This window comes from Pseudoalteromonas sp. SG45-2 (assembly GCF_014164115.1).
Lineage (GTDB): Bacteria > Pseudomonadota > Gammaproteobacteria > Enterobacterales > Alteromonadaceae > Pseudoalteromonas > Pseudoalteromonas distincta.
Map to the genome: position 1 here is coordinate 115,343 of NZ_JACJEO010000007.1, position 84,672 is coordinate 200,014.

Annotated in this window: 73 protein-coding genes and 2 tRNA genes (1 of these 75 running past the window's edge); 34 read left to right on the forward strand and 41 right to left on the reverse strand. The window is 38.8% G+C overall.

The genetic code is table 11. The features are described from left to right. The 3 genes from H5116_RS06820 to H5116_RS06830 form a co-directional block, all read left to right on the forward strand. Positions 1-1,300 carry the 3' portion of a Na+/H+ antiporter NhaC family protein gene (locus H5116_RS06820; protein ID WP_004335396.1) on the forward strand. Its footprint begins 14 nt before the window's first position, so 1,300 of the gene's 1,314 nt are visible here — the last part of the coding sequence; its start codon lies beyond the left edge, outside the window; it ends in the stop codon at positions 1,298-1,300. A 132-nt stretch (positions 1,301-1,432) separates the two neighbouring features. Beyond that, entirely contained in the window at positions 1,433-2,221 is a 789-nt protein-coding gene (locus tag H5116_RS06825; RefSeq protein ID WP_182715808.1) for a nucleoside-binding protein, read from the forward strand. Between the two features lie 198 nt (positions 2,222-2,419). Continuing rightward, entirely contained in the window at positions 2,420-3,436 is a 1,017-nt protein-coding gene (locus H5116_RS06830) for an alpha/beta fold hydrolase (RefSeq protein WP_182681085.1), read from the forward strand. A 111-nt stretch (positions 3,437-3,547) separates the two neighbouring features. On the opposite strand, the gene H5116_RS06835 is transcribed toward H5116_RS06830, so the two are convergent. Next, entirely contained in the window at positions 3,548-4,345 is a 798-nt protein-coding gene (locus H5116_RS06835; RefSeq protein WP_004335391.1) for a M48 family metallopeptidase, read from the reverse strand. A gap of 197 nt (positions 4,346-4,542) precedes the next feature. On the opposite strand from H5116_RS06835, the gene H5116_RS06840 reads away from it, so the two are divergent. Continuing rightward, positions 4,543-5,745, forward strand: coding sequence for a Bcr/CflA family efflux MFS transporter (locus H5116_RS06840; RefSeq protein WP_182197406.1), 1,203 nt, complete (start codon positions 4,543-4,545; stop codon positions 5,743-5,745). Between the two features lie 34 nt (positions 5,746-5,779). On the opposite strand, the gene grpE is transcribed toward H5116_RS06840, so the two are convergent. Together grpE and H5116_RS06850 are read right to left on the reverse strand one after the other, a co-directional pair. Continuing rightward, a complete protein-coding gene (grpE, locus tag H5116_RS06845; protein ID WP_024597391.1) occupies positions 5,780-6,391 on the reverse strand; it encodes a nucleotide exchange factor GrpE in 612 nt (203 codons plus the stop codon). A 58-nt stretch (positions 6,392-6,449) separates the two neighbouring features. Then, positions 6,450-7,415, reverse strand: a complete 966-nt coding sequence (locus H5116_RS06850; protein ID WP_182715809.1) for an HrcA family transcriptional regulator — start codon at positions 7,413-7,415, stop codon at positions 6,450-6,452. Positions 7,416-7,569: 154 nt separating this feature from the next. On the opposite strand from H5116_RS06850, the gene nadK reads away from it, so the two are divergent. The 4 genes from nadK (at position 7,570) to H5116_RS06870 (ending at position 11,194) form a co-directional block, all read left to right on the forward strand. Continuing rightward, positions 7,570-8,454, forward strand: coding sequence for an NAD(+) kinase (gene nadK, locus H5116_RS06855; RefSeq protein ID WP_004335384.1), 885 nt, complete (start codon positions 7,570-7,572; stop codon positions 8,452-8,454). A gap of 77 nt (positions 8,455-8,531) precedes the next feature. Then, positions 8,532-9,089, forward strand: coding sequence for a hypothetical protein (locus tag H5116_RS06860; RefSeq protein WP_182715810.1), 558 nt, complete (start codon positions 8,532-8,534; stop codon positions 9,087-9,089). Positions 9,090-9,164: 75 nt separating this feature from the next. Further along, positions 9,165-10,838 carry a DNA repair protein RecN gene (recN, locus tag H5116_RS06865; protein WP_182711572.1) on the forward strand — a complete coding sequence of 558 codons (1,674 nt, stop codon included), beginning with the start codon at positions 9,165-9,167 and terminating at the stop codon, positions 10,836-10,838. 32 nt (positions 10,839-10,870) lie between these two features. Continuing rightward, positions 10,871-11,194 (forward strand): hypothetical protein, encoded by a 324-nt coding sequence (locus tag H5116_RS06870; protein WP_182715811.1) that lies wholly within the window; start codon positions 10,871-10,873, stop codon positions 11,192-11,194. Between the two features lie 13 nt (positions 11,195-11,207). Here the strand turns inward: H5116_RS06870 and H5116_RS06875 are convergent, their stop codons facing one another. The 3 genes from H5116_RS06875 to gltB all read right to left on the reverse strand — a co-directional run bounded on the left by H5116_RS06875 (position 11,208) and on the right by gltB (position 18,905). After that, positions 11,208-12,230, reverse strand: a complete 1,023-nt coding sequence (locus H5116_RS06875) for a GGDEF domain-containing protein (RefSeq protein WP_335676254.1) — start codon at positions 12,228-12,230, stop codon at positions 11,208-11,210. Between the two features lie 792 nt (positions 12,231-13,022). Beyond that, complete coding sequence (locus tag H5116_RS06880) at positions 13,023-14,438, reverse strand: FAD-dependent oxidoreductase (RefSeq protein WP_004335378.1); 1,416 nt, start codon at positions 14,436-14,438, stop codon at positions 13,023-13,025. A gap of 9 nt (positions 14,439-14,447) precedes the next feature. Beyond that, the gene (gene gltB, locus H5116_RS06885; RefSeq protein ID WP_182715812.1) at positions 14,448-18,905 is read right to left on the reverse strand and encodes a glutamate synthase large subunit; all 4,458 of its coding nucleotides are present in this window, start codon (positions 18,903-18,905) and stop codon (positions 14,448-14,450) included. 698 nt (positions 18,906-19,603) lie between these two features. Between gltB and H5116_RS06890 the strand changes: the two genes are divergently transcribed. From H5116_RS06890 to H5116_RS06915, 6 genes are all read left to right on the forward strand, one after another. Then, on the forward strand, positions 19,604-20,857 hold the full coding sequence (locus H5116_RS06890; protein ID WP_182715813.1) for an efflux RND transporter periplasmic adaptor subunit: 1,254 nt from the start codon (positions 19,604-19,606) through the stop codon (positions 20,855-20,857). Between the two features lie 42 nt (positions 20,858-20,899). Continuing rightward, on the forward strand, positions 20,900-21,610 hold the full coding sequence (locus H5116_RS06895; protein WP_182715814.1) for an ABC transporter ATP-binding protein: 711 nt from the start codon (positions 20,900-20,902) through the stop codon (positions 21,608-21,610). 3 nt (positions 21,611-21,613) lie between these two features. Continuing rightward, a complete protein-coding gene (locus H5116_RS06900; protein ID WP_182715815.1) occupies positions 21,614-22,927 on the forward strand; it encodes an ABC transporter permease in 1,314 nt (437 codons plus the stop codon). 11 nt (positions 22,928-22,938) lie between these two features. Continuing rightward, entirely contained in the window at positions 22,939-24,147 is a 1,209-nt protein-coding gene (locus H5116_RS06905) for an ABC transporter permease (RefSeq protein ID WP_182715816.1), read from the forward strand. A gap of 71 nt (positions 24,148-24,218) precedes the next feature. Next, entirely contained in the window at positions 24,219-25,550 is a 1,332-nt protein-coding gene (locus H5116_RS06910; RefSeq protein WP_182715817.1) for a sigma-54 dependent transcriptional regulator, read from the forward strand. Next, positions 25,550-26,863, forward strand: coding sequence for a PAS domain-containing sensor histidine kinase (locus H5116_RS06915; protein ID WP_182715818.1), 1,314 nt, complete (start codon positions 25,550-25,552; stop codon positions 26,861-26,863). Before H5116_RS06910 ends, H5116_RS06915 begins: the two co-directional genes overlap by 1 nt. Positions 26,864-26,952: 89 nt before the next feature. Here the strand turns inward: H5116_RS06915 and H5116_RS06920 are convergent, their stop codons facing one another. Next, positions 26,953-27,291, reverse strand: coding sequence for a Grx4 family monothiol glutaredoxin (locus H5116_RS06920; RefSeq protein ID WP_004335359.1), 339 nt, complete (start codon positions 27,289-27,291; stop codon positions 26,953-26,955). Positions 27,292-27,557: 266 nt separating this feature from the next. Here H5116_RS06920 and H5116_RS06925 point away from each other — a divergent pair, with 266 nt between their 5' ends. The 4 genes from H5116_RS06925 (at position 27,558) to H5116_RS06940 (ending at position 33,121) form a co-directional block, all read left to right on the forward strand. Beyond that, positions 27,558-28,139 (forward strand): superoxide dismutase, encoded by a 582-nt coding sequence (locus H5116_RS06925; protein WP_182715819.1) that lies wholly within the window; start codon positions 27,558-27,560, stop codon positions 28,137-28,139. A 210-nt stretch (positions 28,140-28,349) separates the two neighbouring features. Continuing rightward, positions 28,350-30,272 carry a PrkA family serine protein kinase gene (locus H5116_RS06930; RefSeq protein WP_138489317.1) on the forward strand — a complete coding sequence of 641 codons (1,923 nt, stop codon included), beginning with the start codon at positions 28,350-28,352 and terminating at the stop codon, positions 30,270-30,272. A 31-nt stretch (positions 30,273-30,303) separates the two neighbouring features. Then, positions 30,304-31,587 (forward strand): YeaH/YhbH family protein, encoded by a 1,284-nt coding sequence (locus tag H5116_RS06935; RefSeq protein WP_182715820.1) that lies wholly within the window; start codon positions 30,304-30,306, stop codon positions 31,585-31,587. 19 nt (positions 31,588-31,606) lie between these two features. Beyond that, positions 31,607-33,121 carry a SpoVR family protein gene (locus tag H5116_RS06940; RefSeq protein WP_182715821.1) on the forward strand — a complete coding sequence of 505 codons (1,515 nt, stop codon included), beginning with the start codon at positions 31,607-31,609 and terminating at the stop codon, positions 33,119-33,121. Positions 33,122-33,221: 100 nt separating this feature from the next. On the opposite strand, the gene H5116_RS06945 is transcribed toward H5116_RS06940, so the two are convergent. Continuing rightward, a complete protein-coding gene (locus H5116_RS06945; RefSeq protein WP_182715822.1) occupies positions 33,222-34,193 on the reverse strand; it encodes a diguanylate cyclase in 972 nt (323 codons plus the stop codon). A gap of 3 nt (positions 34,194-34,196) precedes the next feature. Next, on the reverse strand, positions 34,197-35,201 hold the full coding sequence (locus H5116_RS06950; RefSeq protein ID WP_024590825.1) for a response regulator: 1,005 nt from the start codon (positions 35,199-35,201) through the stop codon (positions 34,197-34,199). 233 nt (positions 35,202-35,434) lie between these two features. Between H5116_RS06950 and tpx the strand changes: the two genes are divergently transcribed. Continuing rightward, positions 35,435-36,016 carry a thiol peroxidase gene (tpx, locus tag H5116_RS06955; protein WP_002962322.1) on the forward strand — a complete coding sequence of 194 codons (582 nt, stop codon included), beginning with the start codon at positions 35,435-35,437 and terminating at the stop codon, positions 36,014-36,016. Positions 36,017-36,104: 88 nt separating this feature from the next. Here tpx and adk read toward each other — a convergent pair whose 3' ends face one another. From adk to H5116_RS07010, 12 genes are all read right to left on the reverse strand, one after another. Further along, positions 36,105-36,749, reverse strand: a complete 645-nt coding sequence (gene adk / locus H5116_RS06960) for an adenylate kinase (protein ID WP_002962321.1) — start codon at positions 36,747-36,749, stop codon at positions 36,105-36,107. A 191-nt stretch (positions 36,750-36,940) separates the two neighbouring features. Then, positions 36,941-38,854: a molecular chaperone HtpG gene (gene htpG / locus H5116_RS06965; protein ID WP_024596357.1), complete on the reverse strand. Its 1,914-nt coding sequence runs from the start codon at positions 38,852-38,854 to the stop codon at positions 36,941-36,943. A gap of 118 nt (positions 38,855-38,972) precedes the next feature. After that, the gene (locus H5116_RS06970; protein ID WP_182715823.1) at positions 38,973-39,710 is read right to left on the reverse strand and encodes an RluA family pseudouridine synthase; all 738 of its coding nucleotides are present in this window, start codon (positions 39,708-39,710) and stop codon (positions 38,973-38,975) included. Positions 39,711-39,714: 4 nt separating this feature from the next. Next, positions 39,715-41,616: an MFS transporter gene (locus H5116_RS06975; protein WP_182715824.1), complete on the reverse strand. Its 1,902-nt coding sequence runs from the start codon at positions 41,614-41,616 to the stop codon at positions 39,715-39,717. A gap of 133 nt (positions 41,617-41,749) precedes the next feature. Continuing rightward, the gene (recR, locus tag H5116_RS06980) at positions 41,750-42,358 is read right to left on the reverse strand and encodes a recombination mediator RecR (RefSeq protein ID WP_002962308.1); all 609 of its coding nucleotides are present in this window, start codon (positions 42,356-42,358) and stop codon (positions 41,750-41,752) included. 7 nt (positions 42,359-42,365) lie between these two features. Next, positions 42,366-42,692 carry a YbaB/EbfC family nucleoid-associated protein gene (locus tag H5116_RS06985; RefSeq protein WP_182715825.1) on the reverse strand — a complete coding sequence of 109 codons (327 nt, stop codon included), beginning with the start codon at positions 42,690-42,692 and terminating at the stop codon, positions 42,366-42,368. Positions 42,693-42,752: 60 nt separating this feature from the next. After that, positions 42,753-45,278, reverse strand: a complete 2,526-nt coding sequence (dnaX, locus tag H5116_RS06990) for a DNA polymerase III subunit gamma/tau (RefSeq protein WP_182715826.1) — start codon at positions 45,276-45,278, stop codon at positions 42,753-42,755. Between the two features lie 3 nt (positions 45,279-45,281). Beyond that, positions 45,282-45,827: an adenine phosphoribosyltransferase gene (gene apt, locus H5116_RS06995; RefSeq protein WP_002962303.1), complete on the reverse strand. Its 546-nt coding sequence runs from the start codon at positions 45,825-45,827 to the stop codon at positions 45,282-45,284. 171 nt (positions 45,828-45,998) lie between these two features. Next, positions 45,999-46,121 (reverse strand): hypothetical protein, encoded by a 123-nt coding sequence (locus H5116_RS20315; RefSeq protein ID WP_002962301.1) that lies wholly within the window; start codon positions 46,119-46,121, stop codon positions 45,999-46,001. Between the two features lie 72 nt (positions 46,122-46,193). Then, positions 46,194-46,946, reverse strand: coding sequence for a DUF2063 domain-containing protein (locus H5116_RS07000; protein WP_182715827.1), 753 nt, complete (start codon positions 46,944-46,946; stop codon positions 46,194-46,196). 36 nt (positions 46,947-46,982) lie between these two features. Further along, entirely contained in the window at positions 46,983-47,840 is an 858-nt protein-coding gene (locus tag H5116_RS07005) for a DUF692 domain-containing protein (protein WP_024596352.1), read from the reverse strand. 67 nt (positions 47,841-47,907) lie between these two features. Beyond that, complete coding sequence (locus H5116_RS07010; protein WP_182715259.1) at positions 47,908-48,303, reverse strand: hypothetical protein; 396 nt, start codon at positions 48,301-48,303, stop codon at positions 47,908-47,910. 226 nt (positions 48,304-48,529) lie between these two features. Between H5116_RS07010 and H5116_RS07015 the strand changes: the two genes are divergently transcribed. Together H5116_RS07015 and H5116_RS07020 are read left to right on the forward strand one after the other, a co-directional pair. Then, the gene (locus H5116_RS07015; RefSeq protein ID WP_182696417.1) at positions 48,530-49,510 is read left to right on the forward strand and encodes a tRNA-dihydrouridine synthase; all 981 of its coding nucleotides are present in this window, start codon (positions 48,530-48,532) and stop codon (positions 49,508-49,510) included. Between the two features lie 61 nt (positions 49,511-49,571). Then, entirely contained in the window at positions 49,572-49,898 is a 327-nt protein-coding gene (locus H5116_RS07020; protein WP_024603666.1) for a hypothetical protein, read from the forward strand. 16 nt (positions 49,899-49,914) lie between these two features. On the opposite strand, the gene H5116_RS07025 is transcribed toward H5116_RS07020, so the two are convergent. The 9 genes from H5116_RS07025 to pyrC form a co-directional block, all read right to left on the reverse strand. Further along, positions 49,915-50,958, reverse strand: coding sequence for a hypothetical protein (locus H5116_RS07025; protein WP_165742766.1), 1,044 nt, complete (start codon positions 50,956-50,958; stop codon positions 49,915-49,917). Between the two features lie 61 nt (positions 50,959-51,019). Beyond that, the gene (locus H5116_RS07030) at positions 51,020-52,279 is read right to left on the reverse strand and encodes a lipopolysaccharide assembly protein LapB (protein ID WP_002961712.1); all 1,260 of its coding nucleotides are present in this window, start codon (positions 52,277-52,279) and stop codon (positions 51,020-51,022) included. Positions 52,280-52,290: 11 nt separating this feature from the next. Continuing rightward, entirely contained in the window at positions 52,291-52,908 is a 618-nt protein-coding gene (locus H5116_RS07035; protein ID WP_007583869.1) for an energy transducer TonB, read from the reverse strand. After that, on the reverse strand, positions 52,908-53,312 hold the full coding sequence (locus H5116_RS07040) for a biopolymer transporter ExbD (RefSeq protein WP_002961710.1): 405 nt from the start codon (positions 53,310-53,312) through the stop codon (positions 52,908-52,910). Before H5116_RS07040 ends, H5116_RS07035 begins: the two co-directional genes overlap by 1 nt. A gap of 14 nt (positions 53,313-53,326) precedes the next feature. Continuing rightward, entirely contained in the window at positions 53,327-53,851 is a 525-nt protein-coding gene (locus H5116_RS07045) for a MotA/TolQ/ExbB proton channel family protein (protein ID WP_002961709.1), read from the reverse strand. Further along, on the reverse strand, positions 53,851-55,215 hold the full coding sequence (locus H5116_RS07050; RefSeq protein ID WP_002961707.1) for a MotA/TolQ/ExbB proton channel family protein: 1,365 nt from the start codon (positions 55,213-55,215) through the stop codon (positions 53,851-53,853). Before H5116_RS07050 ends, H5116_RS07045 begins: the two co-directional genes overlap by 1 nt. 6 nt (positions 55,216-55,221) lie before the next feature. Next, positions 55,222-55,992, reverse strand: coding sequence for a DUF3450 domain-containing protein (locus tag H5116_RS07055; protein ID WP_024590812.1), 771 nt, complete (start codon positions 55,990-55,992; stop codon positions 55,222-55,224). Between the two features lie 1,069 nt (positions 55,993-57,061). Beyond that, positions 57,062-57,265, reverse strand: coding sequence for a cold-shock protein (locus H5116_RS07060; protein ID WP_002961702.1), 204 nt, complete (start codon positions 57,263-57,265; stop codon positions 57,062-57,064). A 438-nt stretch (positions 57,266-57,703) separates the two neighbouring features. Then, positions 57,704-58,756, reverse strand: a complete 1,053-nt coding sequence (pyrC, locus tag H5116_RS07065) for a dihydroorotase (protein WP_182673530.1) — start codon at positions 58,754-58,756, stop codon at positions 57,704-57,706. A gap of 293 nt (positions 58,757-59,049) precedes the next feature. Here pyrC and H5116_RS07070 point away from each other — a divergent pair, with 293 nt between their 5' ends. The 3 genes from H5116_RS07070 to H5116_RS07080 all read left to right on the forward strand — a co-directional run bounded on the left by H5116_RS07070 (position 59,050) and on the right by H5116_RS07080 (position 63,536). Beyond that, positions 59,050-61,419, forward strand: a complete 2,370-nt coding sequence (locus tag H5116_RS07070; protein ID WP_182715828.1) for an EAL domain-containing protein — start codon at positions 59,050-59,052, stop codon at positions 61,417-61,419. Positions 61,420-61,829: 410 nt separating this feature from the next. Beyond that, positions 61,830-62,717 carry a LysR family transcriptional regulator gene (locus H5116_RS07075; protein ID WP_002961689.1) on the forward strand — a complete coding sequence of 296 codons (888 nt, stop codon included), beginning with the start codon at positions 61,830-61,832 and terminating at the stop codon, positions 62,715-62,717. Between the two features lie 54 nt (positions 62,718-62,771). After that, a complete protein-coding gene (locus tag H5116_RS07080) occupies positions 62,772-63,536 on the forward strand; it encodes a YdcF family protein (protein WP_182715829.1) in 765 nt (254 codons plus the stop codon). Between the two features lie 14 nt (positions 63,537-63,550). Here the strand turns inward: H5116_RS07080 and H5116_RS07085 are convergent, their stop codons facing one another. Continuing rightward, complete coding sequence (locus H5116_RS07085; protein WP_182694328.1) at positions 63,551-64,303, reverse strand: Nif3-like dinuclear metal center hexameric protein; 753 nt, start codon at positions 64,301-64,303, stop codon at positions 63,551-63,553. A 150-nt stretch (positions 64,304-64,453) separates the two neighbouring features. Between H5116_RS07085 and H5116_RS07090 the strand changes: the two genes are divergently transcribed. After that, entirely contained in the window at positions 64,454-64,795 is a 342-nt protein-coding gene (locus tag H5116_RS07090) for a hypothetical protein (RefSeq protein ID WP_002961684.1), read from the forward strand. Positions 64,796-64,933: 138 nt separating this feature from the next. Here the strand turns inward: H5116_RS07090 and H5116_RS07095 are convergent, their stop codons facing one another. From H5116_RS07095 to H5116_RS07115, 5 genes are all read right to left on the reverse strand, one after another. After that, on the reverse strand, positions 64,934-68,113 hold the full coding sequence (locus H5116_RS07095; protein ID WP_182715830.1) for an amidohydrolase family protein: 3,180 nt from the start codon (positions 68,111-68,113) through the stop codon (positions 64,934-64,936). A gap of 105 nt (positions 68,114-68,218) precedes the next feature. Continuing rightward, entirely contained in the window at positions 68,219-69,043 is an 825-nt protein-coding gene (locus tag H5116_RS07100) for a M90 family metallopeptidase (protein WP_002961680.1), read from the reverse strand. A gap of 353 nt (positions 69,044-69,396) precedes the next feature. Next, positions 69,397-70,035: a chloramphenicol acetyltransferase gene (locus H5116_RS07105; RefSeq protein ID WP_182715838.1), complete on the reverse strand. Its 639-nt coding sequence runs from the start codon at positions 70,033-70,035 to the stop codon at positions 69,397-69,399. 136 nt (positions 70,036-70,171) lie between these two features. Next, positions 70,172-71,212, reverse strand: coding sequence for a Glu/Leu/Phe/Val dehydrogenase (locus H5116_RS07110; protein WP_182715831.1), 1,041 nt, complete (start codon positions 71,210-71,212; stop codon positions 70,172-70,174). Positions 71,213-71,642: 430 nt separating this feature from the next. Continuing rightward, on the reverse strand, positions 71,643-73,169 hold the full coding sequence (locus H5116_RS07115) for a fumarate hydratase (protein ID WP_007375888.1): 1,527 nt from the start codon (positions 73,167-73,169) through the stop codon (positions 71,643-71,645). 155 nt (positions 73,170-73,324) lie between these two features. Between H5116_RS07115 and pabB the strand changes: the two genes are divergently transcribed. From pabB to H5116_RS07130, 3 genes are all read left to right on the forward strand, one after another. Then, positions 73,325-74,683 (forward strand): aminodeoxychorismate synthase component I, encoded by a 1,359-nt coding sequence (gene pabB / locus H5116_RS07120; RefSeq protein WP_024594771.1) that lies wholly within the window; start codon positions 73,325-73,327, stop codon positions 74,681-74,683. 6 nt (positions 74,684-74,689) lie between these two features. Further along, complete coding sequence (locus tag H5116_RS07125; RefSeq protein ID WP_182715832.1) at positions 74,690-75,265, forward strand: CoA pyrophosphatase; 576 nt, start codon at positions 74,690-74,692, stop codon at positions 75,263-75,265. Between the two features lie 101 nt (positions 75,266-75,366). Further along, positions 75,367-76,743: an L-serine ammonia-lyase gene (locus H5116_RS07130; RefSeq protein ID WP_182715833.1), complete on the forward strand. Its 1,377-nt coding sequence runs from the start codon at positions 75,367-75,369 to the stop codon at positions 76,741-76,743. 76 nt (positions 76,744-76,819) lie between these two features. On the opposite strand, the gene cysB is transcribed toward H5116_RS07130, so the two are convergent. Then, positions 76,820-77,797: an HTH-type transcriptional regulator CysB gene (gene cysB / locus H5116_RS07135; protein ID WP_002961670.1), complete on the reverse strand. Its 978-nt coding sequence runs from the start codon at positions 77,795-77,797 to the stop codon at positions 76,820-76,822. Positions 77,798-78,121: 324 nt separating this feature from the next. Between cysB and H5116_RS07140 the strand changes: the two genes are divergently transcribed. Beyond that, entirely contained in the window at positions 78,122-78,880 is a 759-nt protein-coding gene (locus H5116_RS07140; RefSeq protein ID WP_182715834.1) for a hypothetical protein, read from the forward strand. Between the two features lie 73 nt (positions 78,881-78,953). On the opposite strand, the gene H5116_RS07145 is transcribed toward H5116_RS07140, so the two are convergent. Next, positions 78,954-80,246, reverse strand: a complete 1,293-nt coding sequence (locus tag H5116_RS07145; RefSeq protein ID WP_002961426.1) for an NCS2 family permease — start codon at positions 80,244-80,246, stop codon at positions 78,954-78,956. 118 nt (positions 80,247-80,364) lie between these two features. On the opposite strand from H5116_RS07145, the gene H5116_RS07150 reads away from it, so the two are divergent. From H5116_RS07150 to H5116_RS07160, 3 genes are all read left to right on the forward strand, one after another. Further along, positions 80,365-80,829 (forward strand): tetratricopeptide repeat protein, encoded by a 465-nt coding sequence (locus H5116_RS07150; RefSeq protein WP_182693823.1) that lies wholly within the window; start codon positions 80,365-80,367, stop codon positions 80,827-80,829. A gap of 298 nt (positions 80,830-81,127) precedes the next feature. Continuing rightward, on the forward strand, positions 81,128-81,562 hold the full coding sequence (locus H5116_RS07155) for a SulA-like leucine-rich domain-containing protein (RefSeq protein WP_002961428.1): 435 nt from the start codon (positions 81,128-81,130) through the stop codon (positions 81,560-81,562). 38 nt (positions 81,563-81,600) lie between these two features. Continuing rightward, positions 81,601-82,080, forward strand: coding sequence for a YchJ family protein (locus H5116_RS07160; protein ID WP_024595938.1), 480 nt, complete (start codon positions 81,601-81,603; stop codon positions 82,078-82,080). A gap of 74 nt (positions 82,081-82,154) precedes the next feature. Here H5116_RS07160 and H5116_RS07165 read toward each other — a convergent pair whose 3' ends face one another. The 3 genes from H5116_RS07165 to H5116_RS07175 all read right to left on the reverse strand — a co-directional run bounded on the left by H5116_RS07165 (position 82,155) and on the right by H5116_RS07175 (position 84,275). Beyond that, a complete protein-coding gene (locus tag H5116_RS07165) occupies positions 82,155-83,072 on the reverse strand; it encodes a diguanylate cyclase (RefSeq protein ID WP_182715835.1) in 918 nt (305 codons plus the stop codon). Between the two features lie 193 nt (positions 83,073-83,265). Beyond that, positions 83,266-83,568, reverse strand: coding sequence for a DUF6172 family protein (locus tag H5116_RS07170; protein ID WP_182715836.1), 303 nt, complete (start codon positions 83,566-83,568; stop codon positions 83,266-83,268). 179 nt (positions 83,569-83,747) lie between these two features. Continuing rightward, on the reverse strand, positions 83,748-84,275 hold the full coding sequence (locus tag H5116_RS07175; RefSeq protein WP_033021584.1) for a VC2046/SO_2500 family protein: 528 nt from the start codon (positions 84,273-84,275) through the stop codon (positions 83,748-83,750). A gap of 112 nt (positions 84,276-84,387) precedes the next feature. Between H5116_RS07175 and H5116_RS07180 the strand changes: the two genes are divergently transcribed. Together H5116_RS07180 and H5116_RS07185 are read left to right on the forward strand one after the other, a co-directional pair. Continuing rightward, a tRNA-Tyr gene (locus tag H5116_RS07180) sits at positions 84,388-84,472 on the forward strand. Between the two features lie 49 nt (positions 84,473-84,521). Next, positions 84,522-84,606: transfer RNA gene (locus H5116_RS07185), tRNA-Tyr, on the forward strand. The last annotated feature ends 66 nt before the right edge of the window (positions 84,607-84,672 follow it).

Here is an 84,672-nt window from a genome sequence, read left to right on the forward strand (position 1 = left end):
TAATAAAAACAAAGCAATACTTTCTTTACTTCCCCTACTTACCTTTGTAGCGCTATTTTTAGGCTCAGGTTTGTATTTGCAATCGCAAGGGGTTGATTATGCTTTTTACCAACTACCTGCACCTGTTGCTATATTGCCCGCCATCATGCTTGCGTTTATTTTAAATAAAGGCACGGTAAACCAATGTGTAGAGACCTTTATTAAAGGTGCCGGACACAACAATATTATTACCATGTGTTTAATCTACTTACTTGCAGGTGCTTTTTCGGCTGTGGCAAGTGCAACCGGTGGTGTAGATGCGGTAGTAAATGCAGGCTTATCGCTTATTCCACCTTCGTTATTGCTCCCTGGTTTGTTTTTAATTGCGGCCGTTGTTTCTACTGCAATGGGAACGTCAATGGGTACGATTGGCGCCATTGGCCCTATCGCTTATGCGGTATCAATTAAAACGGGTATAGATCCAGCATTAATGGCCGGTACGATTGTATCTGGCGCTATGTTTGGCGATAACTTATCTATTATTTCAGACACCACTATTGCAGCTACGCGCACGCAGGGCTGTGAAATGAAAGACAAGTTTAAAGAAAATCTTAAAATTGCAGTCCCTGCAGCCATTCTAACTATCGCCCTGTTGTTTTATTTAACACCTGCTGCACAAGTAGTTGAAACTAAAGATTATGATATTTGGTTGGTACTTCCTTATGCCTTTATTTTAGTGTTAGCAGTTGCTGGCTTGAACGTATTTGTAGTGTTGTTTAGCGGTATTATTTTTGCCGCATTAATGGGCTTTACCGGTAGTTACGAAGGCGCAAGCTTTGTAAAAGACATTTACAAAGGCTTTACTGATATGCAGGAAATATTTTTACTTTCTATGTTTATTGGCGGCTTATCTGAATTTATTCGTATTAACGGTGGTCTTGATTACATTGCTCAAAAAATTCAAGCGATTACTAAAATCATTGCAAAATGGCACCGTAAAGTGGCAGATCAATTAGGTATCGCTGCGTTAGTTTTAACAAGTAATGTATGTATTGCTAATAACACAGTGTCTATTATTGTCGCGGGCCCTATTGCTAAAAAGCTAGCAGATGACGGTGAAATAAGCGGTAAACGCTCTGCCAGTTTACTTGATATATTTGCCTGTGTTACACAGGGTTCATTGCCATACGGTGCCCAAGCATTGTTATTAGGTGCTACGTTTAAAATTAGCCCGTGGGAAGTATCAACGTCTTCTTATTACTGCTTTATTTTAGCATTTACAGCCATTGCAGTTATTTGCTTACGCCGTAATAAAGCATAGTTTAAACACCGACACTATGTTGCAGCTTAATAAGTAAGCTGCAACATATGTTAAAATAATACTCTACATATCAATCACTTTTGCTATAATGCGCGCCTTCGCGTGTCACTAAAATTATAGTTAAATACAGATATGAAATTTAAAAAATTACTTCCTCTCGTTACTTTTACATCAATTGCTTTATCGTCTTCTGCTTTTGCGGCTAATTGGAGCAGCACAGCACTACATATTAATAATGGCAACCAAAAAGACCCATTTACTGAGCAAGAGTCAAACACTACTGTTTACTCGGTTCAACATGCATCGGGTTACGATTACGGCGATAACTTCTTTTTTATCGATTACAGTAAAGACGATACCGATGATGGTTACCAAGATGCTGATTTTTATGGTGAGTGGTATTCAACGGTAAGCTTATCGGCCATTAGCGGCGAAAAAATTGGCGCAGGCGCATTATTAGATGTGGGCCTTACCGGTGGTATTAACGTTGCTGGCGACGCTAAAGTAATGAAATACTTGCCTGGTGTTAAATTAAGCTGGGATGTACCTGGGTTTAACTTTTTTCAAACGCTGTTCACAGCCTACATTGACGATAGTGAAGGTGTAGCAAAAGGCGGGGCTCCTATTGAAACAAATAGCTGGATGCTTGATGTTGCCTTTGAATACCCTTTTAATATTGGCTCACAAAAATTTAGCTTTAAAGGCCACGCTGAATACATTGCAGAGCGTGAAGATGAATTTGGTAACGATGTAGAGGCGTGGATACTCGCACAGCCTATTTTAGTATGGGATATGGGCCACGCTCTTCAAATGAAAGAAAACACACTACTGTTGGGTATGGAATTACAATACTGGCACAATAAACTAGGTACTGAAGTCACTGAGTCAGTGCCACAAATCCATATTGAGTGGACGTTTTAAGCTTTAACGATACTCGTTTTACCCTACATTGATAAGCGAAGCTCTATTTTAGCTTCGCTTTTTTCATCTCCAAATTAAACAACGTTGAGCATGACAAAGCCTCAATTGAATAGTACTTAATGTTTGGTTACTATAATGAATTATTCTGAGTTTTATATATTAGAGCTCATATTATTTGTCCTTAATTGGAGTAACCAAATGTCGTCGATTAAAGTTATTTGCTTTTCTACTTTATTGTTATTAACAAACAATGCATTAGCGAGCACAACGCAAGATACCTCTTCACTTTCTTATGATGCACTTTTAAGCAGTTATCAGTACGACTTTAAAGTAAATTACTTTAACATTGAGTCACAAAAACAGTCTCTTAAAATGGCCTATATTTACTTAAAGCCTACCAAATCCGACATGCCTACAGTGACGCTTATGCACGGCAAAAATTTTAATGCAGATTACTGGACTACCACTGCGCAATACCTGCAATCTTTAGGCTACGGCGTATTAATTCCTGATCAAATTGGTTTTGGAAAATCATCTAAACCAACTAATTACCAGTATTCATTTGCGGCTCTTGCTCATCATACTCATGCGTTAATGGACTCACTTAATATAAAAGAGTCAATTGTATTAGGGCACTCTATGGGTGGGATGCTAGCGAGTCGTTTTGCATTAATGTACCCAAACACAACAAGTAAATTAATTTTACTTAACCCTATTGGGCTTGAAAACTACCTGCAGTATGTTGATTACAAAGATACAAATTTTTTCTATAAAAACGAATTTTCAAAAACGCCAGAAGGCGTAAGAAAATACCAACAAAAAAATTACTACGATGGTAAGTGGAATGCCACATATTCAGCCTTAACCGACTTTATAACAGGGCAAATACAAGGCCCGGATAAAGAACAAATGGCATGGGTAAATGCAAAAACATACGATATGATTTTCACTCAACCTGTAATAACCGAATTTAAAGATTTAACTGTACCGGTTAAATTAATTATTGGTACACGCGATAGAACCGGCCCTGGCCGTAACTGGAAAAAAGACGGTGTTGATTACGAGCTTGGTCGATATGATAAATTAGGCAAACACGCTGCAACACTTATCCCTGACGCACAATTATTTGAACTGGATAATTTAGGGCACCTGCCGCACATTGAAGATTTCGAACGCTTTAAAAATGTATTTAAACAAGCACTTGCTGCTGAATAACCACGCTTAAAAACTAAAATAAAACCCCTGTAGGTAAAATACTTACAGGGGTTTTATTTTAATTACGCATTAATACTAAACGTACACTACTTCAGATAGTAAAGCGCTTAACTACAGTGTGCATTGTGGGTTTTTACCCTGTGCTTTAGCAGTGCTTTGCTCGCTAAGTGCTTTACTCATTTGCGCTTGTAGATTTTTAATACGGTTACTTGGCGCTGGGTGAGTAGATAAAAACTCAGGGGTTGTACCGCTGCCCGCTGCACTCATATTTTCCCAAAGTGTAACCGACTCTTGTGGATTAAACCCCGCCTGTGCCATTAAATCCAGACCTATAGTATCGGCTTCTGATTCGTGAGAGCGGCTAAATGGTAAAACAACTCCATATTGTGCGCCCAAACCTAAGCCTTGCATAATTTCGTTACGGTATTGAATATTACCCATTTCAAGTGCAGCACTACCAAGCTGCATACCGGTATCTAAAATAGAGCTTTGTGAAACACGCTCATTAGAATGCTCAGCAATTACGTGCCCTACTTCGTGCCCTAGTACTGTTGCTAGTTGGTCTTGATTGGTGGCTATTTTTAGTAAGCCCGTATGAACCCCAATGTAACCCCCAGGTAATGCAAAAGCGTTAGCAGATTCATCTTCAAATACCACTACTTCCCAATTTTGCGACGCGTATTCTTTTGGTAATACAGCGACTACTTTTTCAGCAATACAATTTACATAAGAATTTGTTTTAGCATCTTTATTAATTGGTTGGCTTTTTTTCATATCTGCAAAGCTAGCAGTACCCATTTCACTCATTTGTTGATCTGAGTAAAGCGCTATTTGAGTACGTCCTGTTGGTGACGTTTTACAACCGGCTAAAACGGCTGTCGCTAATACTGCAAGTACTAGTTTTTTCATGATAATTCTCTTAAGTAATGAATTTTTTATTGCTTGTAGAATAGCAAACACAGTACCAATTTAAAATATTTGCTTTATGTACCGTTATATTAAAAAAAAGCAATATGACGATAAACTTAGCGGGCAAACTAAGTTTATCCAAATACAATGCCCTGTTACACTATAACCCTTGTTTTTAGTGATTGTTGAGTTTACACATGGACGCCTCAGCCTCGTCTTTTAATACCCGTATTTTATTGCCTTTATTAGCCAGTATCGTGGCGATTACGCCATTGGCGATAGATATGTACTTACCTGCCATGCTGGTAATTGCAAACGATTTACACACTAATATGCCCAATGTACAAATATCGTTGAGTATTTACTTAGCAGGCTATTCATTAGGGATGCTATTTTTTGGCCCCATTGCCGATCAAATTGGCCGCCGTAAGCTTGCACGTATCGGCTTAACCTTATTTGGTGCAAGCTCACTTGCACTGGCATTTACCACCGAAATCCATGCTTTTTGGACTCTTCGAGCAGTGCAAGCATTTACGGGAGCGGCAGCAACGGTAGTAGTACCGGGTATTATTCGCCATATTTATCAGCAAAATACAGCTAAGGGAATGTCGTATGTGTCGATGATTATGATGGTAGCGCCGTTAGTTGCCCCCTCTGTTGGCTCGTTTATTTTAGGATTTTCTGTTTGGTCAACCATATTTTTGGTTCTTGCTGGGTATAGCTTTTTAATATTGGCGTTTGTGCAAGTGTATCTAATTGATATTCCTATTCACAAAAACGAAAAAAAGGGTCTCGCTCTATTTTTTGATAGCTATAAAACAGTACTCAGTAATAAAGATGCACGTGCCGACATACTCAGTTCTATGTTTGTATCGTTTGGATTTTTTTGCTTTTTGACCTCAGTACCATTTATTTATTTAGATTTATATGAAGTGTCAGAACAGTTATTTGGTGTGTTATTTGCCTTTAACGTAATGGCGCTGATGTTTGGTAACTTTTTAAATACGCGAATTGTACCAAGGCTGGGCTCTCGAAAAATGCTCTATATTGGGCTTACATTTGGATTTGTATCGGGGCTGGCTTTGTTAACATTTAGCTTATTGCATTTATCACTTTATTATATTGTGGCTGCTATTGCGCCATTAATGATGAGCTTAGGCGTCACTGCAAGTAATGCTGACTCGCTAATATTAATGAAGTTTGAAAAAAACACAGGCACGGCAACGGCCGTAATTGGCACACTTCGTTTTGGCAGTGGCGCATTAGTTGGCCCGCTACTCGCTATTATGCATGCAAAAAGCGCAGTGCCGTTTTCAAGTTTAATGTTTAGCGCTGTTTTGCTTACTATGCTCGTACAGTTAATTCACTATAAAAAAGACAAAAAAAATGCCTCAATATGAGGCATTTTTATCAAAGCTAATAACCTTAAATTAGTTAAGCATCAGCAGCTTTAGAAACCATAACCATTGCAGGGCGTAATAAACGACCATTCAATGTGTAACCTTTTTGCATAACAGCAAGTACTGTATTAGGTGTTACATCGTTACTTGGTTGAATTGACATTGCTTGATGAAAATCTGGATTAAACTGCTCACCTTGTGGGTTTACAATTTCAACACCAAACTTTGCAACAGCATCGTTAAAGCTTTTAACTGTCATATCGATACCTTCAAGCAACGGCTTTAAAGTCTCATTTTCTTTATCAGAAAACTCAATAGCACGCTCAAGATTATCAATTACAGGTAGTAATTCGTTAGCAAATTTTTCTAGTGCAAACTTATGCGCTTTTTCTACATCTTGTGCTGCACGACGACGAATGTTGTCTACGTCTGCTGCAGCACGAACAACACCATCTTTTTGATCAGCAATAGTTTGTTTAGCAGCTTCAAGCTCTGCATATAGCATAGCTATCTCTGCCTCAGGGCTTTGCTCTTCCTCGGCATGTTGATCAGCGGCTTCTACTGCTGCTTCTACATCAGCCTGCATTTTAGAAATTTCTTCGTTTAATTCTACTTCTTGCTCAGGGTTTTGTGTCTGCTCAGACATAAAATACGTGCTCCAATTCTTTTCAACTGCGGTAATTATGGGGATTGAATAAAAAGATTCAAGAGTTAGATGTCTCAATTAATTTAAATTCTTGGATTATTTCTTCAATTTGCGCTGATTTAGGGCAAATTATACAAAAGCGGCTTTGGTATTCTTGATTTTGAAAGTACGGCACACTTATTACAATCAATTCATCGCACTCAGTAAAAGGTAATTTTTCGCTATTAAGTACCGATACACCGTTTTTAAAAGCGAGTTTATCTTCTACATAATTTAAAAACGAAACGCCAATATTTAAACTTTGCTCACAATCGATTTGTTTATAGAGGTAATTTTCGCCAACAACAATACTGTTATCTGAGCCTAATTTTTGACTTAGTTGTCGCGTCCATTGATTAAGCGAATCGTGACAATTTCGAGGCGCTGTATTTGCCATCGCCTGCATACGATACAAACCCTCCATAAGAGTTTGTTGGCTAAATACGGTATTCAACCATGTTGCAAACTGATAACGAACAGAATCTGACGAATCATGAGGTTTATCAATACAAATGTTGTGGCTCTGCCCAGCCCTGTCTATTAATAGAATAAGCCAGTCGGTAGAATCAAAATCAAGCACTTCTACTCTAAACACTTGCTGCGAGCTGACTTGTGGTAAACCAACACAACAACATATTTGGTATTTTTGGCTCAAACCATGTGCTAGTTCAACGAGTTGTGATTGCTCTGGTTGCCAATAATTAGCAATGTCAGCGAGTGGAAAAAACTCGTCAAACCAATAATCAAACCCTTCATTTGTGGGCACTCGTCCTGCAGATGTATGAGGTGAATACAATAGCCCCACTTTTTCTAAGCGAGCCATAGCATTACGAACCGTAGCCGAGCATACTGCCATGCCTTTGAGCTTGGCAATTTTTGTTGATGGAACAGGCAAGCCTTCACCATTACAGTACATGTTCATAACAGCTGAAAAAATTTGCTGATCTCGTGAGTTTAGTTTCATGGTATCTACATCTTGTTGCATGAAAGAGATATCGGGGCGTTTAGTTGTTTTTCAAGTCGTGCAGTTAACTGACTGCGAATAAAATTGAAGGTTTATAATATTGCTATAATCTGTATTTTCAAACACTTCTGTTTTGAGTTACTCTACAATTACTAAATCTTTTTGTGCGTACATTATGGACTCTCCTTTTAATACCATAGGCCTAATTGGCAAACCTAATCACCCGGGAGCCGCTGCTACCCTTCAGCGCTTACATACATTTTTACTTGCGCTTGGTTTTGAGGTAATAGTAGAAAAACGCACAGGGAGTCAATTAGACGATATCCCGCATGACAAACTTGTTAAGTTAGTCGACTTAGGAGAACAAGCCGATTTAGCTATTGTTGTAGGCGGTGACGGTAACATGCTTGGTGCTGCACGCGTGCTTGCGCGCTTTAACATTGCTGTAATTGGAGTAAATAGAGGTAACCTTGGCTTTTTAACTGATTTAAACCCTGAAGGGTTTGAAGCGAGCTTAGAGCAAGTCCTCAGTGGTGAGTACCTTGAAGAAAAACGCTTTTTATTAGAAGTAGAAGTATATCGCCACAACGAATTAAAGAGTGCAAATTCTGCCGTTAACGAAGCGGTACTTCATGCCGATAAAGTAGCGCATATGATTGAGTTTGAAGCTTTTATAAATAATGACTTTGTGTTTTCTCAGCGCTCTGACGGTTTAATAGTATCAACCCCTACTGGCTCTACGGCATATTCACTTTCAGGTGGCGGGCCAATTTTAACGCCAGAGCTAAATGCAATATCGTTAGTGCCTATGTTTCCTCATACCTTATCTAGCAGACCTTTAGTGGTCGATGCCGATAACGAAGTACGCTTAAAGCTAAGCCTAGAAAATACAGATAGCCTACAGGTAAGTTGCGACAGCCATGTTGTGCTTGCCGTATTACCCGGCGATGAGGTAGTAATTAAAAAAGCGGATAAACAATTGCGCTTAATTCATCCAAAAAATTACTCGTACTACAACGTTTTACGTACAAAACTAAATTGGGGTAGTCGTTTGTACTAATTTTATTGCCAAATTTAGTACTATAAAGCAAAATGGCGGCTTAAAATAATAATCAAATAATTTAGGAACGAGTAGCAATGACTTATGTAGTATTCTTTGCTTTACTGCTATTAATTACACTTTTATACAGTTACCTCAAAATTGAGAGTAATCGCAAAAAAGCAATCGAAGCTAGAAAAAAGCTATTTAATGAACGTGTTTCGCATGTAAATTCACGCCTTAAAGCAAAGCTTAATAATCTTCTTGATGCTAAAATAATTCGCCCAAAATACGTTCCTCGTATTCAAGCTATTGTAAATAATTTTTTTGTTGTGCAATCGCATACAGACGAGAATTTGCAACAACTTGAAGATACCGCTGACCTACTAATTAATACGTTGTCCAACGAGTTAATTAAAACTAATCAAACGAATATAATCCAGCCATTGATTGATAATATACAGTACTTTGTATCTGAGTTACCTCAGCAAGGAATTTTATACAATAAGAGTTTTTACCTAAATACTTTACCTCCACTTATCGGGCTACTTAAAACCGAAGACGTTATACAAGCTACTGATATTGTTGATGATCAAATTGATACCTCCCCAAAAACTTCTGATACACAATTTACTCAAGATGTAAGCGTTGCATAAATAATAAAAAATTAATTTGCAAAAAACCAAAACACTGTATAAATTAACAGTTAATTGACTGGATGGATAAACAGTATGTTAATTGGTTTAGAAGTTAAAAATTTTGCAATTGTTAGTAATTTAAGCACAGAATGGCGCAGCGGTATGACCGCGATCACTGGCGAGACAGGTGCTGGTAAATCTATTGCTATTGATGCGCTATCATTATGTTTAGGTGAACGAGCTGAAGCATCAGCAGTGCGCCCAAGCTCTGATAAAGCAGAAGTGTGCGCTCAATTTGACCTAACAGATTTACCGCTAGCACAATCGTTTTTAGAGCAACATATGCTAAACAATGACGATAATGAATGTTTATTACGTCGTGTTGTTTGCAAAAATGGACGCAGTAAAAGCTACATTAATGGCAGTGCCGTTACCGCATCACAATTAAAAGAACTTGGTCAATATTTAATATCCATTCATGGACAACATGCCCACCAACACTTATTAAAAGCTGAGCATCAGTTACAGCTTTTAGATGCCTACGCAGGGCATCACCACTTAGTAAATGATGTAAATAACAACTATAAACAGTTTGCTAACTTACAAAAAGAATTTAAACATTTAGAGCAACAACAGCAGCAACAAGCAGCGCAAAAACAATTGTTAGAATACCAAGTTGCAGAGCTCGATGAGTTTGCCTTACAAGAAGGTGAGTTTGATTTAATTGAGGCCGAGCATTACAAACTTAGTAACAGCCAAACAATATTAGAATCGTGCCAACGTGAATTACAATACTTATATGAAAGTGATGAACAAAATGCTTGTTCAATGCTGCAGCACAGTGCCCAACAATTCGCTGAGCTGGCTCAATACGACGAAAGCTTAGCAGGCGTAGCAGCCCTCCTTAGTGAAGCCGCAGTACAAGTTGAAGAAGCAAGCCGTGAAGTTCGAAATTATACTGAGCAAGCAGATTTAGACCCTGCTCGTTTAGGTGAAGTAGAAAATAGACTAAGCGGTGCGATGGATTTAGCGCGTAAGCATCACATAAAACCACAGCAGCTAGTTGAGTTTCATCAATCGATTGCTCAGGAGCTTGAGTCAATAAGTAATAATAGTAATCGTCTGGAGCAACTAGAGTCAGAAATAGAAAGCGCGTTAATTAGTTATAAGCAAGCTGCCGATGAACTAAGTAAAAGTCGCTATGAGTATGCTAATACACTTAACACACTAATAAGTGAAAGCATGGCTAATTTATCGATGGAAAACGGTGTATTTGAAATAGCTTTAACTCAAGAGAGTAGCCGCGCACCTAATAGCTTAGGGTACGATAATGTGTCGTTTTTAGTATCAACTAATCCGGGGCAACCACTTCAGCCGTTAGCTAAAGTAGCCTCAGGTGGTGAGCTTTCGCGAATTAGCCTTGCTATACAGGTAATTATTGCCCAAAAAGTAACAACCCCAACGCTTATTTTTGATGAAGTTGATGTAGGTATTTCTGGCCCTACAGCATCAGCCGTAGGCAAACTATTGCGCCAGTTAGGTAAGTCTACTCAAGTGATTTGTGTTACCCATTTACCGCAAGTTGCTAGTAGCGCACACCAACAATTTTTTGTAGCTAAAGAAATAGCACAAGGCGAAACGTTCACTCATATGCTGCCTTTGAATAAAGATGGTCGTATTAATGAAATAGCTCGCTTACTTGGTGGTGATAATATCAGTAAAACAGCTAAAGCGAATGCTAAAGAACTAATAATGGCCCATGCCTAACATTGGTTAATAGAGCTTTGAAGGATTAAATAATGCACAGTACTTTAGTTAATTTTTGTATCATTTTAAGTTGGTTTTTATTAGCGCTAAGCAGCTGTTTAATTATTTTTAGTAAATATAAGCATACTTACTTTAAACAGCGTTTACTGAGGTTTTTAAATAGCTTTTTAGTTCTTCAGATAATCGCTGTAGCCTATTACTTTACTAGCGAAAAAATAAATAACCTAAGTGACTTAGGCATAAGTTATTGGCTATTAATTACAATGCAGATTGTCTGTAATGCAATGTGTTACATGAGCGTAAAGCGCAGAAAGGCTAAAATAAAGCCATCACTTGATTCGTTTTCAATGGATTAAAGTAGATAAACTTTTAAGAAGAACACGTTCTGTTTTTACCTTGCGCTTTTGCTTTATAAAGTAGTTCATCAGCACGCTTGATATCAAGATCAATTGAGCGTTCGGCACTTGCAGAGATAACACCAATACTTAGCGTAATATTGGTACTATCTGAAAATAAGCTCACAACTGAAGCTTTAAGGGTGTTGTGGATTTTTTCTGCAACTTGCTCCCCCTGCTCAACTGTTGCATCTGGAATAACAATTAAAAACTCCTCTCCGCCCCAACGTGATGCAATCGCATTTTTTGGAATACTTTTATCAAAGGTTTTAGCTAACTGAATAAGTGCTTCATCGCCAAAATCATGGCCGAATTGATCATTAATCTTTTTAAAATTATCTACATCAGCTAATAAAATTACAAAAGGAGTATTATTATCTTTCAGCTCACTTTTGAAAGCCACAAGCTTATTCATGGTATAGCGACGGTTTGGCAGGTTGGTGAGTGGATCTATAGTTGCTAAAAATTCATTCTTTTGACTCAAAGCAATTATTTTACTGCTGTATTTTTCTCTTGAAAACTCGTAGTAGCCACTCAGCGACGCGACAATTATAAAAGCGAGTATGATTCTGATAGGAAACTGTTCCGGACTATAGTCATATATATTGAATGTATCAGCGCAGTAAAAGCCTAAAACAATCGCTAATAAAAACAAAATTATATCAAATGTACCTCGCTTAAGTCCGCGTATTGAATAAGTAACTGGAGACACTATGAATATCCATATAGGCCCTGTTCCTTGTGCTCCACCAGTGAGGACTAGGTAAAACATTAGTGCATAAAGGTTGTATAAAATTATAGTGCCTGACTTCTCTACTCCCCTACTTATGCTAAATGCCAATAAATAAACAAACGAAGAAACAACCAAGGTACACGCTAATAAATAACTGCTATTAATAAATGCTAAGCTAGCCATAGAAAACGTTGCTATAAACCCTATTGAAGAGAAGAATCGAACAATGAGTTTCCTTTCCGACTTGTTTGAATATTCGTACATAATTTCTATTTATTTTATTAATATATAAAAGCTTACTTGTAGACAAAAAGTAAGCAAACCGTAAACAGCGTGCGATAATGGACCAACTTTATATTTAAATCAACTCTTAAGATTAGTTATTTCGGGTTGATAAAAGCGAATACTTTAACCATTACTTACCTTTGTTAGGGATAATGCAATAACATTAAGAGTTAAAAAATAAATAAGTTTACTTTTTTATTCCCACACTACCCGCACTAATAGTACTGAGTAATAGTAAAAGTAGTGGTATAACACTCGCAGTTAAAGATGGTGTTAACGGTACTGTATATATGTATTTAGACAAGCAACCAATCAATTAACTCTTCAGATCAAAGTATTTATACAACGATGCAAACAAGAGTTATAGCATATTAAGCAACAAAAGAAGCTACAGATTATGGCCAAATAACGTTAGCTAGTACTGCTGAAAATCCAAAAACTCGAGTTGCTATAAGTATATGCCTGTACCCTTGTGTTGGTTACGTAAAGCGTAAAGTTTGCATGTATAAATTAACCCTCAAGGCTGCTTAATAGATGCCCAAAGCATCCGTATTTAGCTCGAAACAAGCATACCCTCACTAAAGCAAAATAATCCCTCTTGGTAGTTACACTAAAGGTAAAAGCTCAAGGTGTCGCTAAAGCAAGCTATGCTACAGGTGATATTAATATAATACCGTTTGTGGCTAACTACGTTGGCATTACATTCGAATCAAACAATAAAAAAAGCAAGCCAGTTGGCTTGCTTCTTATTTATTTTATTAATACGAACAATTAAACTTTTAAGTAATCCATAATACCTTCTGCAGCATTACGTCCTTCAAAAATAGCGGTTACCACTAAATCTGAACCACGCACAATATCGCCACCAGCAAATATTTTAGGGTTCGTTGTTTGATGTGTAAATTCACCCTGTTCTGGTGCATTAATGCCGCCCCAGTGGTTTATTTCTACATCGTATTTTTCTAACCAATCCATTTTGTGAGGCTGGAAACCAAATGCCATAATAACTTGGTCAGCTTCAATCACATGCTCTGAACCAGGTACTTCTTCAGCACGACTTCTGCCATTTGCGTCAGGTTCGCCTAATTTAGTTTTAACCATTCTAACGCCAGTTACTTTACCTTTATCGTTCAATACAATACCTTTAGGCTGAACGTTATAGGTAAATATAACGCCTTCTTCTTTGGCGTTTTTAACTTCACGTTTAGAACCAGGCATATTTTCTTTATCACGACGATAAGCACACGTTACTTTTGCAGCATTTTGACGAATAGACGTACGCACACAGTCCATCGCTGTATCACCACCACCAAGTACAACTACTTTTTGGTTAGCCATATCAATACACGGCTGCTTAGTCTCGTCATAGCCCATTACACGGTTAGTGTTACCAATCAAGAACGGGAGTGCATCGTGAACACCTGGTGCATCTTCATTTTCAAGACCTGCACGCATACTTTGATACGTACCAACTCCTAAAAATACGGCGTCGTAATCAGCTAAAATTTGATCAAGCGTAATATCAACACCTACTTCAACATTTAACTTAAACTCCACGCCCATTTCAGTGAAAATTTCACGGCGCTTTTGCATCACTTCTTTTTCAAGTTTAAAAGAAGGAATACCAAACGTGAGTAGTCCGCCAATTTCTGGGTGACGATCAAACACCACTGGTTTTACGCCGTTACGAACTAAAATATCAGCACACCCTAAACCAGCTGGGCCTGCACCAATAATAGCTACTTTTTTGTCGGTCCAAGTTACATAAGACATATCAGGCTTCCAGCCCATTTTAAATGCCTCATCGGTAATGTATTTTTCAATATTACCAATCGTTACAGCACCAAACTCTTCATCTAATGTACACGAGCCTTCACACAAACGGTCTTGTGGGCAAACGCGGCCACACACTTCTGGTAAACTGTTTGTACGATGTGAAAGCTCAGCTGCCTCTATAATACGACCTGTGCGTATTAACTTTAACCATTGTGGAATGTAGTTATGTACTGGGCACTTCCACTCACAATACGGGTTACCACAATCTAAACAACGATCAGCTTGTGAGTTAACCTGATTCTCTGAAAAGGGTTCGTAAATTTCTACGAAAGATTTTTTACGTGACGAGATTGGTTTTTTGCGTGGGTCTACACGCTGCACGTCTATAAATTGATATACATTTTCGCTCATACTGCCCCCTTATTGCGCCTGAACACGTAGTTCGGCACTACTGCGAGCGCGATGCCCGAGTAAACTTTTTACGTCGCTTGATTTTGGTTTTACTAATTTGAACATCGGTAAGTACAGTTCAAAGTTAGCTAAAATGCTTTCAGCTCTGCACGAACCCGTAAGCTCTAAATGCTCAGCAATTAAGCCGCGTAAATGCTCTTGATGTGACGTTAATTCGTCTAGTGTTACTATTTCTACAAGCTCTGGATTAATGCGTTTTTCAAAATCATTTCGCTCATCTAAAATATAAGCAAAACCACCAGTCATGCCCGCGCCAAAGTTAACACCTACATTACCAAGTACACACACAACGCCACCGGTCATGTATTCACAACCGTTGTCACCTACACCTTCAACAACCGCTTGCACACCTGAGTTACGAACTGCAAAGCGCTCACCGGCACAACCCGCTGCAAAAAGTTTTCCGCCTGTAGCGCCGTACAAACATGTGTTTCCAGCAATGGTTGCTTTATGACTTTCAAAAGATGAGCCAAGTGGTGGACGAATAACTAACTTACCGCCTGCCATGCCTTTACCTACGTAATCGTTAGCATCGCCAACCAATGTCATTTCAAGACCACCGGCATTCCAAACACCAAACGATTGACCCGCCGTACCGTGTAATTCAATTGCTACGGGGTCTGCCGCCATCCCTTGATTACCGTGTTTATCAGCAATATAACCCGAAAGCATTGCACCTACAGAGCGGTCAGTATTACAAATACGACTCACAAGCGAGATACCGCTTGACGTATCAATTGCCTCTTGCGCTTTAGCTAATAAACTTTCGTTTAACTTACCTAGATAATGCGAACTGTTAGGCGCACTACAATAAAGCGTTTCGCCAGTTGGGTTGTTCGGCTGAGCAATAACAGACGATAAATCAATTTTCTTCTGCTTTGCAGTTTTGCCTTCAATTTCTTCTAATAAATCTAAACGGCCAATTAAGTCAGTTAAATTTGCAACGCCTAAGCTTGCCATAATTTCACGCGCTTCTTGCGCTATAAACTTAAAGTAGTTCATCGCCATTTCTGGTAAGCCGTGATAATGCTTTTGACGAAGTGTTTCGTCTTGTGTTGCAACACCGGTCGCACAGTTATTTAAGTGACAAATACGTAAGTATTTACACCCAAGGGCAACCATTGGACCAGTACCAAAGCCAAAGCTTTCAGCACCTAAAATTGCCGCTTTAATAATATCTAAACCTGTTTTTAAGCCACCATCTGTTTGCAGGCGAATGCGATGACGAAGGCCATTTTCAACTAGTGCTTGCTGTGTTTCAGCAAGTCCAAGCTCCCATGGGCTACCCGCATATTTAACAGAAGTAAGTGGGCTTGCGCCTGTACCGCCGTCGTAGCCAGAAATAGTAATTAAATCGGCATATGCTTTAGCAACACCTGTTGCAATGGTTCCCACACCTGGCTCTGAAACAAGTTTTACAGAAATAAGTGCTTTAGGGTTTACTTGTTTTAAATCGAAAATTAGCTGTGCTAAATCTTCAATTGAGTAAATATCGTGATGCGGTGGTGGCGAAATTAACGTAACACCTGGTACCGAATAACGAAGTTTAGCAATATACGGCGTTACTTTTTCACCTGGTAATTGTCCACCTTCGCCTGGTTTTGCACCTTGCGCTACTTTAATTTGAATAACGTCAGCACTGCGTAAGTAATGAGGCGTTACACCAAATCGGCCTGAAGCGACTTGTTTAATACGCGAGTTTTTCTCTGTACCATAACGCAGTTTATCTTCACCGCCTTCACCCGAGTTTGAACAACCACCTAAGCGGTTCATTGCAATTGCTAGCGCTTCATGAGCTTCTGGTGATAACGCACCAATACTCATTGCCGCTGAGTCAAAACGCTTGTATAGGTTTTCTGCAGACTCTACTTCATCGATGCTTATACCTTGCTCAGGTAGTTTAAGCGCTAACATATCGCGCAAAGTCGCAATTGGACGATTATTAACTAAATCAGCGTACGCACTGTAGTCTTTATAATCACCTGATCGAACCGCTTTTTGCAGGGTTTGAATAACATCTGGATTATAAGCATGATACTCACCACCGTGAACGTACTTAAATAAACCACCGTGGCTTAATAATTTACGCTTACTTAAAGCAAGTTTGTGCAAACTTTGCTGATCGTCATCAAAGTCGGTAAAGCATGCACCTTGTATACGACTTGCAACGCCTTTAAAGCACATTTCAATAATCGCATCAGATAATCCCACCGCTTCAAACAACATTGAACAACGATAAGACGCAACCGTACTTATGCCCATTTTAGACATAATTTTGTACAAGCCTTTATTAATGGCTTTACGATAAGCAAGGGTCACTTCGCAATACGACTTATCAATAATTTTGCTGTCGCTCATCGCAACTAACGATTCATACGCAAGGTATGGATAAATTGCCGTAGCACCAAAACCTAATAGCACAGCAAACTGGTGCGCATCTCGCACGCTGCCAGTTTCAATGATAATATTTGATTCACAGCGCAAGTTGTTATCAACTAAGCGTTTTTGTACCGCACCTACAGCCATAGCTGCTGGAATTGGTAAATTTATTTCATCAAAGTTACGGTCAGTTAAAATAAGCATGATACAGCCCGCAGCTGCTTTTTCTTGTGCTTGGTCACAAATACGCGTAACCGCGTTTTCTAAACCCTCTTCAACTGTATAGGTAATATCAATTTTACAGTAGCTGTAGTGCGCTTCATCAGCATTTAATAGCTGCTGCATGTCTGCGTACATTAAAATTGGTGTATCAAACTGTAGGCGCTTAGCGTGGCCCGTTGTTTCGTTAAATACGTTTTGCTCACTACCAATACAGGTTGCAAGCGACATTACATGGTTTTCACGTAGTGGATCGATAGGTGGATTTGTTACTTGCGCAAATTTTTGGCGGAAGTAATCATAAAGTGAACGATGCCCTTCACTAAGCACAGCAAATGGCGTGTCATCACCCATTGAGCCTGTCGCTTCTTGGCCGTTTTCACCCATTACACGAATAACGCTATCAAGCTCTTCGTTGGTATAACCAAACATTTTTTGATATTTAGCTAGCGTTTCGTCATCAAATGAGCGATTACCAGCGTCTTGCTCAGTAAGTTCTTCAAATGGAACTAAACGTTTAACGTTTTCTTCAAGCCATGACTTGTAAGGATGGCGAGATTTTAAATCTTGATCGATTTCATCCGAGTGCCAGATTTTGCCAAGTTTAGTATCAATAACTAATAATTCACCTGGACCAACACGGCCTTTTTCAACCACTTCATCGGCAGTGTAATCCCAAATACCCACTTCTGATGCAAGCGTAATAAAACCATCTTGTGTAATTACATAACGTGCTGGGCGAAGTCCATTACGGTCAAGGTTACACGCCGCAAAACGACCATCCGACATAACAATACCTGCCGGGCCATCCCATGGTTCCATATGCATAGAGTTAAAGTCGTAAAATGCACGTAAATCGTCGTCCATTGCACGGTTTTTCTGCCATGCAGGCGGCACGAGCATACGCATAGCGCGGAATAAATCCATGCCGCCAGCTAAAAATAGCTCAAGCATATTATCTAGGCTTGATGAATCAGAACCGGTTTCGTTTACAAACGGCGCTGCGCTTTGTAAATCAGGAATAAGCGGTGACGCAAATTTATAAGAACGTGCGCGTGCCCACTGGCGGTTACCTTCAATAGTATTAATTTCACCATTGTGTGCTAAATAGCGGAAAGGTTGAGCTAAAGGCCAACGCGGCTGAGTATTAGTAGAAAAGCGCTGATGGAAAACACAAATCGCACTCGTCATACGAATATCAGCTAAATCTAGGTAAAAATTAGGTAAATCCGCAGGCATCATTAAGCCTTTATAGATAGTTACCAAACCAGATAGACTTGCGATATAGAAAGCTTCATCATCAACAATGCGCTTTTCAGCGCGGCGGCGTGCTACATATAAGCGACGCTCTAAGTCTTTAGAACGCCAACCTTCTGGCGCGCTAACAAAAATTTGTTCAAAACCTGGTAATTGCTGTACAGCAATAGGACCCAACATAGATGGGTCGGTTGGTACGACACGCCAACCTAAAATATTTAGCGTTTCTTTTTCTAATTCTTCGCTAAGTATTTGTTTTGCAGCTTGTGCTAAAACAGGGTCTGAATTTAAAAATATCATACCCACTGCGTAGTTTTTGCCTAAGTGCCAATTATGTTCACTGGCAATTGCACGGAAAAAGCTATCTGGTTTTTGTAATAATAAACCACAGCCATCACCTGTTTTACCATCGGCAGATATACCGCCACGGTGCTGCATGCAATCAAGCCCCGTAATAGCAGTACGAATAAGCCTATGACTAGCTTGACCATTAACTTGGGCTATTAAGCCAAAGCCACAATTTTCTTTTTCTAACTTTGAGTCGTATAACATAGACCCCTCCCCTTGCTGCACTGTTAGCGTGGATGAACTGCTCGACGATTTGCTAACAGACGGACAAAACTAGCCTCTATCTTAAATAGAGTCAATAGCACTTTGAATACATATTCACATTCTTGAATATTTCTCACTTCATAGCAAGATTTCTTTTTATCATTATTTTTAACATTTAGCGTTATTTTAACCACTATTTTTTCATGACACTGGTGTCAAGTTTAACATATTGTAAAAAACACAAGCGCTCAAAGTTGCAGCTTACGTAAACGTAAAGGTAAGCAAAAGTGAATAAGTATTCAACAAATGAAGGGTTATTCAGTTAACATTTAGATAGTTTTATGCTATTTCATTACTTTAATGGCTTAACATCCCCGATTATTGCTGCTCATTAGTATAGTTATGAAAGTTCATGTCCTTTTTTGTACATTAATAGTGAATTTTTATTTAAAGCGGTGTCCGATGCGGACATAAAAACTGTCCGCGGACATCATTTTCAAGAACAAAAAATAAAAAGCACTTTAATATCAATGTGATAGTAGTTGGCATATTAATCGTATAGCTTTACATATAATCGCTAATTGGAATTACCATGTTTACTCTAAGCTTATTTTTGCTCTCTCCTATTGCCGCCATTTGCACAGCAGCTTTATTACTGCTGTGCGAAAAATACATAAAAGCAATGTAGGGGGAATTAAATGATTAAAGATACCAGCGCACAAGACGTACAAGTAAAGGCACCTATAAGCTATAAAAAATACGCGATAATCACTGCGATTGTTTTCATTGTGGTCTCTACAGTTGCTTATATTTTTTTAACTAACCATAGCGCTAAAAGCTCTATTAGCCGCTCAAAAGTACAGGTTGCAAAAGTACATGTTAAAGCGCTCATTCGAGATATTGCCGCCAGTGGTAAAATTGTTGCTGCTAATGCTCCTAAAATCTACAGTCCAGAACGTGGATTTATAGATTTAAAAGTAAAGGCCGGCGATACAGTAAAGCAAGGCAACACACTTGCCCTGCTACAAAGCCCTGAGTTAACTAACGAATTAAAGCAACAAGAATCTGTGCTTAAACGACTACAAGGCGAGCAGCAAAGGCAGCATTTGCAAGCAAGACGCCAAACACTCACTTTAAATAAAACACTCGATATGGCACAAGTTGAGCTTAATGCCGCTGAGCGCGAAAATCGCCGGGCACAGTTATCAATTCAAAAGCACTTAATTAGCCAAATTGATCTTGAAAAAGCAGTTGATGATTTATCCCGAGCTAAGCTCTCGTATAAACATGCACAACAAGAGGTATTGCTTGCCAAAGACACGCTCGCCTTTGAACTACAAGCTGCTAAAAGTGATGTGACCCGCCAACAACTTATTGTTGATGATTTAATCAGAAAAGTAAGCAACCTATCTATTAAGGCTACCGTTACTGGGATCGTGGGTAACCTATTAGTGCAACAAAAAGCCGCAGTGACGCAAAGCCAACCTCTTATGACTCTCGTCGACTTAAGTAATTTCGAAGCGGAACTTCAAGTACCTGAAAGTTACGCCAACGAATTAGGACTCGGTATGGAAGTAGAGCTTAAGTTAGGCAATGAAACAGTGAGGGGGAATTTATCCGCCATATCACCAGAAGTTAATAATCGTGAAGTAACAGCACGCGTCCGATTTAAAGGTGTTACTAACAACATTCGTCAAAACCAACGCTTAACTGCACGTATTTTACTCGACAACCGAGAAGGTGTAATGCAGGTAAAACGCGGTGCTTTTATGCAGCAAGGCGGAATTTTTGCTTATAAGGTAGAAGGCAATATTGCAAAGCGTATACCTATTACAATAGGCGCCACCAGCATTAATGCGGTTGAACTTTTAAGCGGTGTTAAAGAAAACGATGAAATTATTATTTCAAGCTACAGCGACTTTAAGCAAGCCGATACGATTTTATTAAATTAAACAGACGTTCTCAACCAACGCTAAAAATAATTAGGAACAACCATGTTACAAATGAACAATGTAAGTAAAGTATACCAAACAGAAATGGTACAAACCCATGCGCTTCGAGACTTTAACCTGCAAGTAAACGAAGGCGAATTTATTGCTGTTACCGGTCCTAGCGGCTCAGGAAAAACAACCTTTTTAAATATTGCAGGTATGCTCGAGCCTTTTAACGAAGGTGAATACCTGTTAGATGGCGTTAATGTTGGCAGCCTAAACGATAACCAACGCGCTGATTTACGAAATCAAAAAATTGGCTTTATATTCCAAGGCTTTAATTTGATCCCCGATTTAAATTTATATGAAAACATAGAAGTTCCTCTTCGCTATAGAGGGATTAAAGCAAATGAGCGAAAACGTCGAATTGAGCAATGCCTTGAACAAGTTGGTTTAGCATCTCGCGCTAAACACTTACCTCAACAACTCTCTGGTGGCCAGCAACAACGTGTAGCAATAGCTCGTGCGCTTGCTGGTGAACCTCGTTTTTTACTTGCCGATGAGCCAACAGGTAACCTTGACAGCTTAATGGCTCGCCAAGTTATGGAGTTACTTGAACAAATCAATCGCGACGGTGCCACTATTGTAATGGTAACGCATGATAGCGAATTAGCCCGCCGTGCTCCGCGTAATATTCAAGTAGTTGATGGGCAACTTGCCGACTTTACGCTTTATCAAGGCGCGCAAACTATAAAAATAGCAACGGGGGTTTAACTAATGTTTATTCATTATTTAGATTTAAGTTGGCGCAGCTTCAAGCGCACCCCACTGGTTAGCTTTTTAATGGTACTTGCCATTGCGATAGGTATAGGCATAACAATGACCAGCCTTAGTGTTTATCACATGATGTCAGCCGATCCTATCCCTGAAAAAAGCAGCCAACTTTACAGTGTGCAATTACAAACAATGGACGATGGTAGTACGTGGTGGACAGAAGATAACATACCACTGCAACTGACCTATCAAGATGCAGAGAACTTATTAAACGCACCCACGTCAGAGAAAAAAGTGGCTATGATGCGTACCGGCTTTTCAGTTTATTTAGACTCCGACAAAATAAAACCTTTTATAGGTAATGCTCGCATGACAACGCCTGACTTTTTTAGCATGTTTAATTTGTCATTTTTATACGGGGGGGCTTGGAGCAAAGAGCAAGAAGACTCTGCCGCACCTGTGGTTGTTATTACCCAAGAGATAAACGATAAACTATTTGCTGGAAAAAACTCTGTCGGAGAACTGATTTACTTAGATGATGCAAGCTATCAAGTAGTTGGTGTTATTAAACATTGGCCTCTCAATATTAAATATTATGATTTAAATAACGGTGCATTTAATCAAGTAGAAGAGTTATTTATGCCCTTTAGCTTAATAAAGACAAAAGAGCTAGTAAGTTGGGGCAATAGCAATGGATGGAAACACGAAAACACACCAACCTTTGCAGATAAACTGCAATCTGAACAAGTATGGATCCAGTTTTGGGCAGAGCTAAATACGCTTGCACAAAAACAAGCCTATCAAAATTACTTATTAGCCTATATGCAAGAACAACAAAAACGTGGTCGATTTAATCGTAAAGAACTTGAGTATAAACTTCGCGATGTAAACCAATGGATGCAATACAACAACGTCGTCACCGAAGACAATAAAATTTTAGTGGGCCTGAGCTTTATGTTCTTAGGTGTCTGCTTAGCCAATATTTTAGGTTTACTTTTAGCTAAGTTTTTACGCAGAGCGCCAGAAGTAGGTGTAAGACGCGCATTAGGTGCGAGTAAAAGGCAAATATTTTTACAGCACTTAGTTGAGGTCGCCATGCTTGGCTTTATAGGTGGCATGCTAGGAATTGTACTAGCACAACTTGGTTTAATGGGCGTAGGGCAAAGCTACGACTACTATGAAAACTTAGCGACAATGGATTTAACCATGCTATTGAGCGCCCCATTGATTGCAATTACAACCTGCATTTTAGCTGGTTTGTACCCAGCTTGGTTAGTGTGTAAAACCAATCCTGCTATTTATCTTAAGAGCCAATAAGGAATGTCACAATGTTAGAAATAAAACCTATATTTAACGCCTTATGCCGCTCAAAGGTGGGCGCTGTATTACTACTAATTCAAATTGCAATTACTACAGCTATAGTTAGTAATGCTGCGTTTATTATTCAAGATAGAATTAGCTATTTAAACCAAGAAACGGGCTACCCTGAGCAAGATATATTTAAGTTTAATGTAATGACCTTTGGTACTGATATTAACTTAAGCCAGCAGTTTGAGCTTGATGAAAGCATGCTTAGAAAAATGCCAGGCGTGGTCGATGCCGCATTAAGCAGTAGTATTCCACTATCAGGGAGTGGCAGCGCTTCGAGCTTTAATTTAAAACCTGCTCCACAAGAAGGCCTAAGTGTCAGGACCGCTTATTTTTTTATAGATGACCACGCAATTAATACCTACGGCGTTAACTTAATTGCAGGGCGAAACTTTACCGAAGATGAAGTGCTCGTTACAAACGAAATTACACAAAAGCGCACCAACGTCACTATAGTCACTAAAGCCCTACTTGATGAGCTCTATCCTGAGGGAGATGGTTTAGGGGAGATAGTTTATTTTGGCGACCTACCACTTAAAATTATTGGCGTGATCGGAAACATGAAAGGCCCGTGGCTCAAAGACAGTAAACCCGATAATCTTGCGTTAATTCCTTATATTAAAGCAGCAAGTTATGCACAAGTTGCCGTTCGTACTAAGCCTGGTCAGCGAGCAGCTGTAATGAAAGAAATAGAAAATGCCATGCTCGAAAATTACAGCAAACGCGTTATTAACAACATTAAAGGGCTTGATGAATTAAAAAATGAGTATACCGCTCAAGATCGCCTTATGATGCGCATGCTCATAGTATTAATCACTATTTTAGTGCTTATAACCGCTCTCGGTATTTTTGGCTTAACCTTATTTAATATTAGCAAACGTACTAAGCAAATTGGTACACGCAGAGCACTTGGCGCAAGAAAGTCAGCTATTGTTAGCTACTTTTTAGTAGAAAATGCATTAATTTGTAGCCTAGGTTTAGCCTTAGGTGTAGTAACAGCAATACTACTTGGGAAAATGTTAATGCAGTATTTTTCTGTAGCCGCACTACCGCCAAGTTATATAGCCGTTACCGCCATTGCCGTATTTTTAATGAGTTTACTTGCAGTATTAGCGCCGGCTAAACGCGCTGCCAATATTTCGCCCAGTATCGCAACTCGCACTATTTAATAATATGTAAATCACTATGCTACACTGCTTAGTAAGGCAGTGTAGCCATTAAAAAATTATAAAAATAACCTATGACTCATAAAATACTCATTGTTGATGATAACCAAGCAGTACTCGACGCACTTTCATTGTTGCTCGAGATCCACGATTTTTCGGTAGTCACTGCAACAAATCCATTTGATGCTTTGCAAATAGTTCGCTATCAGCGAATTGAGCTTGTAATTCAAGACATGAACTTTACCAGCGACACCACCTCTGGCGAAGAAGGTAAAGCGTTGTTTTATGAACTACGAGAAATAAACCCACACCTACCTATTATACTTATTACAGCCTGGACCGAACTTGCCACCGCCATTGAGCTTGTAAAAGCAGGTGCTGCTGATTACTTACCAAAACCCTGGGATGATGCAAAACTACTAGTTTGTATCAGTAATTTAATAGAGCTAGGCAGTGCTAAAAAAATAATGGCGACGCATAATCGCCATCAACAAGAACGTGAAGGTACATTTAAAAATGCAGACCTTGCTGGGCTAATATTTAAAAGTACTGCGATGGAACGACTGGTTACTATGGCGCTTCAAGTGGCTAAATCTGATATATCTGCATTAATTACAGGCCCTAATGGGAGTGGCAAAGAGTGTATTGCGCATATTATTCAAAAAAACTCCCCGCTTGTATCGCAGCCTTTTATTAAGGTAAACGCCGGTGCACTACCGCAAGAACTTATAGAGGCCGAGCTTTTTGGCGCTGAAGCCGGTGCATATACGGGGATAACCAAACAACGTATTGGTCGATTTGAAGCAGCTGATGGCGGTACGTTATTTTTAGATGAAATTGGTAATTTACCACTTTCAGGACAAATAAAATTACTACGCGTACTACAAACCGGCGAGTTTGAACGTTTAGGCTCAACACAAACACGAAAGGTAAATGTGCGGGTTATATCGGCCACTAACGAAAACTTACTACAAGCAATTGAGCAAGGTCGATTTAGGGAAGACTTATATTATCGTCTTAATGTAATTGAGCTCAATGTGCCTGCCCTAAGTGAAAGACAAGATGATGTTTTAGCACTTATTAGCTATTTTTTACCTCACCGAGAGCTGACTATAAACACAGAGCAAGCACTTCAACACTACAAATGGCCGGGTAACGTTCGAGAGCTAGAAAACGCTTGTAAGCGTGTAGCGGTACTAAAACCTACAGGTGCGCTTACAGTCGATGACTTTGCACTATCGTCACCGGTTACTGCTCAACAAGAAGCAAAAGCAGAGCCTACCAAACAGGAAATAGAACACGCAATGCGCGCTCATCAAGGTGTTATAGCCAAAGTGGCCCGTGAATTTGGTTTAAGCCGACAAGCTCTTTATCGTCGATTACAAAAAATGGGTATTGATTATTAATGCCAAACATTATTAGCAACTTTACCCTAAGCCAAAAGGTTGTATTAATTTGCGGGCTTTGTAGCGCGCTGCCTGTTGTTATTATTGCCGCGCTAAGTGGCTTTGATATTTACTACACTCTGTTTTTAATATTACTAACGCTTACATTTAGCACTCTGCTTTCAAGAGCTCTCACCAAGCCAATAAAGCTTGGCATGCAATCGCTTGAAACCGGATTACTTAATTTTAAAGATGGTGAGCTCTCCAGTTTGCTTGCGTATAAAAGTAATGATGAACTTGGAAAACTATGCCAACTTTATAATCAAACCGCTAAACAGCTTCGCCAAGAAAAACAATGGATTTACCAGCGCGAGTTAATGCTTGATAAAGTATTGCAAAGCTCGCCGCAAGCGCTACTGCTGGTCAATGATAATAATACGGTGGTATTTAGTAATTTAATTAGCCGTAGTTTATTTAATAGCGCAACTCGCCTTGAAGGTATGAAACTAAGTAAGTTACTCGAAAATTCCCCTCTGCAATTAATAGCAGCTATAGAGCACGGTGTTGATGGCCTCTTTAATATAGAAATAGAGAATCAAGACTCGCAAACTTGGCATTTAGCCACCGGGGAGTTTTTACTCAATAACCAAAAGCATCATTTATATATATTTAAACAATTAACCCGTGAGCTTAGTCGCCAAGAAGTTGCCGTGTGGAAAAAGGTAATACGCATTATCAGCCACGAATTAAATAATTCACTCGGCCCAATGTCGTCCATGTTACACAGCGCACAATTGCTCGCAAATAAAGTTGATGAGCCTCGTCTTGCCCGTGTATTTGCAACTATTGATGAGCGAATTAGTCATTTAACTGAATTTGTACAAGGCTATGGCAAGTTTGCTAAATTACCTCTGCCACAAAAAACACGGATTAACTGGCAAAACACACTCAATAATTTAAAAAATCATTGGCAATTTAGCTACGAAATAAAAAATTCACACAATGAATTACAAGCTGATCAAGCTCAACTCGAGCAGCTGCTGATAAACCTATTAAAAAATTCACACGAGTCAGGCTCCAACGCCAATGAAATACATATTCAGGTCGAGTTTGTACCCCAAGCATGTGTTATAAATGTAAGCGACTGCGGCAAAGGAATGAGCGAGCAAGTAATGGCAAATGCTTTAGTGCCCTTTTATTCAACAAAAAGTACGGGGAGTGGTTTAGGGCTAGCTTTATGCAGAGAAATAGCAGAAGCGCATCAAGGGCATATAAGTTTACATAACAAAATAGAGGGCGGCTTAAACGTACAAGTGAGCCTTCCTTATTCATAAATTTACACAAATTAAAAACAACAAAGCCACTTAAAAAGTGGCTTTGTGTTTAAAGAGCTTAATAACCTGAGTTCAGGTTGAGTAATAAATTACTCTGCGTCAGCTTCTTTATATTTAGCAGCAGTTTCAGTAATTAACGGCTGTAATTCACCGCGTTGAAACATTTCGATAATAATGTCACAACCACCAACTAATTCGCCATCTACCCAAAGTTGTGGGAATGTTGGCCAATTTGCGTATGCTGGAAGCTCAGCACGAATGTCTGGATTAAGTAAAATATCAACGTATGCAAATGGTTCACCACATGACATTAACGCTTGCGATGCTTGTGAAGAAAAACCACAATTTGGTAATTTTGGTGACCCTTTCATGAAAAGGATTATTGGATTTTCTGAAATTTGCTGTTTAATTTTATCAATGGTTTCCATCTACAACCTCAAAGTAACGATAGCTAAATATATTTAGGTCTTGAAAATAACTCATCGTGACCACAAATATATAACTTAAAATGGGCAAATAAAGCCGCAATTGAAATAGTCTTTCGCAATAGCATTGCTGTTTGCTTAAACTTGAGTAAAATACTCAACAATTATAGTAACACTATATTACCGCTTGGTATAGGTAACTGCTCTGTTTCAACAGGCATTACGTATTACCAAATGGACTATCAACCAAAGAAGATGGAGATAAAAAAATGGCATTTGAACTACCGTCACTACCATATGCAATCGACGCACTTGAGCCACATATTTCAAAAGAAACGCTAGAGTTTCACCATGGCAAACACCACAACACATACGTGGTTAAGCTTAATGGTTTAATCCCTGGTACTGAGTTTGAAAACAAATCTCTAGAAGAGATCGTATGTTCATCAGAAGGCGGCGTATTTAACAACGCAGCACAAATCTGGAACCATACTTTTTACTGGAACAGCTTATCTCCAAACGGCGGCGGCGAGCCTACTGGCGCAGTTGCTGATGCAATCAACGCTAAATGGGGTTCTTTTGATGCGTTTAAAGATGTATTAAATGACAAAGCAGTAAATAACTTTGGTTCAAGCTGGACGTGGTTAGTTAAGCTTGCTGATGGTTCACTAGACATCGTTAATACATCTAACGCTGCTACACCATTAACTGATGATGGCGTTACTCCAATCCTTACAGTGGATTTATGGGAACACGCTTACTACATCGATTACCGTAACGTTCGTCCAGATTACCTTAAAGGTTTTTGGTCGCTTGTTAACTGGGAATTCGCGAACGCTAACTTCGCTTAATTAGCCTTTAAACGCTAATGTAAAAAAGACGCTTAGGCGTCTTTTTTTGTTTGTTGTTTATCACACCTAAGCGCCTCATCATCTAATAAAACACTTTTAGTAACATGATCTTTTTTCACTTAAATTTTTAATTTTATTGCACAAAAATACACATTCGTGACTAGACTTTAAAAGGTAAGCACCTTTTTACAGCGGGTTTCGGAGGTTATTATGACGATTTTTGAGCATTACCAAGCACGATACGAAGCGGCACAGGAAGAAGAATACAGTATCGCTGAATTTCTTGAGATTTGTAAAACCGATAAGTCTGCCTACGCCAGCGCACCAGAACGCCTACTCATGGCAATTGGCGAACCACACATGGTAGATACCGCAACGGATGCACGACTAAGTCGATTATTTTCAAATAGAGTAGTTGCGCGCTACCCTGCCTTTGCTGATTTTTATGGTATGGAAGACGCCATTGAGCAAATAGTCTCTTATTTAAAACATGCGGCTCAGGGGCTAGAAGAATGCAAACAAGTGCTTTATTTACTTGGACCTGTTGGTGGGGGTAAATCATCCATTGCTGAAAAACTAAAGTATTTAATGCAACAAGTGCCTATTTATTCAATTAAAGGGTCTCCTGTAAACGATCACCCCCTCTGCTTGTTTGATCCTATCGAAGATGCAGACGTACTCAGCAAAGAATACGGTATTAAACCGCGCTACTTAAAAACCATTATGTCGCCTTGGGCTGGCAAACGCTTAAAAGAGTTCAATGGTGATATAAGCCAGTTTAGAGTGGTTAAACGCTACCCTTCTATTTTAAACCAAATAGGCATTGCCAAAACCGAACCAGGAGATGAAAACAACCAAGATATTTCAGCACTGGTTGGTAAGGTCGATATTCGCCAGCTTGAGCACTTTGCCCAAAACGATCCTGATGCATACGCCTACTCTGGCTCTTTATGTTTAGCTAACCAAGGGCTGATGGAATTTGTAGAAATGTTTAAAGCGCCTATTAAAGTGCTGCATCCTTTACTTACCGCAACCCAAGAAGGTAACTATAACGGCACAGAAGGCATTAGTGCCCTGCCCTTTAATGGCATGATCCTCGCTCACTCGAATGAGTCTGAGTGGCAAACCTTTAAAAACAATAAAAACAACGAAGCATTTTTAGACCGTGTTTATATTGTAAAAGTCCCTTATTGCTTACGTGTAACTGAAGAAATTAAAATTTACGACAAATTACTTGAGCACAGCGAGCTATACAACGCGCCATGTGCACCGGGTACACTTAAAACATTGGCGCAATTTACGACGCTATCACGTTTAAAAGAGCCAGAAAATTCAAGTATCTATTCTAAAATGCGGGTATACGATGGCGAGACCCTAAAAGACACCGACCCTAAAGCAAAATCGTATCAAGAGTATCGTGATTACGCAGGTGTTGATGAAGGTATGACGGGGCTCTCTACCCGCTTTGCGTTTAAAATTTTGTCCCGAGTGTTTAACTTTGATACCACTGAGGTTGCTGCAAATCCGGTGCATTTGTTCTATGTGCTTGAGCAACAGATAGAGCGCGAGCAATTTTCAAGTGAAATAGAAGAGCGTTATTTAAGCTTTTTAAAAGGCTATTTAATTCCACAATATGTCGAGTTTATAGGTAAAGAACTGCAAACCGCTTATCTAGAATCGTACTCAGAATACGGACAAAATATTTTTGACCGTTATGTTATTTATGCAGACTTTTGGATACAAGACCAAGAATATCGAGACCCCGATACAGGACAGCTATTTGACCGCGCAGCGCTAAACGCTGAACTTGAAAAAATAGAAAAGCCAGCGGGTATTTCTAATCCTAAAGATTTTCGTAATGAAATAGTGAACTTTGTACTGCGTGCCCGCGCACACAACAACGGTAAAAACCCACTATGGACAAGCTACGAAAAACTACGCACGGTGATTGAGAAAAAAATGTTCTCTAATACCGAAGATTTACTCCCTGTTATTTCGTTTAATACTAAAACGTCTGCAGAGGATCAGCAAAAGCACGAAGACTTTGTGAACCGTATGGTCGAAAAAGGCTATACACAAAAACAAGTTCGCTTGCTTTCTGAGTGGTATTTACGGGTTAGAAAATCGCAATAACCTTCATAGTCGTAGTATATAGGAGGTCAATATGGCGCATTTTATAGATAGGCGTTTAAACGGAAAAAATAAAAGTACGCTTAATCGCCAGCGCTTTATTAGGCGCTATAAAAAACAAATTAAAGAAGCGGTTTCAGATGCGATTAACAAACGCAGCGTTACTGATTCAAGCTCTGGTGAGAGTATTTCTATTCCACAACGCGATATCAGCGAACCTACATTTCATCAAGGGCAAGGCGGGAATAGAGAACAAATTCACCCTGGTAACGATCAGTTTTCTACAGGTGATAAAATTGAGCGCCCTAAAGGCGGACAAGGCGGTGGTGCCGGTGAAGGTGACGCCAGCGATTCGGGCGAGGGACAAGATGAGTTTGTATTTTCAATATCAAAAGATGAATACCTTGATTTACTGTTTGAAGATCTAGAACTTCCTAACTTACAAGAGAACCAGCTTGATAAGTTAGTACAAATGAAAACCCATCGCGCAGGTTTTTGTAGCGACGGCATGCCAAGTAATATTGACATTGTACGCTCTCTTCAAGGCTCGCTTGCACGGCGTGTTGCCATGAGTGCAGGTAAAAAACGCCGTTTAAAAGAGCTCGAAGAACAACTTGTTATGCTGCTTGCTGGTCCACATAACGATAAAGCGGCAATTGCTTTATTACAAAAAGAAATTGCAGCATTAAAAGTGCAAATTAAGTCGGTTCCGTTTATTGATAACTACGATTTACGTTTTCGTAATTACGAAAAGCGCCCTCACCCCACCAGCAAAGCCGTGATGTTTTGTATTATGGATGTGTCAGGCTCAATGGATCAGCCAACAAAAGACATGGCAAAGCGTTTTTATATTTTGCTCTATCAATTTTTAACGCGCAGTTATAAAGACATAGACGTTGTTTATATTCGCCACCACACACAAGCTAAAGAAGTAGACGAACAAGAGTTTTTTTACTCCCAAGAAACTGGCGGCACTATTGTTTCAAGCGCTCTTAAATTAATGAACGAAATAATAAAAGAGCGTTATCACGCAAATGAGTGGAATGTATACGCCGCACAAGCCTCTGATGGCGATAACTGGGCGGATGACACGCCGCAGTGTGGTGAAATATTACGTAATAAGCTCTTAAGCGCAGTACGCTATTTTGCTTATATTGAAATAACCACTCGTGCTCATCAAAGCCTATGGCGCGAATATGAATCTATAACACACAGCCATAATAATTTCGCCATACAGCATATTCAAAGCGTTGAAGATATTTACCCAATTTTTAGGGAGCTATTTAAAAAAGGTCGTCAACAGCAAAACTCTGCATAGCCTAAAGCGAGGTAGCATTATGAATGATAAACGAATGAGTGATGGCCCAGATTGGACCTTTGATTTATTAAATGAGTACCAAGGTGAAATTGCCCGTGTTGCAGCTCACTACAGGTTAGACACATACCCTAATCAAATTGAAGTGATAACCGCAGAGCAAATGATGGATGCTTATTCAAGCGTTGGTATGCCTATTGGCTACAGTCATTGGTCGTACGGTAAAAAGTTCATTCAAACAGAGCAAAATTATAAGCGCGGACAAATGGGTCTCGCTTACGAAATAGTGATAAATTCAGACCCTTGTATTGCGTACTTAATGGAAGAAAATACCCTACCTATGCAAGCACTTGTAATGGCGCATGCATGTTACGGACATAACTCATTTTTTAAAGGTAATTACTTATTTAAAACCTGGACCGATGCTGGCTCAATTATTGATTACTTGGTATTTGCTAAAAACTACATAAGCCGCTGTGAAGAAAAGCACGGTATTACACAAGTAGAAGCCCTGCTCGACTCATGTCATGCATTAATGAATTACGGAGTCGATCGCTACAAACGTCCACAACAAATATCGTTATTTGAAGAACAAAAACGCCAACAAGAGCGTGAAGACTACCTTCAATCGCAAGTAAACGAATTATGGCGGACTATTCCTGAGCAACAGCAAGAAACCAAAAAGAAAGTCCGCCATTTTCCTTCTGAACCTCAAGAAAATATTTTGTATTTTATTGAAAAAAATGCCCCATTACTCGATTCTTGGCAACGTGAAGTGATACGTATTGTTCGTAAAATTTCGCAATACTTTTACCCACAAAAGCAAACTCAAGTAATGAACGAAGGCTGGGCAACTTTTTGGCATTACACCATCCTTAATCACTTATATGATGAGGGAAAGCTCACCGACTCTTTCATGTTAGAGTTTTTACAAAGCCACACCAACGTAGTTTATCAGCCACCTTATAACAGTAAGTATTATTCAGGCATTAACCCATATGCTTTAGGCTTTAATATGATGGTTGATATTCGCAGAATATGTGAACACCCAACTGAAGAAGATAAACGCTGGTTTCCTGAATATGCAGGTAGTAACTGGCTAGATACACTGCATTTTGCAATGGAAAACTTTAAAGATGAAAGTTTTATTAGCCAGTTTTTATCGCCTAAGTTAATTCGTGATTTTAAATTATTTACTATTATTGACCATACTAATAATCCCCATCTAGAAATTGGCGCAATACATAACGACAACGGCTATAAGGCAGTGAGAGAAGCACTCTCAGCGCAGTACAATTTAAGTAATCATGAGCCTAACATTCAAGTGTATGATGTTGATATTAGAGGTGACCGTTCATTAACCCTACGCTATGTACCTCATAACAATATTCCTTTAGCAAACTCGCACGAGGAAGTGCTTAAGCATCTTTACAGATTATGGGGCTTTAAAGTAAAACTAGAGCAAGAGTCAAATTCTGGTGAGGTTTCAATGATTGGTCAATGCCCAATAGATGACTCTCGACACACAACACAATAATGAAGGGCAATACAATTTCCATACTGATTGGATTTGCTCAGCAGATTGTAAAAAAACACGGTATTATTTAACCCTAAATTCTGGATATAAAAAATGACGCTTAAGCGTCATTTTTTATATCTTCGTAGGCTATTACTTTATTTCGCCCTGTATTTTTAGACTGGTACAGTGCTTTATCTGCAGCCTCTATCCAGCGCTCATGATTTTTAAAATCATTACTGCTACCAGCCAGCCCTATACTTACCGTCATTGTTATTTCAAAGTGTTTATACTTAACAGGGTTACTTTCAATCAATACCCTTAAACGCTCAGCAAATACAAAAGCGCCTTCTTTATCTGTATCAAGCAATGTCACTGCAAACTCTTCACCGCCATAGCGCCCTGCAACATCAGTCTCGCGCAGCGTCGTACGTAGTAAGTTAGATAAGTGACGAAGCGATTCATCACCACAGCTATGACCATATTCATCATTTATTTTTTTAAAGTGATCAATATCAAACATTAATAATGTACTACAGCCACCACTTCGCTTAACTCTTAAAAACTCTTGGCGTAGCGTACCTTCCCAGTGTCCACGGTTTGCAAGCTGCGTTAAGCTATCTGTTTGACTTACTTGTTCTAATTTTTTATTTAACTCTTCAAGCTCTTTTTTATTTACCGCGACATCTGTTACATCATACAAAATAATACAAATGTGGCTAACTTCGCCCATCGTATTGGTAAGAGGGATGAATGTCGCATTTTGATACATGTAATCAGCTTTACCAGTAATAGGTCGATAATTTTTAAACCTAAAAATGTATGGCTGCTGCTCCCAAATCGTAAAAGAGCGGTTTTTTAAAACAAAAACCGACTCAGATTTACTTCTAAACCATTTTTCGTCTATTGCAGGAAATAAATCAAATAGATCTTTATCTTTTACTGCGCTTGGTAGAAGCCCTGAATGGTTTTCCATAAAACCATTCCATACACACACCTTATAATCCCTATCGAGTACCACAAGGCCTACATCAACGGTATTAAACATATCCATTAACCAATGGATCTCATTCATTTCTAAATCAGCGGCCATAACTTAATCTTCTAATAGGTAAGCAACTTTGTATTTCAAAGTTTTAAGTGAATCTTCAGTAAATAACAGCATGAGGTCGCAGTTTATATCATGGTTTTCAATACCGTAACTAATCTCTATTGCAAGGGTGCGTTGCCAACGTGACTTGTTTGATTTAACCAACTCAGATACATCTCTGTGTTGGCCAAGTACAATCGGGTGCCCTTGGCTAAATGACATATCGAGCTGTTTTGAAAGACCCGTTAAAATAGCGCCTATCAAAATATTACTAATATCCATAAGCAGCTCAAGTTCAACTTTATCGTTTAACTCGCCGTCATAGTTCATCAAAGAAGCTATTTCTTTAAAGCTTGAATCATTTAAAAGTAATAGCGCCTCGCCCGAAATACCACCGCCAATAAAGCCCTGGCACACACCCGATGTAGCTGCGTTATTATCTATAGACTGCAGCGCCATATCGAGTTCATTAACTTCCAAAATATTCACATTAGGAATTGGTAACTCTACAAATACATTAAGAAGACGTGCAAGTAAATCCCCAGCCTGCCCCATAGCAACGTTAGTTAGCTCTTGGTATATATCCCGAACATCAGGGTCGACTTGCTCTCCTAGCGAATGAGAGAGACGCTCACGCATGGCTTTATCTTTAATCCCATGGTGTTCAATTATGCTGGCTAGTTTTTCGGGAGAACATGGTTTTTGAATAAAATCGATAGCACCAAGCTCAAGCACTCTTTGGTGTGCACTTGGTTGTATATCACCAGAGACAACAACAGTGAGAATATTAAGCCCCTGTTCTTTCATAGCGATTAAAACTTCATAACCGTCCATTTCTGGCATGTTTAAATCGAGAAAAAGTATCTCTGGTTCAATTAACTTTATTTGCTTTATACAATCAACGCCGTCAAGTGCAAATTCAACTTTAATGTCCCAATCTTCAGGTAATGAGCGAGCTAGCTGACGCCTAGCTAATTTCGAGTCATCACATATTAATACCGATGTTGACATATTATCTCTCTGTTTCTAAACCAGTAATGAGCATTAAAATCATTTTATGATGGTTTTTATTTTTATTATTGAAGATATCTTTTGTAACTTCATGTTAATCAAAGTTTAGCATAGTTACAATTTTTATATTTCAGAGCTAATACCCACTCTATTAAGCAGGTTTAATCACTTGGTAACTAAAGCCCAGTATAATACACTGACGCCCATTGCGTTAATTTAAAAGGAAATACCTTATGTTACGTTCACTTGCCTTTGCTTTGAGTGCATTTTGTTCTGTGGCTATTGCAGCCGACTATCCAGAAAACACACTTGATGCAGGAAAAGTATCCGCACAAGGCAAACCAGTCACTTTATTAGGTCAAGGTATCTCAATTGGAGATAGTGCGCCAAACTTTAAAGTTGTTGATGACAACTTTATTCCAGTGACACTTGAGGATTATAAAGGCCAAGCTGTATTAATAAGTGTAGTACCCAGCCTAGATACCGGCATTTGTAGCCTGCAAACTAAGCACTTTAATGAAAAAGTAGCCTCACAATTCCCAAGTGTAGTTATGCTAACAATTAGTGCTGATTTACCATTTGCTCAAAAGCGTTTTTGCAAAGCTGAAAATATCGATAAAATCACTACGTTATCAGATTCTGTTTGGCGTGATTTTGGTCAGAAATACGGATTGATTATTAAAGATATGGGCTTACTAACGCGAACAGTCTTTATTTTAGATGAAAGCCATAACGTCATTTATAAACAGTTAGTTAGTAGCCTTTCAACTGAACCAGAATACAACAGCGTAATTGAGAAACTTAAAACATTGTAAAGTCCATTAAGTAGCACTAATTAAGCAATGCTAAATAGCCTTAAAACAAAAAACCGCCAATTGGCGGTTTTTTAATGTGCTTTTATAATTAACCTAAAAGTTCACCAAGTTGTTGGCTAACAGTTTCAACAGCTTGTGTACCATCTAGTTTATGGTATTGAGTATTACCAGCAGCCGCTTCTGCTTGATAGTAATCAACCAATGGCATAGTTTGCTCGTGGTAAATACCTAAACGTTTACGTACTGTTTCTTCAGTATCATCAGCGCGAACAATTAAGTCTTCGCCAGTTTCGTTGTCTTTACCTTCCACTTTTGGTGGATTATAAACAACGTGGTAAACACGACCAGAACCAGGATGAACGCGACGTCCGCCCATACGCTCAACAATGACTTCATCAGCCACGTCAAATTCAATAACGTGATCAACCACTACGCCATTTTCTTTCATTGCATCCGCTTGCGGGATTGTACGCGGGAAGCCATCAAGTAAAAAACCTTTCTCACAATCCGCTTTAGTAATACGCTCTTTAACTAAACCAATAATAATATCGTCAGAAATTAGTTGACCAGCATCCATTACTTTTTTTGCTTCTAGACCCAGTGGCGTGCCTTCTTTAATTGCCGCACGTAACATATCGCCAGTAGAAATTTGTGGAATACCGTATTTGTCCATTAAAAACTGAGCTTGAGTACCTTTACCTGCACCCGGCGCGCCCAAAAGAATAATGCGCATATTATTGTCCCCTAGTATGGATATTTATTTTAAAGCCTGAATTCTTCCACAAGCGCCGCCGATACTCAAGCAACTTATACTAATTGATGAGCCGTTGGGGTGTTTACAGGGCATTAAAAAAGGGAACACACGTTCCCTTTTATTTAAAGTACATAATTTATACTTTATTAACTGAGTAAATAGCTATTTGCTTATTTACTTAGTTCAAGCATCAATTTATTTAAGCGAGTAACAAATCCTGTTGGATCTTTAAGTGTACCGCGTTCTGCAAGTAGCGCTTGATCTAGTAAAACGTGTGACCACTGCGCAAACTTATCTTCATCTTGTTCGTCATTTAAGTGCTTAACAAGTTGATGCTCTGGGTTTAGCTCAAACACAGGTTTTGCTTCAGGGGCTGCTTGACCAACAGACTCCATTAGCTTTTGCATTTGTGAGCTCATGTCGTTGTCGTCGCTTACAACACATGCTGGAGAATCTGTTAAGCGGTGCGTAAAGCGCACTTCTTTAACGTCATCACCTAGTGCTGTTTTAATACGTTCAACAAGGCCAGCCATTTCTTTTTCAGACTCTTCTTGCGCTTTTTTAGTTTCTTCGTCGTCAAGCTTACCTAAATCTAAGTCACCACGTGTGATCGACTGTAGTTGCTTATCAGCAAATTCAGTTAGGTGACTCATCATCCACTCGTCAACACGGTCACTTAGTAGTAATACTTCAATGCCTTTTTTGCGGAAAATCTCTAAATGCGGTGAGTTTTTCGCAGCGGTGAATGTATCAGCTACTACGTAGTAAATTTTGTCTTGGCCTTCGTTCATGCGTTCAACATATTGCTCAAGCGACACATCTTGTGTTTGTGAATCAGTGTGTGTCGAAGAAAAACGAAGTAGCTTACAAATAGCTTCTTTATTGGCAGCATCTTCAGCTGGGCCTTCTTTCATTACTTGACCAAACTCATTCCAAAATACTTGGTAATCGTCAGCTTTGTTTTTAGCCATACGCTCAAGCATTTTAATAATACGCGATGTACACCCTTTACGAATAGCTTGCGTTACTTTGTTGTCTTGTAGAATTTCACGAGATACGTTCAGTGGTAAATCGTTTGAATCTAGTAAGCCTTTTACAAAGCGAAGGTAGCTTGGCATGAACTGCTCAGCATCATCCATTACAAACACACGTTGTACGTAAAGTTTTAAACCACTTTGACGTTCACGGTTCCATAAGTCGAAAGGTGCTTTTTTAGGAATATATAAAAGGCTAGTGTATTCAGTTTTACCTTCAACCTTATTATGTGCCCAGCTAAGTGGCTCTTCCCAATCATGGCTAACATGCTTGTAAAACTCTTTGTATTCATCATCAGAAAGCTCTGATTTATCGCGTGTCCACAATGCAGTCGCGCGGTTAATGCTTTCCCACTCACCTGGTACTGCTGGAATTTTTTCGCCGTCTTCGCCTTCAGATTCAGGCACTTCTGCTTTAAACATTTGTACTGGCGTTGAGATGTGATCAGAGTATTTAGTAACGATACTACGTAGGCGCCAGTCATCAGCAAATTCTTTTTCTTCATCGCGAAGATGTAAAATAATGTCGGTACCACGGCCTTCTTTTTCAATTTCTTGAAGTGTGTATTCGCCTTCACCTTGAGATTCCCACTCATAAGCGGTTGTTTCACCGGCTTTGCGTGTACGAACAGTGACTAAATCAGCAACAATAAATGCTGAGTAAAAACCAACACCGAATTGACCAATTAACTGTGAATCTTTACTTTGATCACCCGTTAAGTTTTTGAAAAACTCAGCAGTACCCGACTTTGCAATAGTACCTAATGAGCTAATGATTTCATCGCGCGTCATACCAATACCATTATCTGAAATGGTAATTGTATTTGCTTCTTTATCTGCACTAATACGAACACGTAAATCGGCATCACCTTGATAAAGGTCACCTTGAGATAATGCTAAAAAGCGTAACTTGTCTGCTGCGTCTGATGCATTTGACACAAGCTCACGTAAAAATATTTCTTTATTAGAATAAAGAGAATGAATCATTAAGTTTAATAATTGTTTTACTTCTGTTTGAAAGCCTAATGTTTCTTTTTGTGCTGCAGTCATTTATATATCTCCAATTTGCAAAGTGTCTGCGTTATGCACTTAATATGGGGTGAGGTGTTAGAACTTCAAGGGAAAAATTTAAAAAAGGTGAAACGAAAACAAAGAACCATTAATTTGTTTAAAACGAATGCGGACAATTAATATGAATCTTTTCACCTGTTGTTGGATGTTCAAAATATAAATCGCTGGCATGTAATTGTAACCGCCCTGCCATATATTCACTTTGCGCACTTTTATATAAATCACAGCCTAAAATTGGGTGCCCTATAAACTGGCTGTGTATTCGTAATTGATGGGTACGCCCAGTAATAGGTGTAAATTGCACTAAGGTTCTGCACGGCTGCCTGAGCCGCTTAAGTACTTTATATTCACTCAGCGCTGTTTTACCTGTCGATTGGCAAATTTTAACACGCGGAAAAAGCAGTTTATCTTTTGCAATTGGCGCAGTAATTTGCCCTTCATCAACAGCCAAGCATCCCTCTAACATGGCTACATAACGCTTTTGAATAGTACGCGCTTGAAATTGCTTATTAAGGTGCTTTGACGCAATCGCGTTTAACCCAACAATCATAATGCCCGATGTGCCCAAATCTAGCCGATGCGGTAACTTAGCCTCTGCAAATGCAGCTGTTAAGCCCTTTTGACCATTTACTAAGCGGTGATGCACTGAGTCCCAATTAAGCGGATTTTTACCTGATAAGCTTAATAGTCCACTGGGTTTATTGATCAGTAAAATATCGTCATCTTGATATAATATTTCAATAAACCCGTCGCACTTAGGGGCTACAAAATCATCAACTATAATGGGTTGTTCTGAGGGTGTTTGCGATGTTGAATTAGCCATTAAGTTAATCATTAAATTAGTCACTATCTTTTGAATGAAGCGCTTTTAAAGCCAATACTTTTTCACGTAAATCATCTGCTACTACTTTATCAGCAGCAATCGGGGCACCGACTGCAACCGACACCAAAGACCATTTTAATCGAGGCAATTGCCACTTAGCTTTACGACTAAACATGCTGCCCCATAAACCACCTAAGTGCACAGGAATAACGGGCACAGGTGAGCGCTCAATAATGCGCTCGATTCCACGGCGAAAAATATCCACTGAGCCGTCACTGGTTAGTTTTCCTTCAGGGAAAATACCAACAAGTTCGCCTTTATTAAGCGCAGCAGCTACTTCGTCAAAGGCTTTTTTAAACGCTTCTGGACTGGTTTTTTCACTGTTAATGGGAATAGCCTTAGCCATTTTAAATAACCAATGTAGGGCCGGCGAATAATAAATAGGGGCAAATACCATAAACCGGATAGGCCTTGGTGATGCGGCTAAAATAAACATCCAATCAACAAAGCTGACATGATTACACACGACAACCGCAGCGCCTGCATCAGGTATATTACTTTCACCTTTTGTACGCACTCTGTACATACAAATAGCTAAAATATATATAATAAATCGTAAAAAGAACTCTGGTACTTTGGTATAAATATAAACAGAGATAAGTAAGTTTAGCCCGGCAAGTAACAGTAGCAACTCTGAAATACTCCACTGAAAAACAGACAGCGTTACAATACTTAAAACAGCACTGCCCACCATAAACAGTGCATTTAATACATTGTTAGCCGCTATAACTCGTGAGCGACTCGACTCTTCAGTACGCTGTTGAATAAGCGCATACAGCGGTACAGTGTAAAAACCAGAGCCAATACCAATGCCTGCCATCCATACAAAGTGCCACACCATATCGCCTGTTTTTAATAGCTCCTGAAGCGTCAATAACTCAAGGTTTTGAGGTAAATAAGAGCTAATGGCTGGCTCTTGGCTCAGTAAGTATAAAAACAAGGTAATTAAGATCGCGCCAAAAGGCACAATTCCTAATTCTATTCGAGAGCGGGAAAGCTTTTCACACAGTAACGAACCAATAGCAATACTTAGTGAAAACACAACAAGCGCGCTAGTTACAACCAGTTCATCGCCGCCCATTGTGTGTTTTACATAATTTGGTAGGGACGTTAAAACGATGGCGCCAATTAACCAAAACCAACTGATCCCAAGTACTGATTTACCAACCGATTCTGTTTGCGAATTAAGTGCTGAAAATACGTTTTTTGTCGATGAAAATATATTATAGGTAAATTTTAAGTTAGGCTCGTTTGCTTCACTAGTGGGTATAAAGCGACTGCTCACATAACCCATCACGGCCAATACTAATACTGCAATACTTATAAGCGTAGGCCCTACTGATTGAGTAATATAATAAGTGCCAAAAATTGTACCCATTAGTATCGCCACAAACGTGCCTGATTCAACCAAACCATTCGCTTTTGTTAATTCATTCGGTGCTACGTGCTGCGGTAAAATAGAATATTTTAATGGACCAAAAAACGTACTTTGCACGCCCATTAAAAATACGGTGGCTAACATTAGCCACACATACTGAGTTAAAATAGAAACTGCCCCAACAACCATAATAGGGATTTCACATAGTTTTACGATTCTAATCAATTTTGATTTTTCTGTTTTTTCTGCAAGCTGCCCTGCCATCCCTGAAAATAAAAAGAACGGAAGAATAAATAACCCAGCAGCAATATTTGAATAAAGTGCGCCATCTGCAAGCGTTGCAGCCTGAAATATTAATAGAATAAGCACTGATTGCTTATACACGTTATCGTTTATCGCTGAGAAAAACTGCGTAATAAAAAGCGGTAAAAAACGCTTACTACCGAGTAATGCACCTTGATAGGGTTGGTTATCTTTCATTGTATTCCTTACTAATTAGAGACATAGCCCAAAAATAAATTAGATTGTTTTTAAGCTTACCTTAAAAACGAAAAAGCCTACATGATTTAATCATGTAGGCTTTGGTAATTTGTTTTCAAATAGTGACTTAGAGCTAGTCTTGAGTAACTAGGCGCCTGCCGCTAAAGGCATGCATAAGTGTTCTACCATCTACTAAATCAAGCTCACCTCCCACAGGAATACCATGGGCAATACGTGAAGCGCCTACTTTGTATTTATGACAAAGCTGAGCAATATAATGTGCGGTAGTATCGCCTTCAACCGTAGGGTTAGTCGCTAAAATAACCTCATTAATATCGCCTTGAGCAAGCTTTTGCTCTAAAACATCTAAGCCAATCTCTTTAGGACCAATACCGTCTATTGGCGATAAGTGACCCATTAATACAAAGTATAGACCTAAATACTGACCTGTTTGCTCGATGGCAAGTACGTCAGTAGGCGATTCAACAACACATAATATACCGCTGTCTTGGCGTTTTGTACTTAAACAAATATCGCACTGAGCTTGTTCGCAAAAAGTACGACAAGACTGACAGTGCCCTATGGCGGTCATTGCTTTAGTGAGTGCATTGCCCAGCTGAGTGCCTCCCTTTCGGTCGCGCTCAAGCAGGTGAAAAGCAATACGTTGCGCTGACTTTGGACCAATGCCCGGTTGACAGCGCAGTGCTTCTATAAGCTGATTTAAACTATCTGAAAGTTGCATTATTGACTTAAAACGGCATTTTCATACCTGGTGGTAATTGCATACCGCCAGTTACTTTACCCATACGCTCTTGTGTTTCTTCTGCAACACGGCGAACAGCATCGTTACATGCTGCTGCAAGTAAGTCTTCAATCATGTCTTTGTCTTCTTCCATCAAGCTTTCATCAAGCTGAACACGACGTACATTGTGGTTACCAAGCATAGTTACTTTAACTAAACCTGCACCGGCTTCACCAACAACTTCAAGAGTTGCGATTTCGTCTTGGGCTTTTTGCATGCGATCTTGCATTTGCTGCGCTTGCTTCATCATGTTGCCCATTCCACCTTTAAACATAACTTTCTCTCTTTCTTTTAATACATTAATTAACATGAACATAAGGGCGATTGTAAGTAATTACAATGCCTGAATACTGTTTTCGTCAATTTCGGCGCTAAATACTTGCTGAAATTGTACTATGTTTTCATCCGATGTGATCACATCGATTGCTTGTTGATGACGTCCTGCATCTATTTTTTGCTGAATAAGATAAGGAGAATCAATAACTCCCTTAGCAAAATTAATACTTAACGACACGTTATGCTCATAAATACTCGACAATGCGGCATCTAATCTTTGGCGAAGCATCGGTGTATCTAAATGCTTTTGTGATTCATCAACGTCTATATGTAAGCTGTTGCCTTGCTTGGTAAATATTGAATGCAACGCAAATTGGCGCATACGACCACCCAGTCCCATACGTTTAATTAAATAAGCCCATTCATCTTGTTGATGTGCAAATCTAATTTCACTAATTGGACTTTGAAAATCATCAGGCACGGGAATGCTAATTTCCTCGGGCGCTGCTTCAGGTACTTTTTGAGGGTTTATTTGCTCAAGTAGCTCTGGCGCTAGATTTTCGGTAATTGTTTGATGCTTTTCTTTAAAATCAACTTTTCGTGCTGGTTTTGTATTAGCGTGACCATGTGCCTGGCTTTCGCTCCCTGTTAGTGGGAGCTCATGCTTTTTTTCACTTGCATCTGCACTATCATTCACCCAAGGTGGGGGATCGCTAGGTGCTACGTTTGTAACGCTGTTGAGCTCGTTTGTATTTTCAGCGGTGCTATCTTGGTTAACACTTTGAGCTTTAGGCATTCTTTGCTGGTGTTCAGGCTTTTTAGCGGGCGCTTGGTTTGGCTGCGCTGCTACATTATTTGCAGAGGTGCTTGTACTCTTGCTTGATAACCTACCCGCACCGGATATGTTTCTGTCACGTAAAATACGAGCAATGGCAGATTGCGCCTGCGCTTCTTGTTCAGCTATTGGCGTACTTGCATTGTGATTTGTTAAGGGCTCTGGTGAAGACTCTGAGTTTGCAGTAGGTGCAGGTTTAAAACCCTGATCTACAGCGCTACTCATTATATCGTCAAATTGCGAGGCCAGCGTTTGTTCAGCATCACTATGGAGCATATAAGCTTCATCTTCACTTTGTCGCTGGGCTTGAGCATCTGAAACAACATTGGTTTGTGGTTGCTCTTTAGCTAAAGCCTGTTGCTTTGAAGCGTTTTCACTTTGTTGAACCGGTTGCTCTACTGCAACTTGGGCCGGCTCATTATTACTTTGCACGACTTCATTATTTGATGACTGAGCGGCTGCGTTAGCTGAAGGCTCTATCTCAACGGCTTTAGGCTGCTCTGCATTGCTAACTGGCTTAGTATTATTTACTGGAGTACTACTTTGGCCAGCGACGGTGTTTTGCGATGTTTTATTTTTATTTAATATATCTCGCAGTGCATTTGCGCGGCCTTGTTTATTTGGGGCCGGCTCTTCGTTTGCTGTGTGTACAGTTTGTTGCGCGTCTGTAGGCTTAAATGCTAATAATCTTAGCATAATCATTTCAAAACCTAAGCGAGGCTCTGGTGCCCATTGTAAATCTTTTTTACCATTTAACAGTAACTGATAATAAATTTGAATTTGTTGTGGGCTCGTATGTTGTGCAACATGAGCAATATAATCTACATTTTTTTCATCTAGCCCTGCCGCTTCAGGCACTAACTGGGCTAGTTGTGTTAAATGTGTAAGTGCAATTAAATCATCAAGCAATGCCACATAATTAGGATTACGACTTGCCACCTGCGCAATCTCATCCACTAGCGCAGCGCCATCTTGTGCAAGTAATGCTGCAAGCAAGCTTTGGCTATAATGAGTATCCATTAAACCAAGCATTGTTTGTACTGCTTGATTATTAATATCACCATTTGTTTGCGCAATAGCTTGGTCGGTTAAGCTAAGTGCATCACGCATACTGCCATCAGCGGCTTTTGAAATAATGCTAAGTGCATCGTTATCAAAGCTAAGCTGCTCTTGAGTAAGTACGTGTTCAAGCTGTGTTTTAATTTCACTTTGCGACAAGGCATTTAAGTTAAATTGTAGACAGCGAGATAAAATAGTAACTGGTAATTTTTGAGGATCGGTGGTCGCCAATAAAAATTTCACATGCTCTGGTGGCTCTTCAAGCGTTTTTAAAAGCGCGTTAAAGCTGTGCTTAGAAAGCATGTGAACTTCATCGATTAGGTATACTTTATAACGTCCACGCGTTGGTGCATATTGAACATTATCAAGTATTTCGCGAGTGTCTTCTACTTTTGTACGAGAAGCCGCATCTATTTCGAGTAGGTCAATGTAGCGCCCTGCTTCTATATCCAAACAGCTGCTACATTGTCCACACGGATTTGCAGATATACCTTCATCGCAATTTAGGCTTTTAGCAAAAATACGTGCAATGGTGGTTTTACCTACACCGCGGGTTCCAGTGAATAAATAAGCGTGATGCAGTCTATTTTGCGTAAGCGCATTTACAAGCGCTTGCTTAACATGAGACTGCCCAACCAATTCATGAAAGGTTTGAGGACGCCATTTTCTCGCTAGAACCTGATAACTCATCGATTACTCGCCTTCGAATTCAACCAATTTTAGGATTTTAATACCCATTTTTTTGATGCGCTGCTCGCCACCAAGTTCTGGTAGTGATACAACAAATGCTGCATCTGTGGCTTCGCCACCTAGTTTATTAACTAACTTAGCAGTGGCTTCAATTGTGCCACCAGTTGCTAATAAGTCATCAACTAGTAATACTTTGTCGCCAGGTACAATTGCATCTACATGCAGTTCTAGCGTGTCTTCACCGTACTCAAGTAAGTAATCTTGGCGAATAACTTCGCGTGGTAACTTACCTGGTTTACGTACTGGAATAAACGGAATGCCTAACGCGTAAGACAATGGCGCACCAAAAATAAAACCACGTGATTCTGTGCCTATGATTTTAGTAAAGCCCTGATCTTTATATTCTGCGATAAACGCGTCAATAGTTGCTTTAAAGGCTTCTGGATTTGCCATTAAAGTGGTTACATCGCGAAACATAATGCCCGCTTTTGGATAATCAGCAATTGTAGTTATGCTGTTTTTGATAATTGCTGGTGTTACTTGAGTCATAATTTTAACTGCTCAATTGTTTATATTACAAAGCAGGTGATTATAACCTTAACTAACCTTTAATTGCGAGTTTGGCGTTATTATATAAGAAGTATTAAATATGGAAGGGGTAATTAAAATAAAGTGGTTCAAGGCTGAAGTTAGCAACAGCCTTAATAAACGCTATACATTTTACGTTAAGCTAGTGATCCAGCCTAATATTGCATTTAAACAACCAATCCCTGCAAATACAGCTAAAAAAGCAAGAAAGTAAGTAGCGTTGAACGGATCTTTAAAGTCTTTATCATCTGACATTGGTACAACCTTTTATTAAGCACGGCAAATAAGGCTGCCATAATAGACGATGTAAAATCATCAATAAAGACCTTAGTCTTGATTTTTTGTCACAATTACTCCTCGTTCAACCATAGCATTAAGAGTAACCAGTGCACCTTGAGCAATTTGCTCTGCATTAAATTGTGGTGCATGAGCTAATACCTGTTGGCAGACGTTGTCAAATGTCGCGCCTTCGCTTGCCTCTATGATTGACAATAGCAAAGCTGTCATCACATTCGTAGCCAGAAATTGAACGTCATCATCTTCATCTCTATATACAACAAAATAATTAGGCTGAGGTGATGGCTCTTTTGGTTTAAAGCGATTGCTAATATTTTGAACCGGAAATTGATAACTTAAATTTCTTGCCGTTTTCGATAAATATAAAGCTGAACTAGTGAGCGCTGTTGTTTGTAATTTTTTCTCTTGCTCATCTTCGTGTGCAATGGATACATCTAGCTCTACCCATTCATAATGGGCAAGCTCAAACATAAACACGGGATCGTATTTTTTCATTTTATAATCACTTGATAAGTAATTAATAAACTCCCCTGCTATGTCTAAAAAGTACGGCGAATGACAATCATATTCGCTAAAAAACTGGCGTACGAGGGCTTGCCATTGCTTCTGGGTATATAACGTTTTTAATACCGGAAAACCTGATGATATAAAACCTTCAATGTTATTAAAAAATAGGTCGCGATAAATAGCCATACGCCTGTCTTCGATACCGCTGGGCTTTTTATTTTTTTGAGGCTCGCGAATATGCGCCATAAATTCGTTTTGTATTTCAATAAAGCTCATAACTAGGCACTCTTTTAATGTTGATAAAGGCTTATATTAAGCTCGTTGTTTTGAAACAGTTGAATCAAAGTGTTTAGCCTGTAGATCATGAATTATATCTAACTCTTTGGTTAAAACATTCATGGTAGGAATATTAAAATCGCGCTCAAGCAAGGTTGGAAATACGCCATGCACTTCGTATGCTTTATCGAGTAGCTCCCAAACAGGATCAATCACATCAGCGCCATGTGTATCAACAATTAAGTCATCAGCCTCATTATAATGGCCAGCAACATGCCCATAGGCTATACGATTAGAAGGTAACCCAGTTAAAAATGCTTGCGCGTTGTAGCCATGATTTATCGAATTAACATAAATGTTATTCACATCAAGTAAAAGTTTGCAGTCAGCTTGCTCTAAAATAATATTCGTAAATTCAAGTTCTGATAATTGCTGTCCAGGAGCGCCATAATAGGAAACATTTTCTATCGCAATTTGCTGCTCTAGTATGTCTTGAACTTGTTTAATACGAGGAACAACATGTGCTATAGCATCTTGTGTAAATGGAATGGGCATTAAGTCATACATATGCCCTGTACCGGAGCAGTAACTTAAGTGCTCACTAAAAATTTTTATATTGTGCTCTTCAAAAAACACTTTTAAAGACTTAACAAATTCAACATCAAGAGGTTCGGGAGAACCGATAGACAGTGATAATCCATGACACACAAAATTATTAGCATCGGTTAATGTTTTAAATTGCTTTTTAAAGCGTCCACCCAGTTTTAACCAGTTCTCTGGCGCAACTTCTAAAAAGTCTACTTGATTAGGCACATGCTCAAGCAGCTCATCAAGCATTTCTCGTCGTAGGCCAAGGCCCACCATCCCAAAATCTTTACTTTGAGTTTGTATCATAACTACCTCTAACTTAACAAAAAAGGGCCTTAGGGCCCTTTTAGCATAACTTATTTAGAATAAGATATTAACGGCCACCACATTTACCTTCGCCGCACTTACCTTCTTTTTTAGTTTTTTTAGCGTCGCCGCCACATTTACCTTCACCACATTTGCCTTCTGTTTTAGCTTTTGCGTCTTTTGCATCGCCGCCACACTTACCTTCGCCGCATTTACCTTCTTTTTTATCTTTTGCGTCGCCACCACATTTGCCTTCGCCGCATTTACCTTCTTTTTTATCTTTTGCGTCACCGCCACATTTGCCTTCACCGCACTTACCTTCTGCAGCATCTAATTGGTAACCTGTTACTAGTTGTTGAAACTCAAATGGGTTAGCTTGTACATCTGCAGATACAAAACTTGCAGAGCCAACTACTACTGCACCTAAAGTTAACGCGATTGTATTTTTTTTAACTGTATTCATTTTATGACTCTCTTTAATCAAGGGTTGTAAATCTCAGCAATAAAAATGTATTTTTAAATTGCTTGTATGCTTAAGTAGACCCGTACAAAAATAAAAACTTTCATTTATTTTCATAATATTTACTTTTGCAATTTATACATCAAATATGGGCGGTAATTACAGATTTATCAATGTGTGATTTACAGGTAAACTATGCCTCCAGTTTTTTATCAAAATTAATCTCTTTATGAAACTTGTTTTAGCACCTATGGAAGGTGTCGTTGATTTTAAAATGCGTCAATTACTCACAGACATTGGTGGGTTCGATTTGTGCGTTACAGAGTTTGTAAGAGTGGTTGAAACATGCTTACCTGAAAAAGTTTTTCATCGATTTTGCCCTGAACTACATAATAATGGATTTACACGAGCAGGTACTCCTGTGCGTGTTCAATTACTCGGTCAAGAAGCAAATCCGTTAGCCGAAAATGCAATAAGAGCAATCGCATTAGGGTCCCATGGGGTCGACCTAAATTTTGGTTGCCCAGCCAAAACAGTTAATCGTAGCCGAGGGGGGGCTGTACTGCTTAAAGACCCTGACCATATGTATACGATTATTAAAGCAGTCCGAGATGCTGTAGATGATGAACATGAAGTAAGTGCAAAAATTCGCTTAGGCTTTGATGATGACAGTAACAGCCAAGAAATTGTTGATGCTGTGGTAAGTGCAGGTGCAAATAGTGTAGCTATTCACGCCAGAACCAAACGAGATGGTTATAACCCGCCAGCTTATTGGGAAAAAATTCCACCAATAATAAAAGGTAAGAATATTGCAGTTGTTGCCAATGGTGAAATTTGGCAAGTAGAGGACGCAATGCTTTGTCAAAAACGAAGTGGGTGCACTGATTTAATGCTTGGTCGTGGCGCCCTTTCGCACCCTGATTTAGCAAAAAAAATTAAAGCTCATGTAAATAATGAGCAATATGATGGCCTTGAGTGGGAGCATATTATTTATCACTTAATTCACTCAGCTATTCATCAAGACCCCGCGAAGGATGAAAAATACTTTGCTTCACGTACTAAACAATGGCTTGGTTATCTAAAACGCCAGTACCCGCAAGCTATCGATTTGTTTGACGAAATCAGACGTTTAAAAAGTAAAGAAGATGTGGCGAGCGTATTAAATAAATATGCCAAAGCACCTCAACTTGATTCAAATCATAACGACTAACTTAAAGGCTCTAGATAATATCAGTATAACGTAAAGCCCATTTAATAAGGTTGTACTGATAATGCATCATCAAAAAAGACTTAACGATGAAATAGCACAAGTTAAATTAAATATATTAACCATGCTTTCTAAATCAGCTTACCCTGCACATCACCATTTAATACAAATTTTAGCTGATACAGCAAATAATGAATGGTTAGACTGCGCAGCAGAGAAGTTAGGCCCTGAGTATGCACTTTTGATCAGTCGCATGACCAAACTAGAAGCCGCACTAAGTCAAATAGAAATTGGCCAGTATGGCTACTGCTGTGATTGTGAAGAAAAAATATCAGCTAAGTCACTTGAACTAGACCCCGCAACTCAACGGTGTACAAAGTGCGCACAATAAGCGCACTTTCAAATCATTATATAATGTGTTGTATAAAGCTAAATGATTGCCCTGGGTAGAGAATTATATCTTCAACCAAGTACTGGGCCTCTTCTGGACTCATTTGTAGGCGCTTTATAAGGTTTACCTTTGCTTGAGGCAAAGTCCACGCATGGTAGTGAATACCTATATCTGATTCCATCATCGCAAGCATCAATGTTTTATCTTTATTAGACATATCCATAGCGCTCGCCATTGCAGGTAAGTCTTGATAGTTAGCCTGCCAATCTAAACCTTCTATTAATTTTTCATCAGATAAATACTGAACTAAAAACGATTTTTGGTGAGAAGTTGGCAGCTTACTGTCGAATGCAACACGATCTAATACTTTTATTTTTTCGTTTAAAAGAGTAACCCATTCTAACGGTGAATGTACTTCGCCACTAAAGTAATTAAGTTTGCTCTGATACCACTGAGTGCCATTTGGCAGACCTCTTAGACCCACACTTCCTCTTGGCTTATAACTAGCTAAATAATCGCTAAAAGCTCTTATATGGCTTTTAAGCGCTGGTTGAACATGGTTACTTGCTATCGCACTTAATACATAGCTTTGTAACAATGTAAGTTCAACCTTGTTCAGCTTTAAATTGCTTTGTTGAGCACTGTCTAGGGTATCTTGGGTTAACTTGAGCCAAGTAATAACATTATCCGGTGTGTTTTTTGAGCCTTCAAAAGCGAGCATGTTTTCTAAAACATTTACTTGGGCCGGCCAATTAAAGTAGCGTTCAGGGAAACGCTCTGCAATTACCAGATAGTTTACTTGCGCAATTTGATTTAGATTAAGCTCCATACCCATTAGGCTCTGATAAATAGTATGGCGTTTTGTTAAGTAAGCATCAGAGAAAACCAATTGATCTTTTTCAATGTTATTGCCTTTAGTAGCACCTGTTTGTACAAGCGCCATGTTTAAAGCTTTTAAAGCGACTTGTGCGTCCTCAAACGACTCATAAGGTTGAGGCTGCTTTGAACATGCAGCTAAAAATAGGCACAGTAGTGATGATAAAAAGAGCTTTTTATACATAGTAGTTCCAATAAAAAAAGCCCCAGAGGGGCTTTTTATAAGTTGCTTAAGCTAATTAAAATTAAATTTTAACACCGTTGCGAGCGGCTTTATCTTTAATATATGTAGACCAACCTTTTGCAAACTTACGTGTGCGAGGGTCATCCATAGCTTTAGTAATTGCAGCATATGCTTGCTTATACTTACCTTGGTAGTAATACGCTTCAGCTAAATCTGAATAAATTGTGCCTTTTTTGTCAGAGCCAAGCTCTAATGCTTTGTTCAAGCGAACAATAGCAGCACTGAATTTTTCAGATTGTAAAAGTAATGAACCTGCTTTGCGGTAAAGCTCAGCGTCGTCATCAAATTTAGCAGCATCTTCGTAGTACTTAGCAGCTTTTTCTAAATCTTTAGAACGATGGTAATTACTCGCAATCGCGCTAACATTCTGCTTTGTACGTTCTACTTTTTCACTCTTAATGGCCTTTTCTAGCGTTACAGCTGCTTTATAAGGGATCTCATTTAGAGAGTAAAAGTTAGATAAGACTTTATACTCAACTTCATTTTCAAAGTAACCATTCTTGTATGCAACTTCCATAGTTGCTAAACCTTTAGAATAATCTTCAGTTTGTAGGTAATACTTACCTAAGCTAACCCAAGCTTTTTTATCATCAGGCCATACACGAACAATTTCTTCGCCAATTTTAACCATGTTTGCATAATCTTTAAGCTCAAAGTATGCGCCAAGTTTTAATTGGTAAGGGCCTTTGTTAGGCTCTTTTTGAAGTTTTATTGCCTTATCTGCTGGTTCAAAAACATCACGGTATTGCTCTAACTGATAGTTAGCTTGAGCAATACGTGTATAAACCGTAGGGTCCTCTTCACCGGTAAAGTCCATCCAAGCTACATATGCTTTTTTAGCTTCTTGGAACTTTTCTGTACCAGCGTATAAGTCACCTAACAACTTAAGAGTTTGTTCTTGATCAGCAAAGTTTAAAACATCAGGTGCAACGGCTTGCTTAGAGTACTTGATCGCTTCGTCATACTTTTCTTTTTGAGCGTACATGCTACCTAAGTAACGATTTACGGTCGCTTTATCAAAGTCATTCGAAGGCTCGATTTCTCTAAGCAAAACAATTGCTTCATCAACTTTTTCTTCGTTGTACAAATCAAATGCTTTAATTACTTTTTTACCAGTACGCTCGCCCATGATTTTAGTTTTTGCTTTTTTACGCTCTTCAATTTTTGCGTAATCCGGCGCTGCTAAAACAGATGCACTTAAAGTAGCACCCGACACAGACATAAGAATTGCAAGAGCAGTTACTTTAGAAAAATTTCTCATTACTCGCCTCCTTAGTTGCCTTGGTTAAGTTTAAAGTCTAATTGAACTTGTAAACCTGGTTGTTTCTGTGGTTTTCCGTCAATGATCTTAGGACGGTACTTCCACTTACGCAGTGCACGTTTAGCTTCACGGTCAAAGATACGTTTCGGATCTGCGTCAATTACTTCAACGTCAGTTACTCCACCTAGCTCATCAATTGTGAATGAAAGTTGAACCCAACCTTCTTTACCATCACGTGCTGCTTGCGTTGGATATTTTGGTTCTATACGAACGATAGGTGTCGCATCACCATCTCGTCCAAATGCACCAGGACCACTTAGTCCACCTGCCGAACTACCAACATCAATGCTTCCCATATTAAATGACATAGCACCAGGATTTGGATTATTATTTTCCGGCTGTGGCGGCTGCGGTTTAGGCGGCTGCTTTGGCGGTGGCGGAGGAGGAGGCGGTACACGCTTCCTCTCCTGCACCTTAGATTCAGGCGGATTCGTCATTATTTCGACTATGATCTGCTCTTTTTGTTCCGTATTACGGTCAGCCCCACCAGAGATGAGGAATGCCATGAAGTAGAACAAGCCGAAAGTAACTGCCCCACCTGCAATCAGTGAAAACAGAAAACGAATCATTACTGATCTCCAGCTATTGAAATTCTCAGGTTATCACCCGTCGCTTTAATCTGGTCCATAACTTTAACCACTACGCCGTGTTTTGCTTCTTTATCAGCTTGCAAAATTACAACTTCAGTAGGTTGTTCTGCTAATAAACTTTCGATTTTTGCTGAAATACGTTCAACATCAACCTGCTGTTTATCAATCCAGATCTCGCCGTTACTACGAATAGCAATAAAAATGTTAGCATTTTTTTGCTTAGTAGCTTGAGCCGCTTTAGGTTTATTGACCTCGATACCAGCCTCTTTAACGAACGATGTAGTTACGATAAAGAAAATAAGCATGATAAATACGATGTCAAGCATTGGCGTCATATCAACCGCTGCTTCTTCTTCTTCACGAAAACGTTGTTTACGTGCCATATTTAATTCTCTCTCTAGTGATGAGGCATACTATCAATAAGTTTGGCTTTCACCATTTTAGCTTTTGTCTCAAGACGTGAGCTAAAAAATACTCCAGATAATGCCGCAACCATTCCAGCCATTGTTGGGATTGTTGCCATTGAAATACCTGATGCCATTAAACGTGCGTTACCCGTACCCTGGTTGGCCATGGTTTCAAAAACCGAGATCATACCAGTAACAGTACCAAGTAAGCCTATTAAAGGACAAACAGCTACTAATGTCTTAATCAACAACATACGCTGATCTAATTTTTCAGACGCTTCAGAAATCCATGCTTCACGGATTCTGTGTGCGTACCAAGACGTAGTGTCTTGGCGGGCATCCCACTTTGCTACAATTTCTTTCGCTGTGCGAGGAAATTCTGCAAGTAGGAACCAATAGCGCTCAATCATTAAAACCCACATAAGAAAGAGTGCTATCGCGACCACGTATAAAACCTGGCCGCCTGTGCCAACAAAATCCCTGATAGATTCCCATATCTCCATCAGGACTAGCATTAGGCTTTCTCCTTCTCCGCGTGAGTAGCAACGATACCCGCGCTTTGCTCATCAAGGATGTGTAATACCGACTTACTACGACCAGCTACAAGAGCATGAAGTAGAATTAGTGGTAATGCAGCAATTAGACCTAGCGCTGTAGTTACAAGTGCTAGAGAGATGTTACCTGCCATGATCTTCGGATCACCCGTACCGAACAATGTGATTGTTTGGAACGTTAAGATCATACCGATTACTGTACCTAGTAGACCTAGTAACGGTGCGATTGCAGCAAGAATCTTAATTATATTGATACCAGCTTCAATGCGTGGCGTTTCACGTAGAATCGCTTCATCAAGTTTAAGCTCAAGGTTTTCAACATCTTGGTTCTTGTTGTCATGGTACACTTTAAGAATACGACCCAGTGGGTTATTTGTATTCGGTGTAGCAACATTTTTAAGCTGGCTCTTAATCTTACTAGTAGTAAGTGTAAGGTCAACAAAGCGGATTAGAGTAATTAGCATACCTAGGCCAAGTAAAGCCGTGATGATATAACCAACTACGCCACCTTGATGGAAGTATTCCATAAGGGTCGCTTTTTGAGTGTTGATACGTAAGATAGCACCACGAGTCGGATCTATGTAAACACCAGCGTAGTTATCTGGTGATGTATTTTCTAGAGCCGTGATACCGTCTAAGATATAACCGTCTGGTTGCTTACCTAGAGGCTGGATAGACTTAGTCTCTGGTGAATAAATTAAGTAACCATCGTCTGTAACTAAGTTAAAGTTACCGATACGTGTTACTTTTTTCATTGACGGGTTACCGTCAAGACCAGCAACTTCAGTTTCAAAAGTTGAAACTTTAGCTGATTCTGTCATTTCAGTTTGAAGTGAAATCCAAAGTTCTTCAAGTTCGCGAACTGTAGGAAGTTCTTTAGCAGCTGCTAACGAACGTAAGATTTCAGCACGACCTGGTTTTTCAGCACTAACTAGTGACGCTTCGATAGAACCGATTGCATCTTGAGCTGCACGACGTACAACACCAAACATCTCACCTAAAGTACCTTGGGCACTTTGAAGAGCTGCTTCTTTTTCAGCTAGCGTATTTTCGTTTTGTGCATATTGCTTAGCTAAGCTTTCACCACGAGACTTCTCAGAAGCAAGTTGGCTTTTAGCTTTGTTAAGTAATGCTTGCTTGTCAGCACGTTCTGATAAGAACTCTTGCTCACGTTGCTTATTGATTTTACCTTCAGAGATACGCTCTTGCTTTACTTGCTCAAGAATTTTATCTAGAGCTCCAGTATTTGCATGTGCATTAAGCGCGGTACCTGCAGAAACAGTTAGTACTGCTGCAACAGCAAAACCTTTAAATAGTTTCTTCATTATTGATTACTCCGCGCCAAAGATAGGTAGTTTAACAAGTTCTAATGTCGCTTGCTTACGCGCCATACGAATAACTTCTTTAACAGGTTTTAGGTATTCTTCGCCTAATTCTTTCCACTGTTTAGTGTTGTTATCCCACACCCAAGCATGTTTCAAGTCAAAAGACTGAGCAACGTAAGTGATACGACCTAACTGACCGATATCAACGTTAATGCTTTTACCATCAACTTCTAGAGTACCTTGTGAAGCAGATACAAGAGAGCTGTATGCTGTTTCAATAGTGTAAGCTTCAAGTACTTGACGGAATTTTTCAGACGTCGTTACAGACGCAGAAACCATGATCTCACGTAGTCTTTCAACACGTCCTAAACGCGTTTCAAGATTAAATGGAACGTCCGCTTTGATGAATTGCTCAAGCGTATCGATCATGCGATACATCAAAGGCACAACGTTTTGTTTAGTGTTATCAATAGTCGCGATTTGACGATCAAACGATTCAATTGAAGCGTTTTGGCTATCAACCAAGCGCGACACGTGATCGTTATACACTTTCATAAGTTCAGTCTCATCAACAACGCTACGGTACTCAGCGATTAGCTCCTGAGTTTGACCATATACATTGTCAATTTTAGTTTGAGACTTAACCGCAGCCTTTTGAATTTGTTGACCTGCTTTTTGCACGTCATTCAAAGGATCTGCAATCACATTGCTGCTTGCAAATGCAAATGCGCCAACCAACGCAGTTGCTACAAGACTCTTTCTGATTTTAACAGACATAGTTCCCAACCAATTAAGTAATGTTACTTTTATAATTTAATTATCCTCCGAGGAGAACAACCCTGATATCTTTTAATAGATATCAACCTTCCAATAATGCTAAATGCAATTAGCGCTGTCAACTTGATGTTTACTAATCTCAGTAAATAAATAGCTAAGTTAATGCTTAAACGAAAGTACCAGCCCACAACAGTTAACATTATTGCAACGAAGCTTTTTCTTAATATTTCTATTAAAGCCTTTTAAGGGGTGTATTTATTCGCATTGCACTGACATAAAACAACATTATTGCAACATTTAGCTAAAGCTGAATTCGCACTGAAAAAAAACTAAAAAAAATATAAATTGATATAACAAAAGTTATTTTTTACACGATTTTATCGTGTTTTATCACCTCAGTTACACTTCATCTGAAAAAACAAACCATTTGTCGCACAAAAAAACAACACTGGATAATATTTAATATCGGATACTCACGCTTTATATACGTTACTTTTAAAGCTATTTTAAAACGTGTTTTTCCATAAATAGTAATAATAAACTCAACAATGCATTTCTTTTATCTGCATAAAAGCTTTTGATAATTAAACAGGTTGTATTTACCGCTTTAAAGTATTCTTTAATACTATTTTAACGTTAAGGTTAATTCAGTAATTAAGTTAATCATGAAGAGTTACCCTACTTTATTAGTAATACACTATAAATGAAGCTTTACGTTCACATAATAAAGTAATAGAAGCACCAAGAAGCCCTTATCAATGAGTAGCCTTCGTCACACAGAGTAAGCTTGAAACAGAATTTGCATGGATAGATATTGAGCATCGATTTTATTTAAGCTGGTATCAGGCCCATTGAATAAATTCTTATGAATGGTTTTTAAAAGTATTAGAGGATTGTTTTGCTCGTTAGATTATTAGTTGTTTAGCTTTGCAAAGATAGAATGTTTGAGTAGTTTTTTAGATTTAAAAAAAGGAGAATTTGAGGTATGAAATAAATAGATTTAAGGAAGGGGAATTATGGTGAAACAGAAACCTGCTTCACCAAGATGAACTAGAGTTCACATAATAAATTATGCTGCTTCTACGTTCTCAGCTTCAGGGCCTTTTTGACCTTGTTTGATGCTGAATGTCACTGCTTGACCTTCGCTAAGAGTGCGAAAACCAGAACCAGTGATTGCGCTGAAATGTACAAACACGTCAGGACCATTTTCTTGTTCAATGAAACCAAAGCCTTTAGCTTCGTTGAAAAACTTTACTTTACCAGTAACCGACATACTAAATTTTCCTGTAAGTCAATAATTAAAATTCAGCCATATTATTATGGCAATATCCTCCCTGAGTCAATGCTCAAAAATATGGAGGTACAGTACAGGAACAAGTAATAACCTAACCGGTAACCTTAAACGCAGCACAATATCCGTAAATTCAATACATAAAAACTCAAAGCAAGGTAAGATTAACACATTATATTTTTTTTCGCTCTATTAATTAGGAATTATTTCTTAAAAATATAAATTTGTTTTAAATCGCCTTTAACTGACTAATTTACAAGCAAAAAACTATAAGTATTATTGTAATATTTATTGCTGTAAGCGAGATCAAAAGCCACCTACAACCACCCTGTCGTCGAATTACGCTTCAATAATATCAAAAGCACAAACAAAAAAGCCGCATTAAAAATTAAGCGGCTTTAGATTTAAATATATTATTGGTTATTCGACAGACCAATCCATTGTATTTTCAGCCTTTATAGGCACAACTTCAGAGTCGCCCAATGTATAACTTGCAGGTACTTTCCACGGTTTTCTTTGTAATGTAATTGTATCTGTATTACGCGGCAATTCGTAAAAATCAGGGCCAAAGTGGCTTGCAAACCCTTCAAGCATGTCCAAAGCTCCTGCATCCTCAAATGCTTCAGCATATAATTCAATAGCGGCATGAGCCGTGTATGCACCAGCACACCCACAAGCTGCTTCTTTTTTATCTTTATAATGTGGTGCAGAGTCAGTTCCTAAGAAGAATTTTTTATTTCCACTTATTGCTGCAGCCATTAATGCTTGCTGGTGAATGTTACGCTTGAGAATTGGCAAACAGTAATAATGTGGGCGAATTCCACCCGCTAACATATGATTGCGGTTATAAAGCAAGTGATGCGCTGTAATTGTTGCCGCTACATTGCTAGGTGCATTAACTACAAACTCTACTGCATCTTTAGTCGTAATATGCTCGAGTACAATTTTAAGCTCAGGAAAGTCATTTACTACATCTCCTAAAATTGTATCCAGAAATACTTTTTCACGGTCAAAAATATCAATCGACGAATCTGTCACTTCCCCATGCACTAACAGCAACATGCCTACTTCTTGCATTGCCTTTAAAGCTGGATAAATATTTTTTACTGATGTAACACCCGAGTCAGAATTAGTGGTAGCGCCAGCAGGGTAAAGCTTAGCTGCTACTATTTTACCTGTCGCTTTAGCTTTTATTATTTCATCTGGTGTAGTTTTATCCGTGAGATACAAAACCATTAATGGCTCAAAGTTGCCTTGTGGATTTGCAGACATAATGCGTTCTCTGTACGACAATGCCGTATCTGTGCACGTTGCTGGCGGAACAAGGTTTGGCATAACAATAGCGCGGCCCATGTACCTGCTAATATCCCGTACAGTGTCTTTTAACTGGTCACCATCACGTAAATGTACATGCCAGTCATCAGGGCGAGTGATAGTAAGGGTTGTTACAGAGTTTGTATTATTACTTGTCATTACTTTGTTCCACGGCTGAATTTATCCGATCATAGGCATATGATGTTTTCGAGTAAAGATTTTATTAAAAATAAAGTTTTTATATGGATAAAATTACTGAGGTACTATTTAAAAGCACAATGAGCAAATTCAATGCTATTAGCTTATTGTAATGATTTATGATTAATTAAAACTCGCTATATTAAAACTTTACAGAGTATTGAAACCACTCATCGCTTTAATTTGTACAAAAACCCAAGATTAGGTTAACTTAACTGTGAATTTAAAAATAACAAGAATAATATAAATTGCCTATGTCTTATAAAACTGATGCGACTAGAGCGCTTGAGATAAAAACTGATCAACTAAGTATCATTAATCAATTTTCATCTAGTCTATTGCAACTCGATACATTAGAAGAATTGTTTGAGTATGTTACAACACACGTTGTAAATCGCTTAGGGTTTGTTGATTGTGTCATATATCTAGCTGACAATAATGCAAATACATTAAACCAAGTTGCATCAATGGGTATTGCACACGCGCGGGACAAATATCAAGCGGAACGTAAAATAATACGTTTTAGTGAAGGTATAACGGGCGCTGTTGCAACGACCGGAAAAGCGGTAATTATTAACGATGTAACGAAAGACAGCCGTTATATCGCTGATGAACGCCCTGCTCAATCAGAACTATGTGTTCCCCTTATATATAAAGAACAAGTTTTAGGTGTTATTGATTGTGAGCACCCAATCAAAGGTTATTTTACCAATGCACACCTTGAAATTCTTACAACAGTTGCTCACTTACTCAGTGCCAAGATTAACCAGGTTAATACAGTAAACAACTTACAAAAAACAGTTGAGCAACTCAACAATGCACAAAAATTAGAAAACAGCTTATTACAAATAGCTAACCTAACTTACAAAGCGAATGACCTAGATACATTTTTTAAAGCCTTGCATTCAATCATAAATAACTTACTTCGAGCCGATAACTTTTTTATCGCTCTATACGACAAAAAAGTAGATATACTTGACCTCGTTTATATAGTCGAAGAAGGTATAAACACTAAAACCCATCAAAAAATATCTAAAGAACAACTTAAAGACACCGCTTCATATTACCTTCTAAAAACAGAGCAAACCCTATTACTTAACAAAGATGCCTTTCAAAGTCACATTAATAACGGTGATTTTAAAATGGTAGGTCGGCAATCTGAGTCTTGGTTAGGTGTTCCATTTCAAACAAGTGATCGTATAAGCGGGGTTATCGTTGTACAAAGCTACGATAAAACACTGCATTACAACGAACACGATAGTACTCTTCTAACGTATGTAAGTCGCCAAATAAGTATGGCAATTGATAGGCAATTAGCCCGCCAAGAACTTGAGCACAAAGCATTACATGACGAGCTTACAGGCCTTGCTAACCGCTCACTACTTATTGAACGTATAAAACATGCTATTTTACGTTTAACGCGTGCTAAAAAGAGTACTAGCCATGCCCTGTTGTATCTAGACTTTGACCGTTTTAAAAGTATTAATGATTCGCTCGGGCATGAAGTTGGGGACCACTTCCTTATAAAAATATGCGACTTGATTAAAGGTACAGTACGAAGCACGGATACATTTGCACGTTTAGGCGGCGATGAATTTGCAATTTTTATGGAAAACATCACGCATAAAAACCAAGTTAATGAAGCTTTAAACCGCATTAAAAACGCATTATCAAAACCTTTAAATATAGATAACCACTTACTCCAAGCATCAACGAGTATTGGGGTTGCCTATACAGATAACGTAAACGACGAAGCTTATATATTACTGCAACAAGCCGATGCCGCTATGTATGAAGCTAAGTCAACCGGACGTGGTCAGGTAAAGTTTTTTAATAACACGATGCGTAAAAAACTTAAAACCCATGCCGATATAGAAAACGACTTACAACACGGTATTGAACACAACGAGTTTGAACTTTATTTTCAACCAATTTTCACCATTACTACCAGTGAAGTTATCGGCTTTGAAGCACTTGTTCGTTGGCATCACCCTACAAAAGGGTTTGTACCCCCTAATGACTTTATACCGATAGCTGAAACTACAGGGCAAATTATAAATCTTGATTTACATTTACTTGATTTGGCGGCCCAGCATATTTCAAATTGGCACCAACAAGGCCATCGCTTTTTAAAAGTCACCGTTAATGTATCGTCACGACACTTTGCATGCCTCGATTTTGTAGCGCAAATACATTCCATTTATAATAAGTACCAATTACCTCTTGGTTCTTTATGCTTAGAAATTACCGAATCTGGCTTAATAGAAAATCTAGAACTCGCCACTCAAATAATTGAAGGTCTTTCACCTTTAAAAGTAAAATTATGTCTTGATGATTTTGGAACAGGTTATTCAGCACTAGGCTACTTGCACCAACTGCCTATTCATATTTTAAAAATAGATAAAAGCTTTATTGACCATCTCCAGGATTCTACTAACCCACTTGTTGAAGCCATTTTATCACTTGCGCAATCATTAAAACTTGAAGTTGTAGCTGAAGGAATAGAAACAGTTGAGCAATTAACTATTTTGCAATCCACCGCGTGCGACTATGGTCAAGGCTTTTTAAAATCAAAACCTGTCACTGCCAAAGAAGCCATATTACTAATTAATAAACCCTTATAAAAAGAGCCAGCGAGTAGGTCGCTGGCTTAGGTATTACGCATATACTCTCCCATTGAGCTAAACTTAAGCTATAAGGCAAAACGACTCTATTTTTTAAAGCACAATCTAAAGTAAGCATTCAACAAACCTCACCTCATACCGTTATCAGCATGGTTAAAACTCACGCTGAGCTAAAACGCACAGCAATCGTTATATTTAAAATACAACATGAAGCAAACTCATCTAAAACTAATCAAACCAGTTTTCAAATGACTTTTATCATTACTAACTCTAATATTTTCACGATTCATAGCGATAAACTGCAATAAAACGCATAATTTTAGCCATCTAGACGTTGAAACGTTTTTTATATAGGCGTAGTATGTAATTAATCTGAGCTGAACTCACTTTTCCCATGAGAATTTTTAAAGATGATTGGTATTAAACATTTAAAAACCATAGCAACCCTAAAAGAAACAGGATCTTTGGTTAATACTGCACGAGAGTTATTTTTGACACAGTCTGCTTTATCTCATCAAATCAAAGATTTAGAGAATAAATTGGATTGCCAATTATTTGAGCGTAAAACTCAACCAGTCCGCTTTACCCCTCAGGGAATGCTATTACTTGAATTAGCTCACGAAATATTGCCAAAAATGGAAGCGACTAAATGTCGTTTAAAAGAAAGCTTAAACCAGCCTATTTCTCAACTACGTTTGAGCGTGGAATGCCATGCATGTTTTCATTGGTTATTACCTACTATTAAAGAATTTAATAACTTTTGGCCTGATATAAAAATTGATTATGAACGTGGCTTTAGTTACGACGCTATTCCTGACTTACTAAGCGATGAGCTCGATTTAGTTTTAACGTCTGACATACGCGAACCCGACACATTAGAATACGCGCACTTATTTGATTTTAAATTGAAGCTTATTGTGGCACCGGATCATGAACTTGCTAAAAAAGCGTATGTAACAGCGCTTGATTTAAAAAACGAAACTATTATTTCATACCCTATCCCGCGAGAACGCCAAGATATATTTAAGCATTTCATTCAAAATGCACGTTTTGACGGTACATTAAAAACGGTTGACCAAGGATTACTTATTTTTCAACTAGTAAGTGCCGGTATGGGCGTTGCCGCTTTACCTGATTGGCTAGTTACACCTTATGAAAGCCAAGGCTTAATTAAATCAATTCCTTTAGGCGCTCTTGGTCTTACTCGCCCTATGTATTTAGCGATGAAAAAAGACATGAAAGATAACCCTGTTTATCGTCACTTTTTAAATACGTGTAAGCTAAATAACGGTCGATAATCATCAATATAATAAGTAATATCGCTGTAATTAACTCTACAGCGTTTAACTCTTATGTTTGTTATTAAAAAAATGATTGGTGGTTTACTTATGCCACTGCCTCTATTTGGTTTATTTGCGTGCCTGATGCTCCTACTGGCATTTAAAGGCCGCAAATCAGCTCTCTTCTTATCTACTTTAAGCTTAATTGTATTACTTGCATTGAGCACACCCTTTATCGCCAATTTAATTATCCAAAATAATGAACCTGCGTCGCTTGCATTTAATACTCTAAAGCATCCAAAAATAGACAAAATAGTTGTACTAGGTTGCGATATAAACCCAAATTCGGCTTTAAGTTCAAATAATCAATTAGGTAATTGTGCGCTAACGCGCTTGGTAGAAGGTGTAAAACTGGCGAAACACTACCCTAATGCAGAGCTTATAGTTTCAGGCGGGGGTTATAAAAATACCACTAATAGCGGGCTTATGTATCAAACGGCAATTAGTTTAGGCGTTAATAAGAGCCGTATTTTCCAAAATCCAAAAGCAATGGATACAGGTGAAGAAGCTAAATTACTGGCATCAAAATTAGTCGACTTTAAAGTTGCACTAGTAACATCTGTACTGCACATGCCCCGTGCCAAAGACTTATTTAATGCTCAAGGTATTGAAGTCATAACCGCAGCCACTGATTATCATAATTTTGCTGCACTTCCATGGAGCAAGCAGTTTATTCCCAATGCTCATGCTTTACTTGTGGTTACGCAATACAGTCACGAAGTAGTAGGAAATATATGGATAAGTTTGCGCCGCTGGATAGATCCAGAGGCGCTGTAACTTATATAGCCTAATTAAACTGGGTTATCTATGTCTATAAATGTGACATCAAAACCATGCTCTTGAGCAAGTAACTCACCTAGTGCTTTTACACCATAGCGCTCTGTTGCATGATGCCCAGCTGCAAAAAAATCAATGTTTTGCTCACGAGAACTATGAATTGTCTGCTCCGATGCTTCACCCGTTAAATAAGCATCAATGCCTTGATCTGCTGCTAAATCAATATATCCTTGCCCGCCACCAGTACACAGTGCAATGGTTTCTATTTTAGCTGAACGTACTAAGCTTGTGAGCGGGGTTCGATTAAGCACTTTTGCAATTTTATCTGCAAAATCTTCACCACTTAATGGTGTTTTTAAACGTCCTTTCATTGCTACGCTATTTGAAGTTGGCTCTAGCCCTGTTTCAATTTCAATATCTAATAACTTTGCAAGTTGTGCGTTATTGCCAACTGCTGGATGAATATCGAGTGGTAAGTGATAGCCGAATAAATTAATATCGTTTGCTAGTAGTGCGCCTATACGACGCTTTTTCATACCCGTTATTGGTTGAGATTCCCCTTTCCAAAAAAAACCATGATGAACCAAAATAGCATCTGCTTGTTGCTCAATGGCAGCTTCTATTAAAGCTTGACTTGCGGTTACACCCGTCACAATTTTTTTAATTTCGTTTTTACCTTCGACCTGTAAGCCATTTGGGCAAAAATCTTTTATTAAATGAGGTTTCAAAATGTCATTTAGGAGTTGGTTAAATTCTCTACGTTGCATACAACTTACCTTACTTAGCACTGAATTTTGTGCAAATTTTGGCGTTTATAGGCCTAAAATGGAAGGAAAATCGCAAAAAATTGAAAAACTGTTTTAAAATAGGTATAAATACCTCTTCTTTATCTGTGTTCACAACGTATAGGGTCTCTGATGAGCAAACTAGACAAAACAGAAGTGTTATCTGCCTTTGAAGCAGCGTACGAAACTGCCAATGGTAAAAAACCTGAAATCACAACCAAACCTGGTTGGTACAGCATTGATGGCGGTAAAAATTTACGCCTAGCTGACGTAGCAGAGCTTACTAAAAAATTAAACTCTGGTAAAACAACTAAAACGAAAAAACCAAAAGCAGCTGCTCCTGTTAAAGCACAGAAAAAAGCGCCATTCACTGTTGTTACCGAAAATGAAGAAGGTTACACAGCGGAAGAACTTTGGATTGTAATTTTAGCTCGTAAAGATCATGACTGTCGCTTACCGCGCGGTGTTGTTTAATCAACATTTATGATTTTTAAAAGAAACCGCGTTAAGCGGTTTTTTTATATCCGTTATTTGCCAAAAACATAAAGCTTTATAAGTTGTGTAAGGCTAAAAAAAGCGGCTATGTAGCCGCTTTAAAAAGTTTAAAATAAATTACAGTTTTTCAAAATAAAGTGGTTCGCGCTCTTTTTTACCCACTTCATTCATTGTCTCTGCATTGAATAATCGACCATTGATCATGGTGTGATCTACTTTATCCGAATCTCGAATATTTTTAAGCGGATCACCATCTATAACCATTAAATCAGCCAGTTTACCCACTTCAAGCGAGCCTACGTTTTTATCAAGCCCTAAATACTTAGCCGGATCGAGTGTCGATGCACGTATTGCCTCAAGCGGTGTCATTCCGCCTTGTGCAAACATCCACATCTCCCAGTGTGCACCTAAGCCTTCACGCTGACCGTGAGCACCTAAGTTAACTAATACACCTAGGTCTTGCAGCTCAGCAGCAACGCGTGCGTTATTAAAGTGATTATAGTGATGATCGGGCGCTTTAATGCGGCGCATAGAGCGTGGTAATAATTGATTTTTTGGCACAAATTTACTTAAACGCGGGTGATTCCACACATCAGTTTTATCGTACCAGTAGTTCTCACCCCAAATGCCACCATAAGCCACTACAAGTGTTGGTGTGTAACCAACATCACTTTGCGACCATAACTGCTTTATATCGTCGTATATGTTCTCTACAGGGATTGAATGCTCAATACCTGTGTGTCCATCTACAATCATACTTAAGTTATGCTGTAATAATGAGCCACCTTCAGGGACAACCATCATTTCAAGCATCCGGCCTGCTTCAATAACTTGTTGGCGCTGCTCTCGGCGTGGCTGGTTATACGATTTAACACTAAACGCCCCTACTTTTTTAAGGCGCTCTAAATGAAATTTAGCATCGTCTAACGAGTCAATATGCGACGTATAACCTGGCATATTTGCGCCATATAAAATAGTACCGGTTGAGAAAATACGCGGGCCAACAATCATGCCTGCCTTTTGCATTTCGCTTGCGGTAAATATTTCAGAGGTATCGTTTGATGGATCGTGAATTGTAGTTACACCCAGCGCTAAACCTGCAAAGTTTTTCCAGTTTTGCTCAGGTATAATTTCACCGCTTGCTTGCGAGCCATGTGCATGAGCATCAACAATACCAGGCATAATTGTTTTGCCTGTTACATCAATAACCTCAGCACCTTTAGGGATGCTTATCTCGCTGGCTGTACCAATTGCTTTAATATGCTTGCCATCAGTGATAATTACACCATTTTCAATAACCTTTTCGCCGTCCATCGTTATAATTTTTGCACCAGTGAGCGCAATCATGCCTTTAGGCTCTGCCATTTTTTTACTGAAACCGATATTATCGCCACTTTTCACTTTAAAGTCGGCATCTTCGGCTTTGTTAATAGCAAACATCCCCTCAAGGCTTGCATGATAAAGCTCAGGCCCTAATGTCCAATAAAGTTTGTTGCTCTTAGCACTCCAGCTAATGTTTTCACCAGCACGTACCGATAACTGCTCTATTGGGAATTGACTGTCTTTAGGCCCAATATTAATTGTTTTACCACTTTGTACAAACGGGGTTACAAATACTTTAAATCGCTCTGCAAACGCTAAATATTTGCCATCTGGTGATACTCTAAATTCTGTCGCATGTTCTGACTCGTATAGTTTGCTAACTTTTTTACTTTCAAGCTCAACTACACTTAGCGTTGGTTTTGGCCAAGGACTCATTATAAAAACGCGATCGTTTGCATCTCCAAATTGAGGCTGATAACCACTTTTTGAAATAAGCTCACTTTTACCGCCTTTTGCGCTTACGCTATAAACCCCCGGATTAAGTGACCACTTAGGGTTTAAAATACTGCCGCCAGTGGCTTTTCGATAAACAACCGTTTTACCATCTGGGCTAAACGTTGGCTCTACGTACTTGCCAGGCTCTTTAGTAACTGTATCACCACGACCACTGCTCGCAGACACAACTCTCACTGACCCTTGTTTGTTATCATCCCATGTGGTGTAAACTATTTTTTTACCATCGCGAGAGTACTGTGGAAATAATTCGTAATGATCAGTTTGCTTTGTTAAACGCTTAATTTTACCCGACTCTAAATCACGTTTATAAATATGTCCAAGCGCTTCAAAAATTGCCGTTTCGCCATCTGGGCTTACTTGCACATTACGCAGCATTTTTACATCAAACTCATCAGTATCTAAGTTTTGTGTAAAGCGCACCGCTTTTTGAATTTTTTTACTTGTTTGCACTTTAAAAGGAATGGTTTTTACAGATTTGTCTGCAACATCTAGCTTGTGAATTGTGCCACCAGCCCAAAACACCAGTTCTTCGTTATCTGGTGTCCATGCAATGGTTGGGTATACACCATGAATAGCCCATGTTTCTTGCATATCTCGCTCAAGCTTATCGTAAAGCTTAGTGTGCTCACCGCTGGTTAAGTCATATAAATAAAGACTAGTTTGAAAATCATCACGCTTTATATACGCCAGTTTTTTTCCATCAGGTGACGGTGTAGGCCTAATAGCACCGCCCATCGTATCGATTATGGTTTCAATTTCACCCGTTTCACGGTCGTAGCGCTTAATTTTATAAATGCCCGCTACAGAATCCTTTGAATAATGAAAGGTTTTACCGGGTGTTGCATCATGCGAAAAGTATACATAACGACCATCAGGTGAAAACATTGGCTCACCTAAATCTTTTTGATCGTTCTCGCGTTTTGTAAGCTGTACGCCCTTGCCACCCGCTTTGTGATACAACCACACTTCACCTGCTCCCAATGAGCGGCTAGCTGTAAAGTGTTTACGCGCAACTAAGTAGTCGCCATCAGGACTCCATGCAGGGCTATTTAGTAATCTAAAGGTTTCATCGGTAACAGCGTGTTGGTTTTCGCCATTTAAGTCCATTATCCAAATGTTATCGCCACCACCTTGATCGGAGGTAAACGCAATACTTTTGCCGCTAGGACTAAAACGAGGTTGCATTTGCCATGCAATATCAGAGGTGAGCTTTGTAGCTGTACCACCACTCATTGGCATAGTGTAAATATCGCCAAGTAAGTCAAACACCACGGTTTTACCATCAGGGCTAACATCTATATTCATCCATGTGCCTTGCTCAACGCTAATTGCAGCGTCAACAAATTGCCCCTTAGGTGAATCTACTTGCCATTTTTGTTCGTCTTTTTCGGCGGCATGTACCTGCCCTATCGCTAATGACACCGACAATGCTAATACTGTATGAAGCATTTTTTTCATGCGTTTCTCGCTTGTTATTGTTGCAGTAAAAACTATTTCACATGATTGCAACAAAAACAAACGCAACTTGCCAGCGTTATATGATAAAGCGCGGTTTATGTAGGTTTAATGCCAAACAATAGGGTCAAATTGATAGTAATTAACTAACATACTGTAAATTTCAGGATCGTATCGGCGAAGCTCTGCGGGTTTTTCGAGGAAGGTTTCGGTGAGTACAGCAAAAAACTCAGCTTCGTTAGTCGCACCATAGCTGTGAATAACATGCGGCATGCTATAAGCAACGTGACTTTTTAACTGGGTGAAAGCACGGCTAAATACTCGGCCCCACTCTTTGTAATCTGCTGAGCTTTTTAAAATGGGTGTGCCCGTTGTTTTACCTGTTTCTTGATCGAGTTGATGCGCAAACTCATGAAAAACTAAATTATGTCCATCACTTGGCAAGCGGTTACCCTCAAGCACGTCATGCCAACTGAGTACAAGTGTGCCGCCAGGCCATGACTCGCCTAGTCTTACCGTATTGTGGTAACTCACAAGTCCTGCACTATCGCGAGTTGATTGCGGAGCATAATAAGCACTTGGGTATAATAAAATTTCTTTTACATTTCTATATAACGGCCACGGTTTATTAAGCACTAATACACACGCATCGGCGGCTACAATTAACTTCATTGCAGACGTTAGCCTTAAGCCATCACAACCGACAAAGCGTTTTTCGTTTAAAAACCACGTTATGTGTCGCTCTAACTTTTCTCTGTCGGCATCGGTCATTTTTTTATAGATGGGCATGCAACGCAGTAAAATATCTTTTTGCTGTGAATTTAAAGCAAAGTCTTTATATTTACTGCGCCATAATCGGTTTTGAATTGATGGCCAACGCCAGAAAATCACCACAAAAAGAATTAAAACAACAATTAACAGTCCATTTATCATGGGGATTTCCTGAGCTAAGGTATGGTATATAAATATGTCCAGCACACGTGCTTTTCAAGCATATAAGGTTATGTATTTGAATATAAAGTAATTCACATCGCATTGCTTATAGATTACTTAACCTGAACTTTGGTTAAGAGATTTACTAATGTATTGGATCATGGTGATATTTAAATTTATTTTCTCTAGCCAGAGATTTTTAGTGAAAACAAGGTGAATTTACGCGTCAATAGCGGGCCTATTGCAAGTAAATTCAACGCAGTTAGCGCTAAAAATAGCTGCTTGAGATAGATTTATTATCCAGAGTTCAGGTTAATTACTGCTTGCACTGCCGTTAAATGACGTGTTTAAAGTTAACCTTTGCAAAAGGAGTCAAATGTACCCTGCAATGTGTTTATAAATTTCGCTACGTGCAAACCATCCATTAATGAGTGGTGTACATCGATAGCTAAAGGTATTGTACCTGTGTGTTTATCAAACTGACCAAATACAAATTTAGGAATGCCTAAACTCTCCCCTTCACTAAATGCATGCGAAAACGCACTAAAATTCAGCCACGGCAAAACAGATATATGAATTAAGTCGGCCTGCCCTTCTGTTTGAGCAAATGCATCAGAAAATAACGGCTGTAATTTCGCTTTTTTGCTTACGTCACTTGCATGATTTGCAAACTCTTTAAAATCGCTTGCGCTGTTAAAATAACTAAAAACAAACGTATCGTTTTCAGACAACTCAACCACACTTGCGCGAACACTGTTAAGTAGCCATGGCTTACTATCTATTATACGTAGCATTATTGAATCGTACTCATGGCACGCTTTTAAGGTGCAATATACATATGCTTGAAAAAAAGAAAATTGATTGGTTTTGCAATAGTCGTAAAGTGCTTGAGCATCTAAACGCACACACACATTAAAATAAGGCTGAGAAAAGTGTTTAAATAATTCAAAGTGTTGCTTTCTAGGCCAATTATCTAAATCGATAGGCTGCATGAGAGAAGTTGAGGGAGTCATAATTTGCCGCACAAAATTAAAAATAAAGTGTACCGCTGTTCAGTAACAATTGCATTAACTTACAGATAAACAAAAGGTGTGCAATTGCACACCCTTATATAAATTAGAACTTAGATCACAGACCGTTTTTAATGATCTCTTGCGCTAATTCGTCAGCAATTAAATGCGTTGATTTTTGCTCTTTTTCGCTACGGGCAAAGATTTCAGTTAACGTATTAAAAATACCTTCAACATGTTTATTAGACGCTGCTGCACTGTAACCATCTGGCGCTGTTTCGTAATAAACATTAATAATACCACCGGCGTTAATTACGTAATCTGGTGCATATAAAATGCCTTTTTCACGAATAACTTCACCGTGGCGAGATTCTGCCAGCTGATTGTTAGCACAGCCTGCAATAATAGTCGCTTTTAAACGCGGTATCGTTAAATCGTTAACGGTTGCACCTAATGCACAAGGTGCATAAACATCAACATCTAAGTCGTAAATGTTATCAATGCCAACCGCAGTTGCACCAAAATCACTTACTACACGGTCAATGGCAGCTTGGTTAATATCAGTTACAAACAACTCAGCGCCCGCATCATGTAAATGTTTACATAAACCATAAGCAACAGCACCTAAACCTTGAACAGCCACTTTCACACCTGCAAAATTTTGATGACCGCGTTGATGCTGTAGCGCTGCTTTAATTCCTAAAAACGTACCGTATGCTGTAAATGGCGATGGGTTACCGCTTTTACCTTCAAGACCCAGTACGTAATTAGTTTCTTTATTCATGATAGCTACATCAGCACATGTGATGTTTACATCTTCTGCTGAGTAATAGCTGCCATTTAATCGCTCTAACTGGCGGCCAAATGCACGGAATAATTGCTCAGATTTAATTTCTTTCGAGTTACCTATAATTACAGATTTACCACCACCAAAGGGTAAGCGCGCAACTGCATTTTTATAAGTCATGCCCTTTGATAAACGTAGCACGTCATAAACAGCATCTTCGTCGTTCGCATAATCCCACATTCTACATCCGCCAACTGCAGGACCTAGGTTGGTATTATGTACAGCAATAATTGCTTTTAAACCCGACTCTTCATCAGAACAAAAAACCACTTGTTCATGGTTATCAAATTCAACTCGATTAAACACAGCCACTTAAAATACTCCGAAATAGTTAACCCGTGAGAGGGTATGCGCGCTGGAAATTGCCGAGACTTTATCACTTCATATACGTGTTCGCCATACTCACAGATGATAAAACCAATGAAAACATTAAACTTAAATTAAATAACCTAATTAAAACTTTTATACAGATAAAAAATTCACAAAACCATCATTTGTAAGTTTTAATTACTATGAATATAAGAATCTCACTAACTTACGTTTACGTACACGTAACACAGCGATTGCATGTAAAGTTTAATATACAAGTGCTACTTGCCCGACACGTACTGCTGCCTATAGGTTTTCAGTAAAAAGTGAGCTTTTTCGCAAACTGGTCAGAGCTGTAAACTTACTAATAACCCTATTTAAAAAAACAAAAAAGCGAGCACTAGGCTCGCTTTTTAAAAACACAAAACGTACGTTATTTTAGCTTGCTATCAAGCTCTTCAATTTTAGCTTTCCAGATAGCAGGGCCTTGTGTATGCGCATTGGCGCCTTCACTGTCTACTGCAACAGTCACTGGCATATCTTCAACTTCAAATTCGTAAATAGCTTCCATACCTAAATCTTCAAAAGCTACAACACGCGCTTTTTTAATCGCTTTAGATACTAAGTAAGCTGCGCCGCCTACAGCCATTAAATAAACAGATTTATGCTCTTTAATAGACTCAACCGTTGCAGGGCCACGTTCAGCTTTACCAATCATGCCTACAATGCCTGTTTTTTCTAGCATCATATCGGTAAATTTATCCATGCGAGTGGCTGTTGTAGGGCCAGCAGGACCTACTGCTTCATCGCGTACCGCATCCACTGGGCCTACGTAATAAATAAATTTATTATCAAAGTCTACGCCCTCAGGTAAACCTTCACCTGAGTTGATCATATCTTGCAAACGTTTATGCGCTGCATCACGACCTGTTAAAATAGTGCCCGAAAGTAAAACGGTTTCACCCATTTTCCATTCTTGAACATCTTTTTTAGTCAGTGTATTTAAATCAACACGACGTGTGCCTTCGCCCACTTCAAATGTTACTTGTGGCCAATCTTCTAGTTTAGGTGCTTTTAAATTAGCAGGGCCAGAACCGTCAAGCGTAAAATGTACATGGCGAGTTGCCGCACAATTTGGGATCATTACTACAGGTTTTGAAGCTGCATGCGTTGGTGCTGTTTTAATTTTAACATCAACAACCGTTGTTAAACCGCCTAAACCTTGTGCGCCAATACCTAATTTATTAGCACGGTCAAAAATTTCTAAACGCAGTTTTTCTTCAGTTGTCTCTGCGCCGCGTTCCATTAATTCATGGATATCAACCGGATCCATTAACGACTCTTTAGCCATTACTGCTGCTTTTTCAGCCGTACCACCAATACCTATACCTAGCATGCCTGGCGGACACCAACCAGCACCCATTGTTGGTAGTGTTTTTTCTACCCATGCAGCAACATCATCTGACGGGTTTAACATAACCATTTTACTTTTGTTTTCAGAGCCGCCGCCTTTAGCCGCAACCATTACTTCTACTTTTCCACCCGCTACTAAATCAATATGCACAACCGAAGGCGTATTATCTTTAGTATTTTTACGCGTACCAGCAGGGTCTGCAACAATAGATGCACGTAAAGGGTTATCTGGATTCAAATATGCACGACGAGTACCTTCATCAACCATTTGTTGAACGGTTAAATCTGTTTTATCCCACTTAACATCCATACCTACTTTAACAAAACAGGTAATAATACCGGTGTCTTGGCAAAGTGGACGCTTGCCTTCAGCCGACATGCGTGAGTTAATTAAAATTTGTGCAATGGCGTCTTTAGCCGCTTTACTTTGTTCTTTGTTGTACGCTTTTTCGAGTGCTTGAACAAAATCAAGTGGGTGATAGAACGAAATATATTGCAATGCATCTTCAATGCTATCAATAAAGTCTTGCTGACAAATTGTACTCATAGTGGTTCCTTAAGTTACCGTTACGCGTTGTCGCGTAATCTAAATCAAACCGGTGACGGTGGTTTGCACTGTTTTTTGCAGCTTAGTGCTGCCAAAAAATTTGACTTATGATACCCTCCCAGCCCGTTTCGAGCCAGTTCTTAAAGGGGCAGTAAATGCTAAACAATAAAAAAAATTGTATTAAATTAGGCATAACACAAAACTGCATTGACGTTTTTGCGCATTTTTCACATTTGCCTTATGCAATTCTATTAGATTCTGCAAATAGTAATCATATAAACAGCCGTTTTGATATTGTTGCTATTGAGCCGCAAAGTACCCTTGAAGTAAAAAATAATAAAAGCTTTTTAAATAATATAGAAAGTAGTGATAACTGCTTTGAAATTATGAATAATGAGCTTTCGCATCTTGCTAAAACAAAAGCCGATTACGATTTACCCTTTAACGGCGGCTGGCTTGGCTACTTTGGCTACGACTTAGGGCGTACAATTGAAAACATCCCCACTCGTGCTATTGAAGATATTAATCTTCCCCAAATGGCTATTGGCCTTTACTTAGATGCCCTTATTTACGACAAGCAGCAACAAAGCTGGTTTTATGTATCGCAGCCAAACACCGATCGATTAGCGCTTTATGAGCAATACTTAAATACACACGCTAACTCCCAAGTTAATACGCAGTCCTTTGCCCTAAACAGCGACTGGCAATCAAATATGAGCGAAACGGAATACGCTGCAAAGTTTGCCCAAATTGAGGAGTATCTAAAAAGTGGCGATTGTTACCAAATTAATTTAGCGCAGCGCTTTAACGCTCAGTTTGAAGGCTCCCCTTGGGCGGCTTATATTAAACTGCGTGAGGCAAATAAAGCGCCATTTTCGAGCTTTATAAATCACCCTCAAGGGGCAATTTTATCAATTTCCCCTGAGCGCTTTATATCTGTAAATAATAACGTTGTAGAAACCAAACCTATTAAAGGCACTCTGCCGCGAAAAGCGGATGCGCTGGAGGATCAACGCCAAGCCCAAATACTCGCAGCATCAGCTAAAGATCGCGCTGAAAATGTCATGATTGTTGATTTACTGCGTAACGACTTAGGCAAAGTGGCAAAACCTGGCAGCGTCCACGTCCCTTCCCTTTTTGCTATTGAAAGCTTTCCGGCAGTGCATCATTTAGTAAGCACGGTAACCTCAGAACTTGATGAAGGCAAAACAGCGGTCGATCAGTTAAAAGCGGCTTTTCCGGGTGGCTCAATCACCGGTGCGCCCAAAATTAGAGCGATGGAAATAATTGAAGAACTAGAACCACATCGCCGCAGCATTTATTGTGGTTCAATTGGTTATTTAAGTGCATGTGGAAATATGGATACGAGTATCACTATTCGTACCTTGGTGTGCCACAAAGCGCAAATTTACTGCTGGGCAGGTGGCGGAATAGTAGCTGATTCTAAAGTCGAATTGGAATATCAAGAAACTTACGATAAAGTAAATAAAATCCTCCCTTTATTAAAACAGTAGGTCGCTTTGAATAGTGAACACATTATGGCGCGGTTTCTGTTAAGCCCTACAGCTGCGCCAAACCAGTTAAAAGACACGCGTAAAAAACGTGCTAGCGCTGTTATGCTGCCAATTATTGATATAGATAATCATGCACATATTTTACTGTGTAAACGCCCTACTTATTTACACCATCACCCTGGGGAGATTTGTTTGCCCGGAGGTAAGTTTGAAGTAAGCGACATTACCCTTCGCACCACAGCCCTTCGCGAACTAAAAGAAGAGCTAAATATTGCCCAAAGCAACGTTAATGTATTAGGTCATTTACCTGAGTATTCAACATTAACGGGTTTTAGTATTAGCCCCTATGTAGGTTTACTTAATAAAGGCACCACCTGGGAAAATGACTATAATGAAGTACAAGCGAGCTTTTTACTCTCGGTCACTGAGTTAAATAACGAAGCTAATTGGCAACCCTTACCTTTTCAACGATTTGGGAAAACGGTTATTTTGCAAGGTTTTAAAACACCACATGGTTTACTTTGGGGTGCGACTGCAAACATTATAAAAAACTTTACAAAACAACTCGCCTTACCAGTTTAAATCTTCGTTATTAATAGTTACACAATCACAATTCCACGTTATCATGCTCGACCGTTCAAAGAGCAGCTTCGTGCTGATAAAACAAAGTAGAGACACACATTATGATCAGTGCATTTGATATGTTTAGCATTGGTATTGGCCCTTCGTCATCACACACCGTTGGCCCAATGCGCGCATCACGCTTATTTGTTAATGACCTACAAGAACAACAATTATTAGCAAATGTGACCGATATTAAAGTAGAGCTTTATGGCTCTTTGGGTCAAACAGGTGTTGGCCATGGCTCGGGTAAAGCCGTAATTCTTGGTTTAGCCGGTTATGACCCTGAAACTATAGATGCCGATTTAGTCGACGACATTTTAGCCACCATCGAACAAGATCAGGTTATTTATTTAAACAAAACACACAAAGCTAAGTTTCCAAAACAAGGTGCTATTGTTTTTCATCGTCGAAAAACGCTGCCTAAACACTCTAATGCAATGGAAATTATCGCCTCAAACAAAGGCGAAAAAGTTTACAGCAAAGTATATTACTCTATTGGCGGTGGCTTTATTGTTACTGACGAAGAGTTTGAAAACGAAAAACAAGCAGCCCTTGATATTAGAGAAGAAAACCCAGCTCCTTTCCCTTTCAGTAGCGCAAAAGAGCTACTAGAGATGTGTAAAGAGTCAGGGCTTAGTGTTTCAAGCTTAATGATGAAGAACGAAAAAACACTGCGCACTGAAGATGAAATAAAAGACACGCTGTTTCATATTTGGAAAGTAATGATGGCCTGTATTGACCGTGGTATGCGTACCGAAGGCATCCTACCTGGCGGCTTAAAAGTAAAACGCCGTGCGCCCAGCTTATACTTAAAACTAAATATAGAAGTCAGTAACGACCCACTTCGTGCAATGGACTGGGTTGATTTATTTGCCCTTGCCGTAAACGAAGAAAATGCGGCAGGTGGCCGTGTAGTTACCGCACCAACTAATGGTGCTGCGGGTATTTTACCGGCTGTACTTATGTACTATCACACATTTGTGAAAGAAGTAGACCGCGATATAGCCACACGTTATTTATTAACGGCTGCTGCTATTGGTATTTTATATAAAAAGAATGCCTCTATATCGGGTGCTGAAGTAGGTTGCCAAGGTGAAGTTGGCGTTGCGTGCTCTATGGCTGCAGGCGCATTAACAGAAATTGTTGGTGGCAATGTTGTGCAAGTAGAGAACGCAGCAGAAATTGGTATGGAACATAATTTAGGCCTCACGTGCGACCCTGTTGGTGGCTTAGTACAAGTACCGTGTATTGAACGTAATGCAATGGGCGCGATTAAAGCAATTAATGCCTCACGTTTAGCTATTCGTGGCAGTGGCGAGCAAAAGGTATCACTTGATAAAGTGATTAAAACCATGCTTGAAACCGGCAACGATATGAAAACCAAATACAAAGAAACCGCTCGCGGTGGATTAGCAGTTAATATTATCGAATGTTAATCAGCTCGCTATAAAGAGAAAAAGCTGCCTATTTTAAAATAGGCAGCTTTTTTATTGTTCGTTCAATGCAATCACCTTATTTAACGGGTAACTCTATATCTGCAAATAACTTATCTACGTCATCTTGGTTACGTAACAAGCTTGCTCGCTCTACGCGCTCTTTAGTTAAGTGCGGTGCAAAACGTTCAATAAAATCATACATGTAAGTACGTAAAAAGCTGCCCTTTCTAAAACCAATTTTGGTCGTGCTTGCTTCAAATAAGTGGCTTGCATCAATACACACTAAATCGGTATCGCTCACTTGATCTATCGCCATTGAAGCGACAACACCAACTCCTAAACCCAGTCGTACGTATGTTTTTATAACATCAGCATCGGTTGCAGTAAATACAATGTGTGGTTCAAGTCCGTGTGCGCTAAATGCTTTATCTAACTCTGAGCGGCCCGTAAAACCAAATACATATGTAATGAGTGGATATTGGGCAATGTCAGCAACAGTTAAACTATTTGCCTTTTTAGCGAGCGGATGGTCTTTAGCAACAACAATACTGCGATTCCAATGATAACAAGGCAACATAACTAAATCTGAATACAAATGCAGTGCTTCTGTTGCAATAGCAAAGTCGGCATCACCGCGTGCTGCAGCATCCGATATTTGCTGTGGAGTACCTTGGTGCATATGAAGCGATACCGCAGGGTATTTTTTCATAAACCCTTGAATAACGTTAGGCAAAGCATAACGAGCTTGGGTATGTGTTGTGGCAATATTCAACTTACCTTGATCAGGTAGCGTATGCTCATTAGCAACGGCTTTAATACCTTCTACTTTGGAGAGTATTTCACGAGAAATATTAATTATATCTTCGCCAGCACCGGTTACATGCGTTAAATGTTTACCACTGCGACCAAAAATTTGTACACCCAACTCATCTTCTAACATGCGTACTTGTTTAGAAATTCCTGGCTGCGAGGTAAATAAACTCTCAGCAGTCGCTGAAACATTTAATTTATGATTTTGTACTTCTACGATGTATCTGAGTTGTTGTAATTTCATGGCTGCAAATTTTAACGTTATTATTCATATTATTTATAAAGGCAATACCGCTTAAAACCAAGTGTTATTTGCGTAAAATATCACTTTAGGTCTTTAGGTGTGCAATTATCTGATTAGAGCTCAAGGCTAGCATAATAAATATGCTTCAGGTAGCGATGTTTATTCAGCTTTAGTTTATAAGCCCTTAGGATGACTACGGTTTATAAAGAGCTCAACCTATCAATTTTTTGGTGTATTTTTTAAGTTAATCGGCGCAAAGCTACCCTGTTAACGTATATTTAATGTAAGATTAAATAATTAGGTTATATATCCGAGAATTACACCATGATCGTTTCTATTATAATAGTGCTTATAGTTGCATTGATTGTGATTGCACTTTGGGTAAGTGCTGTACAACAACACAAAGAAAAACAAGAAGCGGAACGCCGCAAAGAGCTAACAAAACAAAAAGCTATAATAGAAGAAACAGAAGAAGCACTAATGAATAGTGCCAATATACCTCTTTCTGAAAATATAATCCGTGTATTGCAACGCCGTATTTACGAAGCATTAAACACGATGGTTACTAGTTCGCCAACATCCAAAGCACTCAAAAGCCGCTTAAGTGAAGCGAAAACGCACTTATCTAATCCCGTTCAAGATAATAGCAGTGAAGCTTTAACGCTACCGAGTAATGACAAGCAACTTGTAGGCTTAATTCAGGGCATTAAAAAATTACGCTCAATTTTACGCTCTGAACATAATAAAGGTCGTATTGATAGCCAAGTTTTTGTTTTAGAAGATAAACGTCTTGAAAAACTACAACTGCGTATTAATATCGAAAGCCAAATAAAACGTGGCTTATCTGCCCGCTCAGCGAGTATGGTTGGCTCAGCAAGACAGTATTTTGAAAAAGCACAGGCAACGCTCAATGCAGTTACATACACCGATGAATATGTAACAACAAAACGCCAAGAAGTTGAAGGTTACTTAGAAGCAATTAGTGTTGAACTAAGAGCTTCTAATGCAAGCGCACTTAAAAAGAAAACAGAAGAAGAGCAAGACGACTTAGATATATTGTTTGCTCCTAAAAAGAAATGGTAATTCTTTTATAAAAGCATTAAAAAAGCCTGCACAAATTAAATTTATGCAGGCTTTTTTGTCTATTTGTTAGTCATTAAGACAAAAATGCAAACTTGAAAACAAACAAGGCTGTCAATATCCAAACACTAATACTGATTTGATCTTGCTTACCACACAAAACTTTAACCGCCGTATAAGATATAAAACCAAGTGCAATACCGTGCGCAATCGAAAACGTTAATGGTGTCATTAGTAATACTACAGTAACAGGAATTGCATCGGTCATATCATCCCAATTTACAAACTTTAAATTTTGTAGCATCAGTACAGCGACATATAAAATAGCACCTGCCGTAGCATAAGCCGGTACCATTTGTGCAAGCGGTGCAAAAAACATCATTAGTAAAAAGCAAATACCTACAACTACAGCCGTTAAGCCAGTACGTCCGCCAACAGAAACACCAGCAACCGATTCTATATACGATGTAGTCGTAGACGTGCCTAGCATCGCACCTGCAATTGTTGCAGAGCTGTCAGCACTTAGTGCGCGCCCTAAACGAGGCATGTTACCTTTTTCATCAGCTAAACCAGCTTTTTGAGTGACCGCAACTAATGTACCCGAAGTATCAAAAAGATCGACAAACAAGAATGCAAAAATAACACTCATCATTGATATATCAAAAGCGGCGGCAAAATCTAGTTGCATAAAAGTAGGCATTATTGATGGTGGCATAGCCATAACACCGTGATATTCAACTAGCCCTAAACTTAGTGCAATGCCAGTCACTAATAAAATACTAATAAGTACACCGCTTTTAAAATCGCGGTATAAAAGCGCTGCAATTACGAAAAAGCTTAATATAGCCAATAATGGGCCTGGGGAAGTAATGTCGCCCAATTGCACTAATGTTGCTGGGCTTGAGACAATAATGCCTGCATTTTTAAGGGCAATTAAGGCTAAAAAAGCACCTATACCTGTTGCGATAGCTCGCTTGAGCACCAGAGGTATGGCATTAATAATCCATTCTCTGACTTTAAATAAGCTTAAAAATAAAAATATACAACCCGACATAAAAACAGCCCCTAATGCGGCTTGCCAGGTATAACCCATTCCTAATACGACGCCATACGTAAAAAAGGCATTTAGTCCCATGCCAGGCGCTAATGCTAATGGATAATTAGCCCACAAACCCATTATAAAACAGCCTATCGCAGCTGCTATACAGGTAGCTACAAATGCAGCCCCTTGGTCCATCCCTGCCTCAGCAAGCATAGCCGGGTTTACAAATACAATGTATACCATAGTGATAAAGGTCGTTAGGCCAGCAACGCATTCGCGTTTAACTGTTGAGTTATTTTCGCTGAGTTTAAATAAGGCTTCAAACATAATAAACTTGTGATAGTAAAAAGTGACGAGATTTTAACATAAAAATTATCTTTTACAGGACATTTTACCTTGCTATATACTAAACTGTTAAAGTAGTTAAAATAATAAATGAACCAATATGCTTAAAACAACACCTTGTGAGCAAGACTTAGAGCAACAGCTAGACAACATTTTAGGTTTTGTTACTCAACCAGAAAGCAGCCCCGCGCCCATTGATAATAAAAAAGATGAGCAAAGTACTATTAATAAAGCCCTATATTATTTAAAAAATAATCAAGCTCCATTGGCTGCAAAATGGATGCGCCTTGCTGCAATGGCAGGAAACCATAGAGCACAGTTTTATTTAGGTTTATTTTTTGTAAAAGGTGAAGGCGTGCCACAAAGTGTATTTCATGCTGTAGCTTGGTTGAGCTTAGCGAGTAGCCAAGGATACGCACCTGCCACTGCAGCGGTTACAGATATACGCAAACATATCGAAACTAAGCGATTTAAAGATGCTCAATGTTATGCAGCAAGTTTGTACGAACAAATCCACCAACTCCAGTTTTCTCATATGATCCCTCGCACGAGTGAAGACACATAAACCAACTAAGTTATAAGTACTGTATACAGTGTTGAAAAATACTGTATATAGTTACAAAGATACTCCTACTCAGTATAAAACCCACAAATTAAAACATTACTAAAAAATTTATTTTTGAAATACCTTCTCAAAAACAAACCTATAACAAGTTGATTAATAAAGAATTATAGATTTAAAAATAAAAAACAATGATCAAAGGCTGAATAACTGTACAAATAAATAGCATAAAATGCTTGCACGAAAGCACTGTATAAACTACTGTATATGAATACTGTATAAAAACCCAGTGAGTGAAATTATGTTACAGCCTATTACCGTAAGAACAGTTAAAAGTTACCAACAAGACGAGCAAAGCGATTGCGTAAATTTGATCCAAATTGAAGATGAAATTTCAGCGACCTTTGAGCTTTTAAAAGTATTACACCAATACAATAGCTCTAATGCATGGACGTTACTAATTGCGCCAGATCATGTACCTAGCAAAGCTTTACTTGACTCATGCTCTATTGATACAAGCAAATTACTTGTTATTAGACAGAAGCACCTAGTAAATTTAGAGTATGTATTAAATTCTGCGTTACATAATGGAAACTTTGCAGCGGTAATTACCTGGACCGATATAGTTAATAACCAACTACTTACAAATCTATCGTTCGATTTAAGTAAAACGAATACAAAACTATACTGTTTTACTAAAAACGCTCAAACAACAGAGATACCACTCGCTCAATAAGCTTGTTAAACTAATGTTTTAGATTCTGTATTATTATTATGACTTCACTCAATACCACATTATGTTTTTGCAGCAGTGGGCACAATTATGCCGATTGCTGCGAGCCGCTTCACTTATCTGTAAAGCAAGCTGACACTCCTGAACAACTTATGCGCTCACGATTCAGCGCTTATGTTATTAAAAATGCAAAATATGTTTATCAAACCTACGCAAAAGAAAAACAAGCTGAGAATCCGGTTAAAGAAATCAATGATTTTGCTAACAGCTGTCGATTTATAAATCTTGATTTAATTGACTCAAGCCATGATGGCGATACTGGAACTGTAGAATTTAAAGCCCAATATTTTTATCAAAACTTATTTTGTGAGCTTCATGAAAAATCGCAGTTTATTAAAGAAAACACTCAATGGCGTTATTTAGATGGCACTATATATCCTGTTGAAGATATTAAAGTAGGCAGAAATGATAACTGCCCATGCGGTAGCAATAAAAAGTACAAAAAATGTCATAGCATGTAATAAATAATCTTATTTAATATTTATCACCTAAAAGGTGTTTTTAAGTGGCAGAGTGATTTATTAGCTAACTAAACTTAAAAACACACTTTGTTACGCCCTTGCATTTTAGACTCATACATTTTTTCATCTGCGATCTGCAACGTGTTTTTGTTATTTACGTATGGTTGTAGGGTTGCACCGCCAATACTAATAGTCACAAAATCATATTCTGAATATTTGTGTAATATTCCTAAATCGGCCACATTCTGTTTAATTTTATCAGCAACACAAATTGCACCTTCAGTGCTTGTATGCGGTAGAACAACTACAAACTCTTCGCCGCCATAACGCGCAACAAAATCGGTTGGCCTTTGCAAACTATTAGTAATAGTTTGTGCTACTAGGTTTAACACCGTATCCCCCTGCACATGACCATAGATATCATTGTATTGCTTAAAATGATCTATATCGATGAGTAATAATGCATAGTCAACTTTTTCTCGTAAGGCGCTTCGTTCCATTTTAGAAAAATGTGCATCAAAATAACGGCGATTGAATACTTTAGTTAAATCATCTAAAAATACTTTTTGATTGAGTAAGTCGTGTTGTAATTTTAACGTTATATGGGCACGAACCCTTCTAAATAGTGTTTCTTTTACAATCGGCTTTTTAATAAAATCAACAGCTCCGGCTTCCCAACACTCTTCTTCTTCGTTTTCAAAGGATGTAACAAAAATAACTGGGATATCCTGTGTTTCAGTATTATTTTTTAATTTTAAACATGTATCAATACCACTCATTCCACCCATACTAATATCGAGTAGGACTATATCGGGTACATTTACATTACAAATTTCAATTGCTTCTTCACCACTTCCAGCTGTTGTCACATTAAAATGCTCAGATAATATTTTTTTTAATACGATTAAGCTTAATAACTGATCGTCAACTATAAGTACTTTAGAATTCTTTAAACTTAGTTTTAATTGATGGTCAGAGTAATTTATTGGCATAGTAAAAATGTTTTGTTTTTTTAATTAAAAACAGCCTATAGTATCACATTTTGTTATGCAAATGTTAATTGAGAGGGATTCTACTTATTGGTTATTAATAAAAATGCTTTTTAGTAAATCTTTATTGCATAAAAACAAAAAATGAGCCACTTGGGCTCATTTTATAACTTTGAATACTTAATTTAGTTAAGTATTATTCTTCATCATCTAAATCTAATTGCTGACGTTGAGCAGGTCGAGCTAAAATCTCTACATAGAAAGAGGTCAAACCTTGCTTTTCAATTTCGCCAATTTGGTTACTTAATTCAGCAACGTGCACAACTTGCGCATCTTCAGCTGTGTTACCAAACTTACAGTCAAATGCCCAATAGTCAGCATCTTCAGGTAGCGTTTTATTACGCTCTCTTTTCAAATATTTTTTCACTTCGTGCTTTGCAGCATCAACCATACGAGGGTATTTGATTTTCTCGTGATTTAGCGTGAATGTTTTCTTCATTACGTTCCTAATTACCTTGGTTTAATGATAATGGCATTTCATGTCATACCATTTGACGCCATTATAGCAATTGCATTTAATTTTTGGATGCTTTTTTTTCATTAAATCAATTATTAGCAAATATATAAAGCAGACCCGTTATAAAGCATATATTAACTGATGATTATTACAATCATATATCACACCGCAATAAGCTGAAGTGGTTGATGTATTGCATCACTATTAAGGCTGTCGTAAAAAGCAGCTGCATTTATAGGGGGATTCGCTAGTTGTGTTTGTTCGCTTTTAATTCTTCTTCTGACAGCAAGCTCACAGTTATCTATTATATTAAGTGGAATATGCTTATCATCATTTCTAATCGCAAGTGGTTCAGGGCTTAAGCACTGTCTTAGCTTAATACTTGTCATACCGCAGCGCTCCCCTTCTTGAGATATTAATGATGCATTAAACTGTCCAACCAACATATTGTATTCATCAGGGGCTAAAAGTTGCTTTGGACCTGCGCCAAATTGCTTTCTTAATGCCTCTTCTTCTATAACTAAATTATCTATTTCAGTTTTTGGTAAATGAAATTGGCTAAAGTCGAGTGCGTCATGTGACAGCATCGCTAATAATAGAGAAAATTCGCCACGGCGATTTTCATGCACACTATTATTGAGCCTACTGTTTAACTGACTCTCTGTGATTAACAAATCATCTATTTGCATAGTCTTTAGTCGATTGTGGTAACTGATAGATATTTATCGGCTTTATTTCAATTTTCTTTAGCTTTTTTCTTTACTTAAATACGCAATTTGCTATTATCAGCGCCGTTGCATTGGAGGGGTTCCCGAGCGGCCAAAGGGATCAGACTGTAAATCTGACGGCTCAGCCTTCGCTGGTTCGAATCCAGCTCCCTCCACCACTTTTCTTACCGCTAAGTTAAGTGGGGCCAAATGCAATAAAATTAGTGTGGAGGGGTTCCCGAGCGGCCAAAGGGATCAGACTGTAAATCTGACGGCTCAGCCTTCGCTGGTTCGAATCCAGCTCCCTCCACCACTTCTCTACTATTCCTATATTCCTATATTCCTATATTCCTATATTCCTATATTCCTATATTCCTAT

What these genes read in the sequence shown, in the direction of transcription:
- H5116_RS07015 (WP_182696417.1), top strand. Translation starts at nt 48,530, where the DNA reads ATGAAACTTGTTTTAGCACCTATGGAAGGTGTCGTTGATTTTAAAATG.
- H5116_RS07050 (WP_002961707.1), bottom strand. Translation starts at nt 55,215, where the DNA reads ATGAAGAAACTATTTAAAGGTTTTGCTGTTGCAGCAGTACTAACTGTT.
- H5116_RS07105 (WP_182715838.1), bottom strand. Translation starts at nt 70,035, where the DNA reads ATGCAGCCTATCGATTTAGATAATTGGCCTAGAAAGCAACACTTTGAA.
- H5116_RS06945 (WP_182715822.1), bottom strand. Translation starts at nt 34,193, where the DNA reads ATGGCCGCTGATTTAGAAATGAATGAGATCCATTGGTTAATGGATATG.
- apt (WP_002962303.1), bottom strand. Translation starts at nt 45,827, where the DNA reads ATGACTCAAGTAACACCAGCAATTATCAAAAACAGCATAACTACAATT.
- pyrC (WP_182673530.1), bottom strand. Translation starts at nt 58,756, where the DNA reads ATGACAAGTAATAATACAAACTCTGTAACAACCCTTACTATCACTCGC.
- tpx (WP_002962322.1), top strand. Translation starts at nt 35,435, where the DNA reads ATGTTACGTTCACTTGCCTTTGCTTTGAGTGCATTTTGTTCTGTGGCT.
- H5116_RS07020 (WP_024603666.1), top strand. Translation starts at nt 49,572, where the DNA reads ATGCATCATCAAAAAAGACTTAACGATGAAATAGCACAAGTTAAATTA.
- H5116_RS07140 (WP_182715834.1), top strand. Translation starts at nt 78,122, where the DNA reads ATGATCGTTTCTATTATAATAGTGCTTATAGTTGCATTGATTGTGATT.
- H5116_RS06935 (WP_182715820.1), top strand. Translation starts at nt 30,304, where the DNA reads ATGGCGCATTTTATAGATAGGCGTTTAAACGGAAAAAATAAAAGTACG.
- H5116_RS06830 (WP_182681085.1), top strand. Translation starts at nt 2,420, where the DNA reads ATGTCGTCGATTAAAGTTATTTGCTTTTCTACTTTATTGTTATTAACA.
- H5116_RS06975 (WP_182715824.1), bottom strand. Translation starts at nt 41,616, where the DNA reads ATGAAAGATAACCAACCCTATCAAGGTGCATTACTCGGTAGTAAGCGT.
- H5116_RS06915 (WP_182715818.1), top strand. Translation starts at nt 25,550, where the DNA reads ATGCCAAACATTATTAGCAACTTTACCCTAAGCCAAAAGGTTGTATTA.
- H5116_RS07150 (WP_182693823.1), top strand. Translation starts at nt 80,365, where the DNA reads ATGCTTAAAACAACACCTTGTGAGCAAGACTTAGAGCAACAGCTAGAC.
- gltB (WP_182715812.1), bottom strand. Translation starts at nt 18,905, where the DNA reads ATGTTATACGACTCAAAGTTAGAAAAAGAAAATTGTGGCTTTGGCTTA.
- recN (WP_182711572.1), top strand. Translation starts at nt 9,165, where the DNA reads ATGTTAATTGGTTTAGAAGTTAAAAATTTTGCAATTGTTAGTAATTTA.
- H5116_RS07075 (WP_002961689.1), top strand. Translation starts at nt 61,830, where the DNA reads ATGATTGGTATTAAACATTTAAAAACCATAGCAACCCTAAAAGAAACA.
- H5116_RS07055 (WP_024590812.1), bottom strand. Translation starts at nt 55,992, where the DNA reads ATGTCTGTTAAAATCAGAAAGAGTCTTGTAGCAACTGCGTTGGTTGGC.
- H5116_RS06875 (WP_335676254.1), bottom strand. Translation starts at nt 12,230, where the DNA reads ATGTACGAATATTCAAACAAGTCGGAAAGGAAACTCATTGTTCGATTC.
- H5116_RS06870 (WP_182715811.1), top strand. Translation starts at nt 10,871, where the DNA reads ATGCACAGTACTTTAGTTAATTTTTGTATCATTTTAAGTTGGTTTTTA.
- cysB (WP_002961670.1), bottom strand. Translation starts at nt 77,797, where the DNA reads ATGAAATTACAACAACTCAGATACATCGTAGAAGTACAAAATCATAAA.
- H5116_RS06910 (WP_182715817.1), top strand. Translation starts at nt 24,219, where the DNA reads ATGACTCATAAAATACTCATTGTTGATGATAACCAAGCAGTACTCGAC.
- H5116_RS07080 (WP_182715829.1), top strand. Translation starts at nt 62,772, where the DNA reads ATGTTTGTTATTAAAAAAATGATTGGTGGTTTACTTATGCCACTGCCT.
- H5116_RS06985 (WP_182715825.1), bottom strand. Translation starts at nt 42,692, where the DNA reads ATGTTTAAAGGTGGAATGGGCAACATGATGAAGCAAGCGCAGCAAATG.
- H5116_RS07090 (WP_002961684.1), top strand. Translation starts at nt 64,454, where the DNA reads ATGAGCAAACTAGACAAAACAGAAGTGTTATCTGCCTTTGAAGCAGCG.
- H5116_RS06825 (WP_182715808.1), top strand. Translation starts at nt 1,433, where the DNA reads ATGAAATTTAAAAAATTACTTCCTCTCGTTACTTTTACATCAATTGCT.
- H5116_RS06860 (WP_182715810.1), top strand. Translation starts at nt 8,532, where the DNA reads ATGACTTATGTAGTATTCTTTGCTTTACTGCTATTAATTACACTTTTA.
- H5116_RS07115 (WP_007375888.1), bottom strand. Translation starts at nt 73,169, where the DNA reads ATGAGTACAATTTGTCAGCAAGACTTTATTGATAGCATTGAAGATGCA.
- H5116_RS06880 (WP_004335378.1), bottom strand. Translation starts at nt 14,438, where the DNA reads ATGAGCGAAAATGTATATCAATTTATAGACGTGCAGCGTGTAGACCCA.
- H5116_RS07025 (WP_165742766.1), bottom strand. Translation starts at nt 50,958, where the DNA reads ATGTATAAAAAGCTCTTTTTATCATCACTACTGTGCCTATTTTTAGCT.
- H5116_RS06850 (WP_182715809.1), bottom strand. Translation starts at nt 7,415, where the DNA reads ATGCAACAAGATGTAGATACCATGAAACTAAACTCACGAGATCAGCAA.
- H5116_RS06900 (WP_182715815.1), top strand. Translation starts at nt 21,614, where the DNA reads ATGTTTATTCATTATTTAGATTTAAGTTGGCGCAGCTTCAAGCGCACC.
- H5116_RS06925 (WP_182715819.1), top strand. Translation starts at nt 27,558, where the DNA reads ATGGCATTTGAACTACCGTCACTACCATATGCAATCGACGCACTTGAG.
- htpG (WP_024596357.1), bottom strand. Translation starts at nt 38,854, where the DNA reads ATGACTGCAGCACAAAAAGAAACATTAGGCTTTCAAACAGAAGTAAAA.
- H5116_RS07170 (WP_182715836.1), bottom strand. Translation starts at nt 83,568, where the DNA reads ATGAAGAAAACATTCACGCTAAATCACGAGAAAATCAAATACCCTCGT.
- H5116_RS07045 (WP_002961709.1), bottom strand. Translation starts at nt 53,851, where the DNA reads ATGCTAGTCCTGATGGAGATATGGGAATCTATCAGGGATTTTGTTGGC.
- pabB (WP_024594771.1), top strand. Translation starts at nt 73,325, where the DNA reads ATGCTAAACAATAAAAAAAATTGTATTAAATTAGGCATAACACAAAAC.
- H5116_RS07165 (WP_182715835.1), bottom strand. Translation starts at nt 83,072, where the DNA reads ATGCCAATAAATTACTCTGACCATCAATTAAAACTAAGTTTAAAGAAT.
- H5116_RS07175 (WP_033021584.1), bottom strand. Translation starts at nt 84,275, where the DNA reads ATGCAAATAGATGATTTGTTAATCACAGAGAGTCAGTTAAACAGTAGG.
- H5116_RS07160 (WP_024595938.1), top strand. Translation starts at nt 81,601, where the DNA reads ATGACTTCACTCAATACCACATTATGTTTTTGCAGCAGTGGGCACAAT.
- H5116_RS06930 (WP_138489317.1), top strand. Translation starts at nt 28,350, where the DNA reads ATGACGATTTTTGAGCATTACCAAGCACGATACGAAGCGGCACAGGAA.
- H5116_RS07000 (WP_182715827.1), bottom strand. Translation starts at nt 46,946, where the DNA reads ATGAGCTTTATTGAAATACAAAACGAATTTATGGCGCATATTCGCGAG.
- H5116_RS06940 (WP_182715821.1), top strand. Translation starts at nt 31,607, where the DNA reads ATGAATGATAAACGAATGAGTGATGGCCCAGATTGGACCTTTGATTTA.
- H5116_RS06920 (WP_004335359.1), bottom strand. Translation starts at nt 27,291, where the DNA reads ATGGAAACCATTGATAAAATTAAACAGCAAATTTCAGAAAATCCAATA.
- H5116_RS20315 (WP_002962301.1), bottom strand. Translation starts at nt 46,121, where the DNA reads ATGTCAGATGATAAAGACTTTAAAGATCCGTTCAACGCTACTTACTTT.
- H5116_RS06905 (WP_182715816.1), top strand. Translation starts at nt 22,939, where the DNA reads ATGTTAGAAATAAAACCTATATTTAACGCCTTATGCCGCTCAAAGGTG.
- H5116_RS07145 (WP_002961426.1), bottom strand. Translation starts at nt 80,246, where the DNA reads ATGTTTGAAGCCTTATTTAAACTCAGCGAAAATAACTCAACAGTTAAA.
- grpE (WP_024597391.1), bottom strand. Translation starts at nt 6,391, where the DNA reads ATGTCTGAGCAGACACAAAACCCTGAGCAAGAAGTAGAATTAAACGAA.
- H5116_RS07070 (WP_182715828.1), top strand. Translation starts at nt 59,050, where the DNA reads ATGTCTTATAAAACTGATGCGACTAGAGCGCTTGAGATAAAAACTGAT.
- H5116_RS07100 (WP_002961680.1), bottom strand. Translation starts at nt 69,043, where the DNA reads ATGATAAATGGACTGTTAATTGTTGTTTTAATTCTTTTTGTGGTGATT.
- H5116_RS07005 (WP_024596352.1), bottom strand. Translation starts at nt 47,840, where the DNA reads ATGATACAAACTCAAAGTAAAGATTTTGGGATGGTGGGCCTTGGCCTA.
- adk (WP_002962321.1), bottom strand. Translation starts at nt 36,749, where the DNA reads ATGCGCATTATTCTTTTGGGCGCGCCGGGTGCAGGTAAAGGTACTCAA.
- H5116_RS07095 (WP_182715830.1), bottom strand. Translation starts at nt 68,113, where the DNA reads ATGAAAAAAATGCTTCATACAGTATTAGCATTGTCGGTGTCATTAGCG.
- H5116_RS07155 (WP_002961428.1), top strand. Translation starts at nt 81,128, where the DNA reads ATGTTACAGCCTATTACCGTAAGAACAGTTAAAAGTTACCAACAAGAC.
- H5116_RS07130 (WP_182715833.1), top strand. Translation starts at nt 75,367, where the DNA reads ATGATCAGTGCATTTGATATGTTTAGCATTGGTATTGGCCCTTCGTCA.
- H5116_RS07030 (WP_002961712.1), bottom strand. Translation starts at nt 52,279, where the DNA reads ATGAGAAATTTTTCTAAAGTAACTGCTCTTGCAATTCTTATGTCTGTG.
- H5116_RS07035 (WP_007583869.1), bottom strand. Translation starts at nt 52,908, where the DNA reads ATGATTCGTTTTCTGTTTTCACTGATTGCAGGTGGGGCAGTTACTTTC.
- H5116_RS07060 (WP_002961702.1), bottom strand. Translation starts at nt 57,265, where the DNA reads ATGTCGGTTACTGGTAAAGTAAAGTTTTTCAACGAAGCTAAAGGCTTT.
- H5116_RS07010 (WP_182715259.1), bottom strand. Translation starts at nt 48,303, where the DNA reads ATGAATACAGTTAAAAAAAATACAATCGCGTTAACTTTAGGTGCAGTA.
- H5116_RS07040 (WP_002961710.1), bottom strand. Translation starts at nt 53,312, where the DNA reads ATGGCACGTAAACAACGTTTTCGTGAAGAAGAAGAAGCAGCGGTTGAT.
- H5116_RS06840 (WP_182197406.1), top strand. Translation starts at nt 4,543, where the DNA reads ATGGACGCCTCAGCCTCGTCTTTTAATACCCGTATTTTATTGCCTTTA.
- H5116_RS06895 (WP_182715814.1), top strand. Translation starts at nt 20,900, where the DNA reads ATGTTACAAATGAACAATGTAAGTAAAGTATACCAAACAGAAATGGTA.
- dnaX (WP_182715826.1), bottom strand. Translation starts at nt 45,278, where the DNA reads ATGAGTTATCAGGTTCTAGCGAGAAAATGGCGTCCTCAAACCTTTCAT.
- H5116_RS06835 (WP_004335391.1), bottom strand. Translation starts at nt 4,345, where the DNA reads ATGAAAAAACTAGTACTTGCAGTATTAGCGACAGCCGTTTTAGCCGGT.
- nadK (WP_004335384.1), top strand. Translation starts at nt 7,570, where the DNA reads ATGGACTCTCCTTTTAATACCATAGGCCTAATTGGCAAACCTAATCAC.
- H5116_RS07085 (WP_182694328.1), bottom strand. Translation starts at nt 64,303, where the DNA reads ATGCAACGTAGAGAATTTAACCAACTCCTAAATGACATTTTGAAACCT.
- H5116_RS06970 (WP_182715823.1), bottom strand. Translation starts at nt 39,710, where the DNA reads ATGATTAACTTAATGGCTAATTCAACATCGCAAACACCCTCAGAACAA.
- H5116_RS06890 (WP_182715813.1), top strand. Translation starts at nt 19,604, where the DNA reads ATGATTAAAGATACCAGCGCACAAGACGTACAAGTAAAGGCACCTATA.
- recR (WP_002962308.1), bottom strand. Translation starts at nt 42,358, where the DNA reads ATGCAACTTTCAGATAGTTTAAATCAGCTTATAGAAGCACTGCGCTGT.
- H5116_RS06950 (WP_024590825.1), bottom strand. Translation starts at nt 35,201, where the DNA reads ATGTCAACATCGGTATTAATATGTGATGACTCGAAATTAGCTAGGCGT.